The organism is Hymenobacter puniceus, assembly GCF_014333525.1.
Taxonomy (GTDB): Bacteria; Bacteroidota; Bacteroidia; order Cytophagales; family Hymenobacteraceae; genus Hymenobacter.
Window position 1 is genome coordinate 1 of sequence record NZ_JACSCX010000001.1, and the last position, 114,585, is coordinate 114,585.

Consider the following 114,585-nt stretch of genomic DNA (forward strand, 5'->3'; position numbering starts at 1 on the left):
CGAAAGAAGGCGCGCAGGAAAGCTTACCCATTTGTCATTTCCATCCATTCAAAGAACGTGCGTCCCACCCTTCTGGTAGAACTCGGTGACTCCACAAGGAAGTCCGTAGTCATAAGCTGCGCTGCCCCTTCCGAGCGAAGCGGGCTGCAAAGGTACAACGACCTTTTCGAAGTTGCAAGAAAAATCTTGCTGGCTTTTCTCGACTTTCTGTCAGTGTGCCGCCTTCCGGTTGAAGCGGGCTGCAAAGGTACACAAGCTTTTGCAGTCTGCAAGAAAAAGTTTTGCTGTTTTTCCTCGCCTAGTGTTTCTCGTGTCCCTTTCCGGTTGAAGCGGGCTGCAAAGGTACGTTGCTTGTTGGCTTTTGCAAATCAAAAGGCAAAGTTTTACTCCTCTATTCTCATCAAATACGACTTAAGCAAGCTAAGTGCTTGTCCTACTGTTTATATAAGCAGCCTGAATATATTTTTGAGCAGCAAACCTTTACCCTAGTGCTGACTATAGGCATGTTATACTGAAATACCGCATACACGAAGACACCCGGGCTATTTCAACTAGGAAATGCCTCGGGTGCCTTTGTGTATAATGAATGTTACTTATATAAGATGTAGTGTACTCACTCTATCAGGGCCTACGCTCACGATACTTACTGGCACTTCTAGGTGCTCCTCTAGAAACTTCACGTATGCTTTAAGCGCTTGTGGCAGAACATTAGGATCGGTAATGGACTGCAAATGGGTGCGCCAGCCGGATAGGCTCTTATATACAGGAGTGAGCCGCGCTAAGTCGCCGTGGTCTGGTAGATGGTCGGTTTGTTCGCCGTTGGGAAGCTCGTAGTGCGTGCACACTTGAATTTCATCAAACTCGTCGAGCACGTCGGCCTTCATCAGGTGGATTTCGGTGACGCCGTTCAGCATAATGCTATAGCGCAAAGCCGGTAAATCGATCCAGCCGCAGCGGCGCGGGCGGCCGGTGGTGGAGCCAAACTCCCGACCGGCCTGGCGGATCTGCTCCCCTACTTCATCGTGCAACTCGGTTGGGAACGGGCCGCTCCCAACGCGGGTGCAGTAGGCTTTGCTGATTCCGTACACCTTATTGATGTGCCGCGGGGCAATACCGAGGCCCGTGCAGGCACCGGCCACAATGGTGCTGGAAGACGTGACGTAGGGATAGGTACCGAAGTCAATATCCAACATGGAGCCCTGCGCGCCTTCGGCCAGTACGTTTTTGCCTTGGCGCAGCAGGTCGTTGAGCAGATACTCGGTGTCTGTGAGTTTGAGCGTGCGCAGGAAGTCGACGGCGGAAAAGAAATCGGCCTCGAATTCTTCAATTTCGAGGCCGCGGCCGTGGAATTCTGCGAGGGTGGTGTGGCGGGCTACGGCCTCCTGATAGCGCTGCTGGAAATCCGGCAGCAGAATGTCGCCGACGCGGAGGCCGGTACGACCGATTTTGTCTTGGTAGGTTGGGCCGATGCCCTTCAGGGTAGAACCTATCTTGCTACCGCCGCGGGCTTCTTCGTTGATACGGTCGAGGGCGCGGTGCGAAGGCAGAATCAACTGGGCTTTGCGGGAAATGTAGAGGTTCTGGCCCCAATCAACGCCACGGTCGGTGAGTTTCTGGAGCTCTTGCCGGAACACAACCGGGTCGAGCACCACGCCGTTGCCGACTACGTTGATGATGTGGGGATGAAAAATACCGGAGGGCACCTGGTGTAGCACGTGCTTGGTACCATCGAAAGTAAGGGTATGGCCGGCATTGGGGCCACCTTGGAAGCGGGCTACTACGTCGTAGGTGGGGGCCAGCACGTCGACAATCTTGCCTTTGCCCTCGTCTCCCCACTGCAATCCTACTAGTACGTCAACGGGCATTAGTTCGCGGCTTTTAACTGTTGAGCAGCCGACTGTTCGTCGTCTGCAATAGAGAAAATGGCATTCAGCTTGGTTAGCGCAAGCATCTTACGGGGGTGTTCAGCGGGGTTGATTAGCACCAGCTCGCCGCCGCGGCTCCGAAACTTGGTGAGCAGCGACACCAACACGCCAATTCCGGTGCTGTTGATGTAGCGCACTTCGGAGAGGTCGATGGCACAGTGACGGGCTTCTTCACCCAATTGCTGATCTACGGACTGCAGGAGTTGCTGCGTATCGGGGCTGCCGATTAGGTCGCCGGAAAGGCGCACGAAGAGGATGCCGTCTTGGACGGAGGATTCTGTTTTCATTCAGCTTGAGAACGGGCGGCGGCTTTGGCACGGCAGTCGCCGCACACGCCGTATAGGTTTAAAGAGTGGTGCAAGATATGGAAGTTGAGTAACTCCCCGACCATGGTTTGTATGCCGTGGATGCGCGGATCGCAGAACTCGACCACCTTGTGGCATTCGGTGCAGATGACGTGGTCGTGCTGGCGGTAGCCGTAACTTTTCTCGTACTGCGCTAGGTTGCGGCCGAACTGGTGCTTGCTGACTAAGCCGTGCTCCACCAACAAATCCAGGGTGTTGTAGACGGTGGCACGGCTTACCTGCAGGCCCTGAGTTTTCATACCAGCATACAGCTCTTCTACGTCGAAATGGCCGGTGCGAGAATATATTTCCTCTAAGATGGCGTACCGCTCAGACGTTTTGCGCAGTCCTTTATTTTCGAGGTAGGCAGTGAAGATCTTTTTCACTTCCTCGTACTTTTCCTTGTCGAGCATTTTAGGCGACCCACTATATTAAGGAGTGAAGCAAAGATACGGCAACTAGGCGGGAGTGCCCGCCAGACAGTTCAGGACGCTCTGAACTGCTTGGCGGTTTTATACCGTTTTGTACTAGCAGTTTTCACTAGAGCTTTTTAAAACTACTAGCTGTTACGTATCGAAGCGCTGTACCACCAAAACCCCATTCACGCGTGATAGACGCTGGATGAGCTTGTCCAGATGCGCCGTATCGTTGACGAAGACCATAATCTGTCCTTCAAACATACCGTCATCCGAGTCGATAGTGATGGAGCGCATGTTCACTTTGAGGCTGTTGCTGATGATGCGCGTGACGTCATTCACGAGCCCTACCCTATCGGAGCCTTTGATGCGGATGCCAGCCAGAAACGCCAGCTCTAACTGGTCGGTCCATTTGGCGCGCACGATACGGTTGCCGTAGTTAGACATCATCTGTACGGCTTTGGGGCACGATGTACGGTGGATGACAATACCGTTTTCGGTTTCGAAGCCGAACACGTCGTCGCCGGGAATGGGGTTGCAGCAGGGCGCAATGCTGTAGTCAAACTTGTCGGTCTGTTCGCCAATAACCAGCATGTTAGCATTCACACCGCGCACTTTCTGCACTTCGTGGTCGAAGGCTTTAGGCTCCAGCTTCGACGGCGGGCGGGTGGCCTCTACGGCGGCCTTAAACAGATCGGCCTTGATTTCGCGGCCATCCAGCTGCCCGATGGCAATACGGTAATAGAACTCCTGCACACTATAGGTGTTGAAGTGCGCCAGCAGTCGGTTCAGATTTTCAGGTGAAAACTCTACGCCTAAGAGTTCCAGCCGCTTTTCCACCAGGAAACGGCCATCCTCGGCTTTAGCCCGTTTGTCGTCGCGGAGCCAGTCCTTGATTTTGGAGCGGGCCTTGGAGGTGATGACGTACTGCAGCCATTCTTCGGTGGGCTTTTGCTTCTGCGACGTCAGGATTTCGACCTGGTCGCCGTTGCGGAGCTGGTAGCTTAGCGGCTGTAGTTTCTGGTTAACCTTAGCGCCGAGGCATTGCAACCCGATATGGGTGTGGATATCGAAGGCAAAATCCAGCGCTGTGGCTTTATCAGGTAGAATAATCAGTTTGCCTTTAGGCGTGAAGGCATATACCTCCTTTACAAATAGGTTCTGGCGAAACTCGTCCATGAATTCCAGCGCACTGGAATTGTTGGTTTCGAGCATTTCGCGCACTTTGTTGATCCAGGCTTCCAGCGTGGATTCGGGCTGAATAGCACCGGTGTCTTTGTACTTCCAGTGGGCGGCATAGCCTTTCTCGGCAATGTCGTCCATGCGGCGGCTCCGGATCTGCACTTCCACCCATTGGCCTGAGCGGCTCATAACAGTGGTATGCAGACTTTCGTAGCCGTTGGCTTTGGGCGTGCTCACCCAATCGCGCAGCCGGTCGGGGTTGGGCTGGTAGAAGTCCGTGACGATACTGTAGACCTGCCAGCACGCGGCCTTCTCCTGCTCCTGCGGCACTTCCAGAATCACGCGGATGGCAAACAGGTCATACACCTCGTCGAAGGTGATGTTCTGTTTGCGCATCTTCTTTAAGATAGAGTAGATGCTTTTGGGGCGGCCCTTGATTTCAAACGAGAAGCCCTGCGCCGACAGCTCTTCGTCAATCGGCTGCACAAACTCCTTGATAAACCGGTTACGGGCACTGCGGCTCTGGCGCACGCGGTTTACCAGTTCATTGTACACCTCTGTATCGGTGTATTTGAGGTGCAGGTCTTCCAGCTCGGTTTTAATGGCGTAGAGGCCCAGCCGGTGGGCCAGCGGTGCGTAGAGGTAGATAGTTTCCGACGAAATCTTGAGCTGCTTGTGACGCGGCATTGAGTCGAGGGTCCGCATGTTGTGCAGACGGTCGGCGAGCTTGATGAGAATCACGCGCACATCTTCGGAAAGCGTGAGCAGCATCTTGCGGAAGTTCTCGGCCTGCTCAGAAGTACCGTACTCGAAAACGCCCGATATTTTGGTTAGGCCATCGACAATGCGGGCCACCTTATGGCCAAACTCGCGCTCCACGTCGGCAATTTCCCAAGGTGTATCCTCCACCACATCGTGCAGCAGCGCCGCCACAATGCTGGTAGTGCCCAGCCCGATTTCCTCTACCACAATCTGCGCTACTGCCAGCGGGTGCAGAATGTAGGGCTCACCGGACTTGCGGCGCATGTCTTTGTGGGCCTCCAGTGAGGTATTGAATGCCTTTTTGATCAGCTTAGCGTCGCCTTCCTTCAGATACGGCTTGGCCGTGCGGAGGAGGCGGCGGTATTGGCGCAGGATTTCCTGGCGCTCTATTTCGGGGTCGATGAGGGTGGCCATGCTACACGGGCGGCGCCAGGGCGCCAGAGTCAAGAGATGCTAAAGTACGGCATGAAGCGCAAGCTTTGGCCTGCGCCGGGCAGAATATGGCCGCTGACTATTCTTGAACAATGCGCTGCCCCGGATGGTGCGCACCGGCAAACAGTCCTGCTAAAACAGCCTTCAGGCCCCTCTTACTCACCTCTTGTGTCGGATAAGAAAGTCTACTGAAAAGCTAAAGCGCCGGCTACATTGGAATTTTCAATTGGCTTCCGTAGCTTTGCGCCCCCGAGGCAGTTGGCCTCCGGACGCGGATGTGGCGAAATTGGTAGACGTGCCAGACTTAGGATCTGGTGCCGCAAGGCGTGTGGGTTCGAGTCCCTCCATCCGCACAGTAGTTTGGTTTTGACTTTACAAACCGCTTCTCAAACCCTCAACCCACCCGTTGGGGGTTTCTTTTTAACCGGGTTTTGCCCGTTGTTTACACCCGTAGTACCCTTAACCGACCCTCGTTTTGGACATTACCCTCGACAAGAAAGACGACCAACTGAATGCCATCCTGACAGTAAACCTCACGGAGGCTGACTATGCTCCGGCGGTTGATGCCAAGCTGAAGGACTACAGCAAGAAGGCGCAGATCAAAGGGTTCCGCCCAGGCAAAGTACCGGCTACGCTGGTGCGCAAGATGTACGGCAAAGGCATTTTGGCCGACGAAATCAACGCGTTGCTGGGTAAGGCAGTAGACGGCTATATCAAAGACAACAACCTCAAAATCCTGGGCGAGCCCCTGCCGATGTCCAACAACATCGACCTGGACGCGCAGAAAGACTACGCATTTCAGTTCGAGCTAGGCTTGCTGCCCGACTTCGAGCTGCCTGCCGACCAGAGCGTAACCGTTGACCGCCATAAGGTTGACCTTGACGAAAACACCCTCAACGAAACCTACGAGCAGATTGGCCGTCAGTTTGGTGAAAACTCGGAGCCCGAGGTTTCGGAAGCAGGTGATTACCTGACCGGCAAGCTGGCGAAGGCCGGTGAAGAAGGCGAAGGCCGCCCGGTGCTACTGCCCATCAATAAAGTAAAGAACGGCGCTGATAAATTCGTTGGTGTGAAGTCCGGCGACGTGGTAACGTTCGACCTGAAGGACGCTTTCGGCGACGAGTCAGCTATCCGCAACTTCACTGGATTCAGCAAAGAGGAAGCTGCCGCTGTAGAAGGCGAATACACGCTGACGGTAGACAAAATCAACCGGAGCGCGACCCCTGAGCACAACCAGGAGCTGTTCGACAAGGTGTTTGGCAAAGACATCGTGACCTCGAAGGAGGAGTACGAAGAGAAGGTGCGCAGCACGGTACAGGAAAACTACGACCGGGAGTCGGACAACCTGATGAACCGCCAGATCATCGACAAGATGCTGGAAAGCACCACGATTGAGATTCCGAAGGAGTTCTTCAAGAAATGGTTGCTGCGCGCCAACGAAGGCAAGCTGACCGCCGAGCAGATTGAGGAGCACTACGACGACTACGAGAAGGAGCTGAAGTGGAGCCTGATCCGCAACAAAGTGGTGGAAGAGCAGGAGCTGAAGGTTTCCAACGAGGAAATCGTGGACCGCACGATGCAGAAAATCCTGGGCCAGTTCAACATGGAAATGACCCCGGAGCTGGAAGAGTCGGTACGTGGCTTCGCTGACAACTACCTACGCCAGGAAAACGGCAAAAACTACGTGAGCGAGTATGAGGCCATTCTGGCAGAGCGGGTGCTGGAAAACCTGCGCGGCAAAGTTGTTGTTAACGACAACCCGATTACGGCCGAGGACTTCCGCAATCAGAATGCCGGCTAAGCGCTGACATTTTCGGTTTTCGAACCAACAAAAAAGCCCTTACTTGCCGTATGGGCTTTTTTGTTGTCCACGCATTTCGTTTGACTCATTTCATCTCCCCCATTTTCTCCCATGCTGAATAAGAAAGAGTTCCGCAAATTCGCCGTCCATGGCCAGGGCCTGAACGGTCTGGGCGTTGACCAATATATCCAACACGTAGAAGGCCAGACCCGCAACGGCCTGATCCTGCCCACCGGCATGACTCGCTCGGTAATTGAAGAGCGGCCAACGCGCTTTGCTGAAATTGACGTGTTTTCGCGCCTCATTATGGACCGGATTGTGTTCCTGGGCACGGCCGTCGATGACTACATTGCCAACATCCTGACAGCGCAAATGCTGTTCCTGGAGTCGGTGGACGCCAAAAAGGACATCCTGCTCTACATCAATTCGCCCGGCGGCTCGGTGTATGCTGGCCTCGGCATCTACGACACCATGCAGTATGTGAACCCCGACGTGGCCACCATCTGCACAGGTCTGGCAGCTTCGATGGGTGCGGTACTGCTGGCCGGTGGCGCCAAGAACAAGCGTTCGGCTTTGCCCCACGCCCGCGTCATGATTCACCAGCCATCGGGTGGCGCGCAAGGCCAGTCGTCGGATATCGAAATCACGGCCCGCGAGATTCTCAAGCTTAAGAAAGAGCTGTACGACATTCTGGCCGAGCACACCGGCAAAACCTACCAGGAAATCCACGACAACTCCGATCGTGACTACTGGATGCGCGCCGACGAGGCCAAAGAGTACGGCCTGATTGACGAGGTTCTGGAGAAGAAAAAGGCGGAGTAACCGGCCGCCTGACGTCCCGTCATGCCGTCAGACTGAGCTTGCCGAAGCATTCCCACCGCTGGCTAACTTATTTGACTGGTGATGCGGTAGAGATGCTTTGGCGAACTCAGCCTGCTGTTCTTTATCACTTAAAAGCTCGCTTCGGCGGGCTTTTTTGTTTAAGTAGACACCCAACTCATCGGCACTTTTTTAGCCGTGCAGGGCGTTGGCCTTTTCGTACCTTTGAGGTGGAGTAGCGCAACCTGCCTCTCCTCCCCTATCCTGAGAGTTCCCTTGGCAATGGCAGATATAACGTGTTCCTTCTGCGGAAAGAATAAGAAAGATGTTTCGGTGATGATATCCGGCATCAACGCCCACATCTGTGAGCGGTGCGTCGGGCAAGCCCAGCAGATTCTGAACGAGGAAAACAAGATTCGGACGAACTCGAAAGCGCCGAAGTTCAACCTTGTGAAGCCGCGCGAAATGAAGGACTACCTCGACCAGTACGTGGTAGGCCAGGATGAAGCCAAGAAGGTAATGTCGGTGGCGGTGTACAACCACTACAAGCGCCTGATGCAGAAGCCCAGCACCAGCAAGGACGACGTGGTGATTGAGAAAAGCAACATCATCATGGTAGGCGAAACCGGTACCGGCAAAACCTTCCTGACGCGTATGCTGGCCAACATTCTGCAAGTACCGTTCTGCATTGCCGACGCTACCGTGCTAACCGAAGCCGGCTACGTGGGTGAAGATGTGGAAAGCATCCTGACACGCTTGCTGCAGGCCGCCGACTACAACGTGGAAGCCGCCGAGCGTGGCATCGTCTACATCGACGAAATCGACAAGATTGCCCGCAAGAGCGACAACCCCAGCATCACGCGCGACGTGAGCGGCGAAGGTGTGCAGCAGGCCATGCTGAAGCTGCTGGAAGGCACGACGGTGAACGTGCCCCCGCACGGCGGCCGCAAGCACCCCGAGCAGAAGATGATTACGGTGAACACCGAGAATATCCTGTTCATCTGCGGCGGCGCCTTCGTGGGCATTGAGCGCATCATCAAAAACCGCCTCAACACCAAGCCAATTGGCTTCGCCAAAACGCAGCTCGACGAGAAAGTAGACACCAACAACTTCCTGCGCTATGTAACGGCCCAGGACTTGAAAGCATTCGGTCTGATTCCGGAGCTGATTGGCCGCCTGCCAGTGCTCACGCATCTCAACCCGCTCGACCACGCCACGCTGCGCAAAATCCTGACGGAGCCCAAGAACTCTATCGTGAAGCAGTATCAGCGCCTGTTCGAGATGGAAGGTATCCACCTCACCTTCTCGGAAGGCGCGCTAGAGTACATTGTGGTGAAAGCCGACGAGTACCGCCTCGGAGCCCGCGGCCTGCGCAGCATCTGCGAAGGCATCATGACCGACGCCATGTTCGACATGCCTTCTGAGGAAGGCGTGAAGGAACTGGTGATTGACGAAGAATACGCCCGGAGCAAGTTCGAGCAGACGGCCATCAAGCAGCTACGGGCAGCGTAGAGAACATCAGATGCAGATGCAAAAGGCAGAACCTAACCGGTTCTGCCTTTTTCGTTGTAGTCACCAAAAAACGGAACAAAAGCAAAAGCCAACTTCGTTTGTAATTACTTTGTACGTACTTTCATGTCTATGCAAACCCGCATCATCCGGGTAGGCAATTCCCAGGGGATTGTGCTACCGAAGAAACTGCTGCAACAATATCATCTGTCGGGCGAGGTAGACCTGCGGGCTACTCCCGAAGGCTTGCTGATTACGCCCGTGGTTCGGCCGGCCCGCCAGGATTGGGATGCCCGATTTGCCGCAGCGAAGGCAGCGGGTGAAGAGCCCGAGAGCGAAATGCTGGAAGGGTTTGCCGATGCCTCTGAAGACGAGTGGACATGGTAGCCATTATCCGGTTTGAGGTATGGCTCGTAAACCTTGACCCCACCCAAGGCAGCGAAATCAACAAGACCCGCCCGTGTGTTATCATCTCTCCTAATGAGCTGAACCGCCACCTGCGCACCGTCATCGTTGCGGCCCTGACCAGCACCCGCCGCAACTATCCTTCGCGGGTGAGCTGTGAGTTCCAAGCCAAAGAAGGCCAAGTGGCACTCGACCAGATTCGCTCAGTAGATAAAACCCGACTAATACGGAAGCTAGGAATGCTGCCAGATACGGCTGCTCAAGAGGTATGCGCCGTGCTGCAGGAGTTGTTTCAGCATTGATGCAGAACAGAATAGAATTAGCGCAATACTTATTAGAGTACGAGAAGCTTGTTGCGCACTGCAACCAGATAATCACGCGTTTCTACCAGTTAGACAAGCCTCCCATACTCGCCAAAAATGCTAGGCTTATTCCCAGAAGTGCAACCATCACCTTAAATGATGAAGTGCTGTATTACAGCTTTCACGGTATAGGGTGCTTCTGCAGACTGGGTGGTAAAAGTATTGACTTCGATTATTGCTTTGGCACCTTCAAGTATCAAGGTTTTGAAGCACGCAAAGTCTGGGACTTTATTGAATCAGATCTAAACAAAAAAAGGGCATTTAAGAATTTAGCATCATTCCTAAATGCCCTTTCAGAATTGGAAAACGAAGGTGTTGTAGCCAGAAATACTATGAATAGAATAAATACGTACGAGTACACCCTGGACTTAGAGAAGATGGCAAGTCTTTACTCCCTGTCCCAAGACACATAATATTTACCCCTTCAAATACCCCACCATCAGCTTAGCGGCTTTTTCGGCAGAGTTCTGCTGGCCTAGCTTCTCGCGAATTTCGGCGTAGCCAGCTTTTTGCTGGGCAATGAAGGCTTCGTCGGCAGTTACTTTTTTCAGCTCCGTGACGAGGTTGCGGGAGTTGAAGTCGCCTTGAATCAGCTCTTTTACCACTTCCTTATCGGCAATGAGGTTGACAAGCGAGATGTAGGGTACCTTGATGACGGCTTTGCCTATTGCGTAGGACACGGCGCTAGTGCGGTAGCACACCACCTGCGGCACGTCGAACAAGGCAGTTTCCAGCGTGGCGGTGCCGCTGGTGACCAGCGCGGCCTTGGCGTGCGCCAGTAGGTCGTAGGTTTGGTCGAAGATGATGCGGACGTTGTTGCGCTCGAAGTTTGCGTAGTAGTTGGAGTCGAGGTTATCGACGCCGGCCACCACGAACTGGTACTGCAGAAACGGCGGGATGATGGCCGTCATTTCGTAGAGCATTTCCTCGATTTCCTGCTTGCGCGAGCCAGGCAGCACCGCAATAATGGGCCGCTCGGGGTCGAGGTGGTTGCGCTGGTAGAAGTCAGCCGACACTTGGTGCTCGGCTACCGAGTCGGAAATGGGGTTGCCGATATAGTCGACTTCATAGCCGAAACGCTGGTAGAAGTCTTTCTCGAAGGGCAGGATGACGAACATGCGGTCCACGAGCTTCTTCACGTTGTGCACGCGCCCCTGGTTCCAAGCCCAGATTTTTGGTGAAATGTAGTAAAACACCTTAATACCCTGTTCTTTGGCGAACTTGGCCACGCGCAGGTTGAAGCCGGCATAATCCACTAAAATCAACACGTCAGGCTTGTACTCGAGTAGGTCGCGCTGGGCTTCTTTGAGGTAGCCGCGGAACTTGAGCACGCTCGTGGCCGCTTCCCAGAAGCCCATGATGGCCATTTCCTGGTAGTGGCGCACCTGCGTACCGCCCACGGCCTGCATCAGGTCGCCGCCCCAGAACCGGAACTCGGCCTGCGGGTCTTGCTGCTGCAGTTCGGCCATCAGGCTCGACGCGTGAAAATCGCCGGACCGCTCGCCCGCAATGAGGTAGTATTTCATCTAGTTGGTTGCGACTTTTAGAACGTCATGCTGAACCTCCAAAGCATCTTTCGCGCTTCGTTGTAATACTGTTCAGACGAAGCGGTAGAAATGCTTCGGCAGGCTCAGCATGACCGTTTCGTACATTATTGCTTGTTCTACTCGCCGAGGTACTCCACAAAGTTGCGGGGCGTTTCGTAGAGCTTGATGCTATGCAGGCGGGCGGGGGAAATTCGCTCGATTTCGGGAGCCAGAATTTGCCAGAAGGCAATGGCCAGGTTTTCGGTGCTGGCCATCTGGCCCTGCATGAACGGCACATCGAGGTTCAGGTTTTTGTGGTCGACCTGGTCGATGATGTGCGTGCGGATGACGGTGCTGAGCTGCTTGAGGTCGATGACGAAACCGGTTTCGGGGTCAGGCTTGCCCTTCACGGTCACGATGAGGTCGAAGTTGTGGCCGTGCCAGTTGGTATTGGCGCAGGGACCGAACACTTCCCGGTTACGCTCCTCGCTCCATTTGGGGTTGTAGAGCTTGTGTGCGGCGTTGAAGTGTTCCTGTCGGCTAATATAAATCATGGTTTGTGGGGTCTTGGGGGCTTAGGGTCTTGGTTTGCGGAAACAAGGTCCTGGCAAAACCTGACGGACTGATTTCCTAAGCCACTACTAAAGCGGGGCGTTAAGAGTCTGGAAAAGAGAAGCAAAGCGCCGTTGAACATCATCCAAGACCCCAGGCCCCCAAGTCACTAAGACCCTTTCTGCCGCAGCAAATATACGAAGAACGGTACGCCGAACAGGGCCGTGACCAGGCCCACTGGCAGGCCGGCCGGCGGGTAGAGCATCCGCGCCAGCAGGTCGCAGGCCAGCAGGAAATTGGCACCGAGCAGCGCGCAGAACAACATGTTGGCGCGGCCCGTGACGCCCAGCAGCCAGCGCGTGAGGTGCGGCACCATCAGGCCCACAAACCCCACCGGACCGCACAGCGCCACCACGCAGCCGGTGAGGGCCGAGGCCATGAGCAGCAGCAGCCAGCGGGTGCGGGCCACCCGCACGCCCAGCGCCTGCGCCCGCTCCTCGCCCAGCAGCAGAATATTCAGGTCTTTCTGCACGAAGCCGAAAAGCAGCAGCGCCGCCGCCAGCAGCAGCGCCGGATACGGCAGCACGCTCCAGCCGGCCCGCTCGAAGCTGCCGGCCGCCCAGAACGTGACACTGCGCAGCTTCTCCTGCGTGGCCGACAAAAACGTGAAAACGCCCCCAATAGCCGTGGTAAGAGAGCCCAGCGCCACACCCGCCAGCAGCAGCTGCGCCGGCAGAATCTGGCCCCGGCGGCTGCCCACGGCCACCACCACCAGCGTGGTGCCCAGCGCCCCGGCCAGCGCAAACAGCGGCGGCAGATAGAAGCCACCAACCGTGAGCACCGGCAGTAGCGAATACGCCAGAATAGCGCCCAACGACCCACCCGAGGCCGTGCCCAGCAGATAGGGGTCAGCCAACGGGTTATTGACCATGGCCTGCATCAGGTAGCCGCTGAACGCCAAGCTGCCGCCGGCCAGCAGCGCCAGCAGAATCCGGGGCAGACGCAACTCCAGCAGCACCAGTTGCGCCGGGTCTTGGGGGTTGTAGTGGGTGAGTGTCTGCCAGACGAAGGAGTAGCTGGTAGCATAGGAACCAATGCGCAGCCCCAGCACCACCAGCCCCAGCATCAGCAGCAGGCTAGCCACAATCCAGGGCAGAGCAGGTCGGTTCATCAGCGGCAAAAGTAGTGGCTGGCTGTCATTTCGAGCGCAGCGAAGAATCTGGGGTACCTACACAGCAGCAACCCAGATTCCTCGCTGCGCTCGGAATGACAGTTACTTTCCTTTCAACAGCCGCTGTAGCTCCCGCACCGACTCTACCACACGCGGGCCGGGCCGCTCCATGAGGCTGCCGGTGATGCCGTAGACGCGGCGCTGCTGGTACGCCTGGATGCGCTTCAGCTCCGGGTAGTTGCGGAAGAAGGTGCTGTCCAGCTTGCCGAAGCTGCCGCCAATAAGCACATCGGGGTTGAGTTTGAGGATGTACTCGCGGGTGAGGGCCGGGTAGGGCTGCGCGAACTGCTCGACTACGGCGTTCTGGCCACCAGACAGCCGGATTTTATCGGTGAAGAGCGTGTTCTGGCCATACGCATAAATCGGGTCCTGCCAGGTGATGGCCAGCACGCGCGGCGGCACCCGGCGCAGTGGAGTGGCTGCTGCCACGGCCCGCAGCTCCTGCCGCAGCGAGTCGGTGAGGCGGCGGGCCTGGGGCTGGCGGCCCAGGATGCGGCCCATGTCCTGCAAGCCCCGGAACACGTCTTCCACCGTCGTGAATCGCTGGAAATACACCGGGATACCGAAACCGGACAGCCGCGCCGCGTCTTCCTGCGACGTAATGCCTTCCACCGTAAATACCACATCGGGGTGCAAAGCCACCAGCTTTTCCATATCCAGCGGGTAGCTACTGACTACGGGCTTGCGCAGCGCGGCGGCCGGATAGTCGCAGACCTGGGTGCGGGCAATGATGGTGGCCGTATCGGCTACGGCGTAGAGCATTTCGGTGCTGGAGGCGGCCAGCGCCATGATGCGGCGCGGCCGGGCCGCTACCTGTAATGGGCGGCCTAGGTCGTCGCGGAGCTGCTGGGGGGCAGCGGGCGAGGTAGGGGCGGATGTGACGGGCGGGTCGGAGTGGCAGGCGGCCAGCGCGGCCAGCAACAGCGGCGTCAGGCGCCGGAAAAAGGAAGGCATAGCTCAAAAGTACCACGAAGCGGCACTTCGTGCACGGTGCTGTTTCCGGCAGGCGCCGCCGTCGGGCGAAGCCACATGCAGGGCGGCAGCGGGAAAGAAATCAACAGTATCTCAGCAATCCGCGTCGTCTGTGCTTTACTTTTGGTGAAAATCCCTGCCTTATGATAGTCGTCACCGGAGCCGCCGGCTTTATTGCCAGCTGCCTTGTTACCCGCCTCAACGCCGCCAATTTCAACGACATTGTGGTGGTCGATAACTTCGCCGTGGAGCGCAAGCTGGCCAACCTCACCGGCAAGCGCCTGCGTGAATACGTGGACCGCAACGAGTTTTTTGAGTGGCTCGACGTCAACCACGCCGAAGTGGAGTTCATCTTTCACCTGGGGGCCCGCACCGACACCACCGAGCAGGACCGCGCTGTGCTGGATTTGCTGAACCTCGACTATTCCAAGCGGATGTGGCAGGCCTGCGTGCAGTATCAGCTGCCGCTGGTGTATGCCTCGTCGGCGGCCACGTATGGCTCGGGCACGCTCGGCTACTCCGACCACGACGACGCGCTGCTGCCGCTCTACCGCCCGCTGAACCCCTACGGCGACTCCAAGAACGACTTCGACAACTGGGCCATCAATCAGCCCGAGAAGCCGTTTTTCTGGGCTGGGCTGAAGTTTTTCAACGTCTATGGCCCCAACGAGTACCACAAGGGCCGCATGGCGTCCGTGATTCTGCACGCTTTCGAGCAGATCCGCAAAACCGGCTCCATGACGCTGTTCCGCTCGCACAACCCCAACTTCACGGATGGTGGCCAGATGCGCGACTTTGTATATGTGAAGGATGTGGTAGAGGTGTGTTTGTTTCTGATGCACTACCGCCGCAATTCCGGCATCTACAACCTGGGCACCGGCGAGGCCCGCACCTTCCTCGACCTGGCCCTCAACACCTTCGCCGCCCTCGACCGCACGGCTGATATCCGTTTCGTGGACACGCCGGAAGACATTCGCGACAAGTACCAGTACTTCACGCAGGCCGATATGAGCAAGCTGCGCGGCATCGGCTACGAGCGGCCCTTCACCCGCCTCGAAGACGGCATCAACGACTACGTGCGCAATTACCTGGTGCCGAATACTTATCTGTAGTCGGCCCTAATTTTATTCGGATTCGATATTCGAGGGCTTACGGCCGGCTTTTTCTAGTAGAACAGGGCCCAGCGGCATCAGCAGCCCGGTTGTGGTAGCGCCACGGCCGGGCTGCTGCTTTTCAGGAGCAGCCTGATGGTCCGGCATATCATACTCAGATTTGTTAAGAACTATTTTTCACCCATTTTTTCGGCGCCATTTGCCACCTCAACCACCCTTCCCACTTGCAGCAGCCGACAATTACGATTCTGGGGGGAGGCTTTTCGGGCTCGATGGTGGCGTTGCAGCTAGCGCGGCAGCCGGGAGCGTGGGCTGGCGGCACGGTGCACTTGGTGGAGCCCCGGCCGGTGCCGGGCCCCGGCCTGGCCTACACCGCGCGCCGCCCCGAGTACCTGCTCAACGTGCGGGCCGCCGGCATCAGCGCCTTCCCCGAACAGCCCACGCATTTCACGGACTGGCTACGAGCCAACGACCTGACGTGTGAGCAGGAATTCTGCTCACGCCAGACCTACGGCCGCTATCTGCAGGAACTGGTGGCTGGCTTGCTGGCTCGCCCGGCAACTAACGGGCTGCAATTTGTGTGGCACGCGCAAGCAGCCACGGCGGTTGAGGTTATGCCAGCTGGCTGCCAGGCTACAGTACGCCTTACAGATGGCACCACGCTGGTTTCAGATGCGGTGGTGCTGGCGTTGGGCAACTTTCCGCCGCTTTCCCCGGCTGGCCCGGGCGCTTACCTCACGCACCCGAACTTCCACGGCAACCCTTGGGCAACCGGAGCTTTGCGCACGATTGGTCTAGAGGATGAGGTACTGCTGATTGGCTCGGGGCTGACGGCCGTGGATGTGCTGCTGGGCTTGCGCGCCGATGGCCACCGGGCCCCGGTTACCATCGTGTCGAGGCACCAGCGCTGGCCGGTGGTGCATGGCCCCACCACACCCTCCTACCCCAGCTTCTACCACGCCGAGCTGCAGAGCATGACTACCGTGGCGGAAGTGCTGGCCGCGGTACGCCGCCGCGTCCGGGAAGCGGCCGTGCAGGGCCACGACTGGCGCCCCGTGTTCGACTCGCTCCGGCCGCATCTAGGGCGCATCTGGGCGGCGTGGCCGCTAGCAGAGCAGGCGCGGTTTCTGCGGCATCTGGCGTCCATCTGGGCCGTGCTGCGGCACCGCAGCCCTCCACAAAACGACGCTATTGTGCGCGACATGCTAGCTACCGGCCAGGCCCGAATGCACACGGGCCGGGTCCGCAGCATCAGTGTGGCTGATAACAACGACCTACTGGTGCACACCCAGCACCACCACACCGAAACCATCATCCGCACTCAGCACGTTGTCAGCTGCACCGGGCCGCTACTCGACTACAGCCGCATCAACCACCCGCTGGTACGCAGCCTCCGCGACGCTGGCCACCTTGTGCCGGACGCGCTGCGCCTGGGTATTCGCACGGATGAGCACGGCGCGCTGCTTAACCTGCAGAGTCAACCTTCGCCGGTGCTGTTCACGCTGGGCCCCAGCCGCCGCCCGGCCTACTTTGAATCGACGGCAGTACCAGAGCTGCGAGAACAGGCAGTGGCACTGGCCCGGGAGCTGGCAGGACGCTGGCAGTAATCTTAAACACGAAAAAGCCCCGAACCGGAATGGTTCGGGGCTTTTTCGTTGGCTATTTTCATTCCCCGGCAGGCTTAGGCCGCCTGCTCATCCGGGTACAGCGGAAACACCGGAGTGGAGGGGCTTATGGAAAATTCGCGCACGTTGGAAGCCGGCGGCACCAGGGCCGGACCCACGGCCGACTCGGCACGGTTGCGGCGCAATGCACGCATCAGCAGATACTTATACTTTTCGGCATCGGCAAGAGCGGCGTCTACGGCACGCAGCGCATCGTCGTAGGCTACTACGGGCACCGATTCGGCAGCTTCGCCCGTTGGATACGTCAGTTCAAAAACCGGGCATTGCAGGTATTCAGCAGGCGTTTTCATAGGGTAAAGTTACCAGATTCCGGGGTTGAAATCCTAACAAAATACTAACACAGCTAGCATTTTATTCATTCCGTATACGTCGACTATTTTCTTTGGATTTTATATTTTTATACGACTGATTAACAGATGTTTACAAGCAAAAAAACGCATTTCTACCATACCTACTTTTACGTCCGCCTGTCGAAGTATCTCTACCGCTTCGCTGAATCGGTGCAGAAGAAGCGGCAGAGATGCTTCGGCAAGCTCAGCAGGGCGTTCTGTTCAGATTCCCAAACACGCTTTTATTCAGCAGAAATCTGAAGCACGATTTTGCCGAACTGCAGCCCCTCATCCATGCGACGCAGGGCAGCTTCGCCGTCGGCTAACGCGAAAGTCTCGTCTACTTCAGGTACGATGCCGTGTTGCTCAAACAGGTCGACCATGGCGGCAAAGTCCTGCTCGGTACCCATCGTAGAGCCCAGGATGGAAAGCTGCTTCCAGAAAACTTTAGCGGCCGGTACCGAAGGCATATTACCCTGCGTGGCCCCGTAGAACACAATCCGTCCACCCGGCGCGGCGGCGTCCAGCAGATCGAGAAATCCGGGGCCGGCCGCGCTGTCCACAATGACGTCGAAGCCGCCACCAGCCTGCTTGGTGAGCGTAGCCGGCCATTTCTCGGTGTGGTAGCTGATACCACCTTTGGCTCCCAGCGCTACTGCTTTCGCAATTTTTTCTTCCGAGCCTGATGTCACCCACACTTCGGCGCCCACGGCCACGGCCATCTGCAGGGCCAGCAGCGCTACGCCGCCACCCACGCCGCTGATGAGCACCCGCTCGCCAGGCTGCAGCGCCGCCCGCGTGAAGGCCGCCCGGTAGGCCGTAACGCCGCCTAACGGCAGCGCAGCAGCTTGCTCGAAGCTCAGGTGGCTAGGCTTGGCCCGCACCTGGCGCGCCGCCACGCACACGTACTCGGCAAAGGTGCCATCCTGAGGCAATCCCAGAATCTGAAAGTCGCGGCCCTGAGCGGCGGGTTGCGGGCCCCAGTGCCGGCCGGGGTTGATGAGCACGGCCTGACCCAGCCAACTCGCATCGGCACCTTCGCCAACAGCCGTGACAGTACCAGCGCCATCAGAACCGAGGATGATAGGGAATTTCAGGCCGGCGTACTGGCCTTTCTGAATCCAGACGTCGCGGTGGTTGAGGGCCGCCGCATGGAGGCGCACCTGCACCTCGCCGGCGGCGGGCTGTTGCGTGGGCACTTCGCGCAGCTGCACGGCCTGGTTGATGCCATCAAGAACAAGAGCTTGCATATGTTTAGTGATGAGGTGATGGAGTTATGAGGTGACAGGTGACAGATGACACAGAGGAAGCTGCTGCCGCGAAACGACTTTTGCCGACAGGGCGACGGAAAATTTTCTAACCAAGGAAGAGATACGTACCTGCGCCGGATAACGGGAATTTTCGCGTTGCGCTCCGCCGCCTCTTCCACTCCCAGACCCTTCACAGAAAGCGGGCTTTCAGCTCCGGAGTGGGCAGCCAGCAGGCTTCCTGACGCCCAAACCAACGGTAGCGGTAGCGGGCAATCAGCCGGTATACGGCGTCGCGTAGGGGGCGCGGAAACCACCGACCCACCCGGGCCAGCACTGCCCACCAGCCATTCAGGCGGGCCAGAATGCCCAGCGCTGCCGCCGAGTGCGTGTAGGCCTGGCCATCGGCCAGCAGCACCACCGAATCGGGCTCAGCGGGAGCGGGCAGGTGGTATTCGCGCAGCAGCGCCTGGCCCGCCGCCGACTGAAGGGCCGCGAATTGGAACTGGCCAGCTGCATCGTGCTCAATCACAAACTGCACAAACCCGTTGCAGAGGTTGCACACGCCATCAAAGAGCACAATAGTGGAAGAAACGGGCATAACTAGGGGGCGCGGGCAGTTCGGGTACAGGACTGTATAATCGGCCGGATTGTTTCGGTGAAGCCCCAGAAGCCCTGTTACGTGCCGTTTGCATCAGCGGGCAGCAGGTCGCAGTACCAGAAGCCGGGCTCGAATGGGTCGGGGGCGGCAGGAGTGGCGGCGGGTGGGCAAATGCTGCTGGCGGCGGCCGGGCGCTGGTAGGTGCGGCGCACGATGTCGCCCCGCTCGAAGGCAATGGGCGCGCTGAAATAGGGCGCCTCGAACACGAAGCTGTGGTACTCGCCGTTTTCGCCGCAGCTATCCACACCGGGCGGCAGGTCGCGCAGGAAGTCGGCGTTCAGCTCGCGGCCGCAGAAGCTGGCATCCAGAAACTTCTCGTTGACGCACACTACCACGGCCCGGAAGCCCAGGTCCAGGTATTCGCGCAGTAAATCGGCATTGGGGCGCTGCCAAAGCGGAAACACAGCCTCTATTCCTACCCGGGCCAACTGCTGCTCGCGGTAAAGGCGCAGGTCTTCAAGGTAGATGTCGCCGAACAGCGCGTGCCGGATGCCGCGGGCCTGCAGGGGCGCCAGTGTGGCTGTCATCAGGCGCTCGTAGTCGGCCATATCGGGCATTTCGGGCAGTTCCAGCAGCGTGAGCGGCAGGCCGATGCGCTGGGCCTGCTGCCGGAGCATCTCCAGCCGCACTCCGTGCATCGATACGCGCTGATAGTGCGCGTTGACGCTCGTGAGCAGGTCGGTGACGTGGTAGCGCGGGTCGCGCAGGGCGTGGTAGAGGGCGAGGGCCGAGTCTTTGCCCCCGCTCCAGTTCATGAGGGTTGGGGCGGGCATGCGCCAAAGGTAGGTTGGCTTGGCGAAGGCGGCGGCAACCGAAGCAGGCGCTACGCCGTTTGCCCAGAAGTGCCTGGCTGGCTTCCCGCTGGCTTTTCATTTATCGTCCTTCTACTACCTCTATGGTGCGCTTCCTATTTCTCAGCCTACTGGCCGGCAGCTTCCTACTGGCTTCCTGCAATTCCAACCCTGCCCCATCAACCACCGCTGAAACACCTGCCGCTGCCGCTGATTCCACTGGTGCCACCGGCGTAACCGGCGCCCAGGCCGATCAGTCGGTGCAGCTGTCTACGCAGGCGGGCCCGGCCCCTGGTCCGGCACCGGGCCCGGGGCACTAGCCTGGTTTTTCAGTCGGTATTTTCTCTGTTTTTCCTTCTTCCCCCAACTTCCATGAAACGTATTCCTTCCCTCCTGCTGGCGTGTAGCCTGGGTTTGTCGCTCACTGCCTGCGACTACAACAAAACGCCCGGCAAAGACCCGCAAGCCAGCCAGGACTTCACCGAAGCCCCTGCTGCCACCACCAACGAAACCGACCGGGACAGCCTCAGCGGCGGCCAGCGCGTAGAAACGCCCATCGGCAAAGGCTCCGCTGCCGACCAGAAAACGTCGGCTGATGCCGGCCTGCAAAGCGCCCCCGGCAACGCCAACTCACCGGTCAATAATATACCGCAGGAGTCGCCGGAAGCCCGCTCTACGGTTGGCAAAGAATAGATTACCTGCTTACAGAAAAGGCCCGTCAGCGCAATGCTGGCGGGCCTTTTCTGTGTAAGTAACCTACCTACTAGCTACAGCGCGAAACCGGTAGGCGCACCGGCGGCACTGCCCTTAGACAGCGCCAGGCCGCTGCCCAGGACCAGCAGATCCTCGAAGCCGCCGACCACCGAGCTGGGCAGCCCCGACTCGGTGGTGGCTTTTTTGCGCAGCCAGAAGCTGCCAAACGTAGCCGCTCCGGCTACCAGCCCGCCCAGCAGCGCCCCGTTGCGGGCTTTGCCGTGGTTGGCCCGGTACAGGGCCGCCCCCACCAAAGCCCCCGACAGCAACCTGCCCAGCAGCACAGGCGGCGCAATCCGGTCGGGGGTTTGCGGGAGCTTGTCGCCTACCATTTCGCCGCCGGCCAGTAGCTTGAGGCCGGTAGCCACCAGCGGCTTTTGCAGGTAGCGGAGCGGCGAGCCGGCCAGGCCCTGCGGATGAAATTTCACGAGGTTGGCGCTCAGCAATGCCGGCGCCGTCATGCTGCGGAAACCGGCCACGGTGCCCAGGCCCACGGTTTGCCAGAAGTGTTTGGTCATGATGTCAGGAGTTCAGATATGATAACTGCCTTTTTAAACGGCTACCGGGCGGAGGCGGCTGGGTTTCAGCAGGCAAACTACTGCCCCACTATTTGGGCTGCGGCCCTTGGCCGGGGCGGGCGTAGGCAAAGGCTCCCACCGGCTGCGCCTGGTAGTAGGTGTCGAGGCCGGAGATGCAGGCAGCCTGGGCGGCAGGCAGGTCGAGGGTGCCGTCGGACAGCAGCAGGGCTTCGGGTAGGTAGATGTGCTCGACGGTGCCCACCAGCAGCACCGTGCCGTTGTGAATCGGCAGCTCCTCTTTTAAGCGCAGCCCGATGCTGATGGGGCTTTCGGCCACGTAGGGCGCCGCAAAACCGTCGCGCCAGGCAGCCGTGAAGCCGCAGGCATCAAACTCCGATTCTTCGGCCGGAAAATCGGCGGAGGTGTAATGGGCCTGCGCCACGTGGCTGGTGGGCACATGGTTGATGGTGAAACAGCCCGTATCCTTGAGGTTTTGGTAGGTGTGGCGCGGCACGGTGGTAGGCCGCGTGACCAAACCCAGTACCGCCGGCGCCGAGCCCAGATGCAGCACCGAGCTGAAGATGGCCAGGTTGGTGGCGCCACCCGCGGTGGCCGTGCCGATAAGGTTGGCTGGCTTATAGCCGGGCAGCGAGTTGATGAGGTTGAGGCGGAAGATTTTCTCCAGACCCAGGATATCATCGGAAGTGAGGTGGCGCATTTGAGAGGGTGAATGGCTGAATTATAGGGCGGCTAAAGCCCGTCATGCTGAGCTGGCCGAAGCAACTTTACCATGGGCTAATCAGGAATTAGTTTGGCGGTAGAGGTGCTTCGGCCAGCTCAGCATGACGGGCTTGTGTTATTAACCACTTACACCTACTTCTGTTGCGCAGCCCAGGCATCCATGCGCTTTTCCAGCACGGCCAGCGGCATGGAGCCGCCCGCCAGGATTTCGTCGTGGAAAGCCCGCAGGTCGAATTTCTTACCGAGCTGCTTTTCGTAGCGGGCGCGCAACTCGCTGAGCTTGAGCTGGCCGGTTTTGTAGCTCAGCGCCTGAGCAGGCACAGCCATATAGCGTTCCACTTCGGCCGTGGCACCCTGCTCGCTGATGGCCTCGTTGTCCATCATGTACTTGATGGCCTGCTCACGGGTGAGCTTGCCGGTGTGCAGGCCGGTGTCCACCACCAGCCGAATGGCACGGTGAATTTCGGCGCCTAGGTGGCCCATGAGCTGGTTGGGGTCCTGGAACACGCCCAGCTCCGGCCCCAGGCTTTCGGTATAGAGTGCCCAGCCTTCGCTGAAGACCCCGTAGCCCCCAAAGCGGCGGAACTTGGGCAGGGCCTCGTTTTCCTGCTGCAGCGAAACCTGGTAGTGGTGGCCCGGAATAGCCTCGTGCAGAAACAGGGTTTCCATGGCCGGGTTGGCAACGGTGTTGAACTTGAGCGGGTCGAGAATCGGGACGTAGAAAATGCCAGGGCGCGACCCATCCGGAGTGCCGCGGTTGTACTGCGCCGAAGCTGAAGCCGCCCGGAACGCCTCGGTAGCTCGCACCTCGAACGCCGTTTTGGGCGTGCGGCTGAACAATTTGGGTAAAGCCGGCGCAATACGCGCCTGCACCTCCTCAAACGCCGCCAGCACCTCTTTTTCGGTTTTGAAAGGCCGGAACTTAGGGTCGGTGTTGATGTAGGCAAAGTAGGCGTTCAGGTCGCCCTTGAAGCCGGTTTTAGGTTTCACCCGCTCCATTTCGGCCGTAATGCGCGCCACCTCGGCAAGGCCGGTCTGGTAGATTTGCTCCGGGGTGCGAGTGGTGGTGGTGCTCACCTGCACGGCGTAGGCATAGCGGGCGGCACCCTGCGGCAGCGCCCCAATACCACTGCTGGCGCGGGCCTGCGGCAGATACTCGGTTTCAAGGAAGTCGGCCAGCTTCTGGTAGGGCGCCGCCACGTCGCGCCGGATAGCCTGCTCAAAAAGCGGCGTGAGGCGAGCTTTGTCGGCGGCTGAAAAGCTGGCCGGAAAGGCTTTCACCGGTCCGTAGAACAGGTTTTTCGCGGGGTCGGCCACGGCTACAGCGCGTAGCTGGCTCACCATTTTGGGCACCAGCGCCTTAGGCAATACCACCCCGGCCTGCATCCCGCGCCGGAAGTTGCTGATGGCCGAATCGGCCCAAACGGGGAAACCCCGCAGTCGGCTCAGCCAATTGTCGTAGTCCTGCACCGTTTTGAACGGCTGCGCGCCGGTGCCCGTCCCGAGCTGCACCAAGGCGCTGGGCAAGCCAAAAAACTGGTTGAAGGGCATCATCCAGTTGTTGAACGAAAACCCCGCCAACCGCTGGTCGAGCGTGTACACGAGCATGTCGTAGCTGGTTTGGTCGGTGGCACTGAGGCGGGCGCGGTCAAGCTGCTGCAGCTGCGTGCGGTAGCGCTGGTAGAAGCTGCGCTCCAAGTCGCGGTAGGCCTGGGTCCGGGAGTTGGGAAACTGGTCGTTGTAGCGATTGTCGCCCCGGGAGGTAGCAAGAATTGGGTCCAGTTGGGCCTCCTCTTCCGAGTACGCCTCGAACAAGGCGGCCAACGGCGCCGAGGCGGCTGGTATGGCAGTTGTCGGGTTGGGCTTAGCGGCCGGCTTACTTTTTTGCGCAAGCGCAGGACTTGCCAGTACAGAAGCCAGCAAGACAGGAAGGAGAATTCGTTTCATGGAGTGGAAAAGTAGAAGTTGCTTAAAGCTAGCAGGTTTCGCGGCACCACTTCAGCCATAGCCAAAACGCCCGCCAACGGTGGTTGGCGGGCGTTGACTACTGGTGGCACTGCAATGCTGAAGCAGCAGCGCGCCTATTTCTGCGAGGCAGCCCAGGTATCCATTTTGCGCTCCAGCACCGCCAGCGGCATCACGGCATCTTTCAGCAGCTCGTCGTGGAAGTCGGAGAGGCTGAAATGGGCGCGGTTCTGGCCGGCGTACTTTTCGCGCAGCTTGGTGCTGCTGTGGGCGCCCAGCTGCTCCTCATACTTGCGGCGCAGCTCCTGGATTTTCAGGGCACCCACCTTATAGCTCAGCGCCTGACCCGGAATAGCCATGTAGCGCTCAATTTCGGCCGTGGCACCGTCCTCACTGATGGCTTCGTTGGCCATCATGTATTTGATGGCCTGCTCGCGGGTCATGTTTTTGGTGTGCATGCCCACGTCCACTACCAGCCGGATGGCGCGGTGCATCTCGTCGCCGAGGGCGCCCATGTACTGGTAAGGGTCTTGGTAGAGGCCCAGCTCCTTGCCCAAACTTTCGGTGTAGAGCGCCCAGCCTTCGCCCATAGCCCCGTACCAGGCAAAGCGGCGGAACTTAGGCAGGTCCTCGTTTTCCTGCTGCAGCGAAATCTGGTAGTGGTGGCCCGGAATGGCTTCGTGCAGAAACAATGACTCCATGCCCGAGGTGGTGTTGAACTTGGTGGCGTCTACAATCGGGATGTAGAAGATGCCGGGGCGCGAGCCATCGGGGCTGCCCTGGTTGTACTCGGCCGAGGCCGAGGCGGCGCGGAAGGCCTCGGTCTGGCGGATTTCGAAAGGCGTTTTGGGCGTGCGCCCGAACATTTTTTTCAGGTTCGGATCAATCTTGGCCTGAATGGCGCGGAACGCCCCCAGCACGTCTTCCGGCGTTTTGTAGGGCATCAGCTTGGGGTCTGTTTTCAGGGCGGCGAAGAAGGCAGGCAGGTCGCCTTTGAAGCCTACCTGGGTTTTCACCTTCTCCATTTCCTGCCGGATGCGGGCCACTTCGCGCTGGCCGGTCTGGTAGATTTCCTCGGGCGTCTTGTCGGTGGTGGTCCACGTTTTCACGTAGTACTTATACAGGTCAGAGCCGCCTGGTATGCCCGAAATGCCGGTGCTGGCGCGGGATTTGGGCAGGTATTCCTTCTCCAGAAAGTCGCCGAGCTTCTTGTATGTCGGCACCAGCTCCTCCATGATGGCCTTGCGGTAGGCAGTTGTAATCCGGTCTTTGTCAGCGGCCGGCATGTCGGCGGGCAGCTTGTTGATGGGGCCGTAGAACAAGCTCTTGGTGGGGTCCGTCACCACCAGGTCGCGCATCTGCGGAATCATCTTTTTCACCAAAGCCCGCGGCAGCACCACGCCGGTTTGCATACCCACCCGGAAGTTGCTGATGGCCGTGTCGGCCCACACCGAGAAGCCCCGCACGCGGCCCAGCCAGTTGTCGTAGTCCTTGGCGGTCTTGAACGGCTGCACACCCTCCCCCGAGCCGTACTGGCCCATCGTAATCGGCAAGCCCCAGAACTGCTGAAACGGCATCATCCAGGTGGTGAGCTTGAGGCCTTCCAGTTTGTTTTCGAGGTCGTACTTGAAGATGTCGTAGCTGATCTTGTCGTTGGCCGAGAGCGTGGCGCGGTCGAACTTCTGCAGCGCGTCCAGGTACTTCTGGTAGGTGCCCGTCAGATTCTGGCGGAACGCCTCGGTGCCGTCGTTGGGCAGCTGGTCGTTGTAGCGGTTGTCGCCCTGGGTGGTGGCATCAAGCGGAAACAGCTTGGCGTTGTCTTCCCAGTAAAGCGCAAACAGCTGGCTGATTTCCTTGACGTCGGCAAGGCTGGTAACGGCCGCGGCCTCCCCGGTTTTGGGCGGCGTCTGGTTGCAGGCGCTGAGCAGCGTGCTCAGGAGCAGGCCCGTCAGGACAATTTTTTTCATGCGAAATAGTGGAGTAGAGTTGGTCCCGGGCAAGATAACAGGTTTCCGGGGCGCTTGCAGCGGAGAGTACACCGACGCAAAAAAGCCCACGGAAATTTTCCGTGGGCTTTGTCTGCTACGCTAGCGCTACTAGCGGTTGTCGTGGCTATTCGGTGAGCATGAATTTGCGGCTAATCGTGCCTTGGTTGGTGACGGCCTGCACGATGTACACGCCGGCGCCCGTACCGCGCAATGGTATTTCCCGCACTACGCTGCCGGTGGTGCCAGCGGCCATATTCTCAGTGTACAGCACCCGGCCCATGCTATCTGTAACGCGCAAGGCTTCAAAAGCCGCCGATGTATTCAGCTGCACGGTCAGGCGGCGGCTGGTGCCGTAGGCACTCAAATCAGGCTTATCAACGCCCGCTACATGCACGCTCACTACCTGCGAGTAGGCAAACGTGCCATCCCGGTCCAGTTGCTTGAGGCGGTAGTAATTATTGCCCGTTAACGGCTTCTGGTCGGTGGCCGAATACGTGCGTACCATCTGCGAATAGCCGGCAGCTGGCACCGAGGCTATAGCAGCAAACTCGCGGCTGTCGCTGGCACGCTCCACCAAGAAGCTGGACGAGTTGTTTTCCGAAGCAGTAGTCCAGGCCATTTGCACAACGCCTCCTTTGCGTTGAGCAGAGAAGCTGCTTAGCTCAACCGGCAGCGGAGCACGGCAGCCATCAATGGTAATAGCAGCGGCAACATTGGTGTTGCAGGAAAGCCCTTCCGTATCGCAGGTGTTAGCTGCGCCCTGCACACACACGCTGATGTTGGGCCCGAACAGGCCATTGAGGGAGCCATTATTTCCGGTAAGCACGCAGCCACTGATGTTGAGCTGGCCAGTACCCTCGATGGTAGGGTTACCCTGGCGCACAATAAGGTTGCCCTCAATGCTGACGCTGCCATTCACTTCGAGCGTCGATTGGTTGGCAACGGAAATGTTGCAGCTGGTACGCAAGGGCGCATTTATCTCGGCATCAGCCTTGATGAAGCTCAGCGAGTTCACCTGCAGGGCGCCATTCAGCACCAGCCGCAACTGGTCGTTGCCGCGCTGGCTGCCAAAATCCAGGCGGCGCGGCGTGCCATCTTCTATAAGTGAGCCTCCAGCATTTATGGTCAGCAAACCATTATCACCTTCAATGACATAATCGGTATTAAGAACAACCGGTGAGTTGATGACGATGATGTTGTTGCTTTCTCTTTGGCGAGTGTTGCTGTTTGCAGGAGCTGAAACAGCGGGCACTCCGTTCACCAGCCAGGTGGAAGGACTACTCCAGGGGCCACCGCCCGGCCGCGAAACGAAAGTAGTCTGGGCCTGCACCTGTGAAGAGGCACTGAAACCAAACAAAAGAAGTAGAACAAAAGAAAGTAAGTTGACTTTCATGATGAATAGACTTTAAGGTGAATTAAGTTGGATTGAACTTGCAACTTGTACGGTCGCCCGTATATTGCGTCGAATAATTCGACATTTATTTTGCATTATAATATATATTTATATAATTTATACAATAAATAAGTAATTGGATTTCTATAAAATATTCGGCGCGCAGGATACTTGGCACACTCTTCATATTGCATTTATCATAGTCACTAGCAGATGTGTCCAGCTTACTGCTCAGCTACCTTTTTGCGAGAACTCACCCGTCTTCAGCCAGCTAAATCCAGCGGCTTTTTCAACTTCTGCCCAACCCGGCAGTTCTATTCCCGTCTCATTCGTAAAAGGCCGAGACACTCCACTTAACTATTCTCAGACAAATGGCATCAATAGCCGGAAAGAATGCCCTGGTAACAGGCGCAGGCAAAGGAATCGGACGCGCAGTAGCTGTTGCGCTGGCGCAGGAAGGCGTGAATGTGGCGCTACTGGCCCGCACCGAAACACAGCTGCAGGACGTGGCGAAAGAAATTGAGGCCCTGGGCGTGAAGGCCGTAGTGCTGGCCGCCGACATTGCCGACCGCGCCGCCGTGGAAGCGGCCGTAGTACAGGCCACCGAAGCCCTCGGCTCCATCGATATTCTGATCAACAACGCCGGCATCGGCACCTTCGCCAAACTTGTGGACATGGACCCTGCTGAGTGGGAACACATCATTCAGGTAAATCTGCTGGGTACCTACTACGCCACCCGCGCCGTACTGCCTGGCATGATTGCCCGCGAAGCCGGCGACATCATCAACGTGGCCAGCACGGCCGGGCAGCGCGGCGCCGCTACCACCAGCGCCTACAGTGCCTCCAAGTTTGCCGTGCTCGGCCTCACCGAGTCATTGATGCAGGAAGTGCGCAAGCACAACATCCGCGTGTCGGCCCTTACGCCCAGCACCGTAGCCACCGAGCTGGCCATCAGCAACAAGCTCACCGACGGCAACCCTGACAAGGTAATGCAGCCCGAAGACCTAGCTGAATTTATGGTGGCCCAGCTCAAACTCAACCGCCGCATCTTCATCAAGGAAGCTGGCATGTGGAGCACCAACCCGTAGCGGTTGTATAGTCGTCTATCATTCCGAGCAAAGCGAGGAATCTCGCCAGTGTGGTAAATCACTACGCTGACGAGATTCCTCGCTTTGCTCGGAATGATAGACGACATGCGCAACCCCAGCCCCGCCGCACGGGTACACTTCCCCAACCGACAACCTTACATATTCCTTTCCGCCATGCTTAAGAGAGATTTTCTAAAAAACGGCCTGTTGACGATGGTTGGCGCCTTGGTTAGCCCCGCTCTATTGGCCGCCGCCCACGAAGAAAAGCTGCTCCGCGAGGCCCGCGCTACGCCCATGGCCGATGGCCCGTTTACGCTGCCGGCCCTACCCTACGCCTTCAATGCGCTGGAGCCGCACATCGACGCAAAAACCATGGAAATCCACCACGACGCGCACCACAAAACGTACGTCTCGAAGCTCAACGAAGCGGTGATGGGCAAACCTGAGGAAAAGCTGACGCTGGCCCAGCTGCTGGCCTCGGCCAGCAAGCAGCCCGATGCCATCCGCAACAACGCCGGCGGCCACTGGAACCACTCCTTCTTCTGGCAGATTCTGTCGCCCAAGGGCGGCGGGCAGCCGACTGGCGGTTTGGCCGCGGCTATCAACAAGGATTTCGGCTCCTACGAGAAGTTCACCGAGGAATTCACGAAGGCCGCCACCGGCCGCTTCGGCTCCGGCTGGGCCTGGCTGATCCACGACAAAAAAGCCAACAAGCTGATGATTACCAGCACACCCAATCAGGACAATCCCCTGATGGATTTGCCCGGCATCCAGCGCGGCACGCCCATCCTGGGCCTCGACGTGTGGGAGCACGCCTACTACCTCAAACACCAGAACAAGCGCCCCGACTACATCAAAACCTTCTGGAGTGTGGTAAACTGGGGCGAAGTAACCAGCCGCTACGACGAGTCGCGCAAAGGCTAGGCTAGGCTAGGCTAGGCTAGGCTTAGGGCTTAGGGCTTAGGGCTTAGGGTAAATGTAAAAGGCCCCGCCGGGTTACGGTGGGGCCTTCTTCTTTTAGACAGGTGGTGAAGCCTAAGCCCCAGGCCCTATTTCCTAAGCCCTAAACACTACCGGATAATCCGGCCGTCGCGGATTTGCACGTCGGGTTTGGGAGCGGCTTTCTTCACCATCGTGCCGAAAGCGCCGCGCTTCTCAAACGAGGCAATTACCTCATCTTCCACGGGCGTGCGCTGCACTACGGGGTTGTTGGCCCAGAATTCAGGGTCGTACTTCGTGGATTTGATGGCGGCCAGGTCGCGGTCGGCTACGCTCACGCGGGCGTAGGGAATGGCCGTGGGCGTGGTGCTGGTGTCATAGAAAAACGTGAACGACGACACTGCCAGCGGCGTGGCCGACTTGCCGGGGCTGGTCAGGTTGGCGGCCAGGTTCACTTTCATGTATTCCAGCGGCGCCACCACCACGGCAGGGTCGTCGTTGCGGAAAGCCATTTCGATTTCCAGCTGCGTATCGCGGAATTTCTGGCTGGGGTCGGAAGTGGAGCCCGTGAAGTTGGGCGACGTCATGTGGTAGCGCACCACCTTGTAGCTGTCGATATCAATCCAGATAGTGCCCGTGGCTTTGTATTTGGTCAGCTCGGGGCGAGTTTCGAAAGCAATTTCCGCCGTGCCGCCTTTGGTGCTGTCAGCGCCCGACACGATGCCTTTCAGCTCCAGCAGGTAGTTTTGCACCACGTTGGGGCTGAGCAGCGCCAGCGACTTGGTGGTGTCTGCGTTGGCATCAAACAAGCCGTAGGACTTGGTGTAGAGCGAGAAGTTGCTGAAGTTGGTGATACTAGGCACGGCGGCGTAGCGGCCCTGCGCAATGGCCGTGCCCTCGATGCGGGCGTTGCTGGACTTCACGTTCCAGACCACTTCCTGCAGTTCGGTGGGCTGGCCGGCAATGCGCGTCACCTGGCGGTAGAAGGCCTTGCCGTAGAACTTCTGGCGGTACCCGACCCGCATCTGGCGGTAGGCGCGGTCGACGAGCTGAAACGGGTAGCTGCCCACTTTCACCTCGGGCAGCGCCACGGCGGCCGTGGCCAGCGCCAGCCTCAACGGCTCATCGGCACTCGTCACCCGGATGGTATCCTTGAGGTGTCCCAGCTCCGACACCAGCAGCGTTACGGGCAGCTTGGGCACATTGAGCGTAAACTCGCCGTCGGAGTTGGTGGTGGTACCGAGCGTGGTGCCGCGCACCACTACGCTGGCGAAGGGCAGCGTCTCGCGGGTGTCCTTGTCTACCACGGTACCGCGCAGCCGCACTTGGGCCTGGGTTGCCTGAGTGAGCAGCAGCACGGCCAGCAGCAGGCCCGCCGGCCGCGCCACGCGGCCAAAAGACAGAACGAAAGAGAAAAAGGAGCGCAAAACCAAAACAACCGGGATTGAAGTAAAAAGATAAACTACCACCACTCTAACGCCGAGGCAGTCCGCAGGAATATACGGTACCTGCAAAAGTAGGCCCACTCTGGTGAACTGCGGAATTAAACGCTGCCATGCCCTCTTTTTAAAATTGTGGCGTGCCAACGGCGCATACTATAGAGAAGGCCGCAGCCCCTGCCCAAAAGCTGCATCTTTACGGCATGAAGAAGTTCCTGTTTCCGCTTCTGGCGGCCAGCCTACTGACTAGCTGTACTGCCGTAGCACAGAAGAAAGATCTGACCATTGCTTTCGGCTCCTGCAACCGCCACAATCTGCCGCAGCCGCTCTGGGACGACATTGCCGCCCAAAAACCTGATGTCTGGGTTTGGCTTGGCGACAATATTTATGGCGACTCCGACGATCCGGCCGTATTGAAAGCCAAGTACGACGCCCAGTTCAACCAACCCGACTACGCGCAGTTTCGGCGGCAGGTACCGGCCATCATTGGCACCTGGGACGACCACGACTACGGCCGCAACGACGGCGACCGGCACTACCCTTTCAAGGCCCAGAACCAGCAGCTGGCCCTCGACTTTCTGCAGGAACCAGCTAACAGCCCCCGGCGCCAGCAGGAAGGCATCTACGCCGCCTATGACTACCGCGTGGGCCGCAAAAAAGTGAAGGTGCTGCTGCTGGACGACCGGTATTTTCAGGATGAGCTGCACCGCGACGCCAACCAGGTGTATCAGCCCAACCCCACCGGCGACGTGCTGGGCGAGGCGCAGTGGGCCTGGCTCGGGCAGCAGCTCCGCACCTCCGACGCCGATGCGCACATTATCGGGTGCGGCATCCAGTTTCTGCCGCAGCAGCATCGGTTCGAGAAATGGGCCAATTTTCCGGTGGCCCGCCAACGCCTGCTGGCCCTGCTCACCGAAACGCACCCCAAAGGCGTTTTGCTTATTAGCGGCGACCGGCACATCGGCGAGATGTCGCGCCTCGCGGTGCCGGGCCTGGCCGCGCCGGTGCTGGAAGTGACTTCCAGCGGCCTCACGCACCCTGCTGCTCAGAATACCGGCGAGCCGAACGACCTGCGCGTAGGGCCGCTCGTGAATCAGAAGCACTACGGTCTTTTTCAATTTCGCCAGAAGCGCCGGCAACTCTTTCTTTCAGCCTCCCTGCGCGGAGAGAATGGCCAGGTATTCTACGAAGAAGAAGTGGAAGTGAAATAGTGTACCTGCTTCTGCTTATTGCATCCTTCCGATTCCCGTAAATTCGCCCTATCACTCATTCCCCCTCTATCTTGTCCTTCCCCCGCTTCCTTCCGTTTCTGTGGCTGCTGCTGGCACTGCTAAGCTCTCCGGACGCCTCCGCGCAGCGTCGTAAACAGGCTACCGCCAAGAAGAAGACAACCCGCGCCCTGCCGCCGCGGGCCGCCGCACCCGCCGCCAAAGCCCCGGTCCGGCCCGCTACGCCCAAAACAACCGCCAAAGCAGCTCCCAAAACCCGCAACCAGCCCGTGCCCTTCGCCGGGCAGCTAGCCGCCTCGCGCTGGGTTGACTCGGTGATGGCCACGCTCACGCCCGACCAGCGGGTGGCACAGCTGTTTATGGTGGCTGCCTATTCCAACCGCAAGCGCATTGATGAGGACTCGATTACGGCGCTGATTCAGCAGTATGGCATTGGGGGCATCGTGTTTTTCCAGGGCGGGCCAGTGCGGCAGTCGCGCCTGCTGAACCGCTACCAAAGCCAGAGCAAAGTGCCGCTGCTGGTGGCCATGGATGCTGAATGGGGCGTGGGCATGCGCCTCGACAGCGTGCAGCGCTTCCCGTTCCAGATGAGTTTGGGCGGCATCCGCGACAACCAACTGATGTACGACATGGGCACCGAGGTGGCCGCGCAGTTCAAGCGCCTGGGCATGCACGTCAACTTCGCGCCGGTGGTGGATGTGAACAACAACGCCGCCAACCCCGTCATCGGCTACCGTAGCTGGGGCGAGGACCGGCAGAGCGTGACCGAGAAAAGCTACCTCTACATGAAGGGCATGCAGGATGCCAACATCCTGGCCGTGGCCAAGCACTTCCCCGGCCACGGCGACACCGACACCGACTCGCACCTGGCGCTGCCCCTGCTGCGCATCGACCGCAAGCGCATTGATACGCTGGAGCTGTTTCCGTTCCGTAGCCTGATGGCGCGTGGCCTGGGCGGCATGATGGTGGCCCACCTCAACATCCCGGCGCTTGATACTACCGGCATGCCCAGCACGCTTTCCGCACCCATTACCACGGGCTTACTGAAGCAGAAGATGGGCTTCGAGGGCATGGTGTTTACGGATGCTATGAACATGAAAGGCGTGATATCGAAGTACCCGCCCGGCGACGCCGACGTGCGCGCCCTGCAGGCCGGCAACGACATTCTGGAGTTCAGCAAGAACATTCCACTGGCCTTGCGCATGGTGCGCGACGCCATCAATGCCGGCCAGCTCTCGCAGGAATCCATTGATGCGCGCTGCCGCAAGATGCTGGCCTTGAAGCAGTGGGCCGGCCTCGACAAGTACCGGCCTATTGACCTGCAGAATATCACCCAGGACCTGAACACGCCGCACGCCCAGTACCTGAGCCAGCACCTCACCGAGCTGTCTGTAACCGTTCTGCGCAACCAGCGCAACCTGCTGCCCCTGCAGCGCCTCGACACGCTGCGCCTGGCTACGCTCACCATCGGCACCAAAGACACCACCGATTTCCAGCGCATGGTGGCCGACTACGCCCCGGCCCGCCACTTCTGGATTTCGGCCGCCCCCAGCCTGGATGAGCTGACTAAGATGCGCGAAATGCTGAAAAGCTTTAACACGGTGCTGATTGGGGTGAACAACCTCGGCCGCCTGCCCGCCACCAACTTCGGCGTAACCTCGGAAACCAACGTGCTGCTGCACGAACTAGGCAGCCAGGGCCAGAAGCTCATCGTGTCGGTGTTCGGCAATGCCTACGCCGTGGCCAAAATCCGGGACTTGGACCGCGCCGATGCCGTGGTGCTGGCCTACCAGGAAAGCAAAAACGCGCAGGACGTAGCCGCCGAGGTGATTTTCGGAGGCATATCGGCCAGCGGCAAGCTGCCCGTGACCGTGAGCGACAAGTACAGCTACGGCGCCGGCCTTGCCACGCAGGGCGGCACCCGGTTGCGCTACAGCTTCCCGGAGGCCGTGGGCATGAACAACAACCTTGAAGCCCGCGTGGACTCAATTATGAACGGCGCAGTGGCGGCCCGTGCCTTCCCCGGCGGCGAGGTGGTTATTGCCCGGCGCGGCGTGGTGGTTCTGCGCAAAAGCTACGGCACGCACACGTTTGCTGATGCACCCAGCCAAGCCGGCAAGCCCAGCCGCGCCGTCCGCAACACCGACCTCTACGACCTGGCTTCGCTGACCAAAGTATCGGCGGCACTGCCGGCCCTGATGCGCCTGCAGGACCAGGGCAAGTTCAACCCCGACATGACCATGGGCCAGTTGCTGCCGGAGCTGGTGGGCACCAACAAGCAGGATCTGAAGCTGCGCGACGTGCTGACGCACCAAGCTCGTCTCAAGGCTTGGATTCCATTCTGGAAAGACTACACCAAGCCGCGCGGCCTGTTCAACTCGCTGCTCGGCAAAAGTCCCGAGGCCAAGGAAGTGTCGCTCACGAAGCCTTCGGAGCTTAGCCGCCGCTACTTCCGCCCCGACTCGTCGGCGCGCTTCCCGCTGCGGGCCGCTACTGGCCTGTGGGCCCGCCAGGATTTCCCAGAGCTGATAACGAAGGCTATTGCCGAGTCGCCGCTGAACGAGAAGCCCGGCTACGTGTACTCCGATTTGTCGTTTATTCTGTACCCGCGCTTCGTGCAGGCCGCCAGCGGCAAGCCCCTCAACCAGTTTATCACCGACGAAATCTACCGGCCGCTGGGCGCCACCTCGCTGGGCTACAATCCCACGCGCCGCTTCCCGCTGGCCCGCATCGCTCCCACCGAGTACGATTCGCTGTTCCGCAAGCAGCTGCTACACGGCACCGTCGATGATGAGGGCGCGGCGTTGCTCGGCGGCCTCTCGGGCCACGCTGGCCTGTTCGGCAACGCCAACGACCTGGCCAAAGTGGTGCAGCTCTACGCCTGGAATGGCAAGTACGGCGGCCAGCAGCTGCTGAAGCCCGAAACCGTGCAGGAGTACACCAAGTGCCAGTTCTGCCCCGACAACCGCCGCGCCCTCGGCTTCGATAGGCCCGCTGCTAACCCCACAGTCAACTCGGCCAAGAGCGTGTCGCAGCAGAGCTACGGGCACACCGGCTTCACGGGCACCTACTTCTGGGTTGACCCCAAGGAGGAGCTGACTTGCATTGTGCTCACCAACCGGGTAAACCCCTCGCGCCGCAACAACAAGCTGTCTGAGCTGAGCGTGCGCTCCGGCGTGCTACAAGTGGCGCTGGAAAGCGTGCGGCCCGTGCAACGGCAGGAAATAGAAAGCACGGTTCCGAAAGAACAATAGCAGATACCCCGGCCAGTTGGCCGGGGTATTTTTTGTGCAACTTATTTGCCTGTTCGCAGCTCTATCCTACCGGTGGCAGTAGCGCGAACTTTGTAGTTCGCGCTACTGCCATTGCACAACACCCCATATCATATATACCTATCCATGAAGCATACTTATCTGTTGCCCGCCTTTTCTCTGCTTGGTCTACTCTCCGGCTGCAGTAAAAACCCAGTCCAGGAGTTCAGGCTCTCCACTGAGCAGTTGGCCTGGCAGCCTTACCGCACCGGCAACGTGCTGCGGTTTGGGCAGGCCAGCTCCGGCAAGGTGCGGACATTCATTATCGACGAAGTAGAGGACAAGCTAAAAGAGTATTCCATAGGTGGAAACGCTCCGGTATTTTTTGGTTCTCCAAAGCGCGTTAAAAGCCAGTCGATTGAGGTGCTGGTCCGCCGAACCGACACGATTCGCTACACGCCCACTCCAACCAGCACGCCTACCCGCCCCGATTCTATACCGGACACGTATGCCCGCTCGCTCTTGAGTATGAGCGCTGGTGACAACTTCGATGTTGGATACGCATATCTCAATTGGGACTTCGGATTCAGCAATAGCCTTCCGATTGATGAAGTAATTGCCGGGCGTCCACTTATGAATTCCGCGCAGTTGCTGCCAACGCTTCGCCTGGGCGGCATCAATTACGAATCCGTGCTGCGCATTCCCAATGGCCTATCGGGTAATCCGTCCGGATTTCCTCGCAACAAGCCGGCCCGGTTCGTTTACTATGCCAAAGGATTCGGAGTTGTCGGATTCGAGGAAGGCAATACGTTGTGGTACCGGCTGCCCTGAGAAGACTTTTGCTGCCAAGAAATATTCGTCCGACTATCCATGCACACGCTATTTTCCAGCACTATATTTTCCAGCACTATGCGTATTCCCGTTTTCGTGCTTTGCAGCGCACTGACCTCTATTATCACTGGTTGCTACCATCACAAGTCTCCTGATGAAGTACCGAACTATCGGCTTACACCAGCTCAGCTAGAATGGCAGATTTATAGAAAAAATGACGAGCTGCGGTTTGGCAACGCGCGTAGCGCTAAGGTTCGCCGTTATCGAATTACGCACGTAATCGACACGCTTCAAGAGGAAAGAGTTGTTGGCCCTTTAGGCGGCGGCACACGCTATTACTACCAGCGCGTTGCCGTGAAGTTTCAGCGCGCCGACTCTATTGTATTCAGCAAAATCTGCCTGGGTAGCCGCTGCGACTCCTCGCAAACCACCGACTACGCCCTTGATCTGCAGATTCACGAAGGCCAGCCCGACAAAACTCCTTACTTAAGCTCGTATTCATCGTGGCCTGGGTTTTCCGGTTACTACCTGCCCGTAGATTTACCGGTTTCTGAGTGGAATTCGTCTGCAAGCTGGCAATACTTACCGCAAGCAACTCTCGGCGGCCGCATCTTCACTGATGTACTTCGCTACACCACCAGGGCCGTAGTGACGAGTACTGCCCGCTTTAAATTTGTCCGGACGCTATACGTCACCAAACAGCAGGGTGTCGTTGGCTTCGAGGAAGACGGCTCCGGCCTGTGGTACCGGCTGCCCTAAAGGCCGCATAAGATTCGGCGGAACGGGAGCTACGGTAGCGGAGCCGCGGTTTTATCTGTAGCTTATTGCCCTGCCAACCCCACCAAACTGCCCCACCATGCTAGGACTCATGATGCAGGAGCCGCTGCGTATTGCCGGCCTCCTCGAACACGCCGAAAAGTGGCATTCTGACACCGAAATCGTGAGCCGGATGCCGGAGGGAGGCATACACCGCTACACCTACGCCGGCCTGGGCACGCGCAGCCGGCAGCTGGCCCACGCCCTGGCCCGCCTGGGCATCCGGCGCGGCGACCGGGTGGGCACGCTGGCCTGGAACACGCACCGCCACCTGGAGCTGTACTACGCCGTGTCGGGCAGCGCCGCCGTGTGCCACACCATAAATCCACGCCTATTTTTCGAGCAGCTGGTCTACATCATCAACCACGCCGAAGACCGGATTTTATTCTTCGACCTCACCTTCCTGCCACTGGTAGAAAAGCTGGCACCCAGCTGCCCCAAAGTGGAAAACTGGGTGCTGCTGACCGACAGGGCCCATATGCCCGTAGCCACCAGCCTGCCCGATCTGCGCTGCTTTGAGGACCTACTGGCCACCGAAAACGACGAGTACGAGTGGCCCTATTTCGACGAAAACACGGCTTCCTCGCTCTGCTACACATCCGGCACCACCGACCAGCCCAAGGGCGTGCTCTACTCGCACCGCTCCACGCTGCTGCACAGCTACGCCGCCTCCCTGCCTGACTGCTTCAACTGCTCGGCCCGCGACACGGTGCTGCCCGTGGTGCCCATGTTCCACGTCAACGCCTGGGGCATTCCGTACGTGGCGCCGCTCAACGGCTGCAAGCTGGTGCTGCCTGGCCCCGGCCTCGACGCGGCTAGCCTCTACGAGCTGTATGAAACGGAAGGCGTGACCTTCACGGCTGGCGTGCCTACCATCTGGTTTGGCCTGCTAACGTTTATGCGCGAGAAAAAACTGCAGTTCAGTACCCTGCGGCGCATGATAGTGGGCGGCGCCTCTTGCCCGCCGGCTTTGCTCAAGGCGTTTGATGAAGAGCTGGGCGTGGAAATACGGCACGCCTGGGGCATGAGCGAAACCTCGCCGCTGGGCACAGTCTGCACCCTCAAAACACAGCAGCTCAGCCTCAGCTCCGATGAGCAGTTTGCCATCCAGACCAAGCAGGGCCGCGCCATTTTCGGCGTCGATATGAAGATAATGGACGATGCCGGCCAGCCCCTCCCCCACGACGGCGTGGCGTTCGGCGACCTGCTGGTGCGCGGCCCGTTCATCGTGGCCGAGTATTTCCGCGCCGCACACCCCGGCGAGCTGACCGCCAGCGGCTGGTTCCGCACCGGCGACGTGGCCACCATCGACTCCAACGGCTTCATGCAAATCACCGACCGCAGCAAGGACGTCATCAAGTCGGGCGGCGAGTGGATTTCGAGCATCGAGCTGGAAAACCTGGCCATCGGGCACCCACAGGTAGCCGAAGCGGCCGTTATCGGTGTGCCCCATCCCAAGTGGAGCGAGCGGCCCCTGCTGGTGGTAGTGCGCAAGCCCGAAGCCACCGTCACGGCCGAGGAACTGCTGGCTTTCTACGACGGTAAAGTGGCTAGCTGGTGGATACCGGAAGCTGTCGAATTTGTGGACCAGCTGCCCCACACCGCCACCGGCAAGCTGCTCAAGACGCAGCTCCGGAAGGATTTCGCGGGGTATTCGTTTTAAACGAAACAACTTCTGTCATCCTGAGCGGAGCGCAGTAACTTATTACGTATGGACGATGAGCCTGCCCAAAAAAGGCTTGTTCTAACGTGATAAGGTCCTTCGCTCCGCTCAGGATGACAGTTTTTATTACACCTTAATAATCACGCCTTTCTTATACATCACCCACAGCACACCCAGCCAAATAAGCACGCACACCAGCGCGCCAGCCAGCGAGGCATTGATAGGGCTAAAGTAGGGCGTGAAAAATGTGTTATAGAGCCAGGCGCGCAACGTCACGTCGCCAACTTTGATCAGGTTGAGAGTTTTGGAGACGATAGCCGACAGGAAGAACACGGTAATGGCATTTACGCCGTAGGCCAGCGCCGGCTTGGTCCACCAACCACGGTAGTTCTGCACGTCCGTCAGCCAGTAGAGAGCAGCTAGTGCCATCATGGCTAGGCCACCGGTGTAGAGCACGTAGGAGCTAGTCCAGAGGCTTTTGTTGATGGGAAACCAGCCGTTCCAGACCATGCCCATCAGCACAGCCGCCCCGCCCGCCACGAACAGCCACGCCACGCGGGTTGCCGGCTCCACGTCTTTGCGGCGCAGCCACTGCGCCGTCAGCATCCCGAGCAGGCCCGTGCCGATGGCGGGCAGCGTACCGAGCAGGCCTTCGGGGTCCCAGGTGCGGCTGCTTTTCCAGAGGTGATTTTCGGTGAACACCAGCCGATCCAGCCAGGCGCCGAAATTGGTACCAGCCTCCAGATTAGCGGCCCCGTAACCGGGCACCGGCACCACCTGCAGCAGCACATTGTAGAGCACCAGCGCGAAAGCCAGCAACCCGATTTGCTGTTGCCGCGTGGTTTTCAGAAACAGCAGCCCGCACACCAGAAATACCCACGAAATGCGCGCCAGCACCCCCGGAATCCGCAGCGTCTCAAACTCGAACTTCGGGTATAAGGCCCCCAGCAGCCCCAGCCCGAACAGAATGGCCGACCGTTTCAGGATACGCACCATCGTGCGGCCGTGCGTCTCTGGCTTCTGCCGCGCCCCGTCCAGCGCGTACACGATGCTGACGCCTACGATGAACAGGAAAAACGGGAATATCAGGTCGGTAGGCGTGCAGCCGTGCCAGTGCGCATGCTCCAGCGGCGCGTAGATGTGGCCCCAGTCGCCGGGGTTGTTCACCAGAATCATGGCCATGACGGTGAGGCCCCGGAACACGTCAAGTGAAATCAGGCGGGCCGGCTGCGAGGCTTCGGCCAGCGGCACGGCGCCGGTAGTTTCTATAGCAGCCTGGGTGGTGGTTTGCATAGCAGATCAGTGGCAGATTATGATGAAGCGAGAATATTCAAAGCTATGAAATACGGCCGCGTCACAAGCACTTTCCCTTATTGGCTGAACACACGAACGGCTGGCCCCTACCCGAAGCAGAAGCCAGCCGTTCGTGTGTTCAGCCTGTTCTCCCCAACTAGATGGCCGGATCAGCGGGCGTGTTGGGGTTGTTGACCCGCTCCTGCTGCGGATACGGGTAGAAATTGCGGTTGCGCTCCGTCAGGCTGGCCGGGGGCGTTGGCCGCGCGAAGCGGCGGCTATCTTCCAGGCGCTGGCCGCTCAAAAACAGCTCGGCGCTGCGCTGCTTGTACACTTCCAGCAACAGCGCATCCACGGTCAGCGGTCCGCTGTAGGCCGGCAGGTTGGCGTGCACCCCAAATAAATCGCCGCTGGCCTGGGTGCGCACGGCGTTGATGTCCGTCAGCGCCGCCGCTAAGTTGGGCGTGGCCCCCCGCAGATTGGCCTCGGCCCGAATCAGCCGGATTTCGTCGGGCTGGTATGCCGGAATAAAACTACTAACCGTTCCGAAAAAGCCGGCCAACGACCGGATATTGTCGGTGCTGCCGTTTTCGGTGTTGCGTACCACTGGCCCGGTCAGGAAGAAAGCCAGGCGCCCGTCGTTGGCTTCCACCAGGTTGGCGGGCAGCCCGAAATTGTCGCGGGGGCGGAAGTTGGTGCCGGCTAGAATGGTAAATTGAAACACCGGATTGGGATTTTGCGCCGAATAGGTGAACTCCGAGCGTACGGTCAGATTCACGAGGTTGGCGGCCGTGAGGGCCGCGGCGTAGTTGCCGGCCCGCAGGTTGAGGCGGGCGCGGTAGGCCTGCACTGTGTTAGGCAGGTTGAAATTGGTGCCGAGCACGGTGGTGTTGAATTCAGCTGACGGTGCCGTGGTTGTCAGCTCCTGTGCGGCCAAGTCCAATAACCGGATGCCTTCGGCCAGCAATTGCTGGCGCGGCACGTAGGCGGGCGCCCCGTCGGCAGCCGTCAGCGGGCCCTGCTCGAAGCCCGAAGCTACGCCTGCCAGGGCCGCGGCCTTGAACAGATAAGCATGGGCCAGTACACCGCTGCGGGTGGCGGCGTCGGCCGACAGCACGGTCGGCGCCGCCGCAATCAGCTGGTCGGCGGTGCGGATGACGCGGTAGTTGCGGGCAAACAGGGCTGAGGTGTTGGCGTTGTTGGGCGAAAGTTGCGGCCCGCCCTGCTCCAGCTCCGTGATGTTGAAAAACGTGGTAATGCCCTTCACTTCGCGGGCCGTGGTGCCGGTGGTGAGGATGATGGGTTCCAACGCCTGTGTGGAATACACCTGGCGCAAGCCCACGCTCAACGCCAGTACGCCCTCCCGCGAGGTCAGCGTGTCCGCGTCAGAGGCCGCATTGGGGTTGGGCAGGTCGAGGCTGCAGCCGGCCAGCAAGGTCAGGAGGGCAAGGCCGGCAACGGGCAGTTTATAGAAAAGTGCTTTCATGTTCTTGAGGAGTAAAAGGTAAAAGTCACTTCCCTAGAAAGTGGCATTGAAACCCACCGACACCGACCGGGGAATGGGCACCTCCACAAAATCGAAGCCGCGTACGGCGTTGCTCTGGCCGGCGGCGTTTACCTCGGGGTCGTAGCCGGTGTAGTCAGTGAAGACGAGCAGGTTGCGCCCCGCTACGCTCAGGCGCAAATCGCGCAAGCCCATAGCTTTGGGCTTAATCAGAAAGCTCACGGACGCTTCGCGCAGCTTCACAAACGAGCCGTCTTCCACCCACTTGTCGAACGTGTTGTAGGCGGCCGTGCTGGTGCCTTTGGCTACCTCGCCGCGCAGCTCCGCCTCATAGCCCGCCAGCCCGCCGAAAATGTCGCGGGTGCCTACGCGCTTCGTGAAGTTGAACACGTCGAAATTCTGCTGGGTGTCAAACTGCACGCGTAGCGTGAGGCGGTTGTCGAGCAACGCCACCTCGTTGATCAGCGAGGCAATGTAGCGCGGGTTGGGGTTGCCCACGACACCGTTGAGCAGCGCGCCCGACGGCTGCCCGTCGGCGCCGCGCTGCGGGGTGCCGTTGGCGGGCGTAGTTTGTACGCCCCGCTCGCGCTGCGGCAGCCCGGCAGGCGTGAGCAGCAAGGACCCATCGGGGTTGCGGGCCGAATAGGTACCATAGTAGGTGCCTAGCGGCTGGCCTTCCACGGCCGCCACCAGCCCAAAGCCATCGGGGAACGTGACGAGACCGTTCGGGATGTTGGTGATTTTGTTGCGATTGGTGGTGAACGTGCCCGTGACGGTCCAGCGCGCCGCCGTGGCCTGCACCGGCACGGCCCGCACCAGCAGCTCTACACCCCGGTTGGTGAGCTGCCCAACATTGGCAAACTGAAAGGAAAACCCACTACTAAAATTCAGGTCGCGGCGCAGAATCAGGTCGTTCACCTGCTTGTCGTAGTACGAAAACTCGAAGCTCAACCGGTCATTGAGCATGCTCAAATCAAAGCCTGCTTCAAACTCTTCTTGGCGCTCAGGACCTAGGTTGGCATTGCCTTGCAGCGTGCTGGCCAGCAAGCCTGGTACTGCCCCGGCCTGCACCGGTTCGAAGTTAGTGAAGCGGCCGTAAGGGTCAATGGCCGTAAGGTTGCCGGCTTGGCCGTAGGATGCGCGTAATTTCAGCTGGGGTAGCGCCCGGCCCAGGAAGCTTTCCTTGTAAAACGCCTCATCTGACAGCACATAAGAGGCGCCGGCCTTATAATACGTCTGGCGGCGGTTGTTGGCTCCATAAATCGAGCCCTCATCTACGCGCACGGCGCCAGTCAGGAACACGCGGTTGCCCAAGCCCAACGTTTGTTGCAAAAAGGCTCCCCGAATGGTGCGCTCCGAGCGGAACTCATTCGCTACGGCAATACCACTGGAAGTGGTTTGCACCAAAGGCGCCAACTGGGTGCTGCGGATGCCGGTGGTAAAACTCTGGTCAGACTGCAGGGTGCCGCCGGCGGTAGTGGTGCTGGCCAGCCAGGGCAGAAAGTCACGGCGGTAACTCAGCGTCAGGTCATTGTTGGTGAGCAGCGCCGTGCGGTCGGCGCGGCGGGCAAAGCCGGCGGTGTAGGTGGGCGCCGTGCTGCCCACCGGAATAAAGCCCGTGCCCACCTGCGTGCTGGCATCGTAGCCCAGCACGTAGTCTACGGTGAAGCCCGCGAAGGGGGTGAGGTTAAGTTGCACGTCGCCGATGAAGCGGGACGTGCGCTGCCGGAAGTCGAAGCGGTTGATGGCTTCCAGCGGGTTGGTGCGCGCAATGGCCCGCGCCGTGCTGGGGTAGCGCCCGGTTATGGGGTCGGGGGCCGGGTTGATGTCGTTGTTGGAGAAAATAAAGCCGGTGAGGGCTCCATATGCTTCCGTAATGCCGCCGTTGGGTACGTCGCGGCTTTGGCTGAGGGTATAGGCGGCACCGGCGCTCAGGCTGGCTTTGCTGCCCAGCGTCTGCTGCACCCGCACCCGCCCGCCGCCGCGGTTGAACTCGCTGTTGTCAATGATGCCCTGGTTGCGGAAATAGTTGCCGGAAGCAAAGTACTTGGTGCCGCCATTGCCCCCCGAAAGCGACACGTAGTTGTCGGTGCCGATGGCCGTGCGGAAGATATCTTCCTGATAGTCGTAGCGCTGCACCGGCTCCTGGGTGAGGTCGGCGTTGTTGGTGTTCACAAACCGAAACGGATACTGGTTGTAGTCGAGCTTTTTGCGGAGCTGCGATACCAGAAACTGCGACGAAACCGTAATCTGTGGCACCCCGTCGCGGCCGCGCTTGGTGAAAATCTGCACCACGCCGTTGGAAGCTCGCGAGCCGTAGATGGCCGCCGCTGCCGCGCCTTTTATCACCTCAATCCGTTCAATATCATTGGGCGAAATATCCACCAGCCGATTTTGGGCCGAACCACCCAGATCAAGCAGCTGCGGCGAGTCGTTGTTGACGATTACGCCATCAATGATATAGAGCGGCTCCGACGAGCCCGCCACCGTGCTGGGCCCGCGCAGCCGCACCGAAATGCCGCCCGCCGGGTTGCCGGAGTTCTGCGTGATCTGCACGCCTGAAAACTTGCCCTGCAGCGCCTGGTCAATCTGGGTGGGCACAGCAGTCAGCAGCTCGGCGGCCTGCACCGTAGCAATGGTGTTGCCGAGCTGGCGCTTGCTGGTAGCCACCGAGGTACCCGTCACTACCACGTCATTCAGCCGCACCAGATCCTCGGTGAGGCTGACAACGGGTACGGCAAAGCTGGCATCGGTGCCCAGCGCCACCGTCTGCCGCTGCGGCCGGTAGCCCACCGACGATACTTCCAGCGTATAGGTGCCGGGATTCAGCGCGGCCGCCAGCTCGAACGAGCCATCAATGCCTGAGGCCGTGCCAAGCACAGTGTTGAGGATGCGCACCGAAGCGCCGGGCACTGCCTCGCCCGCGGCGTCCTGCACGCGGCCCCGCAACGTATAGCGCGTGTTCTGGGCAGTGGCTGAGCTGGCCAGCAGCAGACACACCGGCAGCCACCCCACGGAGCGGGTTAGCCGGGTAGAGAAGTAGGTGTTTCCCATACAGGTAGAGAGCAAGAGGTGTGGAAATCAGAGGCACTATGCCAAGAAATATAGGCTATTAATCTTAGTTATAGCTCATGCACTGCGTACAGCACCCAGAGCGTAGCCAAGAGCGTGTCTGAGAATTTAAAAAGAACGTCATGCTGAGCGAAGCCGAAGCATCTCTACTGCTTCGTCTGGGCGCCTTTCACCAAGATGGCAGAGACTCTCCGACTTCGTTCAGCATGACGCAAACGGCGCTTTTTTAACATCCCAAACACACTCCAAGCCTCAGCGAGCTAGTACGTTAAGAAGCCGTTGCGCTACCCTAAAAATGCCAGCGCACAAAGGCCTCGATGCCTTCATATTCGGGCAGACCCAGCTGGTCGTAGATGCGGGCGGTGGTGCGGTTGCGCTCCTCGGCGCGCTGCCAGAACTCGCGCTGGTCGGCGCCCGGAAACAGCGGCCGGTCTTTCTGGCTTTGGTGCTTGAAGATGGCGCGGCGCTTGCGCGTGAGTTCCTGCGGGCTTAGCGGCACGGCCATTTCAATCTGGGCCACGTCCCACTCCTGCCAGGCGCCGCGGTACAGCCACACCCAGCAATCCTGCAGCCAGGGCGTGCCCGCCGCTTTCAGCCGCCGCACGGCTTCAAAAATGGCCGCCAGACACACGCGGTGCGTGCCGTGCGGGTCGCTCAGGTCGCCGGCGGCGTAGATCTGGTGGGGCTGCAGCCGGTTGAGCAGGTCGATGGTAAGCTGGATATCCTCTTCGCCGAGCGGCTTTTTGCGCACCCGGCCGGTTTCGTAGAACGGCAGGTCCTGGAAGTGGGCGCGGGTGTCGGGGTCGAGGCCGGCGTAGCGCAGGGCGCTCTTGGCCTCGCCGCGCCGGATCAGGCCCTTGATCTGCTGCACCTCGTCGGAGTCTACCTGGCCGGGCTGCTTGCTTTTGAGCGTGTCGGCCACGCGGCGGTACAGATTGTCGGCGGGCTGCTCGCTGGCTAAGCTGAAGGCCTCGTCGTAGTCGGCCACGAAATCGGCGAAGCGGATGGCCTCGTCATCGAACACGGCAATGTTGCCGGAGGTCTGGTACGCTACGTGCACCTCGTGCCCCTGGTCCACCAGCCGGATCAGCGTGCCGCCCATGCTGATTACGTCGTCGTCGGGGTGGGGCGAGAAGATGAGGGCCCGCTTGGGGAAGGGCGTGGCCCGCTCGGGGCGGTGCGTATCGTCGGCGTTGGGCTTGCCGCCGGGCCAGCCCGTAATAGTGTGCTGCAGCTCGTTGAACACTCGAATGTTGAGGCTATACGCCTGCCCTTCGGCTTCGGCCAGGAGGTCGGAAAGGCCGTTTTCGTTGTAGTCTTCGTCGGTGAGCTTGAGGATGGGCTTTTCCACCAGCCGGGCCAGCCAAGTCACGGCTTTCCGCACTTGGGCGGCATCCTGCCAGTTGCTGGTCTGGCCGGCCAGCCAGGGCGTTTTGCGCGAGCTGAGCTCGGCGGCGGCGGCCTCATCGAGCACGGCCTGCACGGCGGGGTGGTGCTGCAGATAGGTGGCCGGCACGGTGTCGGTGGGCTCGCCTTCCACCATGCGCTTTATCACGGCCGCTTTGCCTTCGCCCCAGGCCAGCAGCACAATGTGGCGGGCTTCCAGAATGGTGCCTACGCCCATCGTAATAGCGCGGCGCGGCACGTTTTCCTCACCGTAGAAGTCGGAGGCGGCGTCGGTGCGCGTGATGTGGTCGAGGGTAATGAGGCGGGTGCGCGAGGCGGCGCCGGAGCCGGGCTCGTTGAAGCCGATGTGGCCGGTACGCCCGATGCCCAGCAGCTGCCAGTCGATGCCGCCGGCCTCGCGGATCTGCTCTTCATAGCGGCGGCAGAACTCGCCAACCTGGTCGGCGGGCACGGTGCCGTCGGGGATGTGCACGTTTTCGGGCTTGATGTCGATGTGGTCGAAGAGGTACTCGCGCATGAAGCGCACGTAGCTCTGCAGCGAGTCGGGCGCCATCGGGAAATACTCGTCGAGGTTGAAGCTGACCACATTCTGGAAGCTGAGGCCTTCCTCGCGGTGCAGCCGCACCAGCTCCTCGTACACCCGCGTCGGCGACGAGCCGGTGGCGAGGCCCAGCACAGCCGGGCGGCCCTCCTGGGCCCGCTGCCGGATAAAGGCAGCCAGCTCGCGGGCCACCTGCACAGAGGCTTGCTCGGAATCGGGAAAGACACGGACGGGTACGCGCGAGGCGGCAGAACTGGCAGCAGACATAAAGTAGGGGCAACAGGTGGGAAGATGGACTTGGAAAGCGCGGAAAAATGGGATTTTGGCGGCAGCATTCAAAGTCAAATCCACGCTAAATAAAATACTATATATAGTTGGCTACTATTGCGCTGCTTTCTAGCTTTAATCCCGCCTTTTTGGACTGGCCTGTTGTTTTTTCGGCCTAACCGTCTCAAAATGGCGGCTACTGCAGTTCATTTACACGCTTTTTCATGGCTAACACGCTACTTTGTTGCTTTTTGCTTGTGTGCGTGCTCTTTCACCGGCCGGAGCCAGACTGTGCATAGCAGTCCGGTTTCGGCCGATTTTCTTTGCTTAATCTCTCACCAACTCCCACACCTCATTTCTCTATGAACAGACTCTACTTGCTAGCGCCGGTCCTGAGTGTGGCGGCGGCCCTTCCAGCCCATGCCCAACAGAACCTGCGCACAGTCACGGGCATCGTGACTGACGCCAACAACACGCCGCTGCCCGGCGTGACGGTGCTCGTGAAAGGCACCACCAACGGTGCCAGCACCGGCTCCGACGGCCGCTACACGCTGCAGGCCGCCCCGGGCAGCACCCTGAGCTTCAGCTTTATCGGCTATACCGCCCAGGAGCGCACCGTCGGCAACGACGGCTCCGTGGATATCAGCCTCAAGGAAAACACCACGGCGCTGAACGACGTCATCGTAACGGCCTTTGGAATCAAGCAGGAGCGCCGCCAGGTGAACTATGGCGCCCAGGAAGTTTCCAGCAAGGATATCATCGAGTCGCGCCAGCCCAACATCGTGAATGCCCTGCAGGGCAAGGTAGCGGGCGTGCAGGTGACCAGTTCGGGTGGTGGGGCCGGCGAAGGCGCTTCCATCGTTATCCGGGGCGGCAACTCGCTGGACGGCGACAACCAGCCGCTGTTCGTAATTGACGGCATCATCATGGACAACACGTCGTTCGTGGAGTCGACGGCGCCGGGCGGTGGCTCGGCCTTCAACGGCTTGCTGGGTCGCTCGGTGTCGTCGCAGAACCGCGCCGCCGACATCAACCCCGAGGACGTGGAAACCATGACCGTGCTGAAGGGCCCGGCCGCCGCCGCGCTCTACGGCTTGCGGGCCGCCAACGGCGCCGTTATCATTACCACCAAAAAAGGCAAGTCAGGTGTCGTGACGGTGGACTACCGCACGCAGGTGTCGGTAGACGAGGTGAACCGCCTGCCCAAGCTGCAGGACAAATACAAGCAGGGCGCGGCCGGCATTTTTGATGCGACCACCCGCTCTTCGTGGGGGCCGCAGTTTGCGCCCGGCGAAACGGTATACGATAACCTGGGCGACTTCTACAAAACCGCCTACAACTACCAGAACTACCTGACCGTGACGGGCGGCACTGAGAAAGGCTCGTTCCTGCTTTCGGCCTCGCACCTCGACCAGACCGGCGTGGCCCGCAACTCGGAGTTCGATAAAAGCACGGTGCGCTTGTCGGGCACGCTGCAGGTGTCACCCAAAATTCGGGCCCAGGGTTCGGCGCAATACCTGAACTCGGGTGGCCGTCGGCCGCTGCAGGGCCCGGGCCTGTTTGGCGGCTCGGGTGGCTACATGGTGAGCTTGCTGACCTGGCCCCGCAACGACGACGCCCGCAACTACCTCAACCCCGACGGCACGCGCCGCCGCCTGATTGGCGGCATCGGCAGCTCCGACGCCGACAACCCCTACTTCACGGTGGAGCGCAACCCGATTACGGACCGCACCAACCGCCTCATCGGTAACGCGCAGGTGACGTACGAGCCGGTGAAATGGCTGACGGTAAACTACAACCTGGGCACCGACTTCTACACCGAAAAAGTCCGCTCCATCCGGGCGGTGGGCACCTCGCAGCCCAACAACCAGGACGGCGGCATTTCGGAGACAACCACCCAGAACCGGCTGCTCAACTCCAACCTGACGGCCATTCTGTCGCACTCGTTCAACGAGAACATCAGCGGCTCGTTGCTGCTGGGCAACTCCGTGGAGCAGGGCCTGCGCGAAACCACCGACATCATTGGTCTGGTATTTCGTTCGCCCAACTTCAACTCCATCAACAACACCGTAAACCGCGGCGCCCTGACCACCAACTCGCTGCGGCGGCTGGTGGGCAACTTTGCCCGTATCAACGTGGACCTGTTCAAGCAGGTAACGATGGAAGTAAGTGCGCGCTATGACATGTCGTCGACGCTGCCACGGCCTGACAAAGGCAAGAACTACGGGCAGGGCTTCCTGTACGGCTCGGCCACGCTGGGCTACGAGTTTTCGCGCACGCTGGGCCTCGACAACAACTCCATCCTGAACTACGGCAAGCTGCGGCTGGCCGTGGCCGAGGTAGGCAAAGACACCGGCCCCTACCGCGTAGATTCGCCGCTAGCCCAGAGCACCTACATCGGGCAGGGCTTCCGCCAGGGATTCTTCGGCTCAAACGCGTTGCTCAAGCCCGAGCGCACCCGCTCCTACGAGGCCGGCCTGGACTTCCAGTTCCTGAAAGGCCGCCTGGGCCTCGATGCCGGCGTGTACTACTCGGAAACCCGCGACCAGCTGATTGCGCCCCGCGTCAGCCAGGCTTCGGGCTACATTCTGCAGTACATCAACGGTGGCACCGTTACCAACAAAGGCGTGGAAATTGCCCTGAACGGTCGGCCCGTGCAGACGGCCTCGGGCTTCACCTGGGACGTGCTGGCCAACTTCTTCCACAATGAGAACCGCGCCAAAAAGCTGCCGAGCTTCTTGACCGAAGTAAACCAGTCGGACTCGTGGGTGATTGACGTGGCTCGCGGCAGCGCCTTCCCCAACCGGCCCATTACGTCCATCGGCGTGCAGGACTACGCCCGCGTCACGGACACCAGCTCGCCTTATTTCGGGCAGGTGATTATCAGCCCTACTACCGGCTATCCGTCGGTGGTGGCGGGCACGTTTGTGTACGCCGGCGACCGGGCGCCGCAGTTCACCACCCAGCTCACCAACACGCTGGCCTATAAAGGCTTGTCGCTGGCGTTTATGCTGGACTTCCGCAAGGGCGGCGATGTGGTGAACGGCAACGAGTGGATTGCCGTGCGTTCGGGCCTCAGCAACAAGACGCTGGACCGCAACCAGACCGCCGTTATCGAGGGTGTGGTACGCGCTTCCGACGGCACGTACTCGCCGAACACGCGCCCCGTGGAACTCACCCAGGGCTACTTCATCAACCAGGTGGGCGGCACCGGCTGGGCCTTCGTGGAAGATGGCTCCTGGACCCGCCTGCGCTACGCCACGCTGGCCTACCGGCTGCCGGCTACGCTGCTGGGCAAAGGCTTTGTGAAAGGCGTAGAGCTGAGCGTGACGGGCCGCAACCTAGTGCTGTTCACGAACTACTCTGGTGCTGACCCCGAAACGGCTGCGGCTGGCGCCGGGGTGCGCGGCGGTGGCTCGGGCGGCTTCGACTACGGCAGCACGCCCGCTACCCGCGGCGTCGATATGGCCCTGCGCGTGAACTTCTAACTCTGTTCTGTTGATTGTGAAAAGCATGTTGGCACTGACGCCAGCCACGCTTTTCGGCAGCTGGCTTCTTTCCTGACTGGCAGCTTCTTATCCATCAATCAGCAACTATCAACTCTTCAACATTCCATGAAAAAATACCTTCTCCTTCTGGGTCTGCTGGCGGGTGGCGGGGCGCTAAGCTCGTGCGAGAGTTTCCTCGACGTAAACACCGACCCCAACAACCCTATCAGCTCGACGCCTAACTTCCTGCTGCCCGGCGGCATTTCCCAGGCCTTCCAGCAGCAGATGTTTACGTCGCTCGTGACGCCTTACATCACGCAGCATATCGTGCGCCGGGCCCCGGCCTCTAGCACCGACCAGTACTACTTTGCCACCGGCAACGGCAACAACACGTTCAACTACTTCTACTTCTACGCGTCGGGCAACCTGCGCGCCACCATCACGGCGGCCGAGGCAGAAGGCTCGCCGTATTATGTGGGCGCCGCTAAAATCACGCAGGCCATGTCGCTGGCTCACCTCACCGACATGATGGGCGACGTGCCGTTCACGGAAGCCTTCCAGGGCGGCGGCAACTTCTCGCCGAAATACGACCCGCAGGAGCAGATTTACCAGACGATTTTCCGGCTGCTGGACGAAGGCGAGCAGGAAATGCTGAAGCCGGCTTCGGCCAACGTGCGCCCACTCTACACCACCGTGCCCAGCCCCAGCGGCGACATCCTGTACCGCGGCGACGCCACCAAGTGGGTGAAGCTGGCTTACTCGCTGCGGGCCCGGCAGCTGCAGCACCTTACCAAAAAAGGCAACTACAGCGCCCAGGCCGTATTGGCTGCCGTAGACAAGGGTTTCACTTCCTCGGCCGACGATGCGCAGCTCCAGATGGAGGTGCCGGTGCCACCCGTGACGGGCAGCACCAGCATTTTCGGTACGGCGCGCGCCAATTTTGCCGGCGCTACGTTTTCTGTGAATCTGCTGCGCTACCTGAACGGTAGTGCGGCCAATGCTACGTATCCGGGCGTAACGGACCCGCGTCTGGCCGTTATGGCTACCTCTGTGAGTGTGGGCACTAACCCTGGCGTATCGGGCGGCACGCCCATTGCCCAGACCGGTGGCGCTTCCGATTTCTACTCCGGCTGGTACGCCCGCGACCTGGGCTACCACGAAATCATTACCTACCACGAGCTGAAGTTCATTGAGGCCGAAGCCGCGTTCCGCCTCGGCAACCGCACCCGGGCGCTGCAGGCCTACCGGCAGGGCATTGAGGCGCACATCCGCAAAATTGGTACGGGTGGTACCTTCGCCTCGCAGGGCCTCACGGTTACGTTCCCGATCCTGACCCAGCAGCAGATTGATGGCTACCTCAGCAGCGCCGCCGTGGCCCAGACCGAGGCGCAGCTGGACTTCAAGCGCATCATGGAGCAGAAGTACATTGCCTTGTTTCTGAACCCCGAGGCGTGGTCGGATATGCGGCGCTTTGATTTCCGCTCCGATATCTACGTGAACCTGGCTTTCCCGAACGGCGTGAACCCCATCTTCAACCCGGTTCCCGCCGACCCTACGCAGCGTAAGTTCCCGCGCCGCCTGCTGCCGGCTCTCACCGAAACCCAGTACAACCCGCAGAACGTGCAGGCCATCGGCGGCCTCGACCCCGACTACGCCACCCGCCCCGTGTGGTGGGACCAGCCCTGAGGCTAGTTTGGTGCGTTTTCTCTTTCTCTGATGTACTTTCTCTATGAACCTACTTTCTAACATACGGGCGCTGGCGCGGCGCCCCTGGCCCCTGCTGCTGGCCCTGGCCGGCCTGGCCATCACTGCCTGCGACGACGACTTCGAGCCACCCTACGCGCTGACCGGCGACGGAGGCTTTTCTACTCTGGGGGCCGCTCCGGCTGGCCTGCAAACCAAGTATGCCCCCGGCGAGGTGGTAAATCTGCTGGTTGGTTTCAACGCTGCCGACAAAATCCGGGATTTTACGGTGTTTCAGGTGATTGGGCGAACCGACTCGGCCGTGGTAACCACGCTTGTCCCCACCAACCCGTTTTTTGATGAGCGGGCCGGCATTACGGCCCAGCCGATTCCATACACCGTCCCGAACCTGCCCAACCAGACGGCCGTGCGGGTGGATGTGACGACGACGTTTGAAAACGGGGCTACCCGCCGCCAGCGCTTCACCTACAACGTAGCGGCCCGCCCTACCCTACGCTTCGGCACCACAGCCTCTCCGACCACTATCACCACGTTCCGCAACAACCTGGCCGCCACGGCGCAAACCGAAAACGACATCATCGGGTACAATCTGGTGCTGAACGAAGGTGGAATTGGGGTAGTGCCCGCCACGCCATCTACCACCACGCTGTTCAAGAACGTGGATAGCCTGACGACCTTCTACCGGATTGGCACGGGCGCACCGGTGCGCACCGGCGTGATTCGCAACCCAAGCAACGGTGCTGCCAACGCCCGGACCGTAGATGTAATGGTGCCACGTGGCTCGCAGGGCCAACCGGTTACCTTCCTGTTCACATCTTATTCCGGCCCGTTCTTCGTGACGGCTACTGCCGCGCCAATCAACGTAGCGGCCCCCACGGCCCTGAGCCGGGTGCGCACCGGCCGCGTAACGTCCGGCCCCAGCGCCCCGCAGGATTCAGTAGCCTACGACCTCCGTTTGGGGGCCAACGTGCCAGCCAGTGCGGCAGCCACCACCAAGGACCTGTTTGCCAGTGGCGTTTTCGGCACTACCGTCAACCTTTCGTCGGCTAACACTACCGTGTACTACCGGATTCCGGTGGCCACGGCCGCTACGGGCTACTACACCACGGCCTCGGCCAATGCGGTAGGCACGCTGCTCTTCCAGAACGCGGCCTCGCTGACCGGCACCACGGCCCTGCCCGGCGCCGTAGCCGCCGGCGACTTGTTTGCCGTGCGCGTACGTGGCGCCGAGCCCATGCTGCTGCGCATAGTAGGCGTGAAACCCAGCACGGCCGGCTCTACGGCCCGCGTCGTGTTCGAGTATCGCGCATTCTAGCGTATAGCACAAACACCTTTCTGAACAGCCCGCCGGTACTTCCGGCGGGCTGTTTGCGTTCTAGAAAGCTGGTAGCAGCAAGCTTTCCTATGGCTTAGCCTTGTGGGCTACTTCAATTGCTGGCTTGCTACGGCCCAAGTCTGCCTGAATCTGTAATTTTGTGTATGCCTCTTACCGCCCGTATCAACGAAACCCTGGCCCGCCACGCGCTACGCGCCACTCCTATCCGGCGGCAGGTGCTGCAGGTGCTACTGAGCCGCCCCTACGCGCTATCCAGCAACGACATCGAGCAGGCGCTGGGTGAGGCCGGCATCGACCGGATTACGCTCTACCGCACCCTGCGCACCTTCGAGCAGCAAGGCGTCATTCACCGCGTCATTGATGCCACCGACATCATCCGCTACGCGGCCTGCGCCACCGGCTGCACCGAGCACGCGCACTACGACAACCACGTGCATTTCAAGTGTACCACCTGCCAGCATACGTACTGCCTCAACCAGGTTTCCATCCCGCCGGTGGTGCTACCGGGTCGTTTTCAGGCCGAGCGGAGCGACTACCTGATGTCGGGCGTGTGCAGCCAGTGCCGGCCGGCCGCTTAGCGTGCGCCACTATATTATGCAGATGCCCTGGCTTTTGGTGCGGCGCGTTTCGGCTTTGCCTGGGTGGCTGATAACGCTGCTGTTGCTGCTGGCTGCAACCGGCGCGGCGCGGGCCCAAGCGCCGCTCACGGGCCGGTGGGGTTTGCGCCAGATTGCCTTCGAGGCTCCCGCCACCCTGCCGGACTCGCTGCAGGAAAAACTCTTCCACAGCCCGGCCGCCGAAACCAACATCGGTATCAGCAACGGCGAGCTGACGCTAGTAGTGGAATTTCACCCCGACAGCACCTACACGTACACCACCACCCGCGGCGGCCGCTTGGTGCTCACCGAGCAGGGCACCTACTCCGTGCGCCGCAACCAGCTCTATACCCGCAGCTCCCAAACCAACGATGGCCCGCTGTTCAATGGGCAGCTGATGCTGGAGCTCACGCGCCGCAAGCTGCTGCTCCAGACGCCCATCTGGCAGCCCGAGCTACAGATTTTCGAGCAGCTGGAATACGAGCGGCTTCCGGCCAAAAAGTAACGGGGCCGTGAGGACGATGTAGAGACGCGACACTTCGCGTCTCGTTGTTGAACGACCAGAGCTGCACCCGATACACAACATCAGCAACGACGAGACGCGAAGTGTCGCGTCTCTACACCGTTCTGTTTGCTGCTACCGTCCGCCAAATATCCGGCTGAAAAAGCCGCGCTTTTTCTTGGGCTTGACTTTGGTTTTCACCTTTGTAACGGTGCCGGCCGAAGCCGCAGGGCGCGAGGCGGCCGGGCGCGGCACGGGCACCGCCACGGACGGGGCCGCCGGGGCCGGCGCGGTGGTTACCGGCGCGGGCGTTGTGGGTGTTTCGGTGGGAGCCTGGGCCAGGATGATTTCGCCGGGGCGGCCGGTGCTGCGCACACTCACGGGGCGGCTTTCGTTGTGCAGCCGGTCGACGGCCGTAAGGTAGTAGGCGTAGGCGTGGCCGATGCGGGCCGAGGTATCGGTGTAGGCCAGCAGGCCGTTGGTGCGCGGGCGCACCACGGTTAGGATGCGGCGCGGGTCGTTGGGCGTCGGCGTTTCCCCATCCTCGAAGCGGTAAATGACGTAGTACGCCGCCAGGTCGCCGTCGGCAGCAGCCGGGGCGGGCTGCCAGGTGAGGATGTTGGTGGGCAGGGCGGCCGTGAGCGTCAGGCCCTGCGCCGGGCGGGGTGGCACGGCATCCAGCCAGGGCATGGTGGGCACTAAAGCCGGATAGTGAAACAGGTTCTGCCGCAGCGAGTCGGTGGTGTGCAGCGCATTGGCCAGCAACGACTTCGCGCTGAAAAATACGCTGCCGCCCACCTCGGCCGGGAATGTTCGGTTGAAGCGAATCTGGCGGGGCAGCTCGCGCGGGTTGCGCCACGTAGTGTCGGCCTTGGTGCTTTCCAGCATGCGGTAGGCGCCGTGCCCGATGTAGAGGTGGCGGCCGTTGGCGTTGCGCGCCCACCACTCCACCAGCACCGGATACTGCGCCACCTTGAAGTTAGAACTCCAATACAACTGCGGCAGCAAGTAGTCAACCCAGCCCTGGCGCACCCATTCCAGCGCATCGGCATAGAGGCCGTCGTAGCCCTGGAAGGCTTTGGTGGCCGAGCCGTTGGGGTCGGTGGCCTGGTTGCGCCACACGCCAAAGGGCGAAATGCCGAACTTCACCCAACGCTTGGTGCCCTGGATGGAGCTGTGCAGGTCGCGGATAAGCAGGTTCACATTCTGGCGGCGCCAGTCGGCCAGCTTCAGGTTGTCGGGGTTGAAGCGGGCGAAGGCGGCTTCGTCGTGGATGGTCTGGTTGGCCTCCGGATACGGGTAGAAATAGTCGTCGAAGTGCACGCCGTCGATGTCGTAACGGCTGACTACGTCCAGAATCACGCGGTTGATGTACTGGCGCACTTCCGGCAGGCCGGGGTTGTAGAGCAGCTTGCCGGAAAACCGGATAAACCACTCCGGATGCTGCCGGTACGGGTGGTTGGCGGCCAGCCGGCGCGTTACGGTGTCCATGGTGGCCCGGTAGGGGTTGAACCAGGCGTGAAACTCCATGCCGCGGGCGTGGGCTTCCTCGATCAGGAAGGGCAGCGGGTCGTAGGCGGGATTGGGGGCCTTACCCTGGGTGCCGGTCAGCCACTTGCTCCAGGGCTCCAGGCTGCTTTGGTAGAAGGCATCCGACGCGGGGCGCACCTGCACAAACACGGCGTTGATGCCGTTACGCTGCTGGGCATCGAGCAGCCGGATGTACTCGCGGCGCTGCTGTTCCGGTGAAAGGGTGCGGGCGCTGGGCCAGTCGATATTTTCCACCGTGGCAATCCAGACGCCGCGAAGCTCGCGCTTAGGTGGCGTATCGGCGGCAGTGGCGGGGCGGCACGAGGCGGCCAGCAGGCCGGCAGTGAGAAGAAGAAACAGCGCGAGGCGGCCAGCAGCAAACAATCGGAACATCAGCACAAAAACAGGGAATCAGCCTGCAAATTACGCAGATAAGCGGCCGGTTTGGTATCGAACCTGGTTTTCGTCTCGTAGCCTTCCTAGTCCGACGCCGGAGGCGTCCGACCGGTTGCTATCCGCGCTGCCTGAACGATGCCACCCGAACATCAACCTAACAACGTCAGCATGCAGCAATTGGTCGGACGCCTCCGCCGTCGGACTGGGGTGTTCCGGCATCAGCTGCTACCAGCCACGTCTTACAGCGCTTCCAGCGGCACGTCCAGCAAGTCGAATTCCGCCCAGCGGTGATGATCAAAATGCCACCACTCGCCCGGATAGTTCTGGAAGCCGTGCGCGCTCATGGCGGCCAGCAGCCACGCCCGGTGGCGGCGGGCCAGCACCGAAACCGGCTCGTAGGCGGTATGGGCGACGGGCGTCAGGTCGTCGAAATCGGTGGGCATGAGCAGCGGGTGGCCGGTGGCCAGGTTCACAAGGCCCACATCAAGACTGGCGCCGCGGTTGTGGCGGGAGCCGCGCCAGGGCGGCGCGGCGTACTGTTCGTCCTGCACTTTGTCCCAGAGGCGCACCGTGGCGTGGTAAGGCCGGTAGGCATCGTACACGAGCAGGCCGGCGCCGTGCCGGGCCAGCGCGGCCTGCACCCGCACCAAGTCCTGCGCGGCGGGCTTGGCCAGAAACGCGGCAGCCCGGTTGTAGAGCGGTTCGCCCAGCAGGTTGTGCGGCGTGGCGTACCGGATATCCAGGCGCAGGCCTGGCACCGTTTCGGTTAGATCAACCAGGGCGTGGCTGGGGTGCTGCTGTACTAGGCGACGGTAGTCGGCGGAACTGAGTACGCGCGGGCCGGCAGTGGGCTCACCAATTTGCTCACTCATGCGCTCAGTCATGGGGCGTCGTCGGTAGTGGTGGCGCGGTAGTCCAGGCGGAAGCGGCCAAGGTCCGGGGCGTGGCGGCGCGGGCGCTGCTGCTCGTAGCGCAATACCGCCTGCCCCAGGTCGCGCATAAACGGGAAACCGACAGTGTCGTAGTCGTACTTGTCGTCGTTGAGGATGCCGTCGGAGTTGGTGTAGATGACGGCCGACAGCAGGAACTCCACGTTGCGCTCCAGGTCCACGATGTAGGCATTGTCAATCAGGAAGCCATACGCCTGCCCGATTTTGTTGAACACCCGCACGCCCGGCGGCAACGGCGTAGTGCCCCCGCCACCCAGCAGAAACTTAGCGTAAGTATCGGGGAAATGGGCCACGTCGTAGCGCGGGGCTTGGCTTTCGCGGGGCAGCATGGAGAGGTAGCGCTGCAGAAACTGATAGTCGGCGGCGGCCAGCGCAAACCGCTGGCGGGCCGGCACAGCTTCCGGAAACAGCAAGGCCCGCAGCACCTGCTGCTGCTCCTGCAGCGGGAAATAGTTCTTGTTACCCAGATCCAGCGGCTCGGGCACCAGCACCGTATTTTCCTGCCCATCCACGGCCCGCCCGCCCTGCATATAGCCGCGGCCTATGCGGAAATCGGTGGCGGGCAGCGGGGGTAGCGGCTGGGCGTTGTAAGCGGCGGGCTGCACGTACAGCGGCCGGCTCAGGGTGGTATCGGCGTAGAAAGCCAGCGGGTTGGTGTGGCGCGAGCCCGGCTCCTGGTCGCCGACGGAAAGGCGGTGAATCAAGCGCGTTCCGGGCAGGCCGCGGCGGCGCAGCTGCTCGTTCATATCCTGCTGCCCCACGAACTCATAGAGCCGATTGAAGGCGTCATTATCACTCACCAGCAGTACTTTGCGGATATACTGCCCAATACTGGCCCGCCCGCTCAGGGCCGAAGTATCACGCAGCACGGCAGTCTGGCCGGCAAACGCCGTGTCGATGCGCAGCGGCGAGGCAGCAGTCAGCTCCGGCACCTGGGCGCGCAAAGCCCGCAGCTTCTGCAGCGCCAGCGCGGCGGCCGGCAGCTTCACGGTGCTGGCCGGGTAGAAATACTGCGTGGCCGGCGCCCCGTACCGGAACGTGCGGAAATGCGGCCGGCCGCGTGCGTCGCGGTTGATCTGGGTGTACAGCACCTGCACCCGATAGGCAGCCGGGTCGCGCAGCACGCGGCCAAAATGGGCCGTATCGGCCTGCAGCAGCTCGGTTAGCGGATTGCGGCCGCGCTGCGCAGCTACCGGGCCGGCCAGCGCCAGCAGGCTACCGGCCGCAGTCAACGAAAAAACAAAAACCCTCATGCGGCGAAAGATAGAGTCTTCCGCCGCATGAGGGCTACGTAGCAGTGTGGCAAATACAGAATTTACCGCATGAAGGGGGTATTTAATCTACTGATTATTCTGCTTCGGGGCACCTTCAGCGTTGGCTTCCGAAGTGCCTTCGGCGCCATTGGTTTGGCTGGCATTGCCATAGTCGCCGCGGATGCCGCTGCCGTCGCCCATGTTCTGCTGGGTGCTAGTGGATTCAGGGTTGCCGCTGGCCTGGGCATCAGCATCTTGCTGGGCGGGAATTTCGCCACCGGTGCTGAGCTGACGGCCTTCCTGCTCGGAAGAGGCATTGGGCGTGGACTGGGTGTTCTGGTCGGAATGGTTGGTTTGATCGGCGCTCATGGGAGAGGAAGTAAAGAGGGGTGGTAGCAGGTGCAGATCTGCCGTCCGGCAGACCTTGCTGCTGGGCTATACGCACCAGCCGATGCCGGCGTTGGGCGGCGCGCATGGTAGTACCGGGGCTTTTTACCAACTTGAAGGCCAATTATTCATTTTGCTGCCCTTATCCTGCATGTCTGCTCCTTCCGATTCCGAATTTATCCATCAGAAAACTGACGCCGAGTTGCTTTTTCTGGCCCGCAACCCGGAGCTATATCATACGGATTTGGTAAACACTGCTCGGCAGGAGCTACGCCGCCGCGGCATCAGCCCCGACCCGGCTACCGAGCTGCAACCCATGGGGAGCCATCTGCCGGTGTATGACGAGGAACCGGAACCAGCAGTATGGCAACGCCCCGCCGTGTGGGTAGGTGTGCTGGTGGCACTGCTGCTGGGCGGCCTGCTGTATTGGGAAAACCAGAACGCTGCCCGCCGCCAGGCCGCCGAGCAGGCCCGCAAAGAAGCCGGCCCGCCCGTGCTGGAAACCGTGGAAACGCGCCTGATTCCGGCCTTCGACTCGCTTACGCGCACCCAGATAGCGCAGGAGCTGCGCCAGCTGCCGGCCACCGAGCGCACCCGCGACACCGTAGCGACCCGCAAATACCGGCTGCTGGCCGAGCGCTACTGGAAGGCCGAAAACCAGAGCACCTACCTGCTCAACCAACTACGCAACACCCAGCCCGACGCCACCCTACCCGGCCAGGCCAGTACCGTGCTGGAAGAGTGGCACCGCCTTAATAAAGCCTTGGCCTACGACCACAAGCTGACACCGGTGCTTACCGAGCGGGTGGAGCTGATGCGCCGCGCCGCCTACCTGCGCATGGATCTGCTGCAGAACCTGAGCGGCCGCTACGGCAATGGCCTGCCGATTTACACACCTGAGCTCACCAGAATGCAGGATTCGGCCACGGTGATGCGGGAAGCCCTGCTCAGCCGCGACAAATGGACTGCCCGCCTGCGGCGTGGTACGTTGTAACCCAAACGACCATCTTGATTTAAGCGGCTTCGTCGAGGAAGTACAGGTTTTTAAGGATGCTGCCTTTGAAGCTGTAGTTGCGAGCCAGCAAAAACGTGGTGATGGGGTGCTGCAGTGGCTGTAGCGGATCAAAATCCTCGGCTTCTACCATCACCAGCCGAGGCCGGTAGGCCTCGAAATCCAACGACTCCAGCACCGACAGGTCGAACTCCTCGGCGTCTATCGTAAGCAGGTCGAAGTGGGGCGGCGCATGGCGCTCGTCGAGAATGGCCGTGAGCGTGCGGGGCTGCACCTGCCGCGTCCGCTCGATTTGCTCGCCCTGCGCCAGATACTGCGGCACATACTGCGGGTCGGCGGTAGATAATACATTGTTGCCAAACTCCAGGTAAGCCAGCGGCTCCAGCTCGTGGGCCACAAAGGCGCATACGGCCTGGTCGCGGGGCCGGATGCGGCCAAACTTATCAATCAGCTGCTGATTAGCGTCGATACAGATGCCACGCCAGCCGCGCCGGTACAGCAGAAACGTGTTGGAAATAAAGCGCGGCTCGTTGCACCCCACTTCCACATAGAAGCCATTGTAGGTAACCAATGGCTTAAGCAACGACTCAAGCAGGCGGTCTTCGCCGGTATAGCCATAGCTGAGCCGCGCACTGCGCCCCAGCGGCAGCCGCAGCAGCGCAACCAACACGTACTTCAAACTCCGCAACCCCGACGATACCGGATTCGACCAGGAAAAAAACTGCCGGAAGCTCATGTGGCTTTCTTTCAGAGCCAGGCCTGCTTGTGTAAATATAGCTCTGGAGCGGGCATTGTGATATAACTGTTTTGCCAAGCGCTGTTGGGCCCGGGCACGCAGGATTGCAGTAACAGACATTACTATAAATGACAAAAAGGCGCGGTGGGAAAGGGTATAAACAGAACAATAAAGACTAAATATAGTTAAATTTTCAGCCTTTTATTCACTTAAAGGATAATCAGATATTCAAATAGTCATTAAATCAACTCATTGCTGATTCATGCTTTACTTTCAACTACTCGCTTGGCAAGTATTTCTTGCAGGCAAATGGTCGGTTCTGGCAGATGATGGACCGGACGTTGGGCGTGGGCTGGTTGTTGATAGCGCTGAGCCTCTGAGTTCTGCCATATGGAAACGCCAGTTCCCGAAAATCCTTTTGCGCACAAGACCAACGCCGAACTGCTACTCTTAGCGCAGCAGGCTGGCCGGTATCCGGCCGTGGGGGCGGCGGCACTGCTGGAGCTTCAGCGCCGTGGCCTGATTCCGACGGAGCTACCAGGCAAACCTGCCAGCCCACCGCCAGCCGTGGCCGCCGAGCCGGAAGGCAGCACGCTCCGAGCAGTCGGCCGGTTGCTGCGCGCTGTCTTCTGGCCCCGGCGGGGCTATGCTGCTACGCCATTGCTGCTATTGGCTAATTTGTTGCCGTATGGTACTATGGGCGCGCTGGGGGGTGTAAATCTGCTGGCTCCCTCTGGCGCCGACCTCATTGCGTGGGGCTCCAACTTTTCGGGGCTGGTGCGGGCGCAGCCCTGGCGCCTGGTTAGCGGCACGTTTTTGCACAGCGGGCCGGCGCATCTTTTCCTCAACCTGAGTGCATTGCTGCTGCTGGGGCTGATGGCCGAGGCCAAAGCCGGGAGTGGCCGGTGGCTGCTGGTGTACCTGCTAAGTGGTGTGGGTGGTAGCCTGGCCAGCTTGTGGTGGCACACGCAGGGCGTCAATTCCGTAGGAGCGTCAGGCGCCATTTTCGGATTGTATGGAATGGTACTGGCAATGCTGCTCACGCGTGGCGGCGCCCTTAGTCGCCAGGAGCGGGCCGGCCTGTTGGGGCTTTTGCTCTACTTCGCGCTCGGCAGCCTGGTAAGCGGCCTCTCAGGCCCCACCGGTACCGACAACGCCGCCCACCTTGGCGGGCTGGCCACTGGCCTGCTAACCGGGTTGCTGATTCAGGCACTGCGTCGGCCTCCATTACAGTAGTTGCTATTATTGGCTTCCAGCCAAGCCCAATTTTCGGCTTGGTGCTACTCTTTATCCTGCAGTAAGCAGCGGATTGAAATAAGTGCAGCCCATGCCAAAAAAAAGCAGCAATTCGGGAACTTTTTTCTGGCAGCTACATCCCGGCACAGTTTTGGTGAGGTACTTATCATGGCAATCCACTGTTTTTGCCACTATCATCTTTTACTTTCTTTCCATTTTTTTCAATTTCTATGAAGTCTCTATTACCCTTAGCGGCCGGCGTACTGGCCCTTTTCGGCACCAGTAGCGCAGTAGCGCAGCAGGCTGTTCCGAATGGTACCCTTGAAACCTGGGCTCAGCGCGGCGCCTCCGAGTCGCCACAGACTTGGCTGACGCTGGACGACGTTCTTGCTGAACTGCTGGGGCCTTTGCCTTTTTCCACCAACACCACGGTTAAATCGACCGATAAGCGTAGCGGCAACTTTGCAGCCAAGCTGCAAACCCAGGATTTCCAAGGTGAGTTGCCCGGTTTTCTGGTGCTTGGAACCCGGCTTGGCGCCGGTAACAACGATATTGGCGGGGGCGTTGCTTACACCAGCCGGCCCGCCAATCTGCAGTTTTACTACAAGACAACCGGCCCGGCTTCTGACTCGGCAGGGGTGCAGGTAGCGCTTTATAAAACTGTGAATGGCAACTCGGAAATTGTGGCCGACGCCTTCCAGATTCTGGCGCCTCAGGCTGGCTACACGCTCGTGACGCTGCCCCTCACCTACCGCCGCCCCGATACGCCGGATACGCTGCGCCTTGCCTTTGCGTCTGGCCTTGCCCAAAATATTACCACCGGCACCTCCCTTTTCATTGACGATGTAAGTTTGACCGGCACTGTGCAGTCGGCCCGGAACCCGGCCCTCGACGCAACTCTCACTGTGTATCCAAACCCCAGCCCCAACGGAGTATACCAGCTTTCTTCGGTAGCAAACCCAGCTGTGGCTACTGCTCCCTACACCATTTCCGATGCTACCGGGCGGGTAGTACGTACGGCAGCAGCAGCACCACGCAGTGCTGCTGGTGGCCGCCCTGTAGAGCTGCGCGACTTACCGGCCGGTGTTTATCTGCTTCAGCTCAACACTCCCGACGGACCCGTTACGCGCAAGCTTATCCGCTAGACTCGTTCGGCTTTAGTTGCTTGCTATACTCCTGCTGCCGGTACCTACCGGTGGCAGGAGTTTTTTTGTGGTTGATGTACGGCTGCATCCACAATTTCAACCTACTGCCCATCACTCATTTATGTGATTTTTCAGGTGCAGCGGGCGTGGTATCTTTAGGATAGGCCGGCGGAAGGGCCGCTTGGCCTGTTCGCTCCTAACCGTCTGCCAGGCTATGAAAACGCTACTCTTTGCTGCCTTCGGGCTGATTATTCTTGCCGGGGGCCAGCCGGCTTCGGCGCAAAATGTGCCTAATGGCGGCCTGGAAACCTGGACCACGCAGGGCGCCTCGGAGTATCCTACCAGCTGGCTCACCACCGATGCCATCTACGCCGGGCAGGGTTTGCCTGTGGCCCTGGGCACCGTCACGAAGAGCACCGACCGCAACTCTGGCAGCTTTGCGGCCAAGATGGAAAGCAAGGCCATATTTGGGGTGCCCTTTCCATCCTTTCTGATCTTGGGTTCGCGCTTTGTCAATTCCAACACGTTCGGTATTGGCGGCATTCCATTCACGGGGCGGCCGGCGGCGCTGCAGTTCTGGTACAAGCTCACGCTAACCGCCAACGACTCGGCCGCGGTGTACGTGGCTCTCACCCGGGGCGGCGGCCCCACTGCCCAACTGGTGGGCGCTGCCGCGGCTATTTTGCCGGCTCGGGCCGGCTACGGCCAGTTTTCGCTGCCGCTCACCTACAGTACAGGCGTTGTACCCGACTCCCTGCGGCTGTTTTTTCTGTGTGGCACCGGCTCTGTTGCGGCCAGCTCGGCATTGTGGATAGATGACATCGGGCTGACAGGCACGATAACGGCTACGGCAGCCCCGGCCGCCACCCAAGCGGCTCTGAGTATTTATCCTAACCCCAGCACCTCGGGCGAGTTTGTCTTGGCTTCATTGCCGCAGCCGGCCGTGGCCACAGCGGCCTACCAGGTTTTCAATACCCAAGGCCAGCTGGTCCGGCAGCAGCCGGCCGCACCACTCAACGAAGCCAGCGGCCGCCGCGTAGATTTACGCGGAATGCCAGCGGGTGTGTATCTTTTGCACCTTAGCCCGCCCGATGGCCCGCTGACGCGCAAACTCCTGATTCCGTGACGAAAAAACCGCCCTTACCTGATCCGTCAGCCCTCCCCACGCCGGGCGCACCAGTTCCCGACGACACCACCAGCTCAACCACCCCGGCCGATACCACCAATCCAGCTGACCTAACCGCTCCACCGGCTTCAAATGAGGATACTTCAGCAGAAGACGTGCTGCCTGGTGCCGCCTCGCCTTCGCGCTGGCGGCGGACTATTCGGGCGGTGGGCCGGGCCGCCACAGTGCCATTTAACACGGCTGGCTTCCTCTACCGCACAGGGCAGGAAAACATTCATTTCACGCTACCGGTACTCAACGGAGCCTTCGGCGACCAGCTGGCCGAGCGCCAGGACCGCCGGGCCATCCAGATGAGCTTCCGCCGCCACGCCGCCGACGTGCCTGTTTCGGCGCTGCGCCTGGCGGCCGGCACCAAGGGCCCATGCAAGGTAGTGGTGTTTCTGCATGGCCTCATGGGCGACGAGGTAATCTGGCAGGCTGGTTCCGGCGAAGGTGGGCTGCGCTACGGCCCGCGCCTGCAGCAGGAAACCGGCGCAGTGTGTCTTTATGTGCGCTACAACACCGGCCTGCACATTTCCCAGAATGGCCAGCTGCTCCACGCCCTACTCACCGAACTGCTCACAACCTACCCCAACGCCATCGGGCGACTCTCGCTGGTGGGGCACAGCATGGGCGGCCTCGTGATTCGGTCAGCCGGCTACTATGCGTCGCAGGCAGCGCAGACAGAAACTGGCGTTTCGTGGCTCTCGCACCTGCAGGACGTGTTTCTGCTGGGTGTGCCCAACGACGGCTCGTTTCTGGAGCAGAACAGCCACTTCACCTCGGTGGTGCTGCGCAAAATCAACCTGCGCCCTACCCGCTTTATTAGCGGCCTGATTGACAAGCGCAGCAACGGCATCAAGGACCTGCGGCACGCCATTCTGGTGGATGCCGACTGGCAGGACCCGCACGCCGACGACCTGTTTCCGCCCCGCACGCTGGTGCCGCCGCTGCCTGGCGTGCGCTACCACGTGCTGGTAGGCTCGCTGCTGAAATCGGCCAACTCTGCTTTGCACGACTACTTCGGCGACGGCCTGGTAGGGGCCGGCAGCGCCCTGGGCCGCGTTTTCGGCGACCCAGCCCTGCCACCCGAGCAGCAGATCAGCACCCGCGTATTCCCAAAGCTGCACCACGGCACCCTGCTTTCCAATCCCGAAGTGTATCAGTACCTGCGGGATAGGGTATAGAAACCATACCATACGAAAGCAGCCCAAACACCTCATTTCAAAGGCTGTCTGGGCTGCTTCCGTGTTGAATACGGTAGTGCTTGAGTGTGCTTACTCTTTCACTTCCTCCATAATCCAGGCGTGCAGGATTTCGAGTGTGGCCGTGGACACCACCGGACGAGGCTGACCGTTGAGCAGCGGCCACTCGGTGGTGGGAGCCTGGAACAGGTGGTTGGCCCCTTCAATTTTATGCGTGGTTACGCGGATGTTGCCTTTCAGACCTCTGCTGAGGAGCTCCAGATTGGTTTGCGCTTCCACCATATCATCGGCGGTACCGTGCAGCAGCAGGATGGCTCCCTGGGCTCTGCTGAGTTCCGGACGCGGGTCCAGTTTCACATAGTCGCGGTACCAGGGCGAGGTAAGGCGGGCCACCACGGCCTGCACTGTTTCGGGTGGCATTCCGGGTGCATCCTGCCGCACCATATTGGCCACAATGGCCTGAGACTGGGCAGCATCGGGGCTGTTGGCAATGATGTCGAGCATAGTGCGGCGGCGTTTGCGCTGCGCTTCTATCCGCTTCTTGTCTTCTACCTTCTGGCGCAGGCGCTGCTGCTCTAAAAAGGTAGCCACCTGCGCAGCGTTGGAGCCGGATGCTCGCAGCTTATCGGCCTGAGTCTGGGCTTGCTGGCGGGCCAGCTCCTGGCGCCGGGCCAGACTCAGCAGCGCCGTATCGGCGGCACCGGACCGCAACAGCATCGATGGGCGCTGCTCAGCCAGCAACTCGGAGCCCGGCAGGCCGGCGGCCGCGAGGGTTATTGTGAAGTTAGGCGGCAAAGGCTGAGCAGCGGCCAGCAAGGCAACATTACCCCCCTGCCCGTGTCCGATCAACCCTAAGTGCGCAATATCAATGAGGGGCCGGGCACGCAAAAAACTCAGGCCCGCCTGAGCGTCGCGGATGCGGGCGGCCACAGTGGCCGTAGTTGAGTCGCCGCCCGACTTTCCGGCTCCCCGGTCATCGAGGCGCAGTACGGCCACTCCGCGGCGGGTGAGGTAGTCTGCCAGGTTACCAAACAAAGCGAAGTCACCATATTGAGCGTCCCGGGTTTGCACATCCTGATCAGACAGTAGTACTACAGCCGGGAAAGGGCCTTCACCGGCGGGCACTGTAAGCGTCCCGGCCAGTTGCAGGTGGTCAGTGGTATTAGGCACCATCACTTCCTCAACCCGGTAAGGCGGCGGAAACTTAAATGCCTTGGCGGCCTGCGGAACAGCTGGTGGCACAAACAACAGCGTCAGGGGCGTGGCGTAGCCCGGCTGTTGCCAGACGCCCAACAGCTGCAGGCCATCGGGAGTGCGGCGGCCCACAAAGCGGCAGCCCGCCTGCTCGGCCTCAAATGTCAGGGTGTCGCCCCGGGGCGTCACGGTCATGGGCTCCCGGTTCACGCGTTGCATAGGCACATCCAGCACCGCAAACCGATTCCCATCTGCCAGTTCTGTTACCGTAATAGTGAGGGGCAAACTACCGCCAGGCACCGTGAGGGCGCCTTTCCACTGGCCTTCCAAAGAATGCCGGACGGTAGGCGCCGTTTGCTGTGCCCGTACCTGCCCTCCAGCCAGCAGCAGCAAAAACAGGAGCAGTGCTACGCCAACCCACTTGTGGTTGAAAGCCAACTTTTTCATAAAGGCAAGGGATGAACAGGGCGCTTGATCGGCGGCAGTCTTTAACAGCCGGACGCGTGTAATTGCCAGCAAATACGGCAGCCATCAGCCAGCTCGAAACCACTATTGGTTCGGGGCCGGCAGATAGTCGCCCAACCCAGGATTCCACGCGGCAAACCCAAAACTGCTTAGGGCAGCAAAACCCGGTCGATGACGTGCACTACTCCATTGGTACACTGCACATCCGGAATGACCATAGCCGCCGGCACAGCGTTGTTAGTGCCTTTCACAGAAAGCGTACCGTTGCTGAAAGCGCCAAGTGCCAACCGGCTGCCGCCAGCCGTAGTTACGCTGCTGTTTTCGGGCAGCTCGGGTGTGAACTGGCCACCCGGCACTACATGGTTGAGCAATACGGCCGTCACCGTGGCCTGTGGTAGCTTGCGGATATCGGCGGGCACGTTCAACGGCACATTCAGCGCAACGCCCAAATCTTTGAATGCCTGATCGGTGGGGGCAAATACCGTGAGTGGTGCGCTACCGGGAGTGGCCGACAGTGCGCCGGCCAGGTTGCAGTACAATACGGCTTCCACCAGAAAGCTTAGCTCGGGCCTGGTGAATACCTGCGCATCTTTCAGCGCCACCGCCGACTGCACAATGTCGAGGCCGGTAGCCAGCAGCACCTTATCCACAGCGTGGATAGTGCCATTGGAAGCTTTCACGTCGGTGGCCACAATCTTGGAGCCATTCACATAGAGGCTGCCGCTGCGGCTGATAATGCGGCGGTTTGGCCCTAATGCGGAAGGCGACACCACGCCGGCCCGCAGGTCGGCTGCAGCTACAGTACCGCCCGTTACGTGGTAAAAAAGTGTGTTGCGCAGAAATGGCTGCTGCAGGGTTAGCAGATCAGAGGCTGAGTACAGGCCTAATCGCCCGAACCCCTCGTTGGTAGGCGCGAATACGGTGTAATTGCCCTCGGGGTCATTCGGGTTCTTATTGGACAATATCGACACAACGTCGCCACGGATAGCGGCGTCTTCCAAAACTTGGAAATCCGGATTGGCAACTGCCACTCCAGCAATGGTCGGATCTAGCTCATCATTTTTCTGGCAGCCTGCCAGAATCAGTGTGCTGAAAGCTACGCCAGCAATCCAGGTGGGTACTATTCTTTTCATATGCAAAGAGGTGAAATCAGGGATTTTAGAGCGGTATTTGCCCTAAAGTGAAGTAGTAACGAAAAAAAAATGTATTCGGATTTACTCGGCAACAAATCCAGGCAATGCGTCAAGTACGTAAGGCCGTATAATCTGATGTACAAACACACTTCCTAATTTGAGACACGCTGTAAAGGTAGCCGTCTTGAATAATTTCCTGAAGTCTTTCTGTAATTTCAACTTTTCAACCTCGCGCCTCTATGCAACACACCTACCGTTTTTTACTGCTTTTTTCACTTCTAAATGTAGCCGCTGCGGCCACTGGCAATGCCCAAAGCTTGGTTAGTGGGTTTCTGCCTGGCAAAGGCCACGGCTCGGTGGTCGTGTCGGGCACGCTGGAGCGCTACCAGAGCGTGTACCTGGCGCCCGAAAAAATCGACCGGGTTCCGATTTTCGACCGGGTAGAAGTCAGTTCTGTTAACCTGTATGGCAGCTACGGCATCACCGACAAGCTGGAAGCCGTGGTAAGCTTGCCTTACATTCAGTCGAAAGGCTTTGCTGATGAGCAGGTGTTGCGTGAGCAGGGCTATGTAAACAAACGCGCTGGCCTACAGGACATCACCTTACTGCTGAAAGCCAAAATATCTTCCTTTGAGATTGGCACTAATGTAGTGGACGTGTTGGGTGTGGTGAGCGGCAGCACGCCCGTGAGCGACTACAAGTCGGAATCCGGGCTGGGCTATATCATTGCCATCGGCAACGGTGCGCGCAAGTTGTCGGGCCAGGGCGTGCTGCACCTCAAAACGCTGTCGGGCGTGTTCGTGACCGGGCAGGCGGGCTATAGCGTGCGCGACAACAGTGCCCCCAACGCCTTCGTGGCGGAAACCAAGGTGGGCTACGCCGGCCCAAAGCTATACGTAGATGCCCTGGCATCTTTCCAGAAGTCCGACAAAAGCGGCACCGATATTCTGCAGCCCGGCTTCACCGGCTTCTTCCCCGCTACCCGCGTCGATTACGTGCGCTTAGGTGTCAGCGCATTTCGCCCTTTGGCCAAAGGCTTCGGCCTGACAGTGGGAGCAAACACATATGTAGCTGGCCGCAATCTGGGCAAGTCCACCGGCGTATCAGCCGGCGTGGCGTATAACTTCTAGCCCGATAACCTTGGTCACGCGTACCTGAGATTATCATTATCCTACAAAGCCAAACGGCCGCCCCATAAACTCCGGGGCGGCCGTTTAGCTTTCAGGCAGCAGTCTACTACCCTACCACCAGTTCCGTAAATGTGGCGTCTATCACCACACCAGACAAAGTGAGGCCAGTTTCGAGGGTGGTTTCCACGACTTCGGCGGGCTGGCCGTCGGTGCTGCAGGCGGCCAGCGCGAACGGCAGGCCGTGCAGCACCACGCGGTAGCGCGTGAAGCTGGGCTGGTAGTTGCCTTCGGTGGTTTGCTGGAGCAGCAGGCCGCTTTCGGTGCCCGTGACGGTGAAGCGGCGGGTGGTGCTTTGGCCCTGCTGGTAGCCGTAGCCCTCGCCCCCGTCGTCGTAGAGGACGCTGCTTTCCTCGCCGGCTTTGTAGTAGACGTGCAGCGTCACCTCGTCAATCACCTTCTCGCCCACGTACTGCTGCACCGGATACATCGGAATGACGGCCCCGGCGCGTACGAATAGCGGAATCCGGTCGAGGCCGGCGGCGGCCCATACTTCGGCGCCGCCGGCTTTGGCTTCGTCGTTATAGTAGTAGAACCAGTCGCCGCGGGGCAGGTACATCCAGCGGCCGTCGGCGCCGGCCTGCGTGATGGGGCACACCAGCAGGTGGTCGCCGAGGCTGAACTCGGCCATGCGCAGGTAGGTGTCGGTGTCGGTCTGGTCAAGGAAAGCCAACGGCCGCAGCATGGGCGTACCCTGGCTCACGTACTGCCAGAACGTGCTGTACATATAGGGCAGCAGGCGGTAGCGCAGCTCAATAAAGCCGCGGGCCAGCTCCATGAAATTCTCACCGAAGCTCCAGGGCTCCTGGTCGCCGTGGTCGCCGCTGGAGTGGGTGCGGAAGAACGGGTGAAACGCACCCAGCGCTACCCAGCGCACGTACAGCTCACCGTCGGGCGTATCAATAAAGCCCCCAATATCGGAGCCAATAAAGCTGAAGCCCGAGATGCTCAAGCGCTGGCACTGGATGTTGGCCAGCCACAAATGCTCCCAGGAAGCAATGTTGTCGCCGGTCCAGCCGGAGGAGTAGCGCTGCCCGCCGGCGTAGGTGCTGCGCGTAATGGTAAAGGGCCGGTTGGGGTAGCTGAACTGCTTAACTCCCGCAGCCGTAGCGCGGGCCATCTGCATACCGTAGATGTTGTGGGCTTTTTTGTGCGAGGCCGGATGGCCGTCGTAGTCAAAGCGCACATCATCCGGGAAGGTACCCTTCTCAAACACAGCCGGCTCGTTCATGTCGTTCCAGACGCCGCGCACGCCGGTTTCCTCGATCAGGCCCTTGAACAGGCCGGCCCACCATTCGCGCACGGTAGGGCGGGTGAAATCCGGGAAGTTGCAGAGGCCGGGCCACACCGAGCCTTTCATCAGCGGGCCATCGGCGCGGCGGCAGTACACGTCTTTTTCCAGGCCGTCGGCAAACACCCGGTAGTTGGGGTCAATCTTGATGCCGGGGTCGATGATGACGACGGTTTTGAAGCCATCGGCGGCCAGCTCCTGCACCATGCGCTTGGGTTCGGGGAAGTGCGTGGGGCTCCAGGTGAAACAGCGGTAGCCGTCCATGTAGTCGATGTCGAGGTACAGGGCGTCGCAGGGAATCTGCCGGTCGCGGAAGCCTCGGGCAATTTCGCGGAAGTTGCTTTCCGGAAAGTAGCTCCACTTGCACTGGTGGTAGCCCAGTGCCCACAGCGGCGGCAACTCGGGCGGGCAGGTCAGGCGGGTGTATTCCTCGGTTACTTCCAGCAGGCTGGGGCCGTAGATGAAGTAGTAATTCATCTCGCCGCCCTGGGCCCAGAAGCTGGTCACGTCGGCACGCTCGGCGGCAAAGTCGAAGCTGGCCTTGAAGGAGTTATCGAAGAAAATGCCGTGCGCAATCTTCTGCTGCAGCTCCAGGTATAGCGGAATGTTCTTGTAGAGCGGGTCGGAACCCTTCACGTAGCCGTAGGTGTCGGAGCCCCAGTTGGTGAAGCGCTTGCCGCGCAGGTTCATGTTGTCGGGCTTGTCGCCGAGGCCGTAGTAGTGCACGCCGCTCTGCACGGCCTTGCTCATCTTCACGATGTCGTTGCCGGTGTCGTAGTCGTACTCCCAGTGGAAGCCTTTTTCGTCCTGCACCAGCGTGTTGCCGGAACGGTCGAGCACGCGGGTTTTCAGGCCATCTTTGGCTACGGTGCAGATCAGGCGGTCGGTGGTAATGCGGTAATGATCAGGCCGCTCCCGGAACTCCAGGAACTCGGGCGCCTGCCGGGCGGGCACGCCATCGGGGAAGGCGTAGCTGAAATCGGGCGCAAAACCCACCTCTGAAGCGTAACGGAAACGCAGGACTTTATCGGTTATAACTTCCAGCCGGAGCAGGGCTCCGTTGTCGCAGCGAAATACAAAATCGGGACCATCCTGTTGGCTGGCTACTACCTTGCCGGGATAGAACTCCTGTTTCGCTTTCGCGGCCAGGTCGTTCAGCATGTAGTTGTTGTCCTGAATGTTAGGCTCGTTCATGAGGAAGGGCAAACGGGGAAAAGCGAGCGGGCAAAAAATAATCCGGCGGTGCCGGAGAAGCCTGCAGTAAGCCTGCGAAGGTAAAAACGAATCCCGCGAATTTTGCCTAACATTGGCTATTGATTCAATAAAACCGCCTTTATAGCCTAATAAACCGGTTTTACCAGTATTCCGCTTTCTACCCAATTACTCATGACTATGGCGCCGCTTACGGTATTAATGCTGGGCTGGGACGCGCCCGCCGAAGCGGAGGCAACTCCGGCCGCAACCCCTGCTTTGGTAGAGGCACTGGCTCCCCATGCAACGCTCACACTGCTGCTGCCGCATCTGCCAGAGCCGATGCAGCTGCCGGCTCCCGGCACAGCTACCGGCTTAGGCAACCTCACGGCCGAAGAGCTGGCACTGGCTGATACGCACTTCGACGCCATCCACCCCGAAACCTGGCAGTCGCCGGCCGCCCCTTACCTGGGCGCCACGGCTGGCGCAGAGGGTTTCGGCATGGCTATGCCGGCGGCACCTTACATCGGCAGCAGTGAAGCTGCGGCTCCTACGGGCCTAACTGCCACGCCTGAGCCATCTTCAGCCAGCGCAAAGCAGGCGGATGAAGCGGACATGCTGCTCAACACCGACGCCTTTGCTGCCGACGAATCCGAGCCGGATGTGCAGGAAGCCTCCGCCCTGGACTATGCAGACCTGAGTTCCGCGGAGCTGGATGCTACAGGCCAGGATTCTGAGCAGCACTCTGAAACACTTATTGCCACTGCTTCTGCAGTAGCTACCCAGCCGGCCACGATATCTGCGGCCCCGCCTAAGCCAGCCGGCCCGCAGTCGGTACTCAACATTGCGCTCGAAGCCCTGCGCACGCCTGCCGTTTCGGATGCCGACCTGAACTTTCGTGTGATTCAGTACGCCCGGTTTGCCACGCGGCTGGCCGCCAGCCAGGAGTTTGCGGTAATTTATGCCGCCGACTGGCAGTCGTGGCTGGCTGGTATGGAGCTGCGGCAGCTGACGGGCAAACCGTTGGTGCTGCACGTGCACAGCTTGGCCCAGGACCGCAACACCGCCGCCGACCGGGGCTGGGTGCTGGAGCTGGAACGCTTGGCGCTGCGCCGCGCCGACTTGGTACTGGCCGCCTCTTCCACGCTGGCGCTACGCCTGTTGGAGCTGCATGACTTGCCACCGCAGCGCGTCCGGCGCCTTTCTGCATCCGCCGCCCAAGACCCGGCACATCTGGCTGAAACCATTCTGGCGGCGCTGCAGGAAGTAGCTCCCACGTAGCTGTTGCAGTGAGTGGAAGCGGCAGGGTGATGCTGGTAGTCGGCGCTAGTGCTCGGAGCGCTACCTTTGCGGCCACTGGCCGGCCACGCAGGCCGGCGGCTGTTTTCCGGGCTGGCCGCCGCATCTTCTCTTCTTCCCTATGTCTGATTCGCAGGAACAGGTTTTTGATACCAACTTAGAGCTGCATCCTACCGATGGCGGCGTGTTTCTTTACGTGCCGTTCAGCGTGCCCGAAGTGTTTGGGCAGCGCGGGCAGGTGCACGTGCGCGGCACCCTCGACGGGTTTCCGTTCCGGCTGCCACTCACACTCGATGAGGACGGCAACCACATTCTGGCCGTCAATAAGCAGCTGCGCAACACCATCGGCAAAACCTGGGGTTTGCCCGTGCACGTCACGATGATGCCAGACACCGACGAGCCCGGCTTCGTGGTGCCCGAAGACCTCAACCGGGCCCTGGAGCGCACCGGCCTGCGCGCCGCCTTCGACCTGCTGGCCTACCCCCACCGCCGCGAGTACGTGCAGTGGGTGGAGCGCGCCAAAAAGCCCGAAGCCCGCCAGCGCCGCATCCAGGACGTGCTGGAAGGCGCCGAAACCGGCAAGAAGCTGAAGTAAGCAGTTAGCTGAACAAACAGAACCTCATGCTTCGGCGGCGCCTCTGCATGAGGTTCTGTTTACTCCTCTCCTACCCCACCCGCGTCAGCACCAGCGCGGTACGACTCGTGACGTAGAGGCTCAGCTTATCAATGCCGTCTTCCACAAAGGTTTCGTAAGCCAGGGACGTATCGACGCGGTTGTGGCCGCCGAATTCGGGGGCGTCGGTGCTGAGCAAGATGCGGTACTGGCCGGAATGCGGCACGAAGAAATGGTAATCGGGGATGCTTCTGCTCACGTGGAAGTTGAACACGAACAGCAGCGGGCCGCGCTCAAACACCAGCACTTGGTTATCAGTGTCGATGTTGAGCTGGTGGGCGGCGGGGTACGCCAGCAGGTGCTGCTTGCGGGCCAGATGCAGCTGGGCGTGGTCGAAAGCCGCCAGCTGCTGAAACTTCAGGTCGGGATTGTCGGCAAGGCTCCACTGGCGGCGGGCGAAATGGTAGCTCCAATTGTTGCCTTCGCGCGGGAAGTCCACCCACTCCGGATGGCCAAACTCGTTGCCGATAAAGTTCAGGTACGCCTCGCCGCCGAGGCTGAGCGTGAGCAGCCTAATCAGCTTGTGCAGCGCCACGCCCCGGTCGGTGATGGGGTCGGGGTCGTCTTTGTGCATGTGCTCGTAGATGGCCTTGTCGAGCAGCCAGTGAGCCAGCGTTTTGTCGCCGACAAGCGCCTGGTCGTGGCTTTCGGCGTAGGCCACGGTTTTCTCGCCGGCGCGGCGGTTGGTGAGCGTGTGCCAGAGCTCGTGCAGGTTCCAGTTTTCGTCGCGGGTGTGCTTGAGCAGCTTGATCCAGTAGTCGGGAATGCCCATACCCAGCCGGTAGTCGAAGCCAATACCACCTTCGCGGATGGGCCGGCACAGGCCCGGCAGGCCGCTCATGTCCTCGGCAATCAGCAGGGCGCCCTTCTTGAGCTCATGCACCAGCGTGGTGGCCAGCTGCAGGTACAGAATAGCGTCGTCGTCAGCTTCAGGACCAAAATACTGGTCGTAGGAGCTAAACGCCACGCCTTCACCATGGTGATGGTAGAGCATACTGGTGATGCCATCGAAGCGGAAGCCGTCGAAGTGGAACTCTTCCAGCCAGTAGCGCAGGTTGCTGAGCAGAAAGCGCTGCACCTCAGGCTTGGCGTAGTCGAACAGCTTGGAGTCCCAGCCGGGATGGTTGCCGCGCGGGCCTTCGTGGAAGTACTGGCCGCCGGAGCCGTCGAAGTCGGCTAAGCCTTCGGCCTCGTTTTTCACGGCGTGCGAGTGCACCACATCCAGCAGCACCGCTAAGTGGCGCTTGTGGGCTTCGTTGATGAGGTACTTCAAATCTTCGGGCGTGCCGAAGCGCGACGACACGGCAAAGAAGTTGGCCACGTGGTAGCCAAAGGAGCCATAATACGGGTGCTCCATCACGGCCATCAGCTGCACGCAGTTGTAGCCGCCGGCCTGAATGCGGGGCAGAATCTGGTCGGCAAACTCGCGGTAGGTGCCCACGCGGCCTTCCTCGGTGGCCATGCCCACGTGGGCCTCGTAAATCAGCGGCTCCTTGACGTGGTTGTGCACCCGAAACTTCTGGTCGGTCCAGGCGAACGGGGCCTCCGGCCGCCAGACCTGAGCCGCGAAATCGTGGGTATGCTCGTCCTGCACAACGCGGCGCACGGTGGCGGGCAGCCGGTCTTTGGCGCCATGCGCGGTGCGTATGTGCACTTTGTAGCGGCTGCCGGGCGTGAGGCACTCTTTGTATTCTTTGTCAGCCAGAAAAATTTCCCACACGCCGTCGTTCTGGCGCTGCAGCGGCGTGGCCTGCCGGTCCCAGCCATTAAAGTCGCCGATGAGGAACAGGGCCTCGGCGGCCGGCGCCCACTCGCGGTACCAGAAGCCGCGGCGGCGGGCGTCGTAGTTGAGACCAAGCTGCTGGTGGGCCGTGGCAAACTTGCTCAATGAGCCGTATTGGCTTTGGATTTCCTGCAACCGGTCTTCCAGGCGCTGCAGACGCTGGCGCAATACGGGTTCGTAGGGCGTGAGCCAGGGGTCTTGCTGTACCAGCGGCAGATGAGGCGTTTTGAGGGCCGGAATAAGCATTTCGGGGGCCATAGCGCAGAAGTTTAAGTCAGTCAAAGCTACTGATGTAACGCGAAGTTGACGCATACGGCTGAGCGCAAATGAACTTTAGAGCTACCCTACCAGCCAAACAACTTGCAGCACCAAGTTCGTCCTATCTTAGCTAAACGCCCACTAAACTGCTTTACCTTGCCACTTATGAAGCGTATTTTGTACCCGCTGGCTTTGCTGGCGCTTGTTGCCTGCTCCACCAATCCGCCCCAGACTGCGGCCACCACTGGCGCCAACCTGGCAGCTCCTATTCCTGCCGCTACGCCTGTCGTAACCGATAAGGCCATGGTGGTATCGGCGCACCCGGAAGCCACGCGGGTGGGCGTGGAAATCATGCGCCAGGGCGGCAACGCCTACGATGCGGCCGTGGCCGTGCAGTTTGCGCTGGCCGTGGTGCTGCCAGTAGCCGGCAACATCGGGGGCGGCGGCTTCCTGCTTTACCGCGGGGCCGACGGCCAGGAAGGCGCGTTGGATTTCCGCGAAACTGCCCCCGCCGCTGCCACCCGCGATATGTACCTGGATGCGCAGGGCAACATCATCCCAAACCTGAGCACGCTGGGCCACCGCGCGGCCGGCGTGCCGGGCACCGTGGCGGGCATGGTGGAGCTGCACAAAAAGCTGGGTAAGCTGACCTGGGCGCAGGTGGTGCAGCCCGCCGTGGACCTGGCCGCCAACGGCGTGAAGCTGACACCAAAGGAAGCCGCCGGCCTGAACCGCACCCGCGACGACTTCGCCAAAGTCAACCCCTACAATGCGTATCTGAGGCCGGCCGTTTGGCAGGAAGGTGAGCTGATGAAGCTGCCGGAGCTGGCCGCCACGCTCAGCCGCATCCGCGACCAGGGCCGCGCCGGCTTCTACGAAGGGGCCACGGCCGACTTTATCGTGGCCGAAATGCAGCGCGGCCGCGGCATCATCAGCAAGGCCGACCTGGCGGGTTACCAGCCCAAGTGGCGCACCCCGCTACACGGCCAGTACCGCGGCCACGACGTGCTGACGTTTCCACCGCCCAGCTCAGGCGGGGTGGCGCTGCTCCAGATGCTACAGATGCTGGAGCAGAACGTGAATCTGCGTGGGTTAGGCTGGCACTCGCCGCAGGCTACGCACTGGATTACGGAAGCCCAGCGCCGCGTATACGCCGACCGCGCCACCTACCTCGGCGACCCGGATTTTGGCAAGGTGCCGGTGGCCCAGCTGCTCGATAAGCAGTACAACCAGCAGCGCATGCATACCGCTCAGGCTTACCGCGCCACGCCCAGCGCCCAAGTGGCGGCCGGCTCCGGCTTGCCCGCTTACGAGTCGGACCAGACCACGCACTACAACATTGTGGATGCGCAGGGCAACGCCGTGAGCTGCACCACCACGCTTAATGGCGCCTACGGCAGCAAGGTGGTGGTAGCCGGGGCAGGCTTCATTCTCAACAACGAAATGGACGATTTCAGCAGCAAGCCCGGCGTGCCCAACGCCTACGGGCTGGTGGGCGGCACGGCCAACGCCATTGCGCCCGGCAAGCGGATGCTGTCCTCGATGACGCCAGCCATCTTCACCAAAAACGGCAAGCTGGCCTTGGTAGTGGGCACGCCCGGTGGCAGCACCATCATCACCAGCGTGCTGCAGGCCAGCCTCAACGTGCTCGACTACGGCATGAACGCCCAGCAGGCTGTGGCCGCGCCGCGCCTGCACCACCAGTGGCTACCCGACCAGATTGACGTGGAAGCCGGTGCCCTGCTGCCCGCCGCCGAAGACACACTGCGCGCCCGCGGCTACAAGCTGAACCCACGCAGCCCTTGGGGCCGCGTCGAGGTGATTCGGGCGCTGCCGGGCGGCAAGTTGGAAGGCGGCGCCGATCCCCGCGGCGACGATACGGCGGCGGGATATTGATAGGTTTTTAATGGTTTACTGGTCTTCCTTCGGGTTCAGTCCTACTGAATTGAGGTATACTTTTTAAAGATCCACAGCACGTAAAAAAGGCTGCTCCAGAATCTGGAGCAGCCTTTTTTGCTTATAGGCGTTGGCGTTTAGCCTTTCAGCGACGTAGCGGCTGAGCTCAGGGTCTGGCCGAGCTGCTGGAGCTTGGCTTGCGCATTGGGGGTGGCGCTGGCGGCGGCTTTGGTGGTGTGCTCGCCGAGCGTCTGCAGCGACTGACTGATCTGGCGGCCTTCGCCGCTGCTGATGGCGTTCTTCAGGTTTTCCAGTTCCGAAGAAATGGCGCTTAGCGCGGGGCTACCGGCGCCATTCAGGGTGGAAATCCAGCTGTCGATGTTGCCAGCGGCAGCGGGGGCTGCGGCGCTCAGGCCGCCGCCGAGGGCTTGCAGGGTAGCGTCGAGCTGGGTGGTGCCGGTTGAGGAGTTAGAATCCATGGTAGTAGGGTGTTTAGTTGGTGAAATTGAACAGACCTATTACCTAACCAGCAACTTAATGTTGATTGTCAACTATTTAAACAGTTACACCTAAAACATATCTGCCCGCTGATGGTGCGCGCCGGAATGGGCTCTGAGTTTGTATTGCTCCCATAGTAACAAGGCCGGCCTCACTTCCACAGAAGCAAGGCCGGCCTAAATCTTATACGCATCTATTTTATTATCAGAAAATTAACAATGGCTTTCTAAGCCATTTTCAGGTTGCCGGCGGCAGTGATGAGCGTCTGGCCGAGGTGGCGCAGCTGGTCGCCGGTGCCGTCGTGCATGTCGCGGGCCGTGAGGGAAGTATGCTCGCCGAGGCGCTGCAGGGTGGCGGCCATAGCCGGCCGGTCATCATTCTGCACGTGGGTGCGCAGGTCGCGCAGCTCGCCCTGGATGTTAGTCAGCGCCGAGCCGCCGAGGCCGTCGAGGGCCTGAATCCAGCTGTCGATGGCGCCGAGGCCGGCCTCTACAGGGTGCTTGCCGGGGTGCGAGAAGGTTTCATAGATATTCTGGATGGTTTCTTCGATTCGGGCAGCGTGGGTCATGGCGACAAGAGGTTAGGGAGTGGAAGGATGCTATACCGATACGCAAGGTGGCGCGGCGCGTTATAGGTCCCCCAACAAAGGCCTAGCTGCTGCCGGCATAGTGCTTCCATTGTAAAGCCCACATGAGCACCGTTGTCAGTATGGGCCCATTTTATTTCGCCGCTTCGGCCACTACATCGAAAGCCAGCTTGAACTCGTTGCGAATGGCATAGGAACCCAGATTCTGGAAAAAGCTGCTGGAGTTGTGGTTGATGCCGAATTGGGTCCGGTCGAGGGTGGCGGTGCCGCGCAGGCGCAGGCGACCATCGGGGCGGCGCTCCAGCTGCAGCGGAAACTGCACCGGCCGCGTGACGCCGCGCAGCGTGAGCTGGCCGCTGGCCTGGCCCTGCCGCAGCTCTTGCAGCACAAAAACGGCCGTTGGGAATTGCTTCACGTCAAAGAAATCCTCGCCGCGCAGGTGCTCGGCCAGTTGCGCCTGCTCCTGCGCAATGGTGCACATGTCCACCTCGAGGCGGGCCTGGCGGAGGGTGCGGCCGTCGTAGAGGAAACTGCCGCGGCGGAGCTGCACGGTGCCGCTGGGGGCGTAGGTGCCCACTTCGGCGTAGCCAGTCCAGGTGAGGGCGGCAGGCAGCAGCTGGTAGGAAGTGGCGGCGGGTTGGGCGGCGGCCAGCGTGCAGAAGGTCAGGAAGGCAAGGAGAAGTTTCATGATTTTGGGGAAGTGTGTGGGTGAGCCGGTGGCCGTAGCGTCACGACTTTTTTCTATCGTGGAACGACCACCGGCGGCGCCGTTCAACGATGGTGGTACCACGAGGCCTTCGGCAACTCGTGGCACCACAGTAGGCTAGCGCACCGTGGCTTCGGTTTCGAGCAGGCCGAGGCCTTTGTAGAGCCGGCCAGCTTTGTCGCGGGCCAAGATGTACCAGAGGGCGTCGCCGCCGTAAAGCTGCCGGGCACTGTCGGCGTAGCGGTAGTTTTCGGCGAAGGTGTAGGTGCGGCCGGCCTGCAGATGGCCACCGGGGCACCGGAAAATTTCAGCAAACTCGGCGGGCGTTTCCACCATATTCTGCTGCCAGCCGCGCGCATCGTACCAGATAAAGCTGCCGCATTCCACCACTTCCAGTTCGCCTACCTCAGAGCGCAGCATGGTGCTGTGCTTCCAGACGTAGGTGCCGGGTTTATCAGGGTTGGGCTCGGGGTAGTTGGGGTTGGGCGAGTGCCAGATTGTGAGGCCCACCGGCACCTGCCGCAGCTTGTCGGGCAGCACGCGGGTGTGGTCGGTCCAGGCGGTGGCGGGCGTGGTCTGGGCCAGCAGCGGAGCAGCCGGGGCGGCTGATAGGGCTAGCAGAAGCAGGAGCGTTTTCATGGGTCATTTGGGGGGTTGATGAATGACTCAAAGGTGGCCGTCTGCTTCACCCCAAACGCCCCGAATCCGGCCACGGGACGCCCCGAATCATGATATGGGCGCTATTGAGTAGCTGAGTAGTGGCGTAACTGAGTAGTAGCGCGAACTTTGCAGTTCGCGTCTCCGCGCCGTTAAAATCGTTGAAATGGCGTGGGGGCGCGAACTGCAAAGTTCGCGCTACTGCTGCGCTTGAGTACCCGCCTACACTACTCAGCTACTCCATTACTCAGCTACTCGATAGTCGCGCGGCGCTACGCCGGTGAACTGTTTGAAGATGCGGTTGAAGGTGGTTTTGGAGTTGAAGCCGCTTTCGAACGCAATGCCCAGCAGCGTGAGGCGCTGGGCATCCGGGGTGGCGAGGCGGCGCTTCACCTCGGCCACGCGGTAGCCGTTCACCACGTCGTTGAAGCTCTGGCCGAAGCCGTTGTTAACCGTAAACGAAATCAGGCGCGGCGCCAAACCAGTGTGCGCCGACAGCTCAGCCAGCGTGAGCGTGGGGTTCAGGTACAGGCGCTCATCTTCCAGCGCCTGCCGGATGCGCGCCACCACGCCCGCATCTGCCACCGGCGCGGCCGGAGTTTCGGGAGATGCTTCCGAAGTCGGCGTGGAGTCCGACGCTGGGAAGGTTTGCGGTAACGTGGCGGCAGCGGGTTGCGCCGCAGAAACCGGCAGCGTCGTTGGCTCCTCACCCGCCAGCTCCGGCTCGAAACGGACGGCGCGCATATCGGCCTGGCGAAGGCCCACTACCCCTACCAAAAACACCACCACACCCAGCAGCTCGGTGGAATAGTCGTGGGTGTAGTACAATCCGAAGAACTCGCGCAGCACCACTTCCAGCAGCCATTGCGCACTCACCACGCCCACCAGCACCAGCAGCACCCGCAACCACTGCAGCCGCAGCTTCGACACTTCCGAAAAATTATCGGGCAGCCAGCGGCGGTACTGCTGCAGCAGCCGCAAGCTCAGCCCCAGATACACGGTGAGCGAAACCCAGGTGCCGATAAACTCCACCCGGTAGGTGTACGGCTCGTGCACGGTTTCCCAAAACCACAGGCGCGTGCGGTACGGCTGCAGCCGCAGCCACCAGTAGAGGCCCGCCTGCAGCAACACCGGCAGAAAGTGCCACAACTGCCGCCGCTGCAGTTGAAAATCGTGGTTAACGAGGCTGCGCACGTAGAAATACAGCAGCGGCCCGAAAGCAAACGAGTAGTAGATGGGCGCGAAATACCAGTTGGCGTTTTGCCCATAGATGTTGGCTACCCGAAAAAACCCGTCGAGCATCCAGAGCGCAATAGCCAGCATGAGCAGGGCCAGAAAGCGGTTGGGCAGACGGTTGGCGGGCGCCAGCCACAGCAGCCCGGCCGCAAATACGGCCTGCGCCACCACGGCCAGCAGCACCACTACAAGCGGCGTAAACGGTATCTGCATACGGGCAAAGGAAAACCCGGCAACCTGGCCGGGCCACCAAAATAGCCGTTTCTTGGTAGTATTGAGCGTAGAACGCAGGGCCATTGACGCCCGACTAGAACTGTATCTGCCACTTCAGCCCCGCCCATGTCTCTTCCGGTTCTTACGCTGCAGTCGTTTCCGCAGGGCCCGGCGCGGCGGCCGTGGTACCTGGAACGGCTGGAGCGGCACGTGGCCAACTTCCCCGGCGTCAGCCAGGCTCACGCCCACGACTTCTACCTGCTGCTCTACGTCACGCACGGCCACGGCACCCACACCATCGACTTGGTGAGCTACCCGCTGGCGCCGGGCAGCGTGTTTTTCATGACCCCAGGCCAAGTGCACCACTGGCAGCTTTCCGACGATGCGCAGGGCTACGTGGTGCTGTTCGAGGCCGACTTCTACCTGTTCCGCTACCCCGGCGAGCGGCTGTTCGAGTACCCGTTCTTCGACCACCGCCACGCCCCGGCCCTGCAGCTGCCGCCCACCGAAACCGAGCTGCTGCCGCTACTGCTGCGCATGTGGCAGGAAGCCGCCACGCCCGCCCCGCACCAAGATGAGGTGGTGCGCTCCTACCTGCATTTGTGCCTGGAACTGGCCGCCCGCCACTACCCACCGGAGGCGCCCGGAGCTTCGATTTTCGACGAGCCCCGCCACGCCCAGCAGCTGCTCCGGCAGTTCGGAAGCTTGCTTAATCAGCATTTCCGGGCGCAGCGCGAGGTGCAGCACTACGCCGATTTGCTGCACGTGTCGCCGAACCACCTCAACGCGCTGTGCCGCCGCCACCTGGGCAAAACCGCCAGCGCGCTGGTGCAGGAGCGGGTGCTGCTGGAAGCGCGCCGCCTGCTGCTCCACACGCCCGCCACCGTCAGCCAAGTAGCTGATGCGCTGGGCTTCGAGGATGCGTCGTATTTCGGGCGCTACTTCCGCCGCCACACCGGCCGCTCACCCGAAGCCTTCCGCCAGTTAGCCTGAGCGCCTGCTTATGTTGCCAGCCGCGTTGATTTGTACCGGATCTGCCCGCAGATGGGCCTTCCCGCGCCGTCCTGCGTAAGGTAATTTTGTATCCGAAGCTTACCTGCTCAAGTTGCCATGTCCACTCCTGCCACTCCCGCTACCGACCACGATTCCACTTTGCTGGCCATGGTGCAGCAGCGCTGCCCCCGGTGCCACCAGGGCCCGCTGTTCACGCACCCAGCCCTCAGCACCAAGTTCATGAGCATGCCCACCCAGTGCCCGGTGTGCAGCCAGGCCTACGAGCCCGAGCCCGGTTTCTACTGGGGCGCCATGTACATCAGCTTCGTATTTTCGACTGGCATCATGCTGGTGATTGGCTTTGCGGTGTATTTCCTACTCGACGACCCCGACACTTGGGTGTACATCGTCTGCGTGGCCGTTGTGTCGTTGCTGTTCACGCCGCTGTCGTTGCGCTACTCCCGCACCCTGATGCTGTATCTGTTTGGCGGCATCCAATACCGGCCCGACAAAGTCCGCACCAACGCCCGCTAAACCGGCCTTTCCAGGCGGAGCATGCTGAAAAGTGGTACTTTTCGGCATGCTCCGTTTCTTTACCCCTGGCCTGCTGGCGCTGAGTTTGCTGGCCGGCTGCCGCCCCAAGCAGCCCACTCTCGACACCACGCCCAACGCCTGCTCCCCCGACGCCCCGGCCGCCTACACCGTCCGCCACCCCGCCTGGGCTGATTCTGCTAGCATCTACGAGGTCAATATCCGGCAATACACGCCGGAAGGCACGTTTCGGGCCTTTGAAAAGCACTTGCCGCGCCTGGATAGCATGGGCGTGGGTATACTGTGGCTGATGCCGGTGCAGCCCATCGGCCAGCAAAACCGCAAAGGCACGCTGGGCAGCCAATATTCCATCCGGGATTACCAAGCCGTCAACCCCGAGTTTGGGACGCTCGAAGATCTGCGCCACCTCAACCAGGAAGCCCACAAGCGCGGCATGCACGTCATTCTGGACTGGGTGGCCAACCACACCAGCTGGGACAGCCAGTTGGCGCAGCAGCACCCCGACTGGTTCACGAAAAGCGCCAGCGACCAGTTTGTGCCGCCCGTAGCTGACTGGCAGGACGTCATCGATCTGGATTACGGCAAGCCCGAACTGCGCCGCTACATGCAGCAAAGCATGGTGTTCTGGCTGCGCGAAGCTGGTTTCGATGGCTACCGCTGCGACGTGGCTGGCCTCGTACCTACCGATTTCTGGAATGAAACCCGGCCGCTGCTGGAGCAGGTGAAGCCTGTGTTTATGCTGGCCGAATGGGACGAGCTACACGCCCCGCCCTTCCTCAAAAAAGGCGAGTTCAGCCCGAATACCAAGCTACTGGAAAAGGCCTTCGACGCCACCTACGGCCTGCGCCTGCGCTACCTGCTCGACAGCATCAGCCGCAAGCAGCAGCCCACCGCCGCCCTCGACAAGTACTTCCGGGTGGAGCGCGCCAAATACCCGGCCAGCAGCTACCTGATGTACTTCACCAGCAGCCACGACATCAACAGCTGGGACGGCACCGAGTACGAGCGGCTCGGTTCCGGTGCCCTGCCCCAGGCCGTGCTGACGGCCCTGCTGCCCGGCATTCCGATGGTGTATTCCGGCCAGGAAGCGGCCCTGAAAAAGCGGCTGCGCTTCTTCGATAAGGACACTATTGCTTGGAACGGCTATCCGCTACAGGATTTCTACACCAAGCTGCTGCAGCTGAAAAAGCGCCACCCGGCCCTGCGCAACGGCGACCCGTGCAGCGAGTTTGAACGCATAGAAAACAGCAGCTCCGAGGTCTACAGCTTCATCAGGCGCCGCGGCGAGGCCGCTGTACTGACGGCCGTGAACCTCGGCAAGCAGCCCCACGAAGTGCGCCCCACTACACTGGGTCCAGGCATCTATCGGGAGCTGTTCAGCGGGCAGGTGCTCAAGCTGGGCTCAGGCTCGAAGCTGCTCATCCCGGCCCACGGCTACCGCGTGTATGTGCGCCTCCCCGATTTGCCCCGTAACGGATTGTGGTAAACGGCGCGCACGTTTCCCAGGGCTGAAGCCCTAGGCTAGGCAGCGGCTCGAACGGGCGGTTGTACAGCCTACACTTTGGGGTAGCCGCGTGGCGGCGGCAGGTTCGCCAGCAGAATCTGTCGCCGCCACGCGGCTTTTATACTTGCGGGCACTGTTCAGACTACATACCCACCGCCGCTCCGCGGCTGTTCCGCAATCAGGGTACGTCACCCTGCATAGCCCCGGGCTTTAGCCCTGGGACACCCGTACCGTCTTATAATACCTGCGCCGCCTGCACAACGCGGCAATACTCGTCTGGCTCCCCCCTCTCCACGGGATAATGCGCGTCAAGCATTTGCGGGGCCGGGGGGTGAGGCGCCCGCCCGAACGACTTTTGCGTACACGGCCTTTCCACCACTGCCGTAGCCCGTGCCCGATTCTGCTGTTCACCCTGATGCCCACTTGTTCCAGGTTCGCCACCCGGAGTGGGCCGCCAATGCCACCATCTACGAAGTAAACCTGCGCAATTTTACCCCGGAAGGCACTTTCCGGGCTTTTGCCGAGCACTTGCCGCGGCTGGCGGCCATGGGCGTGAGCATCGTGTGGCTGATGCCGATTCACCCGATTGGCGCGGTGGAGCGCAAGGGCACGCTGGGCAGCCAGTACGCCGTGCAGGACTATTTCGGGGTGAACCCGGAGTTCGGGACGCTTGATGATCTGCGCTACCTGGTGCAAGCGGCCCACGCCCTGGGTTTGCGCGTGCTGCTCGACTGGGTGGCCAACCACACCAGCTGGGACAACCCGCTGGTGCAGCAGCATCCCGACTGGTACCAGCACGACGAGCACGGCCGCCTCGTGCCGCCCGTTCCCTACTGGACCGACGTGGTAGCTTTCGACTACGCCCAGCCCGGCCTGCGCCGCTACATGACCGACGCGCTGCTGTACTGGCTGCGCGAAGCCGACATCGACGGCTACCGCTGCGACGTGGCTGGCCTCGTACCCACCGATTTCTGGGACGAAGCGCGCCTGGAGCTGGACGAAGTGAAGCCGGTGTTTATGCTGGCAGAATGGGATGAGCTGTACCCCAGCGGCGGCCTCACCTGGGAGCAGTTCAACTCCGACACCAAGCTGCTGGAGCGGGCCTTCAACATGAGCTTCGGCCTGCGCCTGCACTACCTGCTCGACCACATTGCCGAAGGCAAGGCGCCATTAGCGGACATCGACGAATATCTGGCCGCCGAGCGGGCCAAATACCCGCCTTCAGTGTATTTGATGCACTTCACCAGCAACCACGACGTGAACAGCTGGGACGGTACCGAGTACGAGCGGCTGGGTGCGCTGGCATTGCCGTTTGCCTTACTCACGGTGCTGCTGCCCGGCATGCCGCTGCTCTACACCGGCCAGGAAGCCGCCGTCAACCGCCGCCTGCTGTTCTTTGACCGCGACACTATCGACTGGAGTGAGCTGCCATTGGAAAGCTTCTACACCAAGCTGCTGCAGCTCAAGTGCCGTCACCCGGCCCTGCGCAACGGCGACGTGCTCAGCCGCTTCCGCCGCCTGCCCGGCCCCGCCAGCCTCTATGGCTTCCTGCGCGAAAAAGATGGCGCGGCCGTACTCTGCGTCATCAATATTTCCAAAGAATCCACGCCGCTCCAGCTCCCCGCCGAAGCCGCTGGCACCTGGCTGGACGTATTCAGCCAAGTGCAACTGACGCTAGAGGAAGGCGCTACGCTGACCGTGCAGGGCCACGGCTGGCGCGTGCTGGAACGGCAGTTCGCCTGAGCTATCCGTCTGTCATCCTGAGCGGAGCGAAGGACCTTGTAACGCGTGAACGAACCGTCAGTAAGTTGGTCGTTCATGCGTGATAAGGTCCTTCGCTATGCTCAGGATGACAGACTGTTTTGGGGCTACTTGCGCAGCACCTGGCCGCTGCGGGCACCGGTGTGTCGGCCTTCTCGCACGGTAAGGCGGCCGTTTACCAGCACGTACTTCATACCCACCGAGTACTGATGCGGCTGCTCGAAGGTAGAGCGGTCCTGCACGGTGGCGGGGTCGAACACCACGATATCCGCCATGAGGCCGGGACGGAGCAGGCCACGATCCTGGAAGCCGAAGGTTTGGGCGGGCAAGCTGGTCATGCGCCGGATGGCTTCTTCCAGCGTCAGTACGTGCAGCTCGCGCACGTAGTGGCCCAGCACGCGGGCGTTGGAGCCGTAGCCGCGCGGGTGCGGCACCCCCTCCTGCCACACCCGGATGCTGGCGTCGGAGGCAACCATATTCTGCGGGTAGCGCATGATGTTCTGCACGTCAGTTTCGCTCATGCCGTGAAACACCATGCCGGCGTCGTGCTGCAGCACCAAATTCAGCACGGTTGCGGCTTCAGCGCGGGCGTTGTGCGGGCGGCCGCGGCGCTGATTTATCTGCTCGATGCTGAGGCCGTTGTAGCTGGTATCGGGCGGAAAGCTGGCCACCACGGCGTAGCTGAAGTGCTTGAGCTTGCGGGTTTTCAGGCGCCGCACCAAGCTGGCCTCCACAGCGCGGCGCACCGCCGGCCGGGCCAGGCGGGCGCGCAGTGAGTCGCGGCCGTCGGCCTGCACGGCGTCGGGCAGCAGGGTGCTGAGGCTGGTGGAGCTGGCCGTGTACGGATACTGGTCGATGGTGACGGCCTGGCCACTTTGCCGAGCCGTTTCGATGAGGCTGAGCAGGTTTTCGGTGCGGCCCCAGTTCTGCTGGCCGCCCAGCTTGAGGTGCGAAATCTGCACCGGCAGGTTGGCCTCGCGGCCGATGCGCAGGGCTTCCGTGATGGAGAAAGTCACGCTGTCGGTTTCGTTGCGCATGTGGGTGGCGTAGAGGCCGCCGGCCCGCCCCGCCACCCGCGCCAGCCGCACCAGCTCCGGCGTGCGCGAATAGGTGCCGGGAATGTAAATCAGCCCCGACGACAACCCCACCGCCCCGGCCTGCATGGCACTGTCTACCAGCACCTCCATGCGCGCCAGCTCCGTTTCCGAAGGCGCCCGCCGTGCCCGGCCCATTACAGCCTTGCGCACTGTGCCGTGCCCAATGAGGGAGGCCACATTTACGGAAAGCCGCGCGCTGTCGAGCGAGTGAAAGTAGCGGCGCAGATCGGGCCGCGACGAGCCACAGTTGCCAGTCACAACGGTAGTTACGCCGTCGTAGAGGAAGTTGTCGGCAGTGGGCTGGCGCATTTCGTCGTCTTCGATGTGGGTGTGCACGTCGATGAAGCCGGGCGCTACGGCCAGGCCTTGGGCATCCAGCACGGTATCGGCGGGGTAACTGGCCGGCAGACGGCCCACGGCTACAATCCGGCCACCGCGCACGGCCACATCCCCCAGGGTCCAGGTGTTGCCGGTACCGTCGTAGAGGCGGCCGTTGCGGATGAGGATGTCGGCTTTCGGTGGCAGCTGAGCCAGAACGGTTTGCGTGAGCAGCAGAAACAGGAGGGTGAGGCGCATACCGCGAATGTAGCGCGAAGCGGCGGCTTCGCATACCTGTCGGACAGCAACATAACGACCGGTGTCAGCAACCACACTCGAAGCAAAACCTTTGCGCTGTAACGCAGACGTCAGGTTCGCATAGCTACAACCACTGCAGCTCCCGCAGAATAGCTTCCGTCACGGCGCGGCGGCTGGCCAGAAACCGTGCGTCGTTGACTGGCCCGGACTGTGGCTCCACGTTGAGGGCGAAAAAGGCGCGGCGGCCATCGGCGCGCTCCACCCAGCCCACTAGCCAGCCGTTGTCGGGGTTGGTAGCGGAGCGGAAGCGCCAGCCGGTTTTGCCGTATAGCGTATATTCTGGCGTCTTTTTCAGGATCAGCAACTGCTTCACGGCGCGCTGATGGCGCTTTTCCACGGGCAGGGTTTCGGCCTGCAGGCGACGCAGAAACGCCACCTGCTCGAACTGCGAAATGCGCGACTCACCGTCCAGCCAAAAGGTGTCGAGGGTAGTAGGCGCCACAGCCATGCGGCCGTAGCGCAGCCGCGGCAGCCACTGCTGGTATTGTTTCACGCCGATGCGCCGCGCCAGCTGCTGGTAGCACGGCACACACGACACGCGCAGGGCGCGAGCATAAGTCATGTCCTCATTCCACTGCGGAAAGCTGCGCTTCTGGCCGTCCCAGCGGCAAATGGTGGCCGTGTCGGGCAAGGCGCCAGTCTGCAGGCCGATTAGGGTGTTGGGAATCTTGAAGGTGGAGGCTGGCAGAAACTGCTGGCGGCACCGCGCCAGCTGATGCGCCACATACTGCCCGGCTGCTTCATCATACAGCAGAAACGAGCCCTGCACGCCGTACTGGCTGAACTGCGCCTGAAAGTCGCGCTCCTGTATGTTGGGTGCAGCCGGCGCGGCGGCCACCAGCCACACACTCAGCAGAAACAGATAGAGTTGGTGCATGCGGCGAAGGTAGGGGCTGCACGGATGCCGGTTAGTTTATCCGCTCGTTGCGGGCCGCTTTTTCCACGATGCGCGCAATGCGCTGCTGGCGCGTCTCGGGGCGTTTGGCGGCGGCCAGCTGCTGCAGAATAGCCTTGCGGGCACTGGGCGGGAAGGCCGCAAAGTTCTGGTACGCGGCTTCGTTTTCAGCAAAGGCAGCGGCCAGATCGGGCGGCAGCACGAGGGCATCTACGGCATCAAGGGCCGTCCAGCTGCCATCCTGTTGGGCCGCTTCAATTTTGGCTAGTCCGGCCGGGTGCAGCAACTTTGCCGCTAGTAGCGCCGCCACGCGCTGCTTGTTCAGCGCCGACCACACGCTGCCCGGCTTGCGCGGCGAAAAATACAGCTGGTAACAGACGTCGTCTACCTTGCGGGGCAGCGAATCTATCCAGCCAAAACACAGCGCTTCCTCCACGGCTTCGGCGTAGTTGAGGTAGCCGGGGCCGTTGGCTTTTTTGTAGAGTGTGAGCCAGATACCGGTGGGCTGAGCGTAGTGGGCTGCCAGCCAGGCCCGCCACGCCAGGCGGGTTACGGGGTCCAGAACGGGGAGTGTATCGAGTGCACGAGCCATACTTCGAAGATACGCGGGCCGCAACCATCGGCCGCAACCCACAGTTACAACAGCTGGCATAGCGCATTGGGCAAGCCTCATCACTCCATCCCCTCATCACTCCATCACTAAAAAAATATGCAACACCGTGAACTGGGCCGCTCCGGCCTGCAGCTGGCCCCGCTTGTGCTGGGCGGCAACGTCTTCGGCTGGACCGCCGACGAAGCCGCATCTTTTCGCGTACTCGACGCCTTCGTGGCCGGCGGCGGCAACGCCATTGACACGGCCAACGTGTACTCGGCGTGGGCGCCCGGCCACCAGGGCGGCGAGTCGGAAACCGTTATCGGCAAGTGGCTGCAGCAGCGCGGCCGCCGCGACGACGTACTCATCTTCACGAAAGTGGGCATGCAGATGGGTGACGGCTCGAAAGGCTTGGCAAAAGACTACATCCGCCGCTCAGTGGAAGCCTCGCTGCAGCGCCTGCAAACCGACTACATCGACCTGTACCAAAGCCACCAGGACGATGAAACGCTGCCCGTGACGGAGCCGCTGGAAGCCTACGCTGAGCTTATCAAAGAAGGCAAAGTGCGCGCCATTGGGGCCAGCAATTTCTCGGCCAGCCGCCTGCGCGAGGCCCTGGAGGCCAGCACCCGGCACGGCCTGCCCCGCTACGAAAGCCTGCAGCCCGAGTACAACCTCTACGAGCGGGCCAAGCTGGAAACCGACCTGCTGCCGCTTACGCAAGCCGAGCACGTAGGCGTGATTCCGTACTTCGGGCTGGCCTCGGGATTCCTCACGGGCAAGTACCGCACCGAGGCCGACCTTTCGAAAAGCATCCGCGGCAGCAGTATCGGCCCTAAATACCTCAACGACCGGGGCCGCAGCATCCTGGCCGCCCTCGACGCCGTGGTGGCCCACCACGCCGGCGCCACGCCCGCCCAGGTAGCTTTGGCCTGGATTATGGCCCGCCCCGGCCTCACCGCGCCCATTGCCAGCGCCACCACCGCCGAGCAGCTGCAGGAACTACTCGGCGCCACGGCCCTAAAGTTAAGCCCAGACGATATGCGCGGGCTAAACGAGGCCAGCGCCTGGCAGTAGTGAGTAGTTGGTAGTGAACAGACAGTGCAGGAGTGAGCTAAGTGGCTGGTAGATGCCAGTAGCGCGAACTTTGTAGTTCGCGTCTCCGCGCCGTTGCACCCATCCGAACGGCGCAGTAGCGCGAACTACAAAGTTCGCGCTACTGACCTCTGCCAGCCCGGCTGCTACTGCAGCATTCCGACAACAGCAACGCCGGTAATCCTATCCTTCCAATTCGGCTAACGGCCTGCTGCCTCCCCGGAGGCGACGGGCCGTTTTGCTGGCGGGGTTTCTGAACAAACGGCCGGCTGCCATCGGGGCACAGGCAGGAGCCGGTGGGTGGTTTTTTGCAGTGGTAGCGTAGGATTGCCTATTTTTCCCCCGCTTATTCTTTCCACTGCTGTTTTCGCACCTATCGGCACCCACTCTCCCCGGTTTTTCTATGGCTGCTCCCATCACTTCCTCCTTTCCTACCCCCACCGACACGCCGCCCGGCCAGGAAGCCCCGCGCTATACCTCGGCGCTGGCCTCGCTCACCGTGCTGTTTTTCATGATGGGGTTTATTACCTGCCTGAACGACATCCTGATTCCGTATCTGAAGGCCATTTTCAACCTGTCCTACACGCAGGCCAACTTCATTAACCTGTGCTTTTTCGGGGCCTACTTCGTGATGGGCATTCCGGCGGGCAAGGCCGTGGAACGGCTGGGCTACAAGGGTGGCATGCTGCTGGGCTTTGTGGTGGCTGCCATCGGTGCTTTCCTGTTTTACCCCGCCGCCGAAAGCCGCTCCTACGGCCTGTTTCTGGGTGCGCTGTTTGTGCTGGCGACGGGCGTGGTGCTGCTGCAGGTAGCCGGCAACCCCTATGTGGCCATTCTGGGCCCGGCTAAATCAGCCCCGGCCCGCCTCACGCTCACGCAGGCCTTCAACTCGCTGGGCACTACCATTGCGCCCTTGCTGGGCTCGGCTCTCATCCTGTCCAACCTGCCCGATCTTGATACGGCCACCTCTGCCGCCGCTATTGATGTGCGCGCCGTGCAGATGCCGTATCTGGCCATTGGCGGAGTATTGCTTGTGATTAGTGCGCTGCTGTTCCTGCTCAAACTACCGGTTATCAAGCACGCCCAAACGGAGGACGTACCTGGCCGCCGCGCCTGGCACTACCGCCACTTGGTGCTAGGCATGGTGGGCATTTTCGCCTACGTGGGTGGCGAAGTGGCCATCGGCTCGCACATCGTGAGCTACCTGCACCTGCCCGACGTGATGGGCCTGCCCCCCAAATCGGCTGGTGATATGGTGACGTATTATTGGGGTGGCGCCATGGTGGGCCGCTTCCTGGGTGCCTATCTGCTCAACAAGTTCAACCCCGGCCGCCTGCTGGCCTTCAATGCTTTGGGGGCCGTGCTGCTGGTGCTGATTTCGGTGAGCACCACCGGCGAAATTGCCATGTGGAGTTTGCTGCTCGTGGGCTTGATGAACTCTATCATGTTTGCTACCATCTTCACGCTGGCCGTGGCCGGCCTGGGCCGCCACACCGAGGAAGCCTCCGGGCTGCTGAACGTAGCCATTGTGGGCGGCGCTGTGGTGCCCCTGCTGTTCGGGCTGGTAGCCGATGCCAGCACGCTGCGCTGGGCCTTTATCCTGCCCGTGCTGTGCTACGCCTACATCCTGTGGTACGGCATCTCGGGCCACAAAACCCAGGAGGCGGCGTAACACCTCTCGCATTTTTTTAGCGTATGCGCTCCGGGTTGGTGGCTTATAAAAGCTGCCGGCCCGGAGCGTTTTGTTCTGCAGCTCTCCAGTCCGACTTTGAAGGCGTACGACCGGTTTCCGTGCAGGCCGTGCGTACAAATCCGGACTGAAAACGGCTGGCACAAAGCACCTCCGCAACAGCCACGCTCTTCCTTCAGCACGCGGCAACCAGCCGGACGCCTTTAAAATCGAAACCGGTTTTGTGTTCATTTCTTTTAGCGATTATCATGTCTTTTCGTCCGTTTCCACTGCTTTTTTCCGCTTTATTGACGCTCCTGGCGCTGTCAACTCAGGCGGCGGTGCGGCTGCCGCGGCTGGTGGGTTCGCACATGGTGCTGCAGCGCAACGTGCCGCTGCCGCTCTGGGGCTGGGCCGAGCCGGGCGAAGTGGTGCGCGTAGCGTTCCGGACAACACAGGCCCAGGCTACTGCCGGCTCCGATGGCCGCTGGAGCGTCACGCTGCCCGCGCAGGCGGCGGGCGGGCCGTTCGAGCTGACCGTGCAGGCCTCCAACACCCTGCGCCTCACCGATGTACTGGTGGGCGACGTCTGGCTGGCCTCGGGGCAGTCGAATATGGAGTGGACGCTACGCAACGCCGCCAACGGCCCCGCCGCCACGGCCGCCGCCCGCTTCCCCAATCTGCGGCTGTTTGCGGTGCCCAACCGCGCCGAGCTTCGCCCGCAAACCGAGCTGGCCGGCGGCGAGTGGCAGCCCTGCACCCCTGAGTCGGCCGCCGAGTTTTCGGCGGTGGCCTACTACTTCGGGCGCGACCTGCTGCAGCGCTACAACGTGCCCGTGGGCTTGATTGCGGCCGACTGGGGCGGGACCGTGGCCGAGGCCTGGGTTAGCGCCGAAGCCCTGCAGCAGCTCCCCGACTTTCGGGCTTCGGTGGCGGCGCTGCAACAGCAGAACAGCTCGTTTGCCGAGCAGGAAGCTGCATATCTGGCCCGCCTGAATGCCTGGCAGCAAAGCCCCGCCGGCCAGGACCAGGGCCTGCTGCCCGGCCAGCTATCCTGGGCTGCCCCCGCCCTTGCCATCACCGACTGGCCTACCATGCCGCTGCCCAACTACTGGGAAAACGTGGTGCCCGCCCTGCGCGACTTCGACGGCATTATCTGGCTGCGGCGCGACCTGACGCTGCCCGCCACCGCCGCTGGCCAGCCGCTCACGCTCACGCTGGCCAAAGTCGATGATGAGGACAGCACTTTTTTCAACGGTGTAGCCATCGGGGGCACGCACGGCTACGACAAGCTGCGGCGCTACACGGTGCCGGCCGAACTGGTGCGCCCCGGCCGCAACGTGCTGGCGGTGCGCGTCACCGACCACGGCGGCGGCGGTGGCCTCTGGGGCCAGCCCGCGGATATGTCGGCGGTGGTGGGCGGCCGCACGGTGCCGCTGGCAGGCGCTTGGCACTACCAGCTCGGCCAGGACCCCACTTCCCGGCCTGCCAACCCGCTGGCTGGCGGCCCCAACAATGCGCCCACCGCCCTCTTCAACGGCATGATTGCGCCGTTGCTGCCGTTTGCGCTACGCGGCGTTATCTGGTATCAGGGGGAAAGCAACGCCGACCGCGCCACGCAGTACCGCACACTGTTTCCGGCCCTGATTCAGGACTGGCGCCAGCGCTGGCAGCAGCCAGACTTGCCATTTCTGTTTGTGCAACTGGCCGCCTACCAGCCCGATCCGGCCGGCCCCGCTACCTCGGCCTGGGCCGAGCTACGTGAGGCCCAGCGCTATGTAAGCCGCACGGTGCCGCGCACGGCCATGGCCGTTGCCCTGGATTTAGGCGACATCAACGACATTCACCCCCTCAACAAGCGCGACGTTGGCCGGCGGCTGGCGCTGGCCGCCCGGCGGCTGACCTATGGCGAAACCACCCTGGTAGCGTCAGGTCCTACTGTGGCGGGCGTCATGCCGGGCCGCAACAACCTGACCGTACGCTTTAACAACGCCGGTAGCGGGCTGGTATTGAAACCAGCTGCCACCGCAGGAGCGGGCCGCAGCAGCTTCGCCATTGCCGGCCCCGACCGGCGTTTCGTGTGGGCCACAGCCGAAGTACAGGGCACTAGTGTGGTGCTACGGGCCGCAAGTGTGCCCAACCCGGTAGCCGTGCGCTATGCCTGGGGCAACAGCCGGCCCGCCACGCTTTTCAACAAGCAGGGCCTGCCGGCGCCGCCTTTCAGGTCTGGCGAGTAGCTTCCACTGATTGCACAACCTGAACAGGAAACATTCGCCGGATAGTTGGTTTATAGGCCCGATACCGTAAACTCGTTCTTCTGGTGCTTATGGCCGGGCTGATTTTTCAGGCCCTCGCTGCAAGCCGTTGTTCTGCTTTCTTCATGCACATTCGTCTCGCTACGCCCGCCGACCTCGACTCGCTGTTTTCACTCTGGTGCCAGCTCATGGACCAACACCAGGCCTACCACCCCATTTTCGGGTATCACACAGCCGCAGCATTCCGGTTGAAGCAAGGCTTGCGGGGCCGGATACAGGAACCACACACCCGTATTTTTGTAGCCGACACCGATACCCACAAGGTGGTGGGCTTACTCTTGGCTACCTACCAGACGGGCAGTAGCGGCATGCATTATTTCCGGCGCGGCTACATTGCCGAAACCATTGTGGCGGCAGAGCACCGGGGGCAGGGCATCGGGCGGGCGCTGGTGGCGGCTGCCAAGTCGTGGCTGATTTCGCAAGGTGCCGACCATCTGGAGCTGCAGGTAGCCGTGCAAAATCAGACGGCGCTACGGTTCTGGCAGGCGCAGGGCTTCGGCGTCACCACGCAGCATCTGATGCTACCCCTGCAGCCCCCACCTGTTGCCTGAGTGCCAAAAGCCTAACTGTTGAGATACGAGTTGCGTTAGGACTGATAGCTGCCGGGCATCTCCCCGATAGCCTTCGCCTGCTTATGCTTTTTTCAGCTGTCCCCATCGAGCCTTTTGACTGGCACCGAATTTTCTGGTCGGAAGACGCGCCTCCTCTATTCTTACTGGAAATAGCATTTCGCTGCATCCTTACCTACACTTTCACGCTCGCAGTGCTACGGGTTACGGGGCGGCGCGGAGTCAAGCAATTATCGTTGTTTGAGTTGAGCATCGTGCTGGCTCTGGGCTCGGCCTCCGGCGACGCCATGTTCTACGACGATGTGCCGCTGATGCATGTAGGAGTGGTGTTTGCTGCCGTAGCCGTTATGTATGTAGGGTTCAACCGTCTCACGGAGCGGCTGCCTCGCTTTTCAGATTGGCTGGAAGGCGCGCCGGTGTTGCTGGTAGAGGAAGGCGAAGTGAACATGCCCAACTTTGGCAAGCAGCGCCTCAACCAGAAAGAGCTGTTCGGGGAACTGCGCCGGCAACAAGTCGAGCATCTGGGCCAGGTGCGGCGCGTGTACATTGAAGCCACCGGTGAGATGAGCGTGTACTTCTTCGATGATGCGGATGTGCGCCCCGGCCTGCCCATCTGGCCGGAACACAAAGAACAGAAACGCCGCCGCGTAGAAGAGGCTGGCCAGCATGCCTGCTCCTGTTGTGGCCATGTGCAGCACCTGCCCCGTGGCGGCACTGCTATCTGCGCAGCCTGTCAGAACAACGAATGGATTCCGGCGTGTGATGCGCACCGCGTAGCGTAGAAGAGGCTGGCGCGCATACCTTCTTACTTTGCGCCTATGCTTCCCCTACTTCACGTCCACCATATTGCCATCATTGCGGCCAACTATGTCCGCTCCAAGCACTTCTACACCGAGGTACTAGGGCTGCGCGTCATCCGGGAAGTGTACCGCGAGGCCCGACAGTCGTGGAAGCTGGATCTAGCTTTGGGCGAGCAATACATTATCGAGCTGTTTTCTTTTCCCAATCCGCCCCGCCGCCTCACCCAGCCCGAAGCCACCGGCCTGCGCCACCTGGCCTTTGCCGTGTCGAATATCGAGGCAACCGTGCGCCACCTCAGCACCCACGGCATAATTTCGGAGCCCATTCGGGTAGACGAGTTTACAGGCCGCCGCTTCACCTTCATCGAGGACCCTGATGGACTACCGCTGGAGTTTTATGAGGAGGCGTAAGCCGTAATCTTTAAGAATAGGGAGGCCACGCAAGCGCTGTAAATCAGGAGCCGGTCAGCCGATACGACAAACCTACGCGCAGCATCTGGTAGCGCAAATCATCATATACCTCGTCAATTGCGGGTTGGTAGTTGGTCAAGCCATAAGAATACCCCACTGAGAGTCCAGCCCGCTGATAGTAGGCTGTTAAGTTCAGCCGGGCCCGCACGTCGTGGGTCGGATGCGCCCGGTCAAGGCTCGTGGTGTACGTGGTGCCGTACTCCGACTTTGCCCGGCTGTCCTCGTGGCTCCGGAACAGGAACGCAACTTCGGGTCCTGCCGTCAGGTCGAAAGCTAGTGGAGCGTGCCGGAACCGGTACCCCACAAACGGGTGCACATTTCCGGCCTGACTGTTTATAATCGTCTTGCCATCAGCGCTTGCTCCGGCATCACTCTGGTCAAACACCAGAAATACCCGCGCCCGGCTACGCAGCATTTCGTAACCAGCCTGCACGCCCCATATGGCTTTCCCCTTCGTTACACGCTGTAACTGGGCCGCGCCGCCGTAGGTTAGCGCGGCTTTCCGGCCGTATGCGCTGGCGGAGTAAGGCACATCCCGGGTGGTGCGGAGATACACATAGTCATCCATGCCATCATCGGGCACCAATATGGCAGTGCTTTCGATGGCCCCCGGACCCCGGAAAGCCCCCAAGCCAGAAGTAAGATGCAGCGAAAACTCTGTGCTTTGTGCAAAGCTGGCCGAAGCCAGGAATACGCCCACTAAACCGAGTACTAAATGTTTCATAGGGTCCAGGAATACTATTGGCTGCCCGTGCGGCCTTATTGCTTTTATGAGTCAATAGCCCGCGGAAACGTTGCACGCGGCGGCGGTTTTCGGGTTCTACTCGTAGAACGGCCCGGCTCCGGTGATTGGCCCATTGCCCGCCGCCCCCTACCTTGCCCCCATCATGCCTGATAGCACCACACCGCTTCCGTACCTTATCATTGATTTCGACAGCACGTTTACCCAGGTGGAAGGCCTGGACGAGCTGGCTGATATTGCCCTTACCGGCCAACCCAACCGCCAGGAAGTGGTGGCCGCCATCCGCGCCCTCACCGACCGGGGCATGAGTGGGGAACTGAAGTTTTCGGAGTCGCTCAGGGAGCGGCTGGCCCTGCTGCCGGCCCGGCGCGAGCATATTGCGCTGTTAGTGGAGCGGCTCAAGGGCAAGGTGTCGGAGAGCATCCGGCGCAACCGGGGCTTCTTCGAGCAGTTTCCGGGCCGGGTGTACATTGTGAGCAGCGGCTTCCGCGAATTTATTGAGCCGGTGGTGGCCGAGTTCGGCATCACCCCGGAATTCGTGCTGGCCAACACCTTCATCTTCGACGCCGAGGGCCGCATTACGGGCTTCGACACCACTAACGTGCTCAGCCAGGACGGCGGCAAAATACTGCAGCTGCGCCAGCTCGATTTGCACGGCCCCGTCTACGCCCTCGGCGACGGCTACACCGACTACCAGATCCGGGAAGCCGGCCTGGCCGACCGGTTCTACGCCTTCACCGAAAACGTAACCCGCGACGCCGTGGTGGCCCGCGCCGATGAAGTGCTGCCCAGTTTCGACGAATTTCTCTACCAGAACAAGCTCCCGATGACCCTCTCCTACCCCAAGAACCGCATCAAAGTCCTGCTCCTCGAAAACCCCGACCCGCGCGCCGCCGCGCTGTTCCGCCAGGAAGGCTACCAGGTAGACACCGTGCCCGGCGGCCTCGACGAAGACGAGCTGGCCGCCCGCATCGAGGGCGTGAGCATCCTGGGCATCCGCAGCAAAACGCAGGTGACGGCCAAGGTGCTGGAAGCCGCCAACCGCCTGATGGCCGTGGGCGCGTTCTGCATCGGCACCAACCAGATTGACCTGGTGGGCTGTATGCAGAAGGGCGTGCCGGTGTTCAACGCTCCGTTCAGCAACACCCGCTCGGTGGTGGAGCTGGCCCTGGGCGAAATCATCATGCTGGCCCGCCGCATCCCCGAAAAGAACCCCAAAATGCACCGCGGCGAGTGGGATAAATCGGCTGGCGGTTCGTTTGAAATCCGGGGCAAAAAGCTGGGCATCGTGGGCTACGGCAACATCGGAAGTCAGCTGTCGGTAGTGGCCGAGGCCATCGGCATGCAGGTGCTCTACTACGATGTGGCCGAAAAGCTGCAGCTGGGCAACGCCGTGAAGTGCCGCACCCTCGACGAACTGCTGCAGCAGGCCGACATCGTGACGCTGCACGTGGACGGCCGACAGGAAAACACCCACCTGTTTGGGGCCGACGAGTTTGCCCGCATGAAGCCCGGCGCGCTGTTTCTCAACAACGCCCGCGGCCATGTGGTGGACGTGCCGGCGCTGGCCGCCGTGCTCCGCTCGGGCCACCTAGGCGGGGCCGCAGTGGATGTGTTTCCGTACGAGCCCAAAACCAACCAGGAAAGCTTTGAAAGCGAGCTGCGCGGCCTGCCCAACGTACTGCTCACGCCCCACATCGGGGGCAGCACGGCCGAGGCCCAGCGCAACATTGCCGAGTTTGTGCCCGAGCGGATTATGCAGTACGTGAACACCGGCAACACCCAGCAGAGCGTCAATTTCCCCAATATTCAGCTGCCCGAGCAGCAGGCCCACCGTCTGATTCACATTCACCACAACGTGCCCGGCGTGCTGGCGAGCATCAATAACGTACTGGCCGCGCACCACGTCAACATCCTGGGCCAGTACCTGAAAACCAACGAGCACATCGGCTACGTCATCACCGACATCGACAAGCAGTATGAGCCGGAAGTCATCCAGGCTCTGCGCGAGGTGGAGCACACGATTAAGTTTCGGGTGCTGTATTAATCACCTTTCCATGTCGATTCGCAACCTGACTTCCCGCCAGCTTTTCACTGTCCTTTTATATGGCACCGGTGGGTTCTATCTACCTCTTTCACTACTGTTAGGCATTTTTTCGCTGTTGGGCGTAGTTCCGGCCCGATTAAATGAGCAGGACTACTACGGACTGCAAGGCATTGCTATCTACCTGCTATTTGCGCCTCTCATCGTTTTTATTCTCACGCTCACCACCTGGATTTTTGTTGCTCCCGGCTGGAAGCTGGCTCGAATTGTATGGACAAAAGTGGCGGCAGCTGAATAGCATTTCAACGTTTACAGCCGCTCCCGCACCTGCCCCAGAATACGCTCCATTTCGGCACGCACGGAGGCGTCGTCGCCGGGCATGTTGTTATTCAGGAAGCTAAAAGCCACCAACCGGCCGGACTTCGTGCGCAGGTAGCCTACCAGGTTGTGGTTGTTGGTGAGCGTGCCGGTTTTGCCCCACAGCCACGGGCGGCCCGCCACCGGGCGGTAGCGGCGGCGCAATGTGCCCTGGCCGCCGCCCGCCGCCAGCAAACTCAGCAGACGCGCTTCGGGCACTTCCTGATGCAGCTTGAGCAGCAGGCCAGTCATGGTACGAGGCGTGACGAGGTTGAGGCGCGAGAGGCCGGAACCGTCTATCCAGCGGGGCGTGTCGGGCAGTTCGGCCAGAAACAGCTTCTGCATCACCCGAATCGGCCGGCGCGTACTCAGCGAGTCGGGGCCGAGGCGGCTGGAACACAGCAGCAGCAGCTGCTCGGCCAGAAAATTGTCGCTCACCCGCAGCAAACGCCGGTACAGCGAATCCACGGGCAGGCCGTGTACCACGCGTACACTGTCTTGCGGCAGCACCTGGAACGGCACTACCCCGACGGGGCGGCGCAGCGTGTCCTGCAGCAGCTGCTGGAGCAAGGCCGTACTGGTCCGAAATGGGGTTTCGTCTACCCAGTTTTTCGAGGCCGGGAATACGGAGAAGCGGTTTTCCAGCTCCATGCGGCGCACATGGTCGTCGTCGGGGTTGGGCGTGCCGGCTGGGGCAGCCTGCGTGAGCGGGGCGAAGAAACGGGGGTAGATGCGCGGCATAGCGCGGCCAGCGGTGCCGTAGAAGCGCACGGTGTGGCCGTACACCGGAAACGCGCCCCGCTCGGGCTGGTAATAGTAGTTGTAGTCGTCCCAGGTCCAGCCGGGGCCGTAGGGCGCTACGCTGGGAATGGCGGCGTAGAACAGCTTTTCGGGGCGGCTTTGCAGAAATGTGAGCACGCGGCGGCTGGGTACGTCGCCGTGCAGCAGCGTCGGGTCGCCGGTGCCCCAGAAAATCAGGCTGTCACTGCGCACCACGTAGCGCAGGCCGGGCACCGAATCCGACAGCATGTGCAGGCCGGCGTACACGCTGAACAGCTTCATCACGCTGGCCGGCGTGAAATATTTGTCGGCATTCAACTCATACAGCTTCTCGCCCGTGGTAGCATCTGCCAAGCTCACGCCTACGTGGTGCTGGCGCAGCACCGGCGAAGTGATTACCAAGGCCTCCAACCAAGCTGGGTTGGCTTGGCGGCGCGCAGGCACTGAAGGAGCAGATTGAGCGAAAACACCAAGCGGCAGCAGTAGCAGCCCGGCCAGCAAACGAAATACAGATACGGACATAGGCCCGCAAGATGCGCACGGAAATCAGCAGAACGGCTGCCGCCCGGCCACCTTTTTCCTGCCGACTGGCTGAACACAGTCTTTGCACTCCTTCGACGCAGCCAAGTGCGTGCAAAGACCGTGGTTTTATACTTTTTGTCTTTGCCGTTACCCCAAAATAAACATCCTGCAACCCCGCTGGCCCGGTCGAATCTGCTAACTTTGTTTCCCGTTATGCCAGACCGAACCCCTACCCCCACGGCTGCAACGGCCAAGTACATTTTCGTCACCGGTGGAGTGACTTCCTCGCTGGGCAAAGGCATCATCTCGGCCTCGCTGGCCAAGCTGTTGCAGGCCCGCGGCTTCCGGGTCACCATCCAGAAGTTCGACCCCTACATCAACATCGACCCCGGTACGCTCAACCCCTACGAGCACGGCGAATGTTATGTCACCGACGACGGCGCCGAAACTGACCTCGACCTGGGCCACTACGAGCGGTTTCTGAACGTGCCCACTTCGCAGGCCAACAACGTCACCACCGGCCGCATCTACGACCACGTCATCACGAAGGAGCGCGAGGGCGCCTACCTCGGCAAGACGGTGCAGGTAGTACCGCACATCACCGACGAAATCAAGCGGCGCATGCTGCTGCTGGGCCAGACCGGGCAGTTCGACGTGGTGATTACTGAAATCGGGGGCTCGATTGGCGATATCGAGAGCCTGCCCTTCGTGGAATCGGTGCGGCAGCTGCGCTGGGACTTGCCTGAGAATAGCTCCCTCGTGATTCACCTCACGCTGCTACCCTACCTGAAGGCGGCCGGCGAGTTGAAAACCAAGCCCACCCAGCACTCGGTGCGCGATTTGCGTAGCGCCGGCCTGCAGCCCGACATTCTGGTGTGTCGCTCCGAATACCCGATTCCGGCCGAGATGCGCCGCAAAATCGCGCTGTTCTGCAACGTCAACATCAACTCCGTTATCGAAAGCCTCGACGCTGACAGCATCTACTCGGTGCCGCTGCTGATGCTGAAAGAGCACCTCGACGAGCGGGTTATCAAGAAGCTGAAGCTGCAGGGCGGCGCGGCCACTCCCGACCTCGACGTGTGGAAGGAGTTTCTGGGCCGGCTGAAAAATCCCACCGAAGAAGTGACCATCGCACTGGTAGGCAAGTACGTGGAGCTGCCCGACGCTTACAAATCCATCATCGAGGCCTTCGTGCACGCCGGCGCCCAAAACGAGTGCAAAGTGACCGTGCGCAGCATCCAGTCAGACCACCTCAGCGCCGAAAACGTGGCCCAGCAGCTGCACGGCGTAGATGGCGTGCTGGTAGCGCCGGGCTTCGGCGAGCGGGGTTTCGAGGGCAAGATTGCGGCCGTAAAGTACGTGCGCGAAAACAACATCCCGTTCTTCGGCATCTGTTTGGGCATGCAGGTAGCAGTGGTGGAATTCGGCCGTAATGTATTAGGGCTGAAGGACGCATCTTCGACCGAGATGGACGCGCAGACGCCGCACCCTGTCATTGCCATGATGGAGGAGCAGAAAAACGTGACCCTGAAAGGCGGCACCATGCGCCTGGGCGCCTATGACTGCGAGTTGCGCCGCAACTCCAAAGCTGCCAAAGCCTACGGCCGCAACCATATCAGCGAGCGGCACCGCCACCGCTACGAGTTCAACAACGCCTACCTCAAGCAGTACGAAGCCGCCGGCATGATTCCGTCGGGCCTCAACCCCGACACCGGCCTGGTGGAAGTGGTGGAGCTGGCTGGTAGCCACCCGTGGTTTGTAGCCGGGCAGTTTCACCCCGAGCTGAAAAGCACCGTTCAGAACCCGCATCCGCTGTTTGTGCGCTTCGTGAAGGCCGCTATTCAGTATCGGAAAGGGTAGTCAGCGAAACAAGTCCGCCTGTCATCCTGAGCGGAGCGAAGGACCTGATCAGGTTGGAACGGCAAGCGTAACAACTGCTCGTTCTAACCTGATCAGGTCCTTCGCTCCGCTCAGGATGACAGGCGATTTGCATTTAATGTGCTGCCAAAAATGCCGACCAACAAATATTAACCTGACAAGTCCGACCTTTGCGGCGGCGTTGCCGGATTTTTGCGGGCGGCGCCCTTTCACGCATTCCTCTTTTTGCCCTCATTTTTACCTGAATGGACAGAAATTCAGCAACCGGCCTGTTTTTGATAGCGGCCTTGCTCCTTGTCTACCTGTATTTCTTCCGGCCTGAAACCCCGAAGGAAGTACCCGCTGACAAGCCTACTACCGCCGCGGCCGCCACTACACCTGGCACGCCGGCTGCCGCCACCGCCCCGGCAGCTCCGCTGGATTCGGCTGCTGCGGCCCGCACATTGGGCGCTTTTGCCGGCGCGGCCATGGGCACCGCCCAGCAGACCCAGCTCCAGAACGGCAACCTCTCCGTGACGTTCTCCTCGAAGGGTGGCCGCGTGGAAGCCGTGCGCCTGAATAAGTACAAGACGTTCTTCGGTAAGCCGCTGGATTTGATTGACGCCCAGAGCGCTCAGATTGATACCAAGTTCCGCACTACCACGGGCCAGAACGTACGTCTCTCCGACCTCTACTTCCAGCCGACTGCCGCGCAGCCGTTTGCCGAAGGCGACAAGAAAGGCCAGCGCCTGAGCTTCGTGGCCAGCGTGGCCGGCGGCCAGATCGAGCAGGTGTACACGCTGTTCGACAACTCCTACGAAATGGCCTACGACCTGCGGTTCACGGGCTTGCAGCAGGTGATGTCGCAGGAGCCGCTCACGTTCACGTTCGTGGACCGCGTGCGCCAGACCGAGCAGGACGTAAAGCAGAACCGCAACCACACCACCATCAACCACTACCTCGTGGACGATGAGCACGGTGCCCTGACTGAAGCCTCGGAAAAGCCGGAGGAACTGGACATCACGGAGCCGCTGAAGTGGGCCGCCCACAAGCACGACTTCTTCGTGGCTGGCATCATTGCCAACTCCAGCTTCTCGAACGCCAAGTTCAACTCCACGGTAGATCTGGCCGACACCACGTTCATCAAAACTCTGAGCACCACGCTCAGCATTCCGGCCGCCGACGCGCAGCAGGGCAAAGCCAGCTTCCGTTACTACTTCGGGCCCAACTCGCTGCCCATCCTACAGGACGTAACGCCCGGCTTTGACCGCAACGTGTACCTGGGCTGGGGCTTGTTCCGCTGGGTGAATCAATTCGTGGTGCTGCCCGTGTTCCACACGCTCGAGAAATTCATCAGCTCCTACGGCATCATCATTGCGCTGCTCGTGGTGCTGATCAAGCTCGTGACGTGGCCTTTGACCTACAAAACGTATGAGTCGCAGGCCAAGATGAAGGTGCTGAAGCCGGAAATCGACGCCATCAAGGAGAAGGCCGGCGACGACCAGATGAAGGTGCAGCAGGAAACCATGAAGCTGTACTCCAGCTTTGGGGTGAGCCCGCTCAGCGGCTGCGTACCCACGCTGCTCACGCTGCCGATTCTGTTTGCTATGTTCCAGTTTTTCCCCAACGCCATCGAGCTGCGGCAGGAGCATTTTCTGTGGGCCAAGGACTTGAGCACCTACGACGACCTGATCAAGCTGCCGTTTGAGGTGCCGTTCCTGGGCCACCACATCAGTTTGTTCACGGTGCTGATGACGCTTTCCACGCTGCTCATGACGTGGCAGAGCAACCAGATGAACCCGGCCGCCATGCAGGGCCCGATGAAGTTCTACAGCTACCTGATGCCGGTGGTGTTCATGTTCGTGCTGAACAGCTTCGCCTCGGGCCTGACCTGGTACTACCTGGTATCTAACCTCGCCACGCTGGGCCAGCAGGCTCTCACGCGCCGCTTCGTGGACGACACTAAAATCCGGGCGCAGCTGGAAGCCAACAAAGTGAAGAACAAGGACAAGAAGCCATCCGGCTTCGGGGCCCGCCTCCAGGACGCCATGCGTGCCGCCCAGGAGCGCGACGCCTCCACAGCCCGCCCCGGCACTGCTGCTGACTCCGACGCCGATGCCGGCACTTCAGCCACTGTGGAGCCTAAAGCCAAGAAGCCTACCCGCCGCAAATAGCAGCGGCCAGCCCGTCCGGCGCACTCTTACTACCTATAGAAAGTGGTCCTGCAAAGCCCAAAAGGGTTATTTGCAGGACCGCTCTTTTTTCGGCCTGATTTTAGAACTTGCCGCGTAACTCAACTCCCTATCGTATGCGCTCTTTCCTGCCCTCTCTCCTGCTGGCTGCTTTGCTCACTGGCTGCGCCGCGCAGGCCCAGCAAGCTCCCAAGCCAGTTAAAAAAGCTGCTGCCGTTAAGCCAGCCCGCAAGTCTAAAAAGGCTGCACCAGTGGCGGCAGCCAAGGACATGGCGCCGGTCATTGTGTTTAGCCGCACGCCCTGCCTGGGCCGTTGCCCGCACTATACTGCCTCCATTTACGCTGATGGCCGCGTGCAGTACGAAGGCCTGCAGTATGCCCCGCTGGAAGGCAAGCGCGAGTTCAAAATCTCCGTCTCAACGGTGAACACCATCCTGTTTCAGGCGCGCGAAATGAACTTCGCCAAGCTGCCCAAAACCTACTCCGACGGCGCCACCGACCTACCCGCTACCAGCCTCAGCATCCGGCAGGACCAAGGCCCCGCCACCGCTGTATCTGTCGAGTCGGGCGCCCCCGCCGAACTGACCAACCTGCTCCGTTACGTCGAGAAGCAGATCACCGACGGCCTGGGCGTCACAGCGGATCAGTAGCAGTTCGCTGAGTTTTTTCGAATCTGGACAAGACCTTTTTATTACTCTGGGTTATGAGTCGGCGCCTACTTCGCTCCCTTACGCTTTTTGCCCTACTGCTGCCTGCTATGTGGTGCCAGGGCCAGAGCCGGCGGAAACCGGCCGCGCCTGTAGCCAAGCGGGTTCAACCTGCCTGGCTAACTATTGGCGAAGAAGTTGGCTACGGGGCAAACGCGGGCAGTGGCTTTAGAGCCCGGCTCTACCGGACCGGCCACGTGTCTTACTGCAACGGGTCCGGGGACGTTTACGCTTTTGTGCTGCCCGACACTACCACCCGGCGGCTCTGGCAACACATTGATAAGCTGTCCGACACGCTGTTTCGATTTTATGCCCCCGAATACCCAATAGATGGTGGCTCCTATTTCCTGCTGCGCGACCAGGGCGTCAAGCGGCCCCTGCGCGCCAGCTACATTCTTGACAGTCAGGCACCGGCTATAGCACCGCTTTTCAAGCATCTGCGGCAGCAGTTGCGCCCCCCGGCCGGCACATTGCGCCCGCCCCTGGTGCGTACCCCCCAGACTACCGTCGCCGAGCTTTTTCCCTGCTCGTTTTAAGCATTAAGCTAAAAGAGCTTCTACTAACAAGCCCTCCTGCAGCAGATTAGTAATCTACTGCAGGAGGGCTTTCTGCTTAAGAGGAACTTTGAGCACGGAGAAGAATTGCTCCAACACTGGCTTGATGCGCCACATGCTCGCACTGATAACGGGCTACTCCTTGCGCACGCGCTCCAGCACCAGCTGGTTCATGGGGTTGGGCGTGAGGCCGCGCACGTTGTTTTGGGTAAGGCGCACCACTTCGTCGTAGTACACGGCTACTACCGGGCATTCTTCTACGATGAGGCGGTCCATCTGGCGGTAGAGCTCGTAGCGCTTTTCGGTGTTCTGCTCCAGCTTGGCCTGCTCGTAGAGGCGGTCGTAGGCGGGGCTTTTGAAGTGGGTTTTGTTGGGCCCGGCAGGTGCGAAGTTCTTGCTGTAGAACAAAGCCAGGTAGTTTTCTGCGTCGGGGTAGTCGCCGAGCCAGCTGCGAGTGAAGAAGGCGGCGCGGCCGTTGTCGATCAGCTCGCCGTGCGCCGCGCCCTGATTCACGTCGATTTCCACCTGCACGCCCACTTCGGCCCACTTTTTCTGGTAGTACTCGCAGTATTCCTTGGTCTCGGCGACGGTGCTTAGGCGCAGCTTCAGTGGCTTGCCAGGGCCGTAGCCAGCAGCTTTCAGCAAGGCCCGCGCCTTCTCGGGCTGGTAGGTGTAGCCGGGCACCAGCGTGGCGCTGAACGACGGCAGCGAGGCCGGCACGAAGCCCGAGTTGCCGGGCTTGCCCACATTGTTGAGGAAGTAGGCTAGAAACTCTGGCTTGTTGAGAGCATAGTTTAGGGCTTGGCGCACGCGCTTGTCGCGCAGGGCGCGGCCAGTTTCGGCGTTGTCGCCGCGCAGGTTGGCGGGGTCCTGTTGCATGCCCAGATACTCGGTGTTGAGGTAAGGCACTTTCTGCAGTTGAAATTTGCCCTGAAAATCCTCCCGCACCGTGCCGTCGGGGTACATGATTAGGTCACGGGAGCCGCTGCGGATGCCGCTCAGAAAATCCAGCTTGCCCTGCATAAAGGTCAGGAACTCGGTTTTGCGGTCCTGAATGAAGCTGATCTGCACGGCATCCAGGTACGGCAACGGCTGGCCCTGAGCGTCCTTTCTCCAATACGTAGGATTGCGGTGGTAGATGATGGCGTTGCCCTCGTCCCACTGCTTGAACACAAATGGGCCCGTTCCCACTGGATGCTCCCGGAAATCCTTGCCGTATTTCTGCACGGCCTCGCGCGGCACCACGTAGGCATAGGGCATCGTCAGGATACCCAGAAACGGAATGAACGGCTCCCGCAAATGAATGCGCAGCGTGGAGTCATTCGCGGCCACAAACGCCGTATCCGACGGCTCACCGGCGCTGGTTTCCAGCACTTTGCCCCGAAATATCCAACCGCCGGGACTAGCCGTGGGCCCGTCGAGCAGCCGCTTGAAGCTGTACACAAAATCCTGGGCCGTGACGCGCCGGCCTTTGCCGCCGGCAAACACCGCGTCGTCGTGGAAACGCACTTCGGGCCGCAACCAGAACGTGTAGGTTTTGCCGTCGGGCGATATTTCGTAGCGCCGCGCCACCGATGGGCCGGGCCGCAAACTGTCGTCGAGGGCCACGAGGCCGTTGTAGAGCTGGGTGACGGCCCAGGTGTTGGCCTGGTTGCGGGCGAAGGCCGGGTCCAGCGAAGTCAGGCTTTCGGGCTGGTTGTAGCGGAAAACGCGGCGCGCATCAGTGGCTGGTGCGGGGCCCTGGCAGGCGGTCAGCCCCGTAAGCAACAAGAAGACAGCAACAGTAGCCAGGCGCGAAATCGGGAGCATGAGAAAGGCGGAATCACGTATATTTGCAACAAAGGTATCCGGTCTGGCCGTTGCGCCCTGTACTTGGCTTGCCGCTTTCCGCTCTTTATGCATCTCACCTACTACGGTCACTCCTGCTTCCTGCTCGAAACCGGGGGCAGCACCCTGCTTTTCGACCCGTTCATTCGTCCGAACCCCTTGGCCAAAGACGTGGACGTGGACAGCATCAAGGCCGATTACATCCTGCTTAGCCACGGCCACCCCGACCACGTTGCCGACGCCGAGGAAATCGGCAAGCGCACCGGCGCCGACTTCGTGGGCATGGCCGAAGTGGTAGGCTGGTTTGGCGCCAAAGGTCTGAAAGCCACCTATGGCATGAACCTGGGCGGCACCGTGAAATTGCCCTTCGGGACCGTGAAAATGGTGGCCGCTGCGCACTCCAGCTCCATGCCCGATGGCTCCTACGGCGGTCTGGCGGGTGGTTTTGTGGTGGAAGCCGAAGGCAAAACCTTCTACTTCGCCGGCGACACCGCCCTCACCTACGACATGAAGCTGATTGCCGAGCGCCACCAGCTGGACTTTGCCATTCTGCCCATCGGCGACCATTACACCATGGGCATCGACGATGCGCTGACGGCCGCCGACTGGACCGGGGCTTCCAAAATCATTGGAATGCACTACGACACCTTCCCGCCCATCACCATCGACCAGGTACAGGCCCGGGCCAAGGCTGAGCAGGCCGGCAAAGAGCTGATGTTGATGCGCGTCGGCGAAACGATATTGTTGTGAGTTGTCAGTTGTTGGTTGTCAGTTGTCGGTTCTTCGACGACAGACGGCCTGCAACCTCCCCGACAACTGACAACCAACAACTGACAACTAAAGCAACATGGGCAAAATTATTGCGGTAGCCAACCAAAAGGGCGGCGTGGGCAAAACCACCTCTTCGATCAACCTGGCGGCCTCGCTGGCTGCACTGGAATATCGGACGCTGCTGGTAGACGCCGACCCGCAGGCTAATGCCACTTCCGGCGTGGGTTTCGACCCGAAGGACATCCAGAACAGCATCTACGAGTGCATGGTGGATGGCATCAATGCCCAGGACATCATCCTGCAAACCAACATCCTGCCCCACCTCGACCTGATGCCCTCCCACATCGACTTGGTAGGGGCCGAGGTGGAGATGATCAACCTACCCAACCGGGAGGAGAAGATGAAGGACGCGCTACGGCCCCTCGCCGATCAGTACGACTTTATCATCATCGACTGTTCGCCATCCCTGGGCCTCATTACGGTGAATGCCCTTACGGCTGCGCACTCGGTAATCATTCCGGTGCAGTGCGAGTATTTCGCGCTGGAAGGCTTAGGCAAGCTGCTTAACACCGTCAAAATCATCCAGAGCCGCCTCAACGAAAACCTGGAAATCGAAGGCATTCTGCTCACGATGTACGACGTGCGGTTGCGCCTCAGCAACCAGGTGGTAGAAGAAGTGAAGCTGCATTTCCAGCAGTTGGTGTTCGATACCATCATCCCGCGCAACGTGAAGCTAAGCGAGTCGCCGAGCTTCGGCATCCCGGTGATTCTGCACGACGCCGAAAGCAAAGGCTCTATCAGCTACCTCAACCTGGCCCGCGAAATCGTGGAAAAGAACGTGGAAGCCGCTGACACATCCGAAGCAGCCGAAGACGCAGCCGCGTAGTCAGGAGCTTATTATGTAAGAACGAACGGCCAGCAAAACATTTCTGCTGGCCGTTTTTGATTATGAAGATACCCTATCTCTCTCCTTCCACCGGTAGCAGAATGGGGCAACTAACTCCTATCAAACCACTGGGCTGCCTCGCTACTCTCTATATAGGTTGACGCCCGTGTCAGGTACGATGGCAAAATCAGTGGTGGCTTTACATACTTTCCACAGCAGCTGAGCGTTCCACGATTTTTGCAGGGCGTGGAACATTTTTCTGTCGCCTTCCCCCGCGTTTGTGTATTTTTGAATCCCGCTGTCCGGCGCCTATGCCGGGGGGCAGTTTGCAGGTATGTCAGAGAAGCAAGAAGAGAAATCCGTACCGGCTGCGCTTCCCGCAGCGGCAAAGCGCAAAGTTGGTGGCCTGGGCCGTGGCCTCAACGCCCTGATTGAAGGCAGCTACGAGAAAAAGAGCGACCGGCTGGGACTGGTGCCGCACCCGGTAAACTCCGTCGGGCTGATTCCGGTGGGCCACATCGAAGCCAACCCCTACCAGCCCCGCACGCACTTCGACCAGGAAGCCTTACAGGAGCTGGCTGAAAGCATCAAGGTGCAGGGTATCATCCAGCCTGTGACCGTGCGCCAAACCGGCACCAACGCCTACCAGCTCATTTCGGGTGAGCGGCGTTTGCAGGCTTCCAAGCTGGCCGGCCTCGACACCATTCCGGCCTACATCCGGAAAGCCGACGACCAGCAGATGCTGGAAATGGCCCTCATCGAGAATATCCAGCGCGAAAACCTCAACGCCATTGAAATTGCCTTGAGCTACCAGCGCCTCGTGAGCGAGTGCAACCTCAAGCAGGAAGAGCTGGGCGACCGGGTGGGCAAAAACCGCTCGACCGTAACCAACTACCTGCGCCTGCTCAAGCTGCCACCCGATATCCAGATCGGACTGCGCGACACGGCCATCAGCATGGGCCACGCCCGCGCCCTGATCAGCGTGGATAATCCCGAGCAGCAGCTGGACCTGTTTCACCGCATTGTGGCCGAGGAACTGTCGGTGCGACGCGTGGAGCAGCTGGTGCGCGCCGGCCTGAACCCCGCCACCAAGCCCGACGCAGCCGACGCCAAAGCCCCGCAGGACGCCACGCCGCAGGTACCGGTAGCAGAGCTGCGCCGCACCGAGCGCCACCTTACGGAACGTTTCGGCAGCCGTGTAATGGTGAAGCCTGGCCCCCAGGGACGCGGCGAAATCAAGATTGCCTTCGACTCGGTAGAGGATATGCAGCGTATCCTGCACATCCTGCAGCCAGCTTAACCCTACGGGCATGACCTACAGCGTCGGCATTTTACTGGCTTTAGTCATCACTGCACCGTTGTTGGTTCCAACACATGCCCGTGCTCAGCAGCCGGCGGCCGACTCTGTACGCCGTACCGAACGGCTCGCGGGGCTAGCTGTCACGCGACCCGAGAAGGCCGGCATATTATCGGCGGTTTTACCCGGCGCAGGCCAACTGTATAACCGTCGCTATTGGAAGGTCCCCGTTGCCACTGGTCTGGTGGGTGGTGCGGTCTATATGCAGGTTCTGTACGGTCGCCGTTATCAGGAATACAAAACCGGATTTCTGCTGCGGCAGCGGGCGGCTGCCGGAGATGCCACGGCTATTGATACGGGTCCGCGCTCCGGCCAGGAACCCTCGAACACCGTTCAAAAGGCCCGCTTCTACTCCTACCGCACCATGCGGGATGTTTGGCTGGGCATAACGGCAGCCACCTATGGCGTTCAGATTTTGGATGCAGTGGTGGATGCTCATTTGCACGACTTCGATATCAGCGACACACTCACGCTGCATTGGCGACCCTCATTGCTGCTAACGGCTACCGCAAGTTTGGCCCCTGGCTTAACTGTGACAGTAAATTCCCACGCCGCACGCGGCTTTCATAAGTAAGGCGTGATGAGCTACCCATTTTCTCTTCTGCGGCTACTGGCTCCGATATTGCTTTTTATGGCATCGGCAGCGCATGCCCAAACTTCCGGCACGGATGTGGCGCCGACCACCGTTACGGCCGGGCCCGACTCAACGCAGGTAAGCACTGTCGTGGTGCCGGACTCGGTGCGGCGCACGGCGCGGCTATTTGGGTTGAAGATGACCAAGCCCACCAAAGCCGGTTTGTTGTCGGCGCTGCTGCCGGGGGCGGGCCAGCTCTACAACGGGCGCTGGTGGAAGGTGCCGCTGGCCGTGGGCGCCGTGGGCGGCACGGTGTATGGCGAAATCTTCTACCAACGGCTCTACACCGAGTTTGCCGATGGCTTCAATGCCCGCACCGACGGCGACCCGAACACCGTGGACACCGGCCCGCGCTCCAGTCTGCTCCGCTCTTCTGATGAAGTGAAGCGCAACCTGAATAGATACCGCACGCAGCGCGACACTTTCCTGGCCTACATTGCACTGGCCCACGCCGTGCAGATTCTCGACGCCGTGGTGGACGCCCATCTGCGCGACTTCGACATCAGCGACGACCTGAGTGTGCAGTGGGAGCCGTCTGTGCTGCGCATGCCTACCGTGGCCGCGGCCCCCGGCGTCAACCTGACTTTAACATTTAAGTAACGTTGCTGGCAGCACACCGCCAAAGCTTACCTGCCATACTGGCGGCGCCCCGGCAGCAACCCGAAAACACCTTCGAATGAAACTTCTGCTGATCGGCTACGGCAAAATGGGCCGGGCTATTGAGGCCCGCGCCGTGGCTCGTGGCCACGAGATAGTAGGGATTGTTGATCCTTCCCATCCGGGCGTAAATATTGCCGACTTCAACCCCAGCAACGCCGACGCGGCCATTGAATTTACGCACCCGGATGCCGCCTTCACCAACGTCCAGGCCTGCCTGCGCCAGCGGTTGCCGGTGGTGTGCGGCTCCACGGGCTGGCTGCACCACTTCCAAGAAGCAGTGGACCTGTGCCAGCAGACCGACGGCTCGCTGTTTTACGCTTCCAACTACAGCGTGGGCGTGAACCTGTTTTTCCACTTCAACGAGTACATCGCCACCAAAATGCACCAGTTTGGGGGCTACGATGTGCAGGTGCGCGAAATCCACCATACCCAAAAGGTAGACCAGCCCAGCGGTACGGCCCTGACAGCGGCCGAAGCCATTCTGCGCCACTTCCCCACCAAGACCATCTGGCGCAACGAGCCAGCCCAGAAGCCCGAAGAACTGGCGGTGCTCAGTGAGCGAACCGATGCCGTCGTGGGCACGCACATCGTCACGTACTCGTCGGAGGCGGATACGCTGGAACTCAAACACGAAGCCCATACCCGCGACGGATTTGTGGATGGGGCGCTGATGGCCGCGGAGTGGCTGCCCGGCCACCAGGGCGTGTTCGGGATGAAAGACCTGCTGGGGCTGTAGCAGCGTGGCGCTGGGGCAAGCCGATAAGCTGCGCCCATAACGCCCGCCAGCCCCTATATTTACTTTTCCGGCGCAGGCTGCTGCCTCTGCTACATTTCTTGTCTTTACCATCATGGCCGTACAACAGTCCTGGGAAGAACGCATGAAGGCGGCTTCCGCTTCCAGCAAGCCCGTCACCGCCCGGAAGAAAGGCTTTTTCCGGGAGTGGGGCGACGCCATCCTGTTTGCGGTGGTGGCTGCCACGCTCATCCGCTGGGCCACGTTTGAGGCCTACACCATCCCGACGCCTTCCATGGAGGATTCGCTGCTGGTGGGCGACTACCTGTTTGTGAGCAAGCTGCACTATGGCGCCCGCACGCCCCAGACGCCGCTACAGATTCCGCTCACGCACCAGACGCTGTGGGGCTTTGGCCTCAAGAGCTACTCCGATGCCATCCAGCTGCCCAGCTACCGTCTGCCGGGCTTCTCGGAAGTAAAGCGTGGCGACGTGGTGGTGTTCAACGTGCCCTTCGAGAGCCAGCACCCCGCCGACCTGCGCACCAACTACATCAAGCGGTGCGTGGCCGTGGCCGGCGACGTGCTGGAAATCAAGGATACGCAGGTGTTCATCAATGGCAAGCCAATGACGAACCCGCCGCAAAGCCAGAACCGCTACTACCTGCAGGTGCCCCAGCCCAACGATGACCTATATAAGTCTTTCCAGGACCAGCACGTCACCAACTTCAACCGGCCCGATGGCAAGCCGGAGCCGATATTCGGCACCCAGGAGCCGACGTTCATGATTGATGCCACGCCGGCCACCGCCGATTTTTTCCGCAAGCAGCCCTACGTACGGGCCGTGGTGCAGGATAAGGCCGTGCCAGGCCAACCCGAAGCCGACGTTTTCCCGAACAACCCCGACTACCCGCAAAGCACGCCCCAGCCTCTCAACCTCTGGAACAAAGACAACTACGGCCCCCTGCAGCTACCCAAAGCCGGCCAGACCGTGCAGCTGACGCCGCAGAACACGCCCATGTACCAGAAAATCATCATGCGCTACGAGCACAACGAGGGCGTGACGATGGCCAACGGCGTGCTGCTACAGAACGGCCAGCCGCTCAAGAGCTACACTTTCAAGCAGGACTACTACTTCATGATGGGCGACAACCGCCACGACTCGCTAGACTCGCGCTACTGGGGCTTTGTGCCCGCCGACCACATCGTGGGCAAGGCGGTGCTGATCTGGATGTCGGTAGACCCGTACGCTGATTTCCTGCACAAAATCCGCTGGAACCGCTTATTCAATACGATTGACTAACTACCTGTCATTGCGAGCATATGGCGCATCAAACCAGTGTCGAAG

97 protein-coding genes and 1 tRNA gene are annotated in these 114,585 nt (G+C 60.7%); 56 read left to right on the forward strand and 42 right to left on the reverse strand.

What is annotated here, in order from left to right:
• Positions 1 to 489 (forward strand): hypothetical protein (locus tag H8B14_RS20840; protein ID WP_222840520.1); only part of this gene is annotated, 489 nt, incomplete at its 5' end.
• A 104-nt stretch (positions 490 to 593) separates the two neighbouring features.
• Here the strand turns inward: H8B14_RS20840 and H8B14_RS00005 are convergent.
• The 4 genes from H8B14_RS00005 to H8B14_RS00020 form a co-directional block, all read right to left on the reverse strand.
• A complete protein-coding gene (locus H8B14_RS00005) occupies positions 594 to 1,865 on the reverse strand; it encodes an adenylosuccinate synthase (RefSeq protein ID WP_187313593.1) in 1,272 nt (423 codons plus the stop codon).
• A complete protein-coding gene (locus H8B14_RS00010) occupies positions 1,865 to 2,212 on the reverse strand; it encodes an STAS domain-containing protein (protein WP_187313594.1) in 348 nt (115 codons plus the stop codon). Before H8B14_RS00010 ends, H8B14_RS00005 begins: the two co-directional genes overlap by 1 nt.
• Positions 2,209 to 2,682 carry a Fur family transcriptional regulator gene (locus tag H8B14_RS00015; RefSeq protein ID WP_044016825.1) on the reverse strand — a complete coding sequence of 158 codons (474 nt, stop codon included), beginning with the start codon at positions 2,680 to 2,682 and terminating at the stop codon, positions 2,209 to 2,211. The genes H8B14_RS00010 and H8B14_RS00015 overlap by 4 nt, the downstream gene beginning before the upstream one ends.
• A 153-nt stretch (positions 2,683 to 2,835) precedes the next feature.
• Positions 2,836 to 5,043, reverse strand: coding sequence for a RelA/SpoT family protein (locus tag H8B14_RS00020; RefSeq protein WP_187313595.1), 2,208 nt, complete (start codon positions 5,041 to 5,043; stop codon positions 2,836 to 2,838).
• Between the two features lie 289 nt (positions 5,044 to 5,332).
• Between H8B14_RS00020 and H8B14_RS00025 the strand changes: the two genes are divergently transcribed.
• The 7 genes from H8B14_RS00025 to H8B14_RS00055 all read left to right on the forward strand — a co-directional run bounded on the left by H8B14_RS00025 (position 5,333) and on the right by H8B14_RS00055 (position 10,370).
• Positions 5,333 to 5,414 (forward strand) — tRNA-Leu (locus H8B14_RS00025).
• 122 nt (positions 5,415 to 5,536) lie between these two features.
• A complete protein-coding gene (gene tig, locus H8B14_RS00030) occupies positions 5,537 to 6,862 on the forward strand; it encodes a trigger factor (protein WP_187313596.1) in 1,326 nt (441 codons plus the stop codon).
• 111 nt (positions 6,863 to 6,973) lie between these two features.
• Complete coding sequence (locus H8B14_RS00035; RefSeq protein WP_261989825.1) at positions 6,974 to 7,684, forward strand: ClpP family protease; 711 nt, start codon at positions 6,974 to 6,976, stop codon at positions 7,682 to 7,684.
• 279 nt (positions 7,685 to 7,963) lie between these two features.
• Complete coding sequence (gene clpX / locus H8B14_RS00040; RefSeq protein WP_187313597.1) at positions 7,964 to 9,193, forward strand: ATP-dependent Clp protease ATP-binding subunit ClpX; 1,230 nt, start codon at positions 7,964 to 7,966, stop codon at positions 9,191 to 9,193.
• Positions 9,194 to 9,316: 123 nt separating this feature from the next.
• Positions 9,317 to 9,577, forward strand: coding sequence for an AbrB/MazE/SpoVT family DNA-binding domain-containing protein (locus H8B14_RS00045; protein ID WP_187313598.1), 261 nt, complete (start codon positions 9,317 to 9,319; stop codon positions 9,575 to 9,577).
• Positions 9,571 to 9,897 (forward strand): type II toxin-antitoxin system PemK/MazF family toxin, encoded by a 327-nt coding sequence (locus H8B14_RS00050; protein WP_187313599.1) that lies wholly within the window; start codon positions 9,571 to 9,573, stop codon positions 9,895 to 9,897. Before H8B14_RS00045 ends, H8B14_RS00050 begins: the two co-directional genes overlap by 7 nt.
• Positions 9,864 to 10,370, forward strand: a complete 507-nt coding sequence (locus H8B14_RS00055; RefSeq protein ID WP_187313600.1) for a DUF6896 domain-containing protein — start codon at positions 9,864 to 9,866, stop codon at positions 10,368 to 10,370. Before H8B14_RS00050 ends, H8B14_RS00055 begins: the two co-directional genes overlap by 34 nt.
• A gap of 3 nt (positions 10,371 to 10,373) precedes the next feature.
• Here H8B14_RS00055 and lpxB read toward each other — a convergent pair whose 3' ends face one another.
• The 4 genes from lpxB to H8B14_RS00075 all read right to left on the reverse strand — a co-directional run bounded on the left by lpxB (position 10,374) and on the right by H8B14_RS00075 (position 14,220).
• Positions 10,374 to 11,483, reverse strand: a complete 1,110-nt coding sequence (gene lpxB, locus H8B14_RS00060; protein ID WP_187313601.1) for a lipid-A-disaccharide synthase — start codon at positions 11,481 to 11,483, stop codon at positions 10,374 to 10,376.
• 137 nt (positions 11,484 to 11,620) lie between these two features.
• Positions 11,621 to 12,037 carry a 6-pyruvoyl trahydropterin synthase family protein gene (locus tag H8B14_RS00065; protein WP_187313602.1) on the reverse strand — a complete coding sequence of 139 codons (417 nt, stop codon included), beginning with the start codon at positions 12,035 to 12,037 and terminating at the stop codon, positions 11,621 to 11,623.
• A gap of 167 nt (positions 12,038 to 12,204) precedes the next feature.
• Complete coding sequence (locus tag H8B14_RS00070) at positions 12,205 to 13,206, reverse strand: FecCD family ABC transporter permease (protein WP_187313603.1); 1,002 nt, start codon at positions 13,204 to 13,206, stop codon at positions 12,205 to 12,207.
• Between the two features lie 102 nt (positions 13,207 to 13,308).
• Positions 13,309 to 14,220 (reverse strand): ABC transporter substrate-binding protein, encoded by a 912-nt coding sequence (locus H8B14_RS00075; RefSeq protein WP_187313604.1) that lies wholly within the window; start codon positions 14,218 to 14,220, stop codon positions 13,309 to 13,311.
• A 161-nt stretch (positions 14,221 to 14,381) separates the two neighbouring features.
• Here H8B14_RS00075 and rfaD point away from each other — a divergent pair, with 161 nt between their 5' ends.
• Positions 14,382 to 15,350, forward strand: a complete 969-nt coding sequence (gene rfaD, locus H8B14_RS00080; protein WP_187313605.1) for an ADP-glyceromanno-heptose 6-epimerase — start codon at positions 14,382 to 14,384, stop codon at positions 15,348 to 15,350.
• A 224-nt stretch (positions 15,351 to 15,574) separates the two neighbouring features.
• Complete coding sequence (locus tag H8B14_RS00085) at positions 15,575 to 16,957, forward strand: FAD/NAD(P)-binding protein (RefSeq protein WP_187313606.1); 1,383 nt, start codon at positions 15,575 to 15,577, stop codon at positions 16,955 to 16,957.
• A 74-nt stretch (positions 16,958 to 17,031) separates the two neighbouring features.
• On the opposite strand, the gene H8B14_RS00090 is transcribed toward H8B14_RS00085, so the two are convergent.
• From H8B14_RS00090 to H8B14_RS00105, 4 genes are all read right to left on the reverse strand, one after another.
• Positions 17,032 to 17,325: a hypothetical protein gene (locus tag H8B14_RS00090; protein WP_187313607.1), complete on the reverse strand. Its 294-nt coding sequence runs from the start codon at positions 17,323 to 17,325 to the stop codon at positions 17,032 to 17,034.
• 281 nt (positions 17,326 to 17,606) lie between these two features.
• Positions 17,607 to 18,614, reverse strand: a complete 1,008-nt coding sequence (locus tag H8B14_RS00095) for a zinc-binding dehydrogenase (protein WP_187313608.1) — start codon at positions 18,612 to 18,614, stop codon at positions 17,607 to 17,609.
• A 190-nt stretch (positions 18,615 to 18,804) separates the two neighbouring features.
• Complete coding sequence (locus H8B14_RS00100; RefSeq protein ID WP_187313609.1) at positions 18,805 to 19,212, reverse strand: thiol-disulfide oxidoreductase DCC family protein; 408 nt, start codon at positions 19,210 to 19,212, stop codon at positions 18,805 to 18,807.
• 77 nt (positions 19,213 to 19,289) lie between these two features.
• A complete protein-coding gene (locus H8B14_RS00105) occupies positions 19,290 to 20,045 on the reverse strand; it encodes an adenine nucleotide alpha hydrolase (RefSeq protein ID WP_261989826.1) in 756 nt (251 codons plus the stop codon).
• A gap of 122 nt (positions 20,046 to 20,167) precedes the next feature.
• Here H8B14_RS00105 and H8B14_RS00110 point away from each other — a divergent pair, with 122 nt between their 5' ends.
• Positions 20,168 to 20,383, forward strand: a complete 216-nt coding sequence (locus H8B14_RS00110) for a hypothetical protein (RefSeq protein ID WP_187313610.1) — start codon at positions 20,168 to 20,170, stop codon at positions 20,381 to 20,383.
• A gap of 52 nt (positions 20,384 to 20,435) precedes the next feature.
• Positions 20,436 to 20,756 (forward strand): hypothetical protein, encoded by a 321-nt coding sequence (locus H8B14_RS00115; protein WP_187313611.1) that lies wholly within the window; start codon positions 20,436 to 20,438, stop codon positions 20,754 to 20,756.
• A gap of 74 nt (positions 20,757 to 20,830) precedes the next feature.
• On the opposite strand, the gene H8B14_RS00120 is transcribed toward H8B14_RS00115, so the two are convergent.
• The 5 genes from H8B14_RS00120 to H8B14_RS00140 all read right to left on the reverse strand — a co-directional run bounded on the left by H8B14_RS00120 (position 20,831) and on the right by H8B14_RS00140 (position 27,421).
• The gene (locus H8B14_RS00120) at positions 20,831 to 21,334 is read right to left on the reverse strand and encodes a DUF4126 family protein (RefSeq protein WP_187313612.1); all 504 of its coding nucleotides are present in this window, start codon (positions 21,332 to 21,334) and stop codon (positions 20,831 to 20,833) included.
• A gap of 88 nt (positions 21,335 to 21,422) precedes the next feature.
• Positions 21,423 to 22,052, reverse strand: a complete 630-nt coding sequence (locus tag H8B14_RS00125; RefSeq protein WP_187313613.1) for a flavin reductase family protein — start codon at positions 22,050 to 22,052, stop codon at positions 21,423 to 21,425.
• Between the two features lie 155 nt (positions 22,053 to 22,207).
• Entirely contained in the window at positions 22,208 to 24,022 is a 1,815-nt protein-coding gene (locus H8B14_RS00130) for a DUF885 domain-containing protein (RefSeq protein WP_187313614.1), read from the reverse strand.
• A gap of 134 nt (positions 24,023 to 24,156) precedes the next feature.
• Entirely contained in the window at positions 24,157 to 26,007 is a 1,851-nt protein-coding gene (locus H8B14_RS00135) for a DUF885 domain-containing protein (protein ID WP_187313615.1), read from the reverse strand.
• Between the two features lie 145 nt (positions 26,008 to 26,152).
• Positions 26,153 to 27,421 (reverse strand): T9SS type A sorting domain-containing protein, encoded by a 1,269-nt coding sequence (locus tag H8B14_RS00140; RefSeq protein ID WP_187313616.1) that lies wholly within the window; start codon positions 27,419 to 27,421, stop codon positions 26,153 to 26,155.
• A 371-nt stretch (positions 27,422 to 27,792) separates the two neighbouring features.
• Between H8B14_RS00140 and H8B14_RS00145 the strand changes: the two genes are divergently transcribed.
• On the forward strand, positions 27,793 to 28,509 hold the full coding sequence (locus H8B14_RS00145; protein WP_187313617.1) for a 3-ketoacyl-ACP reductase: 717 nt from the start codon (positions 27,793 to 27,795) through the stop codon (positions 28,507 to 28,509).
• Positions 28,510 to 28,683: 174 nt separating this feature from the next.
• Positions 28,684 to 29,433, forward strand: coding sequence for a superoxide dismutase (locus H8B14_RS00150; protein WP_315984786.1), 750 nt, complete (start codon positions 28,684 to 28,686; stop codon positions 29,431 to 29,433).
• 146 nt (positions 29,434 to 29,579) lie between these two features.
• On the opposite strand, the gene H8B14_RS00155 is transcribed toward H8B14_RS00150, so the two are convergent.
• Positions 29,580 to 30,875: a carboxypeptidase-like regulatory domain-containing protein gene (locus H8B14_RS00155; protein ID WP_187313618.1), complete on the reverse strand. Its 1,296-nt coding sequence runs from the start codon at positions 30,873 to 30,875 to the stop codon at positions 29,580 to 29,582.
• Between the two features lie 215 nt (positions 30,876 to 31,090).
• Between H8B14_RS00155 and H8B14_RS00160 the strand changes: the two genes are divergently transcribed.
• From H8B14_RS00160 to H8B14_RS00180, 5 genes are all read left to right on the forward strand, one after another.
• Complete coding sequence (locus H8B14_RS00160; RefSeq protein ID WP_187313619.1) at positions 31,091 to 32,098, forward strand: alkaline phosphatase D family protein; 1,008 nt, start codon at positions 31,091 to 31,093, stop codon at positions 32,096 to 32,098.
• Positions 32,099 to 32,169: 71 nt separating this feature from the next.
• Complete coding sequence (locus H8B14_RS00165) at positions 32,170 to 35,370, forward strand: glycoside hydrolase family 3 N-terminal domain-containing protein (RefSeq protein ID WP_187313620.1); 3,201 nt, start codon at positions 32,170 to 32,172, stop codon at positions 35,368 to 35,370.
• A gap of 144 nt (positions 35,371 to 35,514) precedes the next feature.
• Entirely contained in the window at positions 35,515 to 36,198 is a 684-nt protein-coding gene (locus H8B14_RS00170) for a hypothetical protein (protein ID WP_187313621.1), read from the forward strand.
• 78 nt (positions 36,199 to 36,276) lie between these two features.
• Complete coding sequence (locus H8B14_RS00175) at positions 36,277 to 36,957, forward strand: hypothetical protein (protein WP_187313622.1); 681 nt, start codon at positions 36,277 to 36,279, stop codon at positions 36,955 to 36,957.
• A 97-nt stretch (positions 36,958 to 37,054) separates the two neighbouring features.
• A complete protein-coding gene (locus H8B14_RS00180; protein ID WP_187313623.1) occupies positions 37,055 to 38,677 on the forward strand; it encodes a 3-(methylthio)propionyl-CoA ligase in 1,623 nt (540 codons plus the stop codon).
• A 126-nt stretch (positions 38,678 to 38,803) separates the two neighbouring features.
• Here H8B14_RS00180 and H8B14_RS00185 read toward each other — a convergent pair whose 3' ends face one another.
• From H8B14_RS00185 to nagB, 4 genes are all read right to left on the reverse strand, one after another.
• A complete protein-coding gene (locus H8B14_RS00185) occupies positions 38,804 to 39,970 on the reverse strand; it encodes an acyltransferase family protein (RefSeq protein ID WP_187313624.1) in 1,167 nt (388 codons plus the stop codon).
• Between the two features lie 157 nt (positions 39,971 to 40,127).
• Entirely contained in the window at positions 40,128 to 41,456 is a 1,329-nt protein-coding gene (locus tag H8B14_RS00190) for a RagB/SusD family nutrient uptake outer membrane protein (protein WP_187313625.1), read from the reverse strand.
• 33 nt (positions 41,457 to 41,489) lie between these two features.
• A complete protein-coding gene (locus tag H8B14_RS00195) occupies positions 41,490 to 44,528 on the reverse strand; it encodes a SusC/RagA family TonB-linked outer membrane protein (protein ID WP_187313626.1) in 3,039 nt (1,012 codons plus the stop codon).
• Between the two features lie 307 nt (positions 44,529 to 44,835).
• Positions 44,836 to 46,761, reverse strand: coding sequence for a glucosamine-6-phosphate deaminase (nagB, locus tag H8B14_RS00200; RefSeq protein WP_187313627.1), 1,926 nt, complete (start codon positions 46,759 to 46,761; stop codon positions 44,836 to 44,838).
• Positions 46,762 to 47,123: 362 nt separating this feature from the next.
• Between nagB and H8B14_RS00205 the strand changes: the two genes are divergently transcribed.
• From H8B14_RS00205 to H8B14_RS00225, 5 genes are all read left to right on the forward strand, one after another.
• Positions 47,124 to 50,249: a SusC/RagA family TonB-linked outer membrane protein gene (locus H8B14_RS00205; protein WP_187313628.1), complete on the forward strand. Its 3,126-nt coding sequence runs from the start codon at positions 47,124 to 47,126 to the stop codon at positions 50,247 to 50,249.
• A 126-nt stretch (positions 50,250 to 50,375) separates the two neighbouring features.
• Positions 50,376 to 51,935: a SusD/RagB family nutrient-binding outer membrane lipoprotein gene (locus H8B14_RS00210; protein ID WP_187313629.1), complete on the forward strand. Its 1,560-nt coding sequence runs from the start codon at positions 50,376 to 50,378 to the stop codon at positions 51,933 to 51,935.
• Between the two features lie 43 nt (positions 51,936 to 51,978).
• Complete coding sequence (locus tag H8B14_RS00215) at positions 51,979 to 53,268, forward strand: hypothetical protein (RefSeq protein ID WP_187313630.1); 1,290 nt, start codon at positions 51,979 to 51,981, stop codon at positions 53,266 to 53,268.
• 164 nt (positions 53,269 to 53,432) lie between these two features.
• A complete protein-coding gene (locus tag H8B14_RS00220) occupies positions 53,433 to 53,867 on the forward strand; it encodes a Fur family transcriptional regulator (protein ID WP_187313631.1) in 435 nt (144 codons plus the stop codon).
• Between the two features lie 22 nt (positions 53,868 to 53,889).
• A complete protein-coding gene (locus tag H8B14_RS00225; RefSeq protein ID WP_187313632.1) occupies positions 53,890 to 54,390 on the forward strand; it encodes a hypothetical protein in 501 nt (166 codons plus the stop codon).
• A gap of 132 nt (positions 54,391 to 54,522) precedes the next feature.
• On the opposite strand, the gene H8B14_RS00230 is transcribed toward H8B14_RS00225, so the two are convergent.
• The 4 genes from H8B14_RS00230 to H8B14_RS00245 all read right to left on the reverse strand — a co-directional run bounded on the left by H8B14_RS00230 (position 54,523) and on the right by H8B14_RS00245 (position 58,885).
• Entirely contained in the window at positions 54,523 to 56,310 is a 1,788-nt protein-coding gene (locus H8B14_RS00230; protein ID WP_187313633.1) for a glycoside hydrolase family 10 protein, read from the reverse strand.
• Between the two features lie 242 nt (positions 56,311 to 56,552).
• The gene (locus H8B14_RS00235) at positions 56,553 to 57,197 is read right to left on the reverse strand and encodes a M15 family metallopeptidase (protein ID WP_187313634.1); all 645 of its coding nucleotides are present in this window, start codon (positions 57,195 to 57,197) and stop codon (positions 56,553 to 56,555) included.
• A complete protein-coding gene (locus H8B14_RS00240) occupies positions 57,194 to 58,516 on the reverse strand; it encodes a serine hydrolase (RefSeq protein WP_187313635.1) in 1,323 nt (440 codons plus the stop codon). Before H8B14_RS00240 ends, H8B14_RS00235 begins: the two co-directional genes overlap by 4 nt.
• An 87-nt stretch (positions 58,517 to 58,603) precedes the next feature.
• Complete coding sequence (locus tag H8B14_RS00245) at positions 58,604 to 58,885, reverse strand: hypothetical protein (protein WP_187313636.1); 282 nt, start codon at positions 58,883 to 58,885, stop codon at positions 58,604 to 58,606.
• A gap of 169 nt (positions 58,886 to 59,054) precedes the next feature.
• Here H8B14_RS00245 and H8B14_RS00250 point away from each other — a divergent pair, with 169 nt between their 5' ends.
• Entirely contained in the window at positions 59,055 to 59,897 is an 843-nt protein-coding gene (locus H8B14_RS00250; RefSeq protein ID WP_187313637.1) for a hypothetical protein, read from the forward strand.
• A 19-nt stretch (positions 59,898 to 59,916) separates the two neighbouring features.
• On the opposite strand, the gene H8B14_RS00255 is transcribed toward H8B14_RS00250, so the two are convergent.
• Positions 59,917 to 60,651: an FkbM family methyltransferase gene (locus H8B14_RS00255; protein WP_187313638.1), complete on the reverse strand. Its 735-nt coding sequence runs from the start codon at positions 60,649 to 60,651 to the stop codon at positions 59,917 to 59,919.
• A gap of 390 nt (positions 60,652 to 61,041) precedes the next feature.
• Here H8B14_RS00255 and H8B14_RS00260 point away from each other — a divergent pair, with 390 nt between their 5' ends.
• The 4 genes from H8B14_RS00260 to H8B14_RS00275 all read left to right on the forward strand — a co-directional run bounded on the left by H8B14_RS00260 (position 61,042) and on the right by H8B14_RS00275 (position 65,384).
• Entirely contained in the window at positions 61,042 to 61,887 is an 846-nt protein-coding gene (locus tag H8B14_RS00260; RefSeq protein WP_187313639.1) for a rhomboid family intramembrane serine protease, read from the forward strand.
• A gap of 230 nt (positions 61,888 to 62,117) precedes the next feature.
• Positions 62,118 to 63,032, forward strand: coding sequence for a T9SS type A sorting domain-containing protein (locus tag H8B14_RS00265; RefSeq protein WP_187313640.1), 915 nt, complete (start codon positions 62,118 to 62,120; stop codon positions 63,030 to 63,032).
• Between the two features lie 214 nt (positions 63,033 to 63,246).
• Positions 63,247 to 64,158 carry a T9SS type A sorting domain-containing protein gene (locus H8B14_RS00270; RefSeq protein WP_187313641.1) on the forward strand — a complete coding sequence of 304 codons (912 nt, stop codon included), beginning with the start codon at positions 63,247 to 63,249 and terminating at the stop codon, positions 64,156 to 64,158.
• A complete protein-coding gene (locus tag H8B14_RS00275; protein WP_187313642.1) occupies positions 64,155 to 65,384 on the forward strand; it encodes a lipase family alpha/beta hydrolase in 1,230 nt (409 codons plus the stop codon). Before H8B14_RS00270 ends, H8B14_RS00275 begins: the two co-directional genes overlap by 4 nt.
• A gap of 90 nt (positions 65,385 to 65,474) precedes the next feature.
• Here H8B14_RS00275 and H8B14_RS00280 read toward each other — a convergent pair whose 3' ends face one another.
• Complete coding sequence (locus tag H8B14_RS00280) at positions 65,475 to 67,043, reverse strand: alpha/beta hydrolase family protein (RefSeq protein WP_187313643.1); 1,569 nt, start codon at positions 67,041 to 67,043, stop codon at positions 65,475 to 65,477.
• 167 nt (positions 67,044 to 67,210) lie between these two features.
• Complete coding sequence (locus tag H8B14_RS00285) at positions 67,211 to 68,194, reverse strand: fasciclin domain-containing protein (protein WP_187313644.1); 984 nt, start codon at positions 68,192 to 68,194, stop codon at positions 67,211 to 67,213.
• Positions 68,195 to 68,433: 239 nt separating this feature from the next.
• Between H8B14_RS00285 and H8B14_RS00290 the strand changes: the two genes are divergently transcribed.
• On the forward strand, positions 68,434 to 69,324 hold the full coding sequence (locus tag H8B14_RS00290; protein WP_187313645.1) for a hypothetical protein: 891 nt from the start codon (positions 68,434 to 68,436) through the stop codon (positions 69,322 to 69,324).
• Positions 69,325 to 69,430: 106 nt separating this feature from the next.
• Here H8B14_RS00290 and H8B14_RS00295 read toward each other — a convergent pair whose 3' ends face one another.
• On the reverse strand, positions 69,431 to 71,866 hold the full coding sequence (locus tag H8B14_RS00295) for a glycoside hydrolase family 31 protein (RefSeq protein WP_261989827.1): 2,436 nt from the start codon (positions 71,864 to 71,866) through the stop codon (positions 69,431 to 69,433).
• A gap of 198 nt (positions 71,867 to 72,064) precedes the next feature.
• Here H8B14_RS00295 and H8B14_RS00300 point away from each other — a divergent pair, with 198 nt between their 5' ends.
• Together H8B14_RS00300 and H8B14_RS00305 are read left to right on the forward strand one after the other, a co-directional pair.
• On the forward strand, positions 72,065 to 73,144 hold the full coding sequence (locus H8B14_RS00300) for a glycosyltransferase (protein WP_187313646.1): 1,080 nt from the start codon (positions 72,065 to 72,067) through the stop codon (positions 73,142 to 73,144).
• A gap of 139 nt (positions 73,145 to 73,283) precedes the next feature.
• Positions 73,284 to 73,757, forward strand: coding sequence for a YdeI/OmpD-associated family protein (locus tag H8B14_RS00305; protein WP_187313647.1), 474 nt, complete (start codon positions 73,284 to 73,286; stop codon positions 73,755 to 73,757).
• 70 nt (positions 73,758 to 73,827) lie between these two features.
• Here the strand turns inward: H8B14_RS00305 and H8B14_RS00310 are convergent, their stop codons facing one another.
• Entirely contained in the window at positions 73,828 to 75,876 is a 2,049-nt protein-coding gene (locus H8B14_RS00310) for an alpha-amylase family glycosyl hydrolase (RefSeq protein ID WP_261989828.1), read from the reverse strand.
• A 165-nt stretch (positions 75,877 to 76,041) separates the two neighbouring features.
• On the opposite strand from H8B14_RS00310, the gene ggt reads away from it, so the two are divergent.
• On the forward strand, positions 76,042 to 77,772 hold the full coding sequence (gene ggt / locus H8B14_RS00315) for a gamma-glutamyltransferase (protein ID WP_187313648.1): 1,731 nt from the start codon (positions 76,042 to 76,044) through the stop codon (positions 77,770 to 77,772).
• Between the two features lie 137 nt (positions 77,773 to 77,909).
• Here the strand turns inward: ggt and H8B14_RS00320 are convergent, their stop codons facing one another.
• The 5 genes from H8B14_RS00320 to H8B14_RS00340 all read right to left on the reverse strand — a co-directional run bounded on the left by H8B14_RS00320 (position 77,910) and on the right by H8B14_RS00340 (position 81,668).
• Complete coding sequence (locus tag H8B14_RS00320) at positions 77,910 to 78,251, reverse strand: hypothetical protein (protein ID WP_187313649.1); 342 nt, start codon at positions 78,249 to 78,251, stop codon at positions 77,910 to 77,912.
• 245 nt (positions 78,252 to 78,496) lie between these two features.
• On the reverse strand, positions 78,497 to 78,838 hold the full coding sequence (locus H8B14_RS00325; RefSeq protein ID WP_187313650.1) for a hypothetical protein: 342 nt from the start codon (positions 78,836 to 78,838) through the stop codon (positions 78,497 to 78,499).
• Positions 78,839 to 78,989: 151 nt separating this feature from the next.
• Positions 78,990 to 79,544 (reverse strand): YceI family protein, encoded by a 555-nt coding sequence (locus H8B14_RS00330; protein WP_187313651.1) that lies wholly within the window; start codon positions 79,542 to 79,544, stop codon positions 78,990 to 78,992.
• A 135-nt stretch (positions 79,545 to 79,679) separates the two neighbouring features.
• The gene (locus tag H8B14_RS00335) at positions 79,680 to 80,201 is read right to left on the reverse strand and encodes a hypothetical protein (RefSeq protein ID WP_187313652.1); all 522 of its coding nucleotides are present in this window, start codon (positions 80,199 to 80,201) and stop codon (positions 79,680 to 79,682) included.
• Between the two features lie 261 nt (positions 80,202 to 80,462).
• A complete protein-coding gene (locus H8B14_RS00340; protein ID WP_187313653.1) occupies positions 80,463 to 81,668 on the reverse strand; it encodes a helix-turn-helix domain-containing protein in 1,206 nt (401 codons plus the stop codon).
• 126 nt (positions 81,669 to 81,794) lie between these two features.
• Here H8B14_RS00340 and H8B14_RS00345 point away from each other — a divergent pair, with 126 nt between their 5' ends.
• The 4 genes from H8B14_RS00345 (at position 81,795) to H8B14_RS00360 (ending at position 86,460) form a co-directional block, all read left to right on the forward strand.
• Complete coding sequence (locus tag H8B14_RS00345) at positions 81,795 to 82,661, forward strand: AraC family transcriptional regulator (RefSeq protein ID WP_187313654.1); 867 nt, start codon at positions 81,795 to 81,797, stop codon at positions 82,659 to 82,661.
• Positions 82,662 to 82,778: 117 nt separating this feature from the next.
• Complete coding sequence (locus tag H8B14_RS00350) at positions 82,779 to 83,195, forward strand: DUF983 domain-containing protein (protein ID WP_261989829.1); 417 nt, start codon at positions 82,779 to 82,781, stop codon at positions 83,193 to 83,195.
• Between the two features lie 46 nt (positions 83,196 to 83,241).
• The gene (locus tag H8B14_RS00355; protein WP_187313655.1) at positions 83,242 to 84,699 is read left to right on the forward strand and encodes an alpha-amylase family glycosyl hydrolase; all 1,458 of its coding nucleotides are present in this window, start codon (positions 83,242 to 83,244) and stop codon (positions 84,697 to 84,699) included.
• A gap of 408 nt (positions 84,700 to 85,107) precedes the next feature.
• Positions 85,108 to 86,460, forward strand: a complete 1,353-nt coding sequence (locus tag H8B14_RS00360) for an alpha-amylase family glycosyl hydrolase (RefSeq protein ID WP_187313656.1) — start codon at positions 85,108 to 85,110, stop codon at positions 86,458 to 86,460.
• A gap of 125 nt (positions 86,461 to 86,585) precedes the next feature.
• Here the strand turns inward: H8B14_RS00360 and H8B14_RS00365 are convergent, their stop codons facing one another.
• The 3 genes from H8B14_RS00365 to H8B14_RS00375 all read right to left on the reverse strand — a co-directional run bounded on the left by H8B14_RS00365 (position 86,586) and on the right by H8B14_RS00375 (position 89,698).
• On the reverse strand, positions 86,586 to 88,151 hold the full coding sequence (locus tag H8B14_RS00365) for an N-acyl-D-amino-acid deacylase family protein (protein ID WP_187313657.1): 1,566 nt from the start codon (positions 88,149 to 88,151) through the stop codon (positions 86,586 to 86,588).
• Positions 88,152 to 88,275: 124 nt separating this feature from the next.
• On the reverse strand, positions 88,276 to 89,088 hold the full coding sequence (gene blaOXA / locus H8B14_RS00370) for a class D beta-lactamase (protein WP_187313658.1): 813 nt from the start codon (positions 89,086 to 89,088) through the stop codon (positions 88,276 to 88,278).
• A 31-nt stretch (positions 89,089 to 89,119) separates the two neighbouring features.
• Positions 89,120 to 89,698 (reverse strand): YdeI/OmpD-associated family protein, encoded by a 579-nt coding sequence (locus tag H8B14_RS00375; RefSeq protein WP_187313659.1) that lies wholly within the window; start codon positions 89,696 to 89,698, stop codon positions 89,120 to 89,122.
• Between the two features lie 117 nt (positions 89,699 to 89,815).
• Here H8B14_RS00375 and H8B14_RS00380 point away from each other — a divergent pair, with 117 nt between their 5' ends.
• The 6 genes from H8B14_RS00380 (at position 89,816) to gloA2 (ending at position 96,557) form a co-directional block, all read left to right on the forward strand.
• Positions 89,816 to 90,775, forward strand: a complete 960-nt coding sequence (locus H8B14_RS00380; protein WP_187313660.1) for an aldo/keto reductase — start codon at positions 89,816 to 89,818, stop codon at positions 90,773 to 90,775.
• A 421-nt stretch (positions 90,776 to 91,196) separates the two neighbouring features.
• The gene (locus H8B14_RS00385) at positions 91,197 to 92,465 is read left to right on the forward strand and encodes a sugar MFS transporter (RefSeq protein WP_187313661.1); all 1,269 of its coding nucleotides are present in this window, start codon (positions 91,197 to 91,199) and stop codon (positions 92,463 to 92,465) included.
• A gap of 266 nt (positions 92,466 to 92,731) precedes the next feature.
• The gene (locus H8B14_RS00390) at positions 92,732 to 94,699 is read left to right on the forward strand and encodes a sialate O-acetylesterase (RefSeq protein WP_187313662.1); all 1,968 of its coding nucleotides are present in this window, start codon (positions 92,732 to 92,734) and stop codon (positions 94,697 to 94,699) included.
• 143 nt (positions 94,700 to 94,842) lie between these two features.
• Complete coding sequence (locus H8B14_RS00395; RefSeq protein WP_187313663.1) at positions 94,843 to 95,328, forward strand: GNAT family N-acetyltransferase; 486 nt, start codon at positions 94,843 to 94,845, stop codon at positions 95,326 to 95,328.
• Between the two features lie 83 nt (positions 95,329 to 95,411).
• The gene (locus H8B14_RS00400) at positions 95,412 to 96,128 is read left to right on the forward strand and encodes a DUF421 domain-containing protein (protein ID WP_187313664.1); all 717 of its coding nucleotides are present in this window, start codon (positions 95,412 to 95,414) and stop codon (positions 96,126 to 96,128) included.
• A 36-nt stretch (positions 96,129 to 96,164) separates the two neighbouring features.
• Positions 96,165 to 96,557 (forward strand): SMU1112c/YaeR family gloxylase I-like metalloprotein, encoded by a 393-nt coding sequence (gene gloA2, locus H8B14_RS00405; protein ID WP_187313665.1) that lies wholly within the window; start codon positions 96,165 to 96,167, stop codon positions 96,555 to 96,557.
• Between the two features lie 43 nt (positions 96,558 to 96,600).
• Here the strand turns inward: gloA2 and H8B14_RS00410 are convergent, their stop codons facing one another.
• A complete protein-coding gene (locus tag H8B14_RS00410) occupies positions 96,601 to 97,341 on the reverse strand; it encodes a hypothetical protein (protein WP_187313666.1) in 741 nt (246 codons plus the stop codon).
• Positions 97,342 to 97,504: 163 nt separating this feature from the next.
• Between H8B14_RS00410 and serA the strand changes: the two genes are divergently transcribed.
• Both serA and H8B14_RS00420 read left to right on the forward strand, forming a co-directional pair.
• On the forward strand, positions 97,505 to 99,406 hold the full coding sequence (gene serA, locus H8B14_RS00415) for a phosphoglycerate dehydrogenase (protein WP_187313667.1): 1,902 nt from the start codon (positions 97,505 to 97,507) through the stop codon (positions 99,404 to 99,406).
• 10 nt (positions 99,407 to 99,416) lie between these two features.
• Positions 99,417 to 99,701 (forward strand): hypothetical protein, encoded by a 285-nt coding sequence (locus H8B14_RS00420; RefSeq protein WP_187313668.1) that lies wholly within the window; start codon positions 99,417 to 99,419, stop codon positions 99,699 to 99,701.
• Between the two features lie 11 nt (positions 99,702 to 99,712).
• Here H8B14_RS00420 and H8B14_RS00425 read toward each other — a convergent pair whose 3' ends face one another.
• Positions 99,713 to 101,062: a D-alanyl-D-alanine carboxypeptidase/D-alanyl-D-alanine-endopeptidase gene (locus tag H8B14_RS00425; protein WP_187313669.1), complete on the reverse strand. Its 1,350-nt coding sequence runs from the start codon at positions 101,060 to 101,062 to the stop codon at positions 99,713 to 99,715.
• Positions 101,063 to 101,275: 213 nt separating this feature from the next.
• On the opposite strand from H8B14_RS00425, the gene H8B14_RS00430 reads away from it, so the two are divergent.
• The 4 genes from H8B14_RS00430 to H8B14_RS00445 all read left to right on the forward strand — a co-directional run bounded on the left by H8B14_RS00430 (position 101,276) and on the right by H8B14_RS00445 (position 106,354).
• Positions 101,276 to 102,922 (forward strand): CTP synthase, encoded by a 1,647-nt coding sequence (locus H8B14_RS00430; RefSeq protein ID WP_187313670.1) that lies wholly within the window; start codon positions 101,276 to 101,278, stop codon positions 102,920 to 102,922.
• A 263-nt stretch (positions 102,923 to 103,185) separates the two neighbouring features.
• Positions 103,186 to 105,093 carry a membrane protein insertase YidC gene (yidC, locus tag H8B14_RS00435; RefSeq protein WP_187313671.1) on the forward strand — a complete coding sequence of 636 codons (1,908 nt, stop codon included), beginning with the start codon at positions 103,186 to 103,188 and terminating at the stop codon, positions 105,091 to 105,093.
• A gap of 134 nt (positions 105,094 to 105,227) precedes the next feature.
• Positions 105,228 to 105,761 (forward strand): DUF6438 domain-containing protein, encoded by a 534-nt coding sequence (locus H8B14_RS00440; protein WP_187313672.1) that lies wholly within the window; start codon positions 105,228 to 105,230, stop codon positions 105,759 to 105,761.
• 53 nt (positions 105,762 to 105,814) lie between these two features.
• Positions 105,815 to 106,354 (forward strand): hypothetical protein, encoded by a 540-nt coding sequence (locus tag H8B14_RS00445; RefSeq protein ID WP_187313673.1) that lies wholly within the window; start codon positions 105,815 to 105,817, stop codon positions 106,352 to 106,354.
• A 153-nt stretch (positions 106,355 to 106,507) separates the two neighbouring features.
• On the opposite strand, the gene H8B14_RS00450 is transcribed toward H8B14_RS00445, so the two are convergent.
• Positions 106,508 to 108,181 carry an ABC transporter substrate-binding protein gene (locus H8B14_RS00450; RefSeq protein ID WP_187313674.1) on the reverse strand — a complete coding sequence of 558 codons (1,674 nt, stop codon included), beginning with the start codon at positions 108,179 to 108,181 and terminating at the stop codon, positions 106,508 to 106,510.
• Between the two features lie 87 nt (positions 108,182 to 108,268).
• On the opposite strand from H8B14_RS00450, the gene H8B14_RS00455 reads away from it, so the two are divergent.
• The 7 genes from H8B14_RS00455 (at position 108,269) to lepB (ending at position 114,540) form a co-directional block, all read left to right on the forward strand.
• On the forward strand, positions 108,269 to 108,949 hold the full coding sequence (locus tag H8B14_RS00455; protein ID WP_187313675.1) for a metal-dependent hydrolase: 681 nt from the start codon (positions 108,269 to 108,271) through the stop codon (positions 108,947 to 108,949).
• A gap of 97 nt (positions 108,950 to 109,046) precedes the next feature.
• Positions 109,047 to 109,856, forward strand: coding sequence for a ParA family protein (locus H8B14_RS00460; protein WP_187313676.1), 810 nt, complete (start codon positions 109,047 to 109,049; stop codon positions 109,854 to 109,856).
• 334 nt (positions 109,857 to 110,190) lie between these two features.
• Positions 110,191 to 111,156, forward strand: a complete 966-nt coding sequence (locus tag H8B14_RS00465; protein ID WP_187313677.1) for a ParB/RepB/Spo0J family partition protein — start codon at positions 110,191 to 110,193, stop codon at positions 111,154 to 111,156.
• A 10-nt stretch (positions 111,157 to 111,166) separates the two neighbouring features.
• Positions 111,167 to 111,787: a DUF5683 domain-containing protein gene (locus H8B14_RS00470; RefSeq protein ID WP_187313678.1), complete on the forward strand. Its 621-nt coding sequence runs from the start codon at positions 111,167 to 111,169 to the stop codon at positions 111,785 to 111,787.
• Positions 111,788 to 111,844: 57 nt separating this feature from the next.
• Positions 111,845 to 112,447 (forward strand): DUF5683 domain-containing protein, encoded by a 603-nt coding sequence (locus tag H8B14_RS00475; RefSeq protein WP_187313679.1) that lies wholly within the window; start codon positions 111,845 to 111,847, stop codon positions 112,445 to 112,447.
• Between the two features lie 76 nt (positions 112,448 to 112,523).
• Positions 112,524 to 113,243 carry a 4-hydroxy-tetrahydrodipicolinate reductase gene (gene dapB, locus H8B14_RS00480; RefSeq protein ID WP_187313680.1) on the forward strand — a complete coding sequence of 240 codons (720 nt, stop codon included), beginning with the start codon at positions 112,524 to 112,526 and terminating at the stop codon, positions 113,241 to 113,243.
• Between the two features lie 112 nt (positions 113,244 to 113,355).
• Positions 113,356 to 114,540: a signal peptidase I gene (lepB, locus tag H8B14_RS00485; RefSeq protein WP_187313681.1), complete on the forward strand. Its 1,185-nt coding sequence runs from the start codon at positions 113,356 to 113,358 to the stop codon at positions 114,538 to 114,540.
• Positions 114,541 to 114,585: the final 45 nt, after the last annotated feature.

Coding starts and splice junctions, on each gene's coding strand:
- H8B14_RS00005 (WP_187313593.1), bottom strand. CDS start 1,865: ATGCCCGTTGACGTACTAGTAGGATTGCAGTGGGGAGACGAGGGCAAA.
- H8B14_RS00010 (WP_187313594.1), bottom strand. CDS start 2,212: ATGAAAACAGAATCCTCCGTCCAAGACGGCATCCTCTTCGTGCGCCTT.
- H8B14_RS00015 (WP_044016825.1), bottom strand. CDS start 2,682: ATGCTCGACAAGGAAAAGTACGAGGAAGTGAAAAAGATCTTCACTGCC.
- H8B14_RS00020 (WP_187313595.1), bottom strand. CDS start 5,043: ATGGCCACCCTCATCGACCCCGAAATAGAGCGCCAGGAAATCCTGCGC.
- H8B14_RS00035 (WP_261989825.1), top strand. CDS start 6,974: ATGCTGAATAAGAAAGAGTTCCGCAAATTCGCCGTCCATGGCCAGGGC.
- clpX (WP_187313597.1), top strand. CDS start 7,964: ATGGCAGATATAACGTGTTCCTTCTGCGGAAAGAATAAGAAAGATGTT.
- H8B14_RS00045 (WP_187313598.1), top strand. CDS start 9,317: ATGTCTATGCAAACCCGCATCATCCGGGTAGGCAATTCCCAGGGGATT.
- H8B14_RS00050 (WP_187313599.1), top strand. CDS start 9,571: ATGGTAGCCATTATCCGGTTTGAGGTATGGCTCGTAAACCTTGACCCC.
- H8B14_RS00055 (WP_187313600.1), top strand. CDS start 9,864: ATGCGCCGTGCTGCAGGAGTTGTTTCAGCATTGATGCAGAACAGAATA.
- lpxB (WP_187313601.1), bottom strand. CDS start 11,483: ATGAAATACTACCTCATTGCGGGCGAGCGGTCCGGCGATTTTCACGCG.
- H8B14_RS00065 (WP_187313602.1), bottom strand. CDS start 12,037: ATGATTTATATTAGCCGACAGGAACACTTCAACGCCGCACACAAGCTC.
- H8B14_RS00070 (WP_187313603.1), bottom strand. CDS start 13,206: ATGAACCGACCTGCTCTGCCCTGGATTGTGGCTAGCCTGCTGCTGATG.
- H8B14_RS00075 (WP_187313604.1), bottom strand. CDS start 14,220: ATGCCTTCCTTTTTCCGGCGCCTGACGCCGCTGTTGCTGGCCGCGCTG.
- rfaD (WP_187313605.1), top strand. CDS start 14,382: ATGATAGTCGTCACCGGAGCCGCCGGCTTTATTGCCAGCTGCCTTGTT.
- H8B14_RS00090 (WP_187313607.1), bottom strand. CDS start 17,325: ATGAAAACGCCTGCTGAATACCTGCAATGCCCGGTTTTTGAACTGACG.
- H8B14_RS00095 (WP_187313608.1), bottom strand. CDS start 18,614: ATGCAAGCTCTTGTTCTTGATGGCATCAACCAGGCCGTGCAGCTGCGC.
- H8B14_RS00100 (WP_187313609.1), bottom strand. CDS start 19,212: ATGCCCGTTTCTTCCACTATTGTGCTCTTTGATGGCGTGTGCAACCTC.
- H8B14_RS00105 (WP_261989826.1), bottom strand. CDS start 20,045: ATGCCCGCCCCAACCCTCATGAACTGGAGCGGGGGCAAAGACTCGGCC.
- H8B14_RS00110 (WP_187313610.1), top strand. CDS start 20,168: ATGGTGCGCTTCCTATTTCTCAGCCTACTGGCCGGCAGCTTCCTACTG.
- H8B14_RS00115 (WP_187313611.1), top strand. CDS start 20,436: ATGAAACGTATTCCTTCCCTCCTGCTGGCGTGTAGCCTGGGTTTGTCG.
- H8B14_RS00120 (WP_187313612.1), bottom strand. CDS start 21,334: ATGACCAAACACTTCTGGCAAACCGTGGGCCTGGGCACCGTGGCCGGT.
- H8B14_RS00125 (WP_187313613.1), bottom strand. CDS start 22,052: ATGCGCCACCTCACTTCCGATGATATCCTGGGTCTGGAGAAAATCTTC.
- H8B14_RS00130 (WP_187313614.1), bottom strand. CDS start 24,022: ATGAAACGAATTCTCCTTCCTGTCTTGCTGGCTTCTGTACTGGCAAGT.
- H8B14_RS00135 (WP_187313615.1), bottom strand. CDS start 26,007: ATGAAAAAAATTGTCCTGACGGGCCTGCTCCTGAGCACGCTGCTCAGC.
- H8B14_RS00140 (WP_187313616.1), bottom strand. CDS start 27,421: ATGAAAGTCAACTTACTTTCTTTTGTTCTACTTCTTTTGTTTGGTTTC.
- H8B14_RS00145 (WP_187313617.1), top strand. CDS start 27,793: ATGGCATCAATAGCCGGAAAGAATGCCCTGGTAACAGGCGCAGGCAAA.
- H8B14_RS00150 (WP_315984786.1), top strand. CDS start 28,684: ATGCTTAAGAGAGATTTTCTAAAAAACGGCCTGTTGACGATGGTTGGC.
- H8B14_RS00160 (WP_187313619.1), top strand. CDS start 31,091: ATGAAGAAGTTCCTGTTTCCGCTTCTGGCGGCCAGCCTACTGACTAGC.
- H8B14_RS00170 (WP_187313621.1), top strand. CDS start 35,515: ATGAAGCATACTTATCTGTTGCCCGCCTTTTCTCTGCTTGGTCTACTC.
- H8B14_RS00175 (WP_187313622.1), top strand. CDS start 36,277: ATGCGTATTCCCGTTTTCGTGCTTTGCAGCGCACTGACCTCTATTATC.
- H8B14_RS00180 (WP_187313623.1), top strand. CDS start 37,055: ATGCTAGGACTCATGATGCAGGAGCCGCTGCGTATTGCCGGCCTCCTC.
- H8B14_RS00185 (WP_187313624.1), bottom strand. CDS start 39,970: ATGCAAACCACCACCCAGGCTGCTATAGAAACTACCGGCGCCGTGCCG.
- H8B14_RS00190 (WP_187313625.1), bottom strand. CDS start 41,456: ATGAAAGCACTTTTCTATAAACTGCCCGTTGCCGGCCTTGCCCTCCTG.
- H8B14_RS00195 (WP_187313626.1), bottom strand. CDS start 44,528: ATGGGAAACACCTACTTCTCTACCCGGCTAACCCGCTCCGTGGGGTGG.
- nagB (WP_187313627.1), bottom strand. CDS start 46,761: ATGTCTGCTGCCAGTTCTGCCGCCTCGCGCGTACCCGTCCGTGTCTTT.
- H8B14_RS00205 (WP_187313628.1), top strand. CDS start 47,124: ATGAACAGACTCTACTTGCTAGCGCCGGTCCTGAGTGTGGCGGCGGCC.
- H8B14_RS00210 (WP_187313629.1), top strand. CDS start 50,376: ATGAAAAAATACCTTCTCCTTCTGGGTCTGCTGGCGGGTGGCGGGGCG.
- H8B14_RS00215 (WP_187313630.1), top strand. CDS start 51,979: ATGAACCTACTTTCTAACATACGGGCGCTGGCGCGGCGCCCCTGGCCC.
- H8B14_RS00220 (WP_187313631.1), top strand. CDS start 53,433: ATGCCTCTTACCGCCCGTATCAACGAAACCCTGGCCCGCCACGCGCTA.
- H8B14_RS00225 (WP_187313632.1), top strand. CDS start 53,890: ATGCCCTGGCTTTTGGTGCGGCGCGTTTCGGCTTTGCCTGGGTGGCTG.
- H8B14_RS00230 (WP_187313633.1), bottom strand. CDS start 56,310: ATGTTCCGATTGTTTGCTGCTGGCCGCCTCGCGCTGTTTCTTCTTCTC.
- H8B14_RS00235 (WP_187313634.1), bottom strand. CDS start 57,197: ATGACTGAGCGCATGAGTGAGCAAATTGGTGAGCCCACTGCCGGCCCG.
- H8B14_RS00240 (WP_187313635.1), bottom strand. CDS start 58,516: ATGAGGGTTTTTGTTTTTTCGTTGACTGCGGCCGGTAGCCTGCTGGCG.
- H8B14_RS00245 (WP_187313636.1), bottom strand. CDS start 58,885: ATGAGCGCCGATCAAACCAACCATTCCGACCAGAACACCCAGTCCACG.
- H8B14_RS00250 (WP_187313637.1), top strand. CDS start 59,055: ATGTCTGCTCCTTCCGATTCCGAATTTATCCATCAGAAAACTGACGCC.
- H8B14_RS00255 (WP_187313638.1), bottom strand. CDS start 60,651: ATGAGCTTCCGGCAGTTTTTTTCCTGGTCGAATCCGGTATCGTCGGGG.
- H8B14_RS00260 (WP_187313639.1), top strand. CDS start 61,042: ATGGAAACGCCAGTTCCCGAAAATCCTTTTGCGCACAAGACCAACGCC.
- H8B14_RS00265 (WP_187313640.1), top strand. CDS start 62,118: ATGAAGTCTCTATTACCCTTAGCGGCCGGCGTACTGGCCCTTTTCGGC.
- H8B14_RS00270 (WP_187313641.1), top strand. CDS start 63,247: ATGAAAACGCTACTCTTTGCTGCCTTCGGGCTGATTATTCTTGCCGGG.
- H8B14_RS00280 (WP_187313643.1), bottom strand. CDS start 67,043: ATGAAAAAGTTGGCTTTCAACCACAAGTGGGTTGGCGTAGCACTGCTC.
- H8B14_RS00285 (WP_187313644.1), bottom strand. CDS start 68,194: ATGAAAAGAATAGTACCCACCTGGATTGCTGGCGTAGCTTTCAGCACA.
- H8B14_RS00290 (WP_187313645.1), top strand. CDS start 68,434: ATGCAACACACCTACCGTTTTTTACTGCTTTTTTCACTTCTAAATGTA.
- H8B14_RS00295 (WP_261989827.1), bottom strand. CDS start 71,866: ATGAACGAGCCTAACATTCAGGACAACAACTACATGCTGAACGACCTG.
- H8B14_RS00300 (WP_187313646.1), top strand. CDS start 72,065: ATGGCGCCGCTTACGGTATTAATGCTGGGCTGGGACGCGCCCGCCGAA.
- H8B14_RS00305 (WP_187313647.1), top strand. CDS start 73,284: ATGTCTGATTCGCAGGAACAGGTTTTTGATACCAACTTAGAGCTGCAT.
- H8B14_RS00310 (WP_261989828.1), bottom strand. CDS start 75,876: ATGGCCCCCGAAATGCTTATTCCGGCCCTCAAAACGCCTCATCTGCCG.
- ggt (WP_187313648.1), top strand. CDS start 76,042: ATGAAGCGTATTTTGTACCCGCTGGCTTTGCTGGCGCTTGTTGCCTGC.
- H8B14_RS00320 (WP_187313649.1), bottom strand. CDS start 78,251: ATGGATTCTAACTCCTCAACCGGCACCACCCAGCTCGACGCTACCCTG.
- H8B14_RS00325 (WP_187313650.1), bottom strand. CDS start 78,838: ATGACCCACGCTGCCCGAATCGAAGAAACCATCCAGAATATCTATGAA.
- H8B14_RS00330 (WP_187313651.1), bottom strand. CDS start 79,544: ATGAAACTTCTCCTTGCCTTCCTGACCTTCTGCACGCTGGCCGCCGCC.
- H8B14_RS00335 (WP_187313652.1), bottom strand. CDS start 80,201: ATGAAAACGCTCCTGCTTCTGCTAGCCCTATCAGCCGCCCCGGCTGCT.
- H8B14_RS00340 (WP_187313653.1), bottom strand. CDS start 81,668: ATGCAGATACCGTTTACGCCGCTTGTAGTGGTGCTGCTGGCCGTGGTG.
- H8B14_RS00345 (WP_187313654.1), top strand. CDS start 81,795: ATGTCTCTTCCGGTTCTTACGCTGCAGTCGTTTCCGCAGGGCCCGGCG.
- H8B14_RS00350 (WP_261989829.1), top strand. CDS start 82,779: ATGTCCACTCCTGCCACTCCCGCTACCGACCACGATTCCACTTTGCTG.
- H8B14_RS00355 (WP_187313655.1), top strand. CDS start 83,242: ATGCTCCGTTTCTTTACCCCTGGCCTGCTGGCGCTGAGTTTGCTGGCC.
- H8B14_RS00365 (WP_187313657.1), bottom strand. CDS start 88,151: ATGCGCCTCACCCTCCTGTTTCTGCTGCTCACGCAAACCGTTCTGGCT.
- blaOXA (WP_187313658.1), bottom strand. CDS start 89,088: ATGCACCAACTCTATCTGTTTCTGCTGAGTGTGTGGCTGGTGGCCGCC.
- H8B14_RS00375 (WP_187313659.1), bottom strand. CDS start 89,698: ATGGCTCGTGCACTCGATACACTCCCCGTTCTGGACCCCGTAACCCGC.
- H8B14_RS00380 (WP_187313660.1), top strand. CDS start 89,816: ATGCAACACCGTGAACTGGGCCGCTCCGGCCTGCAGCTGGCCCCGCTT.
- H8B14_RS00385 (WP_187313661.1), top strand. CDS start 91,197: ATGGCTGCTCCCATCACTTCCTCCTTTCCTACCCCCACCGACACGCCG.
- H8B14_RS00390 (WP_187313662.1), top strand. CDS start 92,732: ATGTCTTTTCGTCCGTTTCCACTGCTTTTTTCCGCTTTATTGACGCTC.
- H8B14_RS00395 (WP_187313663.1), top strand. CDS start 94,843: ATGCACATTCGTCTCGCTACGCCCGCCGACCTCGACTCGCTGTTTTCA.
- H8B14_RS00400 (WP_187313664.1), top strand. CDS start 95,412: ATGCTTTTTTCAGCTGTCCCCATCGAGCCTTTTGACTGGCACCGAATT.
- gloA2 (WP_187313665.1), top strand. CDS start 96,165: ATGCTTCCCCTACTTCACGTCCACCATATTGCCATCATTGCGGCCAAC.
- H8B14_RS00410 (WP_187313666.1), bottom strand. CDS start 97,341: ATGAAACATTTAGTACTCGGTTTAGTGGGCGTATTCCTGGCTTCGGCC.
- serA (WP_187313667.1), top strand. CDS start 97,505: ATGCCTGATAGCACCACACCGCTTCCGTACCTTATCATTGATTTCGAC.
- H8B14_RS00420 (WP_187313668.1), top strand. CDS start 99,417: ATGTCGATTCGCAACCTGACTTCCCGCCAGCTTTTCACTGTCCTTTTA.
- H8B14_RS00425 (WP_187313669.1), bottom strand. CDS start 101,062: ATGTCCGTATCTGTATTTCGTTTGCTGGCCGGGCTGCTACTGCTGCCG.
- H8B14_RS00430 (WP_187313670.1), top strand. CDS start 101,276: ATGCCAGACCGAACCCCTACCCCCACGGCTGCAACGGCCAAGTACATT.
- yidC (WP_187313671.1), top strand. CDS start 103,186: ATGGACAGAAATTCAGCAACCGGCCTGTTTTTGATAGCGGCCTTGCTC.
- H8B14_RS00440 (WP_187313672.1), top strand. CDS start 105,228: ATGCGCTCTTTCCTGCCCTCTCTCCTGCTGGCTGCTTTGCTCACTGGC.
- H8B14_RS00445 (WP_187313673.1), top strand. CDS start 105,815: ATGAGTCGGCGCCTACTTCGCTCCCTTACGCTTTTTGCCCTACTGCTG.
- H8B14_RS00450 (WP_187313674.1), bottom strand. CDS start 108,181: ATGCTCCCGATTTCGCGCCTGGCTACTGTTGCTGTCTTCTTGTTGCTT.
- H8B14_RS00455 (WP_187313675.1), top strand. CDS start 108,269: ATGCATCTCACCTACTACGGTCACTCCTGCTTCCTGCTCGAAACCGGG.
- H8B14_RS00460 (WP_187313676.1), top strand. CDS start 109,047: ATGGGCAAAATTATTGCGGTAGCCAACCAAAAGGGCGGCGTGGGCAAA.
- H8B14_RS00465 (WP_187313677.1), top strand. CDS start 110,191: ATGTCAGAGAAGCAAGAAGAGAAATCCGTACCGGCTGCGCTTCCCGCA.
- H8B14_RS00470 (WP_187313678.1), top strand. CDS start 111,167: ATGACCTACAGCGTCGGCATTTTACTGGCTTTAGTCATCACTGCACCG.
- H8B14_RS00475 (WP_187313679.1), top strand. CDS start 111,845: ATGGCATCGGCAGCGCATGCCCAAACTTCCGGCACGGATGTGGCGCCG.
- dapB (WP_187313680.1), top strand. CDS start 112,524: ATGAAACTTCTGCTGATCGGCTACGGCAAAATGGGCCGGGCTATTGAG.
- lepB (WP_187313681.1), top strand. CDS start 113,356: ATGGCCGTACAACAGTCCTGGGAAGAACGCATGAAGGCGGCTTCCGCT.